The sequence below is a fragment of the Rhizorhabdus sp. GW822-FHT03C02 genome, assembly GCF_058801765.1.
Genome location: NZ_JBXANN010000011.1, coordinates 113,678 through 229,020 on the forward strand (window position 1 = coordinate 113,678; position 115,343 = coordinate 229,020).

Sequence of the window (115,343 nt, forward strand, 5' to 3'; positions counted from 1 at the left end):
CCGGCTTGAGCACCATGAGCATGCGCTCCTGGCTTTCGGACAGCATCATCTCATAGGGGGTCATGCCGGTTTCGCGGCAGGGGACGGCGTTCATGTCGAGTTCGATGCCGACCCCGCCCTTCGAGGCCATTTCGACCGAGGAGGAGGTGAGACCCGCGGCGCCCATGTCCTGGATCGCGACGATCGCGTCCGACGCCATCAGTTCGAGGCAGGCCTCGATCAGCAGCTTTTCGGTGAACGGGTCGCCGACTTGGACGGTCGGGCGCTTCTCCTCCGAATCCTCGGAGAAGTCGGCGCTCGCCATCGTCGCGCCGTGGATGCCGTCGCGGCCGGTCTTCGACCCGACATAGACGATCGGATTGCCGATGCCCGACGCCGCCGAATAGAAGATCTTGTCGGTGTCGGCGACGCCGACGGTCATCGCGTTGACCAGGATATTGCCGTCATAGGCGGGGTGGAAATTGACCTCGCCGCCCACGGTCGGCACGCCGACGCAATTGCCATAACCGCCGATGCCATGGACGACGCCGGCGATCAGGTGCCGCATCTTGGGATGGTCGGGCCGGCCGAAGCGCAGCGCGTTCATATTGGCGACCGGCCGCGCGCCCATCGTGAACACGTCGCGCAGGATGCCGCCGACCCCGGTCGCCGCACCCTGATAGGGCTCGATATAGGAGGGGTGGTTGTGGCTCTCCATCTTGAAGATCGCGGCCTGGCCGTCGCCGATGTCGACGACGCCGGCATTCTCGCCGGGGCCGCAGATCACCTGGGGGCCGGTGGTCGGCAGTTTCTTCAGATGGAGGCGGCTCGACTTATAGCTGCAATGCTCGGACCACATCACCGAGAAGATGCCGAGCTCGGTCAGATTGGGCTCGCGGCCCAGCGCCTGGAGCACGCGCTGATATTCTTCCGGCGAGAGCCCATGTTCGGCGACGATCGCGGGCGTGATGGACGAGGTGGGGCGAGCGGATTCGGTCATGCCCGGCGCGATAGCGAAAGGCGGTCGCCGCGCCTACCCCGTTTTGGCACCGACGACGTGCCGAACGGGGCGAACCGCCTAACGTCGCGCTTCGGTCGCCATGCGGAGGGCCAATCCACCGAGCACCGTCGCCATCAGCCAGCGCTGGGCCGTCGCCCAGCCGGGGCGAGTGCCGAGAAAGCCGGCGATGCTGCCCGCGGACAGCGCGATCAGCGCGTTGACGGTGACGCTGATCGCGATCTGGGTCGACCCGAGCAGGATCAGCTGGCCGAGGATCGCGCCATGCTTCGGATCGATGAACTGCGGCAGCAGCGACATGTAGACCACCGCCGCCTTGGGGTTGAGCATATTGGTCACGAATCCCATCGCGAACAATTTGCGCGGACGATCGACCGGCAGGTCGCGGACCTGGAAGGGCGAACGGCCGCCGGGGCGTATCGCCTGCCAGGCCAGCCACAACAGATAGAGCGCACCGCCGAAGCGCAGCGCGTCATAGGCGAACGGCACTGCCAGCAGGAGCGCGGTGATCCCGAACGCCGCGCACAGCATATAGACGATGAACGCCGCCGCGACGCCGCCCAGCGAGATCAGTCCGGCCTTGCGCCCCTGGCAGATCGATCGCGACACCAGATAGATCATGTTCGGTCCCGGGGTCAGCACCATGCCGAGCGAGACGAGGGCGAAGGCGACGAGGCTGGTGGTCGATGGCATGGGCGCAGATCCCCGATGGTGGCTGCAGCGTCGTGAGGCAGCGCAACGGCGGCGCCAAGCGAGCAAATCTCGTGCGGCGCTAAGCCGTGCTACCCGGCGACCGCCGACGGATCGGGGTTCTATTCGGGCGCCGCCTGGTCGAGATGAAGATAGCGGTCGTTGAAATCGGCGACGTTGCGCAGCCCGTTCCAGTCGAGGATCGTGATCTGCCGCCGGTTGCGTTCGATGAAGCCGTCGGCGGCCAGCGCCTTGAGCACCCGGTTGACATGGACCGGGGTGAGCCCGAGCGCATCACCGAGCTGCTCCTGGGTCATCGGCAAGGCGCAATCGCCTTCGAAGGCGATACCGGCGACACGCGCGCGCACCGCGAATTCGCACAGAAGATGGCTGACCCGTTCGCGGGCGTCGCGGCGACCGATGCTCACGATCCATTCGCGGAAGATCGATGCGTCGACCAGCGCGTCGACCCACAGCGCGCGCGAGGCGTTGGGGCGGGTGGTCGCGAGCTTGCGCAGCGCGACGATCGGTATCTCGATATAATGGAGCCGGGTCAGCGCCTGCACATTATGATCCGACCGGCGCAGGAACATCTGCTGCAGGTCGACGAAATCGCCCGGGATCATCAGCGCGACGATCTGGCGCGATCCTTCGCGGGTCAGCTTCTGGCGATAGGCATAACCCGACAGGATGAACTGGCAGCGTTGCGGTTCGCTCCCTTCGCGCACCAGATAGGTGGCGGGATCGACGGTCTTGCCCTGGCACGGCAACGCCCGGATCGCGGCGCGATCGTCATCGTCCAGCAATGCGCGCGAGGCGAGTTTGGCAACCAGCATTTCCTGGTGAACGTCTTGGTCACCCATCATATTCTCCGCGCAGGGCGCGAGCCGGTGACATGCTCGCTCGCCGTTCGCGTCATAGGGGGAGCGTCGCCGGTCGATCGCTAACATGGATCATGTAACGCGCCGGGTGGCGGATCGGGTCCGAAACGACTGTCCCAATTCAATCCAGATCGATCGCGGACAACAGGATGCGCGACGGCCCGCCACCGTGGGAGACGGTTGCATGACCCTGCTCGAACAGGCGCGCGACGGCTGCCTCGATCACGTCGTGCGCGGCTTGGATCGCGGGCCGCACCTCGGTGCCGACCTGCCTGCCGGCCAGCTTCATCACGGCGCTGATGTCGAGTTCGACGGTGATCGGATTGCCGTCCGCGAAACCGCGGAAAGCGAAGGCCGGCCCCTGTTCGACATATCCATCCAGCCTGATCGTCTTCGGCACCCGTTCGCCCCTAGCGCGCATGCCTAGCTATCGGCGCAACATCGGACTCCTTCGCCGCCATGTGTCAACATTGCGCGTGTCCTGCCGCCGATATTGCACGCTTCGTCGTGTCGATGCGGCGCCACGACAGGGCAATGCTGCACTGGCATCTCGCGCGCCCGCCCCCTATCATGGCGCCATGCACGGCCGGGTCGACACAGAAGAGGCGAAGCGCGGCGATATGCGGCGTGGAGTCACGCGCCGCAGCCTGCTGATCGGTGGCGGTGCGGGGGTGGGCCTGTTGCTCGGCTGGGCGATCTGGCCGCGCACTTACGCTCCCAATCTGGTCGCGGCTCCCGGTGAGACCATCTTCAACGCCTTTCTGAAGATCGGCGCCGACGGCCATGTCACGGTGGCGGTGCCGCAGGCCGAAATGGGGCAGGGCGTCTATACGTCGTTACCGCAGATCCTCGCCGACGAACTCGGCGCCGACTGGCGCACGGTCGCGGTCGAACCCGCACCGATCAATCCGCTCTACGCCAATTTCGCGCTCGCCGACGAAATGGTCGACGGCAGGCTTCCCGATTTTCTGCAGGGTGTCGGCCACTGGGCCGCGCATGAGGTCGCGATGCGGATGAATCTCACCCTGACGGGCGGGTCCTCGTCGATCCGGGCGTTCGAGCAGCGGTTGCGCGAGGCGGGCGCCGCGGCGCGGGCGCTGTTGTGCAGTGCCGCCGCGGCACGGTGGAATGTCGACTGGCTGGCGTGCGATACCGAGGCGGGGTTCGTCACCCATGGCAATGACCGCATCCGCTTCGGCGAACTCGCGGAAGCCGCCGCGAAGCGCGAGCCGCCATCGCCTTTGGCGTTGAAGCCCGCCGCGGCGCGGACCCTGGTCGGCAAATCGGTGCCGCGGCTCGACCTGCCGTCGAAGGTCGATGGTTCGGCGCAGTTCGGCGCCGATGTCCGCCTGCCCGAGATGGTCTATGCGTCGATCGCCCATGGTCCTTATGGCGGCGCCCATCCGGCGAAGATGACCTTTGCCGACGCCGATGCGGTGCCGGGGGTGATGGGGGTCGTCACCAATCCGGGTTGGGTCGCGGTGGTCGCGACCAACTGGTGGGCCGCCGACCAGGGCCTGCAGAAGCTCGCGACCGACTTCGATACCGCGGGCCCGCGCCCCGACAACCGCAGCATTCGCCAGGCCTTGAACCGGGCGCTGGCCGGTGGCGATGCCAAGCGTTTCGTCGAGCGGGGCGATCCCGATACGGCGCTGCAGGGGGCGGGCGTGCTCAGCGCCAGCTATTCGGTGCCGATGCTGGCGCAGGCGCCGATGGAGACGCTGACCGCCACCGCCCGCTTCACCGGCGACCGGCTGGAGATCTGGGTACCGACCCAGTCGGCGCCGCTGTGCCGCGCCGCGGTGGCGCGGACGCTGGCGATGTCCGACCATCTCGTCACCATCTATCCGACCCTGGTCGGTGGCGGCTTCGGTCGCAAGGTCGAGGTCGATGCGGCGTGCGAGGCGGCGATCATCGCCCGCAAGATGAAGCGGCCGGTGCAGCTCGTCTGGCCGCGGCGCGAGGACATCCAGCATAGCCGCTTCCGCCCGCCGGCGATCGCGCGGTTGAGGGGCCGCGTCGGCAAGGCAGCGTCGATCGCCGCCTGGTCGGTGGCGATCGCGGCCCCGGCGACGGGCGCCGAGACGCTCGCGCGACTGCAGGGCAAGCCCGCCGGCGACGCTTCGCCCGAAGCCGGCGCGGTCGAGGGGGCGACCCCGCCTTATGCGATCGCCGCGCTCAGCGTCGATCATGCCGCGGCGTCGATCGGGGTCGGCACCGGCGCCTGGCGCTCGGTCGCGAACAGCTACACCGCCTTCTTCACCGAAAGCTTCATCGACGAACTGGCGCTGCAGGCCGGGCTCGATCCGCTCTCCTTCCGCATGCAGGCGCTCGGTGCCGCGCCGCGGCTGGCACGCTGTCTGTCGATCGCGGCCACGCTCGGCGGCTGGCAGGGCGGGGAGCCGGGGGTGGGGCAGGGGCTTGCCGTCCATAGCTGTTTCGGCAGCCATGTCGCGATGATGGCCGAGGTCCAGCTCGACGGCGACCAGCTCAGGGTCACCGCGATCACCGCGGTCGCCGATGTCGGCCGGGTGATCCATCCCGACATATTGCGGCAGCAGATCGAAGGCGGGATCGTCTTCGGCCTGTCGAACGCGCTCGGCGAACCGATCGAGATCCGCAATGGCGAGGTGGTGGCGACCGGATTCGACGGCCTCGGCCTGCCGATGCTGTCGGACACGCCCGAAATCCGGATCCAGATCATCGAGAACGATCTCGCCCCCGGCGGTGCCGGCGAAATCGCGGTTCCCCCGGTCGCGCCCGCGGTCGCCAATGCGATCTTCGCGGCGACCGGCAAGAGGCTGCGCAACCTGCCGCTCAGGCTCAGCGACGCATGAGCCCAGCCCCCGCGGCGCCGAGGATCGGCGTGCTGCTCGTCAATCTCGGGACACCCGACGCGCCGACGCCGGCGGCGGTGAAGCGCTATCTCGGCGAATTCCTGTCGGATCGCCGGGTGGTCGAAATCCCGCCGCTGCTCTGGCAGCCGATCCTGCGCGGCATCATCCTCAACAGCCGCCCGAAAAAATCGGCGCATGCCTATGCCCAGGTGTGGACCGACGACGGATCGCCACTCGCCGCGATCACCCGCCGCCAGACGGCCGCGGTCGCGGCGCGCTTCGCGACGTTGTTCGGCGACGGGGTCGTCGTCGATTTCGCGATGCGCTACGGCAATCCCGCGCTCGCGGATCGGATCGCGGCGATGAAGGCGGCGGGGTGCGACCGTATCCTCGTCGCGCCGCTCTACCCGCAATATTGCGGGGCGACGACCGCGAGCGTGAACGACGCCGGTTTCGCGGCGCTGGCGGCGATGCGCTGGCAGCCTGCCATCCGCACCCTGCCACCTTATTATGACGATCCCGCCTATATCGCCGCGCTCAGGATGCGGATCGAGGCCGAACTGGCCGCGCTCGATTTCGAGCCCGAGATCATCGTCGCGAGTTTCCACGGCATGCCGCAGCGGACCCGCGATCTCGGCGACCCCTATCACGACCAGTGCCAGGCGACCGCGCGGGCGCTGTCGGCCGCGCTCGGCCGCGAGCTGACCGTCACCTTCCAGTCGCGCTTCGGCACGGCGCGCTGGCTCGAGCCGGCGACCGACGCCAGGCTCGTCGAACTGGCAAGGGCCGGCCATCGCCGGGTGGCGGTGGTGGCGCCGGGTTTCTCGGCGGACTGTATCGAGACGCTCGAGGAACTTGCGATCCGCGGCCGCGCCGATTTCCTCTCGGCCGGTGGCGAGCGTTTCGCCTATCTCGCCTGTCTCAACGACAGCGATGCCGGAATCGCCATGCTCGAAAAACTGTTGGTTCGCGAACTTGAAGGCTGGGCAACGCCCGCTTAACCTGCCTGTGCAGATCGGGAGAAGATGAATGGCACGCGTCGCAATCGTTACCGGTGGAACCCGCGGCATCGGTGAGGCGATCAGCCTCGCGCTCGCGGAAAAGGGGATCGTGGTCGCCGCCAACTATGGTGGCAACGACGACAAGGCCAGGGAATTCACCGACCGTACCGGCATCCGCAGCTATAAATGGGATGTTTCGGACTTCGATGCCTGCCATCGCGGGGTCGAACAGGTCGAGGCCGATCTCGGTGGTCCGATCGATATCGTCATCAACAATGCCGGCATCACCCGCGACGGCACCATCCTGAAGATGAGCTATCAGGATTGGAAGGACGTGATGGACACCAATCTGGGCGGCTGCTTCAACATGGCCAAGGCGACCTTCGCGGGCATGCGCGCGCGCCAGTGGGGCCGGATCGTCAACATCGGTTCTATCAACGGCCAGGCGGGCCAATATGGCCAGGTCAACTATGCCGCCGCCAAATCGGGCATCCATGGCTTCACCAAGGCGCTCGCCCAGGAAGGCGCCAAGGCCGGGGTCACCGTCAACGCGATCGCGCCGGGCTATATCGACACCGACATGGTCGCCGCGGTGCCGCAGGACGTGCTCGCGAAGATCGTCGCCAAGGTTCCGGTCGGGCGGCTGGGCCAGGCGCACGAGATCGCGCGCGGCGTCGTCTTCCTGTGCGGCGAGGAGGCGGGCTTCGTCACCGGTTCGACGCTGTCGATCAACGGCGGCCAGCACATGTATTGACGGGCGCCCGCATGGCGGGACCCGTCAAGCGATCGGTCAACGTCGCGGGCCACGCGACGTCGATCACGCTCGAACCGATCTTCTGGGATGCCCTCGCCCGTGCGGCGGTCGCCGATGCGGTGCCGATCAACGCCCTGGTGGCGCGGATCGATGCCGCGCGGGTCGAGGATCCCGACATGCCGAATCTCGCCAGCGCGATCCGGGTGTGGCTGTTCCGGCGCGCGCTCGACGGGCTATCCGCCGCGACCGATATGATCGATCAATAAACGTCGCGGCGATAGCGGCCATCGGCGATCATCGCATCGACGACGTCGCGGCCGAGGATCGTCACCAGCTCCTCGTCGACGTCGCCGGCCATGCCCTTGAGGCTGCCGCAGACATAGATCGCGCAGCCGGCGAGCACCCAGTCCATCACCTGGTCGTGCGCCTCGGCGAGCGCATGGCGGACATAGCGGGTGCGTTCGCCGTCGCGCGAGAAGACCAGGTCGCAGCGCTCGAGATGGCCGGTGGCGATCCAGTCGGCAATCTCGGCACCCATCAGGCTGTCATAGGCGCTGTTGCGTTCGCCGAAGATCAGCCAGTTGCGGGTGTCGGCGGGCCGTGCCTTGATATGCGATCGCAGTCCGGCGATGCCCGATCCGTTGCCGATCATGATCATCGGCATCGGATGCGGCGGCGGCGCGAAGCCTTTATTCTCGCGGATGCGCATCGCGATCCGCGCGCCCTGCGGCGCGGTCCGGCACAGCCAGCCCGATCCCAGCCCGAATCCGCCATCGCCGAGCTCGCGCAGCCGGACCACCAGTTCGGCGCCGCCGTCCGGCGGGATCGAGGCGATCGAATATTCACGGTGCGGGTGCGGCGGGGCGGCTGCCGCGCCGATCGCTTCGTCGCCGAGGACCTCCTCGGCGGGCGCGGGGTAGATCTCGACGATCGCGCCGGGTTCCCAGCCCGGCAGCTCGCCCTCGGGCTCCAGCCGGATATGATAGACCGGGCTTCCCGCGCTGCCGGCGTTGATCAGTTCGCGACCGGCCAGGCGCCAGGGCGTGTAATCGGGCGGCGTCCAGTCGGCGAGATCGCGCGCGGCGCCCATCAACGGCAATACCTGCTGCCAGTGGCGCAGCGCGCCGGCGTCGCCATTGTCGACTTCGATCGGGTCGAGCAAAGGGGCTGCGCCCAGCACCCGGAGGTGGCGGTCGAGCCGATGGCCGAAGCCGCAAAAATGTTCGTAGCTGCTGTCGCCGAGCGCGAGCAGCGCATAGCTGACGCCGGCGATCGACGGCAGCTCGCGCTTCAGGAACAGATCGGCCCCGTCGGGGGCGTCGCCTTCGCCGGTGGTGCTGGCGATGAACAGCGCACCCTTGATGTCCCGGAACAGCACGTCGTCGGCACGCGCCAGCGGCGCGATCGTCACCGCGACCCCGGCGTTGCGCAGGCTCTGTGCGGTGCGGTTCGCCAGTTGCTCGGCGATCCCGGTCTGGCTGGCCCACAGGATCAGCACCGGCGGCCCCGCGGCGGCATCGCCGGCCAGCGTCGCCGGCCGCTGGCGCATCCGGTAGCGTATATAGACGGTCAGGGTGAGCGCGAGCCAGAGCGAGACCGCCAGTCCCGCCAGCGCCCAGGTTTCCATGTCATAGTCGCTCATCAGGCGAGCATCCCGCGCGCGCGCGCGGAAAACAGCGTCTCGCCGCCGCCATGCTCGTCGGCGACGACCAGGATCGCGGCCAGCCCCAGCGCGTTGGCCCTGACGAGGCCGGCATCGGCGCCGAGGACGGTCAAAGCGGTCGCATAGGCATCGGCGCTCATGCAGTCGTCGGCGATGACCGTGGCGGAAACGATTCGGCTGTCGCTCGGTCGGCCCGTCCGCGGATCGATAGTGTGGCCATGACGACGTCCCTCGATAGCGTGAAAGCGACGATAATCACCCGATGTCGCAACGCACAATCCGGAAAGCGCAATCCGCACCATTTCGGTTTCGAAACCCGGCGGCGGCTCGATATCGACCCACCAGGGCTGCCCGTCGGGCCGAACCCCGGCGCCGCGCAGTTCGCCGCCGATCTCGATCAGGCAATTGTGCACGCCCTGGTCGCGCGCGATCGCGACGAGGCGGTCGACCGCGAACCCCTTGGCGATACCCGAAAAATCGAGATCGACCCCGCCCGGCTGGCAGGCGCGGCGCGCGTCGCGGTCGATCATGATCCGCTGCCAGCCGATCCGCGGCAGCAGCGCGGCGATCGCGGCATCGTCGGGGGCCGCCGCGAACGGCCTGGGTCCGAACCCCCAGATATCGACCAGCCCGCCCGTCGTCGGATCGAACGCGCCGTCGCTTTCGGCGGCGATGGTCAGCGCCCGATCGAGCACCGCGAACATCATCGGCGGCAGCGTGAACCAGGAGCCCGCGGGCGCGCGGTTGAACCGGCAGATCAGCGAGGCCGGTTCCCAGGTGCTCATCTCGGCGACGATCTCGGCCAGGCCACGTTCGAACGCCGCCTGCAGCGCGACGGTCTGGCCGGCGTCGCGCAGCGCCAGGCGCGCCGACCAGCGGGTGCCCATCGTCGCACCGCCGATCTCCGCGATCATCGCCAGCGGCAGATGATCGGCGAAGACCGACGGGTCGATCGGATCGGGAATCAGCACATGAGGTTCGGCGTCCGGCACGACAGGGCCTTCGATCGCGGGGCTGTCGATCAGGGTGCGGGCACCTCGAGCGTGGCCGAGTAGTTCATTCGTCGCTCGGTCGCGCGCGGGATGCTGGTCTTGGCGTCGCTGGCGGTGGCGTTGACCCAGTACATGCCGGCGGCGGGCCATTTGATCGTGACGACGCCGTCCTTGTCGGTCTTGAGCACGATCTCGCCGGCGACGTTGCGATAGCGGGTACCGCCCGAAAGCAGCGTGACCGCCAGGCCGGCGGCAGGCTTGCCGTCGATCAGGAAGCGCAGCTTCGCGGGCTCGTCGGCGACGAGATCGGCCGGATGGGTCACCGGCTCCATCTCGAGGCCCTGGCCGGTCGCCTTGAGCACCTTGTCGTTCGGCGCGCCCAGAGTGACGAAGGTCTCGATCCGCGACGACATCTCGCTGATCTTGACCTCGGTCGCGTCGGCCGGGATCGCGGTCGCGATCGTATCGGCGGTGGTGCCGCGCGGCAGCCGCTTCTGCTCGCCGCCCTGCATATAGCCACCCATCACCATCGCCATGCCATTGGCGATCTTGTAGGTGCCCTGCTGGGTCAGATGCAGGTCGAAGCTGCTGCGGAAACGGCCGGTCGACGCATTTTCGGGCTTCGCCTCGCTGCCGTCGGGCGCCCAGATCTTCAGATTGTCGAGCCGCATCGGCTGGTGATCGGGGATGAACAGATTGTCCGACGCGGCGGTGTCGAACGTCGCCCACGCATCCTCGCCGCCCAGCACGGTGAACGACGGCAGGATCCACGGATGCGCCGCCGGCAGCGCGACCGGGGCGAGGAAAAGCACCGAAGCGGCGATGCCGGCGAAAAGGCGGGGCCTATGCATGGCTGTCTCCCTGCGCCGCGATCAGGACTGGATGGTCGCGACGATCGCGCCGAGCTCGGTCTCGCCGCTGGCCTTGACCGTCTGCGCGCCCTTGGCCGGGATCGTGATCGGCAGCTTGACCAGCTCGCGGCCGCCGCCTTCGCGGGCGGCTTCGACCACCAGGTCATATTTGCCGGGGGCGAGCGCGCCGGTGTCGAGGGTGATCTTCGCCGGCCCGGGCGCGCGGGTCGCGCCGCTGATGCCGTCGGCGGGCAGCTTCAGCGAGCGGCCCGACTTGCGCCACCAGCCGCGCATCTCGTTGACCCACTTGGTGCCGGCATTGTTGCGCTTGCCCTGATCGTACCACACCGCCAGCGACTTGGCGGGGGTGGTGCCGCCGGGCTGATCGATGAAGATCGCCACATAGGGCTTGTGATATTCGGCGACCTTGAGCTGCGGAATGGTGACGGTCAGGTCGATCTTGGCGGCCATCGCCGGAGCGGCGACCAGACCGGTCAGGGCGAGGCTGTAGGAGAGGCGCATAAGTGTCTTTCCGATCAGTGGAGGAACAACAGGATAAGCAGCACGGGAATCAGCAGCCCGAGGCCGACCAGCGGCCAGGTCGCCGGGCGCCGGCGGCCGTGGAGCTGCAGCAGGAACAGACCCGTGGTCGAAAAGACCAGTGCGGCGCCCGCGAAGATGTCGAGGAACCAGCGCCATGCGCCGCCGGTGTTGCGCCCCTTGTGGAGGTCGTTCAGCCAGGCGATCCAGCCGCGGTCGGTCTTTTCGTAGCTGATCTCGCCGGTTTCGCGGTCGACCGACAGCCAGGCGTCGCCGCCGGGGCGGGGCAGCGCCAGATAGACCTCGTCGGACGACCATTCGGCGTCGCTCTTCGGCAGTTGCACCCCGATATGGTCGGCGGCCCAGGCGCGCGCGGGTTCGGGCAGCGGCGCCTTGGTGCCGTCGGCGACCTCGGCCTTGAACGGCGCCATCAGCGCGGCGGGCAGGGTGGCGGTCTTGTCGACCGTCGTCGTCGTCGCGTCGATGTCGGCGGCGTGGTTCAGGGTGATGCCGGTGATCGAAAACAGGATCAGCCCGATCAGGCTGATCGCCGAACTGATCCAGTGCCAGCGGGTCAGATGTTTGAGCCAGAATCCACGCCGCGTCTGGACGATGGCTTCGGGGCGCTGGGCGGGAGGCATGTTTGGCTAGGACTTCCGGGCAATATGACCGTCAGCCCTTAAAAAGAACCCCCCGCCTTCGCAATCGGTTTTTGCAAATCATTATCAAAAGAAAGATGCTTTTTACCGCATCAGCATGCTGCGGGCCTGGCTGGCGATCTGGGCCAGCATCGCTGCGGTCGGACTGGCCGACGTGCGCGCGCGGGCGACCAGTTGCCGGAACTGTTCGACGCGCGCCGGATTGGCGTCGAGCCACGCCTGGACCGCATCGCCGGGCGCCTTCTTTCCGGCCCTGCCGAGGAAGTCGAGCCGGAGCTGGCCGAACTCGCGCGCGAGCCCGGCGACCAGCAGCCTTTCCCACGGATCGACGCTGCGGAAGCGGCCCGCCTCGGCCTTCGCCCAGTCGAGTCCCAGCGCTTCGCCCAGCGCGACATAGGCGCGGGTGACCGCCAGTTCGTCGACCGACAGATCGCTGGCCAGCGCCGCGGTGCCGATCGCGCCGTCGAGTTCGGCGAGCCGCGCGACCGCGTCGATCAGTTCGGGATCGGCGCCTTCGGTCTCGATCCGCGCCCGCAGACGCGCCGATTGCTGGCGCGCTTCGGTCTTGAGCAGTTCCGAGCGGGCATCGTCGAGCCGGGCGAGGCCGGGTTTGAGCATCTGCACGACGGCCGCCATGTCGGTGTCGCCGGGCACGCTGCGCACCAGGTCGGCGACATGCGCGCGCGCGACCTCGGCGAGCGTTTCGAACAGGGTCAGGCGCGGCTGTTCGGCGATCGCCGCCTGCTCGATGCGCGTGAACAGCGCCTCGAGGTCGAGCAGGGTGTCGACGGTGAAGTAAGCGGCGGCGACCTGCGCGAGCGCAACGCCTTCTTCCTCGGCCATCTCGAACGGCGCGACCAGGCCCAGCCGGTTGATCACGCGGTTGGCCATCTTGGTCGCGATCAGCTCGCCGCGCAGCCGGTGCGCGTCGATCGCGCCGGCGAACTCGGCCTGCATCGCCTGCGGGAAGGCGGCATGGAGCAGCGGCGTCAGCAGCGGGTCGGTGGCACGGTCGCTCGCCTCGATCGCCGCCTGCAGCGACAGCTTGCCGTGCGACAGCACCACCGCCAGTTCGGGCCGGGTGAGGCCGCGATTGTCCTGGGCGCGGCGCAGCAGCGTCTCGTTGCTGTCGAGCCCCTCGACCGCGCGGTTGAGCCGGCCGCCGGCTTCGAGGATCTCGATCACCCGGAGCTGCGACGGCAGCGCATCGGCGCCGCCGCGTTCGGCGAGCGACAATGCGAGCGTCTGGAGGCGGTTGTCCTCGAGCACCAGATGGGCGACGTCGGTGGTCATCCGCGCGAGCAGGTCGTTGCGCGCGTCGAACGCCAGCCGGCCTTCGAGCATCTCGCGGTTGAGCGCGATCTTGATGTTGACCTCGTTATCCGAACAATCGACGCCCGCCGAATTGTCGATGAAGTCGGTGTTGATGCGGCCGCCCTTGCCGGCGAAGGCGATGCGCCCCGCCTGGGTCACGCCCAGATTGGCGCCCTCGCCGATCACCCGCGCGCCGACATCCTCGCCGTCGATACGGTGCGCCTCGTTGGCGCGGTCGCCGACCTCGGCATTGGTTTCGCGCGCCGCCTTCACATAGGTGCCGATGCCGCCGAACCACAGCAGGTCGACCTTGGCCTTGAGGATCGCGGCGATCAGCGCCGACGGATCGAGCACATCCTCGGCGATGCCGAGCGCGTCCTTGACCTGCGGGGTGATCGCGATCTCCTTCTGGTCGCGCGGGATGATGCCGCCGCCTTCGGAGATCAGCTCGGCATTGTAATCGGCCCAGCTCGACCGCGGCAGCGCGAACATCCGCACCCGCTCGGCATGGCTCTTCGCGGGATCGGGATCGGGGTCGAGGAAGAAATGGCGATGGTCGAACGCCGCGACCAGCCGCAGCGATTTCGACAGCAGCATGCCGTTGCCGAACACGTCGCCCGACATGTCGCCGCAGCCGACGACACGGATCTCGTCCTTCTGCACGTCGACGCCCATTTCGGCGAAGTGGCGCTGGACCGAAACCCAGGCGCCGCGGGCGGTGATGCCCATCGCCTTATGGTCGTAGCCATGGCTGCCGCCCGACGCGAAGGCGTCGCCCAGCCAGAAGCCGCGTTCGACCGCGATCGCATTGGCGACGTCGGAGAAGGTCGCGGTGCCCTTGTCGGCGGCGACCACGAAATAGGGATCCTCGCCGTCGCGGACCTTGACCTTCGCGGGATGGACGACCTTGCCGCCCTCGATATTGTCGGTGACCGACAGCAGCGCGCGGATGAAGATGCGATAGCTTTCGGTGCCCTCGGCGATCCAGGCGTCGCGATCCGATGCCGGCGGCAGCTGCTTGGGATAGAAGCCGCCCTTGGCGCCGGTCGGCACGATCACCGCATTCTTGACGACCTGCGCCTTCATCAGGCCGAGGATCTCGGTGCGGAAATCGTCGCGCCGGTCGGACCAGCGAAGCCCGCCGCGGGCGATCGGGCCGCCGCGCAGATGGATGCCCTCGACCCGCGGCGAATAGACCCAGACCTCACGCCAGGGCAGCGGCGCGGGGAGCCCCGGAATCCCGCTCGAATCGATCTTGAATGCCAGCGCCTCGCGCGATGCCGGCGAAAAGGCGTTGGTGCGCAGCGTCGACCGCACCACCGCGCGGAAGCGGCGCAGCATGCGATCGTCGTCGATCGCGGTCACCAGCTTCAGCCCGGCCTCGATCTCGGCATTGCAGCGATCGGCCGCGCCATCGTCATGGTTGGCCGGATCGTGGAGCGCGCGGAAATAGGCGATGATCGCGCGCGCGACGTCGGGCGCCTTGGCGAGCGCCTCGACCGCGGTGGCCAGGCCATAAGCGAAGCCGGTCTGGCGCAGATAGCGGAACCAGGCGCGGAACAGCAGGCTGTCCTCGGGCGACAGCCCGACCGCGACGATCAGCGAATTGAACTGGTCGTTCTCCGCCTGGCCCTCGAGGGTCGCGGCGATCGCGGCTTCGGCGATGTCGGCGCGGGCCAGCACCGCGTCGGCGGTTTCGGCATCGCGCAGCGAAACCCTGAATTCGTGGATATAGCCGGTCTTGCCGCCTTCGAGCGGGGTCGGGATCTCCTCGAGCACGCGGAAGCCGAAATTCTCGAGCACCGGCACCGCCTCGGACAGCGGGATCAGCGCGCCGAGCCGGTAGATGTTGAGCCGCAGCCGGTCGGCGCCGTCCTCGGGGTGGCGATAGAGGCGGACCCCGCGCGCGTCGTCGCCCGACAGGCCGGTCAGGCGGACGATGTCGACCGCGGCATCGGCCGGGGTCGAATGGGTGCGATAGGCGGGCGGGAACAGCCCGGCATAGTCGATCGCCAGCCGCGCCGAACGGCGCGCCGGCACCAGTTCGGCGAGTCGTGCCTCGACCGCGGGCTCCCAGCCGCGCAGCATTTCCTGGAGGCGCGCGTCGAGCGGGGCGGTGTCGGGCAGGGCGGCCCCCGACGGCAGGTCGAACATATAGCGGATCTGGGCGACGTCGCCCTCGCCGAGCTGGAGCGCCCAGTTGACCAGGGTCGCGCCCGATGCGGCGGCGAGCATCTCGCCGATCGCGATCCGTCGCGCGGTGGTGAGCAGATCGCGCGGCAGCCAGACGAACGCGAACAGATGGCGGTCGAGCGCCGAGGCGAGCAGCTCGAGCCGCGGGCGCGGGCGGTCGGCGAGCGACATCGCGGTCAGCACCAGCTGCTCGATCCGTTCGGCGGGCAGGGTGGTGAGCAGGTCATGCGGCAGGTCGGACAGCGCATGGCGCAGCGCCTTGCCGGCATGGCCCTTCGGATCGAAGCCGAGCTTGTGCTCGAGCGCGCCGAGCCGCGCGCGCAGCACCGGTACTTCCTCCGAGGTCGCGCGCATCGCCGCGCTGGTCCACAGCCCGACATGGATCGACAGGCCGACGACCTCCTTGCCGTCGCGCAGCGGCACGATGATCATGTCGAGCGGGGCGCGGCGATGGACGGTGGCGATCGCGTCGGCCTTGACCATCAGCGGCGCGGTGCCGCCATGTTCGAACCAGGCGATCGCGGCGGCGTGCGCTTCGGGGCTCCACAAGGCGTGGCCCGGCATGCGCAGCATGCCCAGCGTCGCCGCCGAGGTTCCGTCGCGATCGGTGACGCAATGGCCGAGCAGGGTGAAATTGCCGTCGAGGAACCAGCGCAGGAGGGCCGAGCCCTCGCCGTCGGGCAGCCGTTCGGAATCGTTGCGCAGGCTGATCTGCATCTGCGGCCAGTCGCGCACCGCGGCGCGGACGTCGCCCAGCGTCGCCTCGATCTCGCTCACCAGCGCCTGGCGCGCCCGCGCGTCAACCCGGTCGGCCTCGAGATAGATCAGCGATTCGCGGCGCTCGCCGGCGCCGCCGTCGAGGCGGACCTCGGCGAGATGGCCCTGTTCGTCGCGGCGGACCGCGATCACCGGATGGAGCAGCCGCTGCACCTCGATGCCCTGCGCGGCCAGCACGCCCGCGACCGAATCGACCAGGAAGGGCATGTCGTCGTTGACGATCGCGATGCGGGTCGACCGGCGCGGCGAGGTCGAATCGGTGCCGGCGCTGCGCACCGCGACCACCGCCTTGCCGGCGGGGCGCCGGGCCGCGGTCAGCGCCAGGAATTCGGCGGCGGCGGCGCGATCGGTTTCGGTCAGCCCGTCGGTCTCGCCGGGCAGTGCGCCGCGTTCGAGCGCCTGGGCGAAGACGCCCTCGAAATCGGCGGAATCAACGGCCTTGGTCATGGTTGGGGCGTCCATGTCTATCCACTCCTGCGCACCCTGCCTCGGTTCTGGAAAATGATGGGGCAGATGGTGCTGATGTCGCGGGCATATGGACCCGCCTTGTTACGGGGACAAGAAGCGCCGGTCGGCGAAGGCGATTTCGCAACGATCGTCGGCCATGGCGCCGATGGCTGTCCGTTTATTCCGGCCGAGGCCGGGGTTCGGGCAATATTATCAGCGCGTGATCCCGCGCACCTTCAGTTTCGCGCGATCCCGCATGCCCTCAGTTTCGCGCGATTCCGCGCACCTTCAATTTCGCGCGATCCCGCGCAGGGCGGTCTCGAGCAGCCGGGGTTCGGCGGTAAAGGGGGAAAGCACCGCGACCCGGCCGTCGGCTTCGCGGCGGCCGACGAGCAGGACGAACTCCTGTTCGACGCCGTCGAGGGCGATCGTCGCGCAGGCGGGGGCGGCGCGCAGCCGCGCCTTCGCGACGTCGACCCGGTCGAGTTTGAGCGCCGGACGCTGCTCGCGGCGCTCGGCCGCGACCACCGCCTTGATCCCGCCGGGGAACTGCGCGAGCCAGTCGGCGACCATCCCGCCGGCGATGCAGAGGCGCTTCGCATGGGTCAGCACCGCGGCGAATTCGGTCAGCCGCTTGCGATCGTAATCGGCGCCGAACACCAGCTTGACGATCGGGGTCATCGGCGCGCGCGCCTGGACGGTCAGCCCGGCCTCGGCGATGATCGCGGCGAAGATCTCGGGCGCACGGTCGGCCGCGATCGCGATCTCATGCGCGATCGAGATCGTCTGGTAGAGCGCGATGTGGGTGCGCGCCTCATTGTCATGGGCGTCGTGCGCCGATGCGCGGGCCGCGGCGATCAGCGCGGTGAAGTCGGGGGTATCGTCGGTCGGGGCGGCGAGCACATCCTCGATCCAGTTGCTGGCCGGCGCCGGCTGGGCGGGGCCGGCGAAGGCGGTGGTGACCGCGGCGACGATGTCGGCGGGAAGGCCGCTGTCGGCCGCCAGCTTCCAGCTGATCACCCCGTGAATATAGTCGATCGCGACGCCGTCGGACGAGAACGGCATCAATATGCCGCGATACAGGGTGAGTTCGCCCTTGCGGTTGATGAATTCGGCCTCGAAACCCACCGGCGCGCGATTGGCCTGGACCTCGGCGAAATGGGGGGTGAGCCGCGACAGCACCGAATGATCGGGGACGTCGGCGATCGTCGGCACCAGATCGAGTCCGCCTTCCTCGCGCAGCGCGCGGCCGACGAACATCACCGCGGCGTCGTCGGGCGTCGCGATCGAACTGCCGGTGAAGTCGAGCAGCACGCTGAACGGACCGAATTCGCCCAGCGTCGAGGCATCGAGATCGGTGATCGCGGGAAATTGCTGGCCGCCGAGCAGCGACACCCAGCGATCATAGGCGCGGACATGCATGCGCCGCTCCTCGGCGCCGATGACCGGCGGCAATTCCATGCAGGGTTCGTCCGACACCGGGAAGTCCCCGATCGAATCCCACGCCGTGGCGCTGCTGCCGAAACCACGAAAATCTTCCATCAGCCGTCCCCATGGGCGCCGGCGCGAATCCGGTGCCGAAACAGCCCGATGTCTGCACCGATCGTCCTTTACGAAAGGTAAAGCGGCGGCCCGCCGCCGTCGGCCGACCCTGCGACTTTCGGTTCGCCGGCCTTGAACATGACGGGCGGCGCTGTTAAGGGCCCGATCGTCGTGCCGCTTTAGCTCAGTTGGTAGAGCATCGCATTCGTAATGCGGGGGTCACAGGTTCGAGTCCTGTAAGCGGCACCACGGCTCTCACATAACAAATCGGAAACTGCCTGCGGACGTGCCTCCGTTCGGGACCTCCGGGCGCATATCGGCAGCAGGCAGGAAATGCCCCGCTTTCAGCATCGATTTTGGCAGGTCTTCAATTCTTGATGACCGAGATCTGGATCGCATTCGGGATTTTTTGCGAAGGCCGCGAAAACACAGTGCGTGTGGAGCCGTCCGCTCCTGATATCGTCCATTCGGGCGAATAATATTTGGCCGGATTCCCCTTCTTGTCGAACCTCTTGGCAATGTTGTCCGGAGATTTGCCGGCGATTTTCGAAACCGCATCGAGGATCGAATCGGCGGTGAAGGTCTCGGACGGCGCGAAGGTGAGATTGCACTGCGATTTGGTGTTGAAGAAAATCGCGTTCGCCATCCGCAGCGCCGCGTCCGGCGCGTTCCAGCCGCCGACATCCACCGGATTCTTGAACGGGACGATCTCCTGTCGATAGCTGAAATGCCAATCGCTGGCCGCGGCCGCCTTTTCGACGCTGTTCCGATCGAAGTTGGTTTTCAGGCAGAGCTGGTCAAATGCTTCGACGCCATCAGCGACGGAATGTTGCGCTGCAACGATTGTGATCGGCGTCGTCCTGGGAAAGAAGAGCTCGGTCGTGCGTCCGAACTTGTCGACCCATGTCGCCTAGGCTGCCGTCGGCATCCCCGATATGGCGCATGATCTAGACTCTCTCTGCCCACCCTTTCCGCGGCCTCGGCCAGCAGGTCGAGATGAAGCGCATAATCACCGTCTTCGAAGAAGGTGGGCGCGCGGCGGTTGCCACGCTGGGTCACGTGATGGGGCTGACCGGGCAGGATGAGGCGAGGCAGGCGGGCCATTTCATAAACGTGCCGAAATTCGGGTATTTGGCAAGCTAGCACCTTAATTTTTAACTATTCAGCCTCATCACGCTGCCAATAATTCATAAAATAATATACATCCTATTTCAAAAGTCGACACAATATTCTTAAATTCTTCAGAAACTATAACTGGATAATCCCAATTTTCTAAACGGAATATATGAATATTTTTAGGTATATTTTCATTTTTTATAACTAAATTATATATTGATCTTATTCCTTTTTTATTAAATTTGTTATATTCATCATCGTAATATTGAATAACTGAACTATCGTAATCAATAGCATCGATTTTTGATATAATATTTAATATGTATAAATTTTTATTTGCAAAATTTTCTAAATCTACTCGGATAAATTCGCCACTGATTCCAACTATATCTAATACAGATCGGTAAATTGTTTCTGAAATCATCGGTATATTTGACGGACCCATATTGATATCACATACTGTTCGTCCATTCATTATTTCACATGATACGTAAGGAACATTCGATTTCCTACATTCGCAAAATATTCTCTCATCGATTAATTTGTCTTCGATTTTAAAATTGTCAATATATGCGCAATTCTCAACGGGCCTAGGGCTTATTCTATAATATTTTTTCATCACTTCCTCAAATAACTATATAAATAACTTCCGGAATTCTGTAGTTCTGATTTTATCGCAGATAATTCTTGCTTAAATGCATGCGTGTACTCTGGCGATCCAGGTTTAAAATCTCTCACTGCATTTTTAAGTCTATCGTAGATTATTTGATGATAATCCTCTGGGTGAGGTCCCGTATGCCCTCGAAGTCCTACGACATTCTCCGCATCTTCCATTTTCATTCCAGCATTATCAAATAGCTTTTCGAATCTCGGCGACCAAGGCCCTCCTCGAGCGGTAGAAATCCAATTTTTGTTGGTACATATATGATGCTTCTCGCAATCGGGATCGGGTGACCCGGACGCTGCGTTGGGCGAGCTCCCCCCACCCGGTCGAGAAACGGGAGTAGACAAAGCTCTTGCAATGGATGCGGTGATTGGGTTCCCGCTTAACGCTCCTAAGATTGCAGATCCACCGTCGTCCCAGCAATCGTGAGGCCCTCCTATAGGAGTACTTCCAAACGGGCCTATCAAGTAGGTTTGGAAACACCAGACGCTCTTCCCTAACGGATCGATCCGGTTCACCGGATCATCCGTGGCGTACGCATAAAGATTGATCTGATCGTCATATCCGACAGGATCGGTCTGCAGGAACCGTCCGGTCGCCGACGAATAGAGCCGCGCCTTGTAATGGTAGAGCCCGAGTTCGGGCATCCAGATCTGCCCGGTATATTGGAATCGTCCGACGTTCGTGGCCGCCGGCACGCCCCACGGATCATAGCGGTCGATCGCCACCACCGTGCCGCCAGCATCGGTGATCGCGATGATCGAGCCCTGATGGTCCGCCGACAGATAGCGCCGGGTCGTCGCTGAGATCGCCGCCCCGTCGTACCAGACCAAAGGCTCGTCGACCCCGGGGCCGTGGACGTAGCGTGCCTTGAGGTTGCCCGCGCCGTCATATTCGCCGACCAGCGCGTCGCCGTCGTACAGGAAGCGGGTAGTGCCGTTCGGGCTGGTGACTTCATAGAGCCGACCGAGCGGATCATAGGACAGGCTCGCCGTCTTCGATCCGCTCGCCTGGGTCAGCCGGTTCTCACCGTCATAGACGTAAGCGGTCCAGCCATTGTCCGCGACATTGCCGTTGGTGTCGTAGCTCGGCGCCCGCGGCGTCGGCCCGGTGATCGCGCTGTACTGGTTGAGACCGTTGGCCGTGTAGGTGCGGGTGCCGTTATAGCTTTCGCCGAAGGCATAAGCATTGTTGCTGCGGCTGCGCGTGCGGATCTGCGACGCCGGCGTCCAGCCATAGTCGCTGGTCAGGTTCGATCCCGCGTCGGCATAGCTCTGCACCAGCGATGCCAGCCGCGACGCCGCGTCATAGCAATAGCGCGTCGTCGCCGCCGCGCTACAGTCGCCAGAGGCTGCCGCGCCACCCCGCGCCATCGTCGCCCGCCGGTCGAGCGCGTCATAGCCCAGCGCGATCAGGACGGTCCCGCCGCCCTCCTCGATCTTCGTGGTGCGATTGAGTCCGTCATAGCGGTAGACGAAGCCGCTGCCGTCGGGATGGGTGATCCCAGTCCGGTTGCCGTTCGCGTCATAGCTGTAACCCAGCGTTCGCACCGTGCTGCCGGTGCCGTTGCTGCTGCTCGAGATCAGTCGGTCGGCCTTGTCATAGCCGTTGGCCACCCCCGGCCCGCCCGCGCCGTAGCTCGCGCTCAGCTGATGCCCGACCAGGTCATAGCCGTAAGCCACCGTCGCGATCGCGGGGCCGCTCTTCTGGGTGACCCGGTTCAGCGCGTCATAGGCATAAGTGATCGCATTGCCGTCGCGGTGCCGCAGCCAGGTCCGGTTGCCGGTCGCGTCATATTGATATTGCTCGTAGTCGCTCGCGCTCTCGCTGCCCGCCGTCGCCAGCACCGTCGTCACATTGGCCGCGTTGAACGCGGGTGGCCCGGTCTTCTGCGGGAACAGCCACGCCGACTGCCGGTCGAACCCGTCATAATCGAGCCGCGCCTTGTTGCCCTTGCCGTCGATCACAAACCGGCGCTTGCCGTTGTCGCTGTAGGTGTAGGTCGCATAGGCCTGCTCGTCGCCGGTTCCCATTGCCTTGCGGATCTGCACCACCTGGCTGGCGGCGTCGTAGGTCGTCCGGGTGATCCGGTCGGGGCCGTCGCCGCCAGCCGTCCCCGCCACGCAGGCGTCCGCGGTCACGGCAGGTGCCGGCGCCATGTTCATCCGCACCGTCGCGCAGATCGGCCGGTCGTCGCCGTCATAGCCGGTCTGGCTGATCGTCTGCACTGCTGTGCCACCGGCGGCGCTGGTCAGCCGCTCGTCGATCTTGTTGCCGGCCGCGTCATAGCTGATCGTCACCGTCTCGAGCGCGGTGAAGCCGGTCCACGCGGCGGGCTGCACGCTGTCCGCCTGCCACGCCGCCAGCGTCCCCTTCTCGATCCGGATCAGCTGGCCGTCGTCGTCATAGCTGAAGCGCGTCGCCTGATAAGGGCCGGTCGCGGGCGCCGCCGGGTCGACCGGCGCCGAGATCTGCCCCACCATCCGTCGCAGCACATCCCAGCGCCAGCCGGTGGTGTAGGCCGAGGGCGTCGCTTGCGAAAAAGCCGGCGCGACAGGGAGCGCGACGATCGAGGCGAACGCGAACAGCAAGGCGAGCAACCGAGCCAACGGAAGATCGCGCCGTATCATGGACAGCTTGCCAATCCGGCAGCAGGCTCGATCCCGTCGATGATGTTGCCGCCGATGTCGCTGTCATAGCATTGGCGCAGGTTAAGCCCGCCGCTGTCGGTGACCATTTCCCCGGCGATAAGCTTCTTCACCGTCGCGCTGCTCATCGGCGCATAGGTCGTTCCGAACGTCTTTTGCCCATAGCCGAAGGTCGTGGTCCGGCTGACCCCCGATGCGATCCGTTCGATTCTGGCGGTCAGCAGCGTGGGGGCGGCAACGCTCGTTCCGTTGAACGGATCGTAGCCGGCAACCGGCGTTCCATAGCTGTAGCTGGTCTGCGGGCAGAGGCCACCGGCAAGCTGGCAGTCCGTGCCCGCGGCGTTCCAGCCCTGGCTCTGCGAGGTCGGCAACCCGGTGGTGGCGTTCCAGCCATAGTTGGTACGATAGCCGCGCGCGTCGGTCGCATGGTCCGGTCGGTTGCAGGTGGCAGGATTGATGCAAATGGCGACGGCAGGCCCCTCCAGATAGACGGTCGAGCTCACAAGGTCGACCAGTCCCGATCCCGGCTTCGCCTTTTGTGACTGCTGGATGACATTGCCGCGCACGTCATAGGCGGTCTCCATCGCGTCGCCTTCGGGCCGGGTCACCCTGACCGGCCGGCCGCGATCGTCATAATCGGTGCGGGTCGCGCGCAGCAGTGGATCGACCGAACGGATCGGCTGGGCGTAGCGATCGAAATAGACGGCACTGCCATGGCCGGCTGCGGCTGCCTGCTCGGGGCTGACGACCTCCGACCGGAAGTGCTCGAATAATAATTCCAAACCTGGCTCCGCAGATTGGTCATGGTGACGGCATTCGCATCGCCGCCATAGACGATCGCGATGTCCGCCGCGGCGTTGCTTGGCTTGTAGACGCCTGTGATCGTATCCACCGCGCCGAACATGTTGATCGCCGCCCCATAGCCATAGTTCCAGCTCTTGCCGGCGGCATCGAGCTTGCCGAGCAGATGCGAAGGAGCCTGCAGCCGGATGACCGGCGGGTCGAGCGAATCGGGCGGGCATGTATTTTCCTCCCCCTGCAGCGAATAGCCGACCTGGGCGTCCATCCGATATTTCGCCTCGGCGCCCGACGTGGAGCGATACTGGATGAACGCATCCGAGGGCGGGCGGGTGAGGATCGGGCCGCCCGGCACCGCGCAATAATAGACCGGCGTGAACGATCCCGGGTCATAACCAGGCGTGTCGCCCAGATAGATCGCATTGCCGAAACTGTTATAGGCCCGGTAGAGATACATCATGTCGGGGACGAGCAGATTGCCGACGAAGGCGGTCCAGATCTTCGCGCCGTCGGCAAAGGTCCAGTCGGTCATATAGGCCGATTTGCGCGTCCACAGGCCGGCGATGCCCGGAGACGCCAGGTCGGAACCCGGCGGCAGGGCACCGATCGCATAGTTGCGCGTCGAGCCCTGCCCGTCGACATAGGCCGCGGTCAGCCCGGCATAGATATAGCGATTGATGATGCCGACCGCAGGCGCTGCATTCATCGCGGCGGTCGCCCCATCGGGATTGGCGTTGGTGAAGCTCGTCCCGTTCGCCTGGCGGTAGAAGGTCGCCTCGCCGTCGAAGCCCCTGGCAATGACCAGGCTGTTGTTGAGGGTCTGGTCCGCGAGCCAGGCAACCGTCTGCAGCGCGGCATAAAGATGCTGGGCATCCTGGGTGGCGGTCAGATCACCGATCGCCTGGATCGCCACCAGGAAACTCGCGCTCGCCTGCGCCCCGGCATGGCCGAGCGCAGCCTGGCCATCGTTCGACAGCGTCGCGACCTGATACCAGTTGCTCTTCCAGCCCATGCCGAAGCCGTAATTGGTCTGGTCGCGCTGGTCGTAGCGGCGCTGGAGGCTGAGCGAACGCGGAAAATCACCCGCCCCATCGACGAGATCGGCCGCCGGCACATAGGTAACCGCGCCGCTGCGGCCATCGACGTTCAGCGCCGCCCGGATGAAATCCTTGCCCTCCGCCTTGGGAAGCTCCGGTTTCCGGATCGGGTCGTTATTGCCATTCGCCGCGACCGCGACCCCGACGCCAGCCTTGAGGATGCTTCCCCGCCGCTGGTCGTAGATAACCATTGCGATCCGGTCGGGAACCGAGCCGCCACCCGCCGACGGCCGCCACGCCAGAAACGCCGCACGCTTCACCTCGGCTGCGGTGCTGCCCGGGCCGAAACCTTCCCACAGGCTCGACATCTGGGTCGAAATGCTCGCCACGGTGATCGACGGCTGGCGGAGCGCGCCGATCTGTGGCGCGAGCAGATTATAGCCCTCGCCGGCATAGCCGGCCATGGCCGCGGTCGCGCCGGCCGGATAACCCGCCAGCGAGCCCTGAACCGACGGCCATGTGGCTGGGGTAGCGAGATAATTGGCGTAGGTGCCGGTCGGCGTGGCGCGCGCATCCTGATCGGCAAACAGGTTTATCGCCGCCAGATCATATACCGAATCGGTTTCCTGGCGCGGCACCGCCGCCTCGGCATAGGACAGCGCCAGCGCCGCGATATAGGCCGCGCCGATGTCGCCCGCCGCCGTGCCCGAAAGCGCCTGCGCGCTCACCGCCGCCTCGAAGTCCATCGACAGGCTGGTGGCGAGATTGGTGGTGTAAGCCGAGCCGGCCTGCTGTTTGAGATCGAGACTGTCGAGCGTGTGGATGCCGACCAGGTCATGCATCTGGTAGATCGCATTCTGGGCTGCGGCCGCCGAGTCGAGAAAAGTGCTGAACTGTGCCGGGATATTGGCGAGGGTCGTCGACAGCGTCATGCGGGTCGAGGATGTGAAGTCGAAACGGGTGAGGTTGGCGATCGGAGCCAGGCGACCGGCGATGCCGTCACCGACATAGCCCCAGTCGTTCGAGACATAGAAGAGGCCATAAGCGCATTGTTGCGCGGTGAGCTGACGGGCGATGGTGCGGTCGGCATAGGCGCCGGAGGACGCCGCATAGGGGTGATTGATCGCAACCTCGACCGTCGCGGGCGCCGCCGCCGGCCGGTTGCTTTGATAACGGTCGCATTGGTCGAGGATTGGGCCGGTGACCACCGGACCGGATGGCGGGCCGCCCTTCACGAAGGCCGATCCCGAATATTGATATTCGAAGGACCAGGTCTCCCCGCCGACGATATCGGCGAAATAGGTGCCATAGCTGCCGCCGTTGAGGCTGACCGTGAACGATGTCCGGAAGATATCGGGAATCTCGCCCGACCATGTCCGGTCGGTCGAGATGACATAGGGCAGCGTCGTACGGCGGTCCTCGGATGCCGGGTGGGCCATGATCGTCCGGTATCCGACGACCGCCTCCGCGCGCTTGCCCGCCGCGGACGCCGCCAGGAACGCTTCGAGATTGCCCCGATATGTGCGCAGCTGCGACCGGAAGCCGGCAATACCGAAGCCGCTTACCGACGTCGCCGTCTGGGTTCCGCCCGCCGACGAAAGCAGGTCTGTCGCCGAATAACCCGTCGCGGCCTTCCAGTTGAGCCCGGCGGTGGCGGTGGCAGGCTTGTAACTCGGATCGAAAAGATAGTCGGTTCCGCCGATGCTGACCTTCACCCAGCAATGTACAAGCGTGACGGTGAAGCTCGATCCCGAACCGGCGACCGTCCCGGGAATGCCCCCACTCGCCAGGAGCCGGGACGCCGCGGCGGCATCGCCAACCCCCGTCCACGCCGCGAATTGCACGGCGGTCAACTCGATGCGGCCAAGCTGGTAGCGGGGATTATAGCCTCTCACCGCAACGGCGTCGGCCTCGCGCAGGAGATCGACCATGAACTGCGCCTGGTCGAACGCAGTCCCTCGGCCGTTGAGGATCACGCCCTTGGCGCCCTCCTGCAGGCCGAACAGCGGCGTGAAGTCGATATCGTCGCGGACATAAGCGAAGATCGCGTCGACATCATAGCGCAGCGCCCGGGCGATTTCCTTCTTCAGTTCGCTTCGGGCTGCGGGCGCCGGACTCGCCGGAGATCCATAATAAGCGAGCGCGGTCGCCGGATCGATCAGCGGTGCGGTGGCGATCAGTACGGTCGGGCGATCGGCGGCCGAGGCCGTGCCGCCGAATGCCAGGCCGATCGCAACCGCAGCGTAGCGCAGGGCGGTCCACAGCTTTACGAACCCTGTGGTCTTCGTTGGGCGGCGCTTCATATTATTGCACCGCCGGAGGCAGCGGTATTACGGTCAGCCCGTTCAGCGGTACGACGACGACCCGCTGGCCATTGCCGCTGTTGGGCGATCCCGAGACGGTGTAGCTGCTGCGGTTATCGGCCGCATCATAGGCAAGCGCCGATGTCAGGCCATTATTCGCGCCCCCAACCGTCATGGCCTGTTTCAGGCGGCCCAAAGCATCATAATCATATGTAACAGTCTCCGCTGCGATGGCGGCAGAGTCATATGGTCCGATGAGCGTCAGCGCCGCGATGGTGAGGCATCCGGCTTTTGCCATTTTCCGAGGAATGTCGCGGATCGACGCCCAAGCCCTGTCGAGCCTATTGCGCGATTGAGAGGTCCGACACAGCACAGCCGCTATTCGTGCCATAAATCTTCACTTTCTTGCCGGTCGCGATCGCCGTGAGAAGGGTTGCCGAGATCATCTGGAGATTCGATGTTCGGCTCGCGTCGGAATTGCCGGATGCCGTCCATGTCAGGAGGGTCCCGACGGTACAGGCGCCCGCTCCCAGATCGAGCGTGAAGCCGATCGAGCGTGGTGCATTGCTGCCGTTGACGGTGACCACATGGGCTTCCGCGACCCAGTCATAAGCGAGCGCAGGCGCTGGAAGCAGCGAGGCCGCCGACAGCGCCGCGATTCCGAGAAGCTTCGCGCGCAAAGAATGCACCCCTATCGCCCGGGGACAAGCTGGGGACGGGCGGCCAGATCCAGCCGCGACTTCGGTCGGCATCGAACTCATTTGACGACGGTGAGAAAGCTCACCGCCTCCTGATTGGGAAGGACAGCCAGGCAATCATTGGTTCCCACGATGTTCAGAGTGAAACCGTTTTCGAACGCAGACATCGTCGCCAACAGCAGCGCTTGCCCGGTTCCGGACGACGCATCGAACGCCCATCGGGAAGAGTCGCCCGTCACGCAAGGCGGAGCGCTGCTATGCGTACCTGAAAATGTGAAACTCAATATGCCGTTATTGATCGGTAATATGCTCGTTATCTGTCCGCTGCTACCGGTTCCGGCCAGAGCCATCGATGGCAACGCCATGACGGCAAATGCCAATAAAGATAGTTTGATGCCCGCCACAGTTCGTCCCGATGCTTGCCTGTCCTTCCGCTGGTCGATGCAGCTTAATATGGGATTGAAAAAATCATAATCATGATTGATCGAGAATGGAGGAATTTGGGGCGCTATCTCTGGAGGCGTCGACAAATACAGAATGCAATCGCTGCGCGCTGCCCATTATCGTTGCGCAAATTGATAAGCCGGCACGGCAATCGGATCTGACACATAGACGATGGCGCGCAAGAATTTTGCGCGATTGCGCCGAAAAACTGATCAATGCCGTTGGAAATTTCGCCGGCAGGTCGCGCTTCTATGGCATGGTCGGAGACGGTTGTGACGGTCTGCCGGTCTTATCCGCCGATGAAATACGCGATCCGGCGATCCGGCGATGCGCGGGCGTCATAGGCATTAGCATTGATTATCAGATGGTTGCGCAGCGCGCTGGTCCGGCCACGGGAGAGGCGGCGAGTGGGGCATATGGGCGATCCGATATCCGTTCGATATGCCTATATCCGATCGAGGCCTCGGCCTTCGCAGTGGGGGGCGACGCGCGGACCGGACCATATCCGACCATAAAGTTGCGCGACGGCGATTTACGGCGCAAAAAAATCAGGCTATCTCGGTTGCAGGCATTTCCCTTTGGGGAGGTGGCCAAAAAACAAGAAAACAGCGGATTCGCAGAACGCGGACCGCGCACACCAGGGAAGGGGATGCGGCATGCGCCAGCATTATATTTCTATTGTCTGCGGAGTCAGCCTGTTCGCGATGGCGACCACCGCCAACGCCCAGACCGCGCCCGCCGAGCAGGCCGCCGCGACCGGCGGCTATGAATCGGCCGGTACCGAAGAGATCATCGTCACTGCGCGTCGCCGGGACGAAAGTCTCCAGGACGTTCCGCTGACCGTCAACGCGGTGCGCGCCGAAGAACTCGCCAAGCTCAACATCCGCCGGTTCGAGGATATCTCGACGATCGTCCCGGGCCTGTCGCTGACCAGCAACGCCAACGGCATCGGCGCGACCGCATCGGTGCGCGGCGTCAATTACGACGTGAATGCCAGCGGCAACAACGGCACCATCGAATTCTACCAGAACGACGCGCCGATCTCGGCCGGCAACCTGTTCCAGGCGATGTTCGACATCGGCCAGATCGAGCTGCTGCGCGGACCGCAGGGCACGCTGCGCGGCCGCGCGTCGCCGTCGGGGTCGATGACCGTCACCACCCATCGCCCCGACCTGCAGGAGATCGGCGGCTATCTGACCGCGACCGGCACCAGCATCGGCGGCATCAACGCCAACGGCGCGGTCGGCCTGCCGATCATCAAGGACATGCTGGCGATCCGCGTCGCCGGTATCGTCGACGAGAATGAAGGCAATCGCGTCCACAGCATCAACAACGGCACCGATCCCTATTCGCGCACCAAGGGCGGCCGCGTCACCGCCCGCTTCGAGCCGACCGACACGCTGACCTTCGACACCAGCTTCCAGAAGATCATCCAGAAGCTCCACACGTTCGACCAGGCCGAATCGCTGCAGGCGACCAACGCCGGCGCGGCTGCCAGCCCGGTCTTCATCGACGGCGACGACCGTCTCGCGGTCGAGGATGCCCCGCGCAAGATCCGCCAGCGTTTCACCAATTTCAACCTGCGCGCCCAATGGGCGGTCGCGGGCCAGAAGCTCAACTATGTCGGCCAGCGCAACCGGCAGAAGTTCGACTCGCTCGAGATCACCGACAAGGGCGATTTCTTCACGCCCAACTTCCCGTCCTACCTCCAGGGCTATGGCCTGCAGACCCAGAGCATCGCCAAATCCTGGGCGCACGAGGCGCGGATTTCGTCCGAAGAGCAGATCTTCGGCATGTTCGATTATATCGTCGGCGCCTTCTATCAGAAGCAGACCTCGCCCTCGGTCCTGTCGCAGCCGACCCCGGTTCTCTTCGGCCTGCCGTCATCGACGACGCCGGGGATCATCGTTCAGACGCCGATCCTGCGCGGGGCCGGCACCAAGGAAAAGTCGGCGTTCGGCAACCTGACCCTGCATCTGGGCGAGGCGACCGAAATCTCGGGTGGTCTGCGCTACATCGATTACAAGGCGTTCGGTACGCTGTCGGTGGCGGGCAATGTGCTGGCGGCGGCCGCCGAGAACACCGACGAGAACACCGTGATCTATTCGGGATCGGTCAAGCACCGCTTCAGCGACGACTTCATGGTCTACGGCAATGTCGGCAGCTCGTTCCGCCCGCCGGTTTCGGCGACCGGCGATTTCAGCCTGGCACGCAGCGCGCGCGAAAGCAGCTTCGTCAACATTCCGTCCGAAAAGTCGAAATCCTATGAGCTGGGCTTCAAGTCGAGCTTCATCGACAAGCGGCTGCGGCTGAATGTCTCGGCCTATCATCAGGATTACAAGAATTATCCTTACCGGTCCGCCTCGGGCGTGTTCTACGTCAACACCACCGCCAACACGACGACGACCCCGGTCTCGCTCGTGCAGTCGGTCAGCAGCTTCAATTTCGTTGCCGCAGTTCCGGTCAAGGTCAACGGCATCGAGGCCGAGACCTCGTTCAAGATCATGGATCGCTGGGAGATCAGCGCGAACGGCAGCTATGCCAAGAGCAAGATCAAGAATGGCGTGATCCCCTGCAACGACTATTTCCCGAAGGACGGCGTGCCCGACAGCGTGTCGACCGTGCCGACCGTCGCCCAGATCCAGGCGGCGACCGGTGGCGACACCATCTCGGCCTGCGCGGTGACCTTGCGGGCGTCGCTCGCTCCGTTGTTCAGCGGCACGGTGACCTCGGAATATTCGGTGCCGCTGACCGCGAATTTCGACGGCTATCTGCGCGGGCTGCTATCCTATTACGGCAAGTCGCAAAACGATCCGACCAACGCGGTCGACGATGTGAAGACCTATGCGCTGCTCAACCTCTACGCCGGTATCCGTTCGCCGAACGGGGCGTGGGAAGTGTCGCTCTACGGCAAGAACATCACCAAGACCGAGCGGGTGCTGACGCGCACCAGCACGGCGCAGACCGTGCCCTATAATATCGGCGCCACCGGTGCGATCGGCACCTCGACCTACCGTGGCATCACCTACACCCCGCCGCGCGAATTCGGCCTGAACATCCGTTACGCGTTCGGCTCGCGCTGATCGTCATCATAAGACGACAAGGGCCGGATCACCGCAGGGTGGTCCGGCCTTTTCATGTCGACCGAAGGTCAGCGGGATATGCTGCGTGCGGCGCGCTGCCGATATTGGCGCGGGGTCTCGCCGGTCGACCGGCGGAAGGCCGCCGAGAAATTGGTCGGCGACGCGAAGCCGAGCGCATGCGCGACCGACTTCACGTCGCGATCGCCGCCCAGCAACTGGCGGGCCAGCTGGATCCTGGTGTCGGCGATATGATCGCCGATCGAACCGCCCCGGCTCGCGCGGAAGCCGCGGGTCAGCTGGCGCACCGACAGGTCGCACAGCTTCGCCAGTTCGGCGAGCGACGGCGCCTCGCCCGGCACCGCGAGCCGGTCGTCGATCCGCCGCAGCCGCCACGGCGCCAAGCCGCCGATCGCGGCTTTCTCCTCGATCCCCAGGCAATGGCGGGCGAGTTCGACCGCGAGCTGCGCGATCATCAGCTCGACCAGCGCGCCGCTCGCGAAGCCCGGCTGACGCACCTCCTCGCCCAGCCGGAACAGCAGGCCGCGAATGGTCGGGTTGGCGATGTCGAGCCCGGCCTGCAGCCGCCCGTCGGTCCATTCGATCGGCCGGTCGAGCCAGGTTTCGGCCGCCGCCGGGGCGAAGGTGCACACGATCGACGATTGCTGCCGACACTCGCTCTTCGCATGGACCAGCTGCCCGGCCGGCAGCAGGAACAGCTCGCCGATCGGTTCGAACCGGTGCGGGCCCCAGCGTTCGGGGAAACAGCCGCGCGCGTCGCGCGACCGCGGCAGCAGCGACAATTCGATGCGGTGCCGGTCGGGGCTGCCGAAGATGTCGATCGCGTCGACCCAGGATCGGCGCACCACCTCGATGCCGCCCGCGGCGGTGATCATCTCGGCCTCGAGCCGATGGCTGGGCGCGCCGCCGTCGTCCATAGTCGCTGACTCCTCTCGCCCGCTTGCCGGCCATGCCGGTGCGGCTGTCGCGTCGTTCGGATCAGTCTGCGCCGTCGCGCGGAATAATCAACGACGGACTTGCAACATCGCCATGCCGATCGGGGGTGCGAAATCGTCGATCCCACGGGCGCAACGGACGGGATATCCGCTCGTGCAGCATGATGCGGGGAGGCCGTGCCTGGCGCTGGGCGGACCGCGTCGCGCGACAGGCCCTGATATTGCTGTCGATTGCGTTTGCTTTGGCTATTTGTCTGAGTATATATCGATCGCTCAACGGGGCTGGGGTGGCCACGCTATTCGCCGCCTGTCCCTCACAAGATCGAGAGAAGATTGATGGCCGAATCCCGCAGCGACGCTCCCGCCAAACTCCGTTCGCGGGCGTGGTTCGACAATCCCGACAATATCGACATGACCGCGCTCTATCTCGAGCGCTATCTCAACTTCGGCCTGTCGCTCGAGGAGCTGCAGTCGGGCAAGCCGATCATCGGCATCGCCCAGACCGGTTCGGATTTGAGCCCGTGCAACCGCCACCATCTCGTGCTCGCCGAGCGCGTCCGCGAGGGCATTCGCGAGGCCGGCGGCATCGCGATCGAATTCCCGGTCCATCCGATCCAGGAAACCGGCAAGCGTCCGACCGCAGGTCTCGACCGCAACCTCGCCTATCTGGCGCTGGTCGAACTGCTCTACGGCTATCCGCTCGACGGCGTCGTGCTCACCACCGGCTGCGACAAGACCACCCCGGCCTGCCTGATGGCGGCGGCGACGGTCAACATCCCGGCGATCGCGCTGTCGGTCGGGCCGATGCTCAACGGCTGGCACAAGGGCGAGCGCACCGGATCGGGGACGATCGTGTGGAAGGCGCGCCAGATGCTCGCCGCCGGCGAGATCGACGACAAGGGCTTCATCGAACTGGTCGCCTCGTCGGCGCCGTCGACCGGCTATTGCAACACGATGGGCACCGCGACGACGATGAACTCGCTCGCCGAGGCGCTCGGCATGATGCTGCCCGGATCGGCGGCGATCCCGGCGCCCTATCGCGACCGGCAGGAGGTCGCCTGGCGGACCGGCAAGCGCATCGTCGCGATGGTCGCCGAGGATCTCAAGCCCTCCGACATCCTGACCCGCGAGGCCTTTCTCAACGCGATCGTCGTCAACTCGGCGATCGGCGGATCGACCAACGCGCCGATCCACCTCGCAGCACTCGCCCGCCATGCCGGCGCCGAGCTCGAGCTCAAGGATTGGGAGACCTACGGCCACAAGGTGCCGCTGATGGTCAATCTCCAGCCGGCCGGCGAATATCTCGGCGAGGATTATTACCGCGCCGGCGGCGTGCCCGCGGTGGTCGCCGAGCTGATGCGCCAGGGGCTGATCAACGAAGACGCGATGACCGTCACCGGCCAGTCGATGGGCGACAATTGCCGCAACGCGACGATCGAGGACGAGCGGGTGATCAAGCCGTTCGCCGCGCCGCTGCTGCCGGAAGCCGGCTTCCTGGTGCTGTCGGGCAATCTGTTCGACGCGGCGATCATGAAGACCAGCGTGATCTCGGACGAGTTCCGTGCGCGCTATCTGTCGAACCCCGACGATCCCGAGGCGTTCGAAGGCCCCGCGGTCGTGTTCGACGGCCCCGAGGATTATCATCACCGCATCGACGATCCGTCGGTCGGCATCACCCCCGAGACGCTGCTGTTCATGCGCGGCGCCGGGCCGGTCGGCTATCCGGGCGCGGCCGAGGTCGTCAACATGCGCGCGCCGGCCTATCTGATCCGCGAGGGCGTCACCGCGCTGCCGTGCATCGGCGATGGCCGCCAGTCGGGGACCTCGGGGTCGCCGTCGATCCTCAACGCCTCGCCCGAGGCGGCGGTGGGCGGCATGCTCGCCTTGCTCCAGACCGGTGACCGGGTGCGGATCGATCTCGGCCGCGGCACCGCCGATGTGCTGATCGACGATGCGACCCTCGCCGAGCGCCGCCGCGCGCTCGATGCGGCGGGCGGCTATGCCTATCCGGCGTCGCAGACCCCGTGGCAGGCGATCCAGCGCAGCATGGTCGGTCAGATGAACACCGGCGCGATCCTCGAAGGCGCCGAGCAGTTCCAGCGGATCGCACAGACGATGGGCGTGCCGCGCGACAACCATTGATCGGATAGAGGTCCGGCATTGATCGGATAGCGATCCGGCTTCGGCCGGATCGCCGATGAAAAGAGGGGCGTCGCCGGGCAGGCGGCGCCCCTCTTTTTATTCGGGGATTTCCATGTCGGCGAGCGCCAGCCGGATCAGCTCGACCATGGTCGTGCGCGCCGCCGCCGGATCGCCCGCAACGATCGCTTCGTACAGCGCGCGATGGTCGGGCACCGGGTCGCGCGGCAGCCGGCGCTTGCGCTGCTTGTAGATCGTCGTCCAGGTGACCGCCGCGGCGATCGAGCTCGACAGCGAGGCGAGCGGCTCGTTGCCCGCCGCCGCCAGCACCGTCGCATGGAAGCGTTGGTCGGCCTCGCGGCCCTCGGGGACGGTCAGGCCGAAGCGCGCCATCTCCTCGAGCGCATGCCCCATCCGGGCGAGATGCGCGCCGGTGCGGCGACGCGCGGCGAGTTCGGCGGCACCGGGCTCGACGATCATCCGCAGCTCGAACAGCTCGCGGATGAAGGCCATGCTCGGTTCGGATTCGAAGGTCCAGGCGAGGATTTCGGGATCGAGCAGGTTCCAGCGGGCGCGGTCGCTCACCCGCGTACCGGCCTTGGGGCGGCTTTCGACGAGCCCCTTGGCGGCGAGGATGCGCACCGCCTCGCGATAGACGCTGCGCGAAATGCCGAGCTGCTCGCTGAATTCGATCTCACCGGGCAGGACGTCGCCGGGCTGGTGGCGGCCGGTCAGGATCGCGACCGCCAGATCGTGCGCCACCGCGCCATGGATGCGCTTGGCGTTGGGCATGACCGGTGGCATCCCCGGAGGCGTCGGCGACGATCCTGCCTTGCTCCTTCGCTCCACCGTCATCCCCTTATAATCCCGGCATCCCCTATGGAATTGCGCGTCGTGCTTGTCGAGCGGGTCGGTCAGTCGTGAAACGCCGCGACCGTCCGGCGCTCGCCGAGCAGCAGCGCGTCGGCGACATGGCGCAGCGGGGTCAGATCGACGTCGATCGCCCCCGTCGGCACCAGCGCCGCGAAGCGCTCGTAGAGCCCGGCATATTCGGCCTCGGGACCCAGCGGCTGGACGGCGCCGTCGATCGCCAGGCTATTGCCGCCATGACCGAGCACCAGCGTGCCGCGGTCGGTTTCGACATGGATGTCCCAGCTTTGCGGGCCGGTCTGCAGCCAGTCGAGGCTCGCCGTTACCGGGTGGCCATGATGGGTCTCGAAGGCGAGCTCGGCGGCGATCGGCGCCGCGCGATTCGCGGGATAATCGAGCGTGGCGCCGGTCAGCACCAGGTCGGGCAGGATATGGGTCGCGATCGACAGCGCGTTGATGCCCGGATCGAACACCCCCATGCCGCCCGGAGCCCAGATCCAGTCCTGGCCCGGATGCCAGTGGCGGACATCCTCCTTCCACTCGATCCGCACCGATCGGATGGTGCGCTCGGCGAGCCAGGCGCGCGCCGGCTCGACCCCGGAGGCGTAGCGCGAATGCCAGCTCGCGAACAGCGAGACGCCCTGTGCGCGGGCGAGCGAGATCAGCAGCTCGACCTCGCCCAGCGTCGCCCCGGGCGGCTTTTCGAGGAAGACATGCTTGCCCGCGGCGATCGCGCGCTTGGCCGAAGCGAACCGCACCTGCGGCGGCTGGCAGAGCGACACCGCTTCGATCTCGGGCGCCTGCTCGATCATCGACTCGATGTCGGCAAAGGCGGCGACGCCGTCGATCGTCGCGTTGCGGCTGGCGGTCGCGACCAGGTCGAAATGCGGCGAGGCGCGCAGCACCGGCAGATGCTGGTCGCGGGCGATCTTGCCGACGCCGACCAGGCCCAGCTTGATGGTCATGTCATACTACTTTCATGCTGATCGGGGCGCCGTCGATGCGGTCGACCGGTCCGCGCGACGCCGTCGCGATACCGGATCGGTCGACCGCGGCACGGTGTCAGTCCGCCGCCGAGCGGACGCCGTCGATCTGGCGCGGCAGATGCCAGGGATTGGCGGCCTTGAGCACGTCGGGCAGCAGCGCGTCGGGCAGGTCCTGATAGCAGACCGGGCGCAGGAAGCGCTCGATCGCCAGCGACCCGACCGAGGTGGTGCGGCCGTCGGAGGTTGCCGGATAGGGGCCGCCATGGACCATCGCATGGGTCACCTCGACCCCGGTCGGCCAGCCATTGGCGAGGATGCGGCCGACCTTGCGGGCGAGCAGCGGGATCAGCGGCGCGGCGAGGTCGTGATCGGCCTCGTCCAGCTGCAGGGTCGCGGTAAGCTGCCCCTCGAGCGTCTGGATGACCGCGGCGGCCTGGCTCATGTCGGCCACCTCGACCAGGATCGACGAGGATCCGAACACCTCGCGTGCCAGCGCCTCGTCGCCTTCGAAGCTCGCGGCGTCGGTGCGGAACAGCGCGCCGACCGCGCGGTTGATGCCCTCGCCGACGCAGCCGCGGGCGACGGTCTTGACCGCCTCGTGGCTTTCGAGTTCGGCGACGCCCTTCTCGAAGGTCGCGTAGATGCCCGGGGTGAGCATCTGCTGCGGCTGGCTCGCCTCGAGCGCGGCCGCGGCCGCGGCGATGAAGACTTCGAGATCGGGGCCCGACGGCGCGATGACGAGGCCGGGATTGGTGCAGAACTGGCCGGCACCCAGCGTCAGCGACTGGATATAGGCCGGGCCGAGCGCCGCGCCGCGCGCCTTGAGCGCGGCCGGGAACAGCACCACCGGGTTGATCGAGCTCATCTCGGCATAGACCGGGATCGGCTCGGGGCGGGCGGCGGCGATCCGCATCAGCGCCAGACCGCCGCCGCGCGAGCCGGTGAAGCCGACCGCCTGGACGCGTGGATCGGCGACCAGCGCGCCGCCCAGCTCGTTGCTCGGGCCGGGCAGGTAGGAGAAGACGCCCTCGGGCAGGCCGCAGGCGGCGACCGCGTCGCGGATCGCGCGGGCGACCAGTTCGCCGGTGCCGGGATGGGCGGGGTGGCCCTTGACGATCACCGGGCAGCCGGCGGCGAGCGCCGAGGCGGTGTCGCCGCCGGCGACCGAGAAGGCGAGCGGGAAGTTGCTGGCGCCGAACACCGCGACCGGGCCGACCCCGACATGGCGGCGGCGCAGGTCGCCGCGCGGCAGCGGCTGGCGATCGGGCAGGGCCGGATCGATCGTGACATGCGCCCACTCGCCGGCGCGCACCACCGAAGCGAACAGCTTCAGCTGGCCGATCGTGCGGCCGCGCTCGCCTTCGAGGCGACCGCGCGGCAGGCCGCTTTCCTGCATGGCGCGAACGATCAGCGCGTCGCCGATCGCGGCGATGCCGTCGGCGATCGCCTCGAGGAAGCCGGCGCGGGTTTCGGGGTCGGTGTCGGCGTAGATCGGAAAGGCGGCCTCGGCGAGTTCGGCGGCGCGCGCGACCTCCTCGGGGCCGGCGGACGCGAAATCGGGGCCGAGCACTTCGCCGGTGCTGGGGTCGATCGCCTGGAAGGTGGCGCTGGTGGTCGCCTCGGTCGCGCCGAGCAGGATGGAACCGGTGATCATGATAGTCCTCGCAAAAACTCAGACAAATGCTAACAGCTGGGGGCGTGGCGTCAAGCTGATCGGCAAATCTCTTGACAGGCGTCGCTGATCGATGTTGTTAGCGTTACCATTAATCAGCGTTATCAAGATGCGTGATCGAGCGGGAGTGGAGATGGCTGGGGATTATGACATTTCGGCGATGATGCCGGCGGATTGGCGCGTGGGACTGTTCGTCGGTCGCGTGCTGACGCCTGAAGGGCCGTCGCCGATCCTCGTCCGTCGCGGAGAGGTTTTCGACATGTCTGCGGTGGCGCCGACGGTCGCTGCATTGGTCGAGGCCGGCCTTTTCTCGCCCGAGGGCGGGACGTCGCTCGGCGCGTTCGAGGATCTGGCGCTGCCGTTGCTCAGCCCGGTCGACCTGCAATGCGTCAAGGCCTGCGGCGTCACCTTCGCGCTGTCGGCGGTCGAGCGGGTGATCGAGGAGCGGGTGCGCGGCGACGCGTCGGCCGCGGCCGAGATGCGCAGCCGGCTCGAACTGCGGGTCGGCGGATCGATCCGCGCGGTGGTGCCGGGTTCGCCCGAGGCGGCCGCGCTCAAGGCGGCGCTGATCGAGGACGGCCTCTGGTCGCAATATCTCGAAGTCGCGATCGGCCCCGATGCCGAGGTGTTCACCAAGGCGCCGGTGCTGTCGACCGTCGGCTATGGCGCGACGATCGGCGTGCGGTCGGATTCGCACTGGAACAACCCCGAACCCGAGGTCGTGCTGATCGTCGATTCGCAAGGCGAGGTCGTCGGCGCGACGCTCGGCAACGACGTCAATCTGCGCGATTTCGAAGGGCGCTCGGCGCTGCTGCTCGGCAAGGCCAAGGACAATAACGCATCGTGCGGGCTCGGCCCGCTGATCCGGCTGTTCGACGACAGCTTCGGGATCGACGATGTCCGCCAGGCCGAGATCGACCTCAGCATCGAAGGGCCCGAGGGCTATCGGCTCGAGGGCAGCAGCAGCATGTCGCAGATCAGCCGCGATCCGTTGAACCTGGTCGCGCAGACGCTGAGCGAGCATCAATATCCCGACGGCTTCGCGCTGTTCCTCGGCACGCTGTTCGCGCCGGTCCAAGACCGCGACGAACCCGGCCATGGCTTCACCCACAAGGTCGGCGACATCGTCTCGATCTCGACCCCGCGGCTCGGCATGTTGCGCAACATCGTCGCAACATCGCGCGACGCGCCGCCCTGGACCGACGGCATCGGCGCGCTGATCGCCAATCTCGCCGGACGCGGCCTGCTGGGCAAGCGCGCATGACGGTCGATGCAAATGCGGCACGCTATCCCAGCCTCGCCGGCAAGAAGGTCCTGATCAGCGGCGGCGGATCGGGAATCGGCGCCGGGCTGGTCGAGGGCTTCGTCGCACAGGGCGCGCATGTCGCCTTTTGCGACATCGCCGAAGCCGACAGCCGCGCGCTGGTCGATCGGCTGGCGGCGACCGCCGAGGTCGCGCCTTTGTTCGTGCAGTGCGACCTGACCGACATCGACGCGTTGCGGGCGATGGTCGCGCAAGTCGAGGTCGCGCTCGGCGGCATCGACATCCTCGTCAACAACGCCGCCAATGACGATCGCCATGCGATCGCCGACGTGACCCCCGAATATTGGGACGAGCGGATGGCGGTCAATCTGCGGCATCTGTTCTTCGCCGCGCAGGCGGCGATCCCGGCGATGAAGCGCGCCGGCGGCGGGGTTATCCTCAACTTCGGGTCGATCAGCTGGCATCTGGGCCTGTCCGATCTGGTCATGTATCAGACCGCGAAGGCCGCGATCGAAGGATTGACCCGCGGCCTGGCACGCGACCTCGGTCGCGACGGGATAAGGGTAAACACGATCGTGCCAGGCAATGTCCAGACCCCACGCCAGATGAAATGGTACACCCCCGAGGGCGAGGCCGAGATCGTCGCCGCGCAATGCCTCGACGGGCGGATCCAGCCGGCCGACGTCGCCGGACTGGTGCTGTTCCTGGCATCGGACGATGCGCGGATGTGCACCGGCCACGACTATTTCGTCGACGCGGGCTGGCGCTGATCATGCGGACCGCCGTGGACAGCGTGGCGAGCATCGGTGCGACCCTGGGCGAGGGGCCGGTCTGGCTGCCGCGCGCATCGCAGCTCTGGTTCGTCGACATCAAGCAGCACAAGATCCACAGCTTCGATCCGGGGCAGGGTGTGTCGCGCAGCTGGCAGGCGCCCGCACAGGTCGGCTGGGTGCTGCCCGCCGAGGACGGATCGCTGGTGGTCGGCCTGCAGACCGGCCTCCACCGCTTCGATCCCGCTGCGCAGAGCTTCGGCCTGATCCATGCGCCCGAACGCGATCGGCCCGGTAACCGGCTGAACGACGCCACCGTCGATCCGGCGGGACGGCTGTGGTTCGGATCGATGGACGATGGCGAGACCGAAGCGAGCGGCCGGGTCTACCGGGTCGATCGCGGCGTCTGCAGCGACAGCGGCCTCGCCCCGATCACGATCACCAACGGGCCTGCGGTGTCGCGCGACGGCACGACGCTCTACCATGTCGACACGCTCGGCAAGACGATCTGGCAGGTGCCGCTCGGCGAAGACGGCCTGCTCGGCAAGCCGGCGCTGTTCGCCGAGATCGAACCGGGTGCGGGCCATCCCGACGGACCGGTGGTCGATTCCGAAGGCTGTGTGTGGATCGGCATGTTCGGCGGCTGGGCGGTGCGGCGCTACGATCCGAGCGGCAAACTGATGCGGACCGTCGATTTCCCGGTCGCCAACGTCACCAAGATCGCCTTTGGCGGCGACGATCTGCGCACCGCTTATGCGACCACCGCGCGCAAGGGGCTCGATGCCGCGGCGCTTGCCGGGCAGCCGCTGGCGGGCGACCTGTTCGCCTTCGATCCCGGCGTCGCCGGGGTCGCGGTGACGCCCGCGAAGATCTGACCGAAGAGCACGCACACAAAACACAATATCGAGGGGATGAGGGTGATGGACGCAGCGGATGACGACCGGGTGAACATGGGCTTTATCGCGGCGATCGTCGCGGTGGCCACGATCGGCGGTTTCATGTTCGGCTATGATTCGGGCGTGATCAACGGCACCCAGGAGGGTCTCGAAAAGACCTTCGACCTGTCGAAATTCGGCACCGGCCTCAATGTCGGTGCAATCCTGGTCGGCTGCGCGATCGGCGCGTTCATCGCCGGCCGGCTCGCCGATATCCTCGGCCGGCGGCTGATGATGATCATCGCCGCTCTGCTGTTCATGGCGAGCGCGCTCGCCGCGGGCGCCGCCAGCTCGTCGCTGATGTTCATCCTCGCCCGGCTGGTCGGCGGGCTCGGCGTCGGCGCCGCCAGCGTGCTGTCGCCGGTCTATATCAGCGAGGTCACCCCCGCGGCGATCCGCGGGCGGCTGTCGTCGATCCAGCAGATCATGATCATCTCGGGCCTGACCGGCGCGTTCCTCGCCAACTATGCGCTCGCCCATATCGCCGGCGGATCGCTCGCGCCGCTCTGGGCCGGCTATCCGGCGTGGCGCTGGATGTTCTGGATGCAGGTGATCCCGGCGGCGATCTATTTCGTCACCTTGCTGTTCATTCCCGAAAGCCCGCGCTTCCTGGTCGCGCGCGGCCGCGAAAGCCAGGCGCTCGCCGTTCTCACCCGGCTGTTCGGGGCACCCGCCGCCGGCCGCAAGGTCGCCGACATTCGCGCAAGCCTGTCGGCCGATCAACATCAGCCGAAATTCTCCGACCTGATCGACAGGAAGAGCGGGCGGGTGCGCCCGATCGTTTGGACCGGCATCGGCATCGCGATGTTCCAGCAGCTCGTCGGCATCAACATCGTCTTCTATTATGGCGCGGTGCTGTGGCAGTCGGTCGGCTTCAGCGAGGACGACGCGCTGCTGATCAACATCGTCTCGGGCACGCTGTCGATCCTCGCCTGCATCTCGACCGTCTTCCTGATCGACCGGATCGGCCGCAAGCCGCTGCTGCTCATCGGTTCGGCGGGCATGGCGGTGACGCTGGCGACGGTCGGCATCTGCTTCGCGACCGGCAGCATCACCGACGGCGGGCTGCAGCTGGGCGATACCGCCGGCCGCACCGCGCTGGTCGCCGCCAATCTCTACGCGGTGTTCTTCAACCTGAGCTGGGGCCCGGTGATGTGGGTGATGCTTGGCGAGATGTTCCCCAACCAGATCCGCGGATCGGCGTTGGCGGTTTCGGGCTTCGCGCAGTGGATCGCCAATTTCGCGATCTCGGTCAGCTTTCCGGCGATGGCCGCCGGCATCGGCCTGCCGGTCACCTACGGCCTCTACGCCACGGCCGCCTTCCTCTCCTTCTTCTTCGTGCGGGCGATGGTCCAGGAGACCAAGGGCCGCGAACTCGAGGATATGGCGGGCTAGAGCGATATGAAATCAGGTGGAAACCTGATGACTCGCATATCGCGGAATCAAAAACTTAGAGCGGGGCATCTGATGCAATCAGATGTTACCCTGCTCTAAATGCTCGTCCTGCGGCATGGCACCACCGAGGCCCGGCTGTTGCCGGACCTCGGTGGTGCGCTCGCCAGTCTGCGGATCGGCGATGTCGATATCGTCCGGCCGGCCCCCGTGGGAACGGGCGATCCGCTCGACACCGGCTGCTTTCCGCTGGTCCCCTATGTCAACCGCATCGCCCATGGCCGCTTCGCCTGGGCCGGCGGGGATCACCGGCTGCCGCGCAATTTCGGCGATCACCCGCACAGCCTCCACGGCATCGGCTGGCAGCGGCCCTGGCGGGTCGAGGCGGTCGGCGAGGACCGGGCGACGATGGTCTTCGATCATGACGGCGGCGCGGGCTGGCCCTGGCTATTCCACGCCGAACAGCAGGCGATCGTCGGCGACGCCGGCCTGACCCTGACGCTGTCGCTGACCAACCTTGCCGATGTCGAGGTGCCGGCAGGGCTCGGTTTCCACCCCTATCTGCCCGCGAGCGCCGACACCCGGCTGCGCTTCACCGCCGGGCGGCTCTGGCTCGCCGATGGCGAATGCCTCCCGACCGAGCCCGCTGCCGCCGATGCGATGGGCGACTGGAACGCCGGCGCGGACGTGGCCGGCGAGACGCTGATCGACAACAGCTATGAAGGCTGGGACGGCCTCGCCACCATCGAGACCGCGGCGATGCGGGTGCGGGTGACCGCGACCGGCGCGTCCTGGCTGCACCTGTTTCGGCCGCCCGGGCGCGATTTCCTCTGCGTCGAGCCGATGACCCACATGCCCGACGCGATCAACCGCGGCGCCGGGTTCGACCGTCTTGCTCCGGGTGCAACCCTGGCGATCGCGATGACGATCGTCGCCGAGCGATAGTTCAATACAAGCGGCTTTAGCTTCCGTTCGTGTCGAGCGAAGTCGAGACACGCTCCACCACCGCAACGTGTCTCGACTTCGCTCGACACGAACGGAGAAAAGAAAGGCGTTTCGATCGCCGTCTAGGCGGGAGCGCCGTCGGACTCGCGCTGGATCAGGGCGAAGTCGAGCACCACATGCCGCGGCGCCTCGGGCTTGCCCGCCTTGCGCGCGCGCGCCTCGCGGATCAGCATTTCGAGCGCCACCCGCGACATTTCGGCGATCGGCTGGCGGATCGTGGTGAGTTCGGGCCAGATCGTCGTCGCCAGCGCGGTATCGTCGAAACCGCAGACGGTGAGGTCGCGCGGCACGTCGAGGCCGATGCGGTGGGCGATCGACACCGTCGCCGCCGCCATGTCGTCGTTGCTGGCGAAGATCGCGGTCGGTCGCGCGGCGAGCCCAAGCAGTTGCTCGGCAGCCTCTAGACCCGATCGATAGGTGAACAGACCCGGCGCGACGAGCGTCTCGTCATAGCTCACCCCGGCGTCGGCCAGCGCCTTGCGATAACCGAGCAGCCGCCGCTCGCTTGCCGACTGGTTGGGGTTGCCGACGATGAAGCCGATCCGGCGATGGCCGAGCGCGATCAGGTGGCGGGTCATGTCATAGGCTGCCTGGTGATCGTCGATCGACACCGCCGACATGTCCGCGGGGGTGCGCCCGGTCGCGACCGCGACCGCGGGGATCGCGTCGCGCGCCAGCGCCGCGATGATCTCGGGCGAATCGCACAAGGGCGGCGGCAACACCACCCCGTCGATCCGGCCGCGCGCGATCTGTTCGATCGCCGAGCGTTCGCTCGACGCCTCGTCGAACTTCTGGATGACGAGCTGGATATTGCTGCGGCTCGCCTGGTCGAGGCTGCCGACCAGGAACTCGCTCAGATAGGACGAGCTCGGATTGCTGTAGAGCAGGGCGATGCGAATCTCGTCGCCGCCCGCCAGGGTGCGTGCGGCCGAGCTCGGCGCATAGTTGAGCTCGGCGATCGCCTTGAGCACCTTCTCGCGGGTGGCCTCGCGGACGATCGCCTCCTTGTTGATCACCCGCGAGACCGTCATCAGCGACACGCCGGCGGCACGCGCGACATCGTTGATCGTCGGCACATTGCGCTGCCGTCGCGACGTCCGCTGCTCCATTAGCTCGTCCTTCTCATCTTTCAGGCGGCTATCACCCGCCGGTATCGCGGCGCAAGACCGGCGACGGCCCGGTCAGGGATTGCCGGGGGCATAGGGAAAGCTGAGCGCCTTGTAATAGTCGAGGTCGTGCGCCGGCGGTGCCGCGCCGGCGGGCAGCGGCCTTTTCGAGATGCTCTGGAAATAGGCGATGCTCGCATCGCGCCACCAGCGCGCCTCGCGCTCCTGGATGCCCAGGAAGATCGCGGTCTCGGCGAAGCGCTCGGGATCGACCAGCGGCCGCAGCCTGTCCCAGTCGCCGCGCATCCCGACGACATAGGCGACGCCGGCATCGTAGCGATGGACCAGCCCGTCCCACAGCGTCTCGCCCGACCTGAGCCGGCTGTCCCACGGGCGGTGATGGAACCACAGCAGTTCGCTTTCGGGGGTCGTCGCCGGATCGGCGAGCAGCTTGGCGACCCGCGGCGCATATTGCGCGACCGCATCGCTGCCGGTGGCGGTGCGGTCGAAGCCGATGCCGGCGGCGTCGGCGCGGTGATAATAGACCGGATTCCATTCGGGCCGGGCGAGATTGGCGATCCAAGGGCCCGGGCCGTAATGATGGCCGGTCGCCATCACATGGGCGAGCCCGAGCGGGGTCATATAGTCGACCGCCGCCTCGCGCGATCCCATCATCATCTTCACCACCGGATCGACGATGCGCGGATCGGCGCCGAAGCTCATCGCCGCCCAGTCGCGGGCGATCGGCAGCGCGCGGTCCTGCGGATCCCAGGCGAGCCGGCCGAACGCATACCAGTCGGCCTGGTTGAAGATCGATCCGCTCCAGTTGCGGTCGGTGCCGATGTTGGCGACCCCGGCCATGCCGGTCAGCCGGTGACCGTCGAGGCTGCCGTCGATCACCCGCGCGACGGTCGATCCCTTGCCCTTGGCGAAGGTATCGCTCTGCAGCACCTCCTCGAACAGCGGCCCGAGATAGGTGAGGTGGGTCGCCTGCCCGACATATTCCTTGGTGATCTGGAATTCCATCATCAGCGGGGTCTTCGGCATCGCCCCGAACAGCGGATGGAAGGGCTCGCGCGGCTGGAAGTCGATCGCGCCATTCTTGACCTGGACGATGACATTGTCGGCGAACCGGCCGTCGAGCGGCTTGAAATCGCTATAGGCCTGCTTGGCGCGGTCGTCGGGATTGTCGTGGGCATAGACGAAGGCGCGCCACATCACGATCCCGCCATGCGGCTTGACCGCGGCGGCGAGCATGTTGGCGCCGTCGGCATGGCTGCGCTTGTAATCCTGCGGGCCCGGCTGGCCTTCCGAATTGGCCTTGACCAGGAAGCCGCCGAAATCGGGGATCGCCCGGTAGATCTCGTCGGCCTTGTCGGCCCACCAGCGCGCGACCGTGGGATCGAGCGGATCGGCGGTCTTGAGCCCGCCCAGCTCGATCGGCGCCGAGAAGCGCGCCGACAGATAGACCTTGATCCCGTAAGGCCGGAAGATGTCGGCCAGCGCCGCCGCCTTGGCGATATAGGGCGCGGTCAGGCTGTCGGCCTTGGCGTTGACATTGTTGAGGACGGTGCCGTTGATCCCGATCGAGGCATTGGCGCGCGCATAATCGACATAGAGCGGCGACCGCCAGTCGGGCAGCTTCCACCAGTCCCAGATCGACGACCCGGCATAGCCGCGTTCGACGGTGCCGGTGAGATTGTCCCAATGGTCGAGCACGCGCAGCGTCAGCCGCGGCGCGGAGGCGATGTCGAGGCCGCGCAACGGCACGCCGGTCTGGATCAGGCGCAGCAGATGGAAGCTGCCATGGAGCAGGCCGACATCGCTGTTCGCGGCGATCAGCGTCACCGACGAGCCGCCGAGCACCAGCTGGCGAATCAGATAACCCTCGTCGCCCAGCTTCGCGAGCGGCAGGTTCAGCGCCGCGACCGCGGGCGACTGGGCGGGGGTCGCGACCAGCAGCGCGCCGGGGGCGGGGCCATCGGCATGGGCGAGCGGGCCGCCGGCCATCCCTGCGAACGCGCGGTCGAGTTCGGCGGTCGCGGCGGCGAGCGTCGGCGACCGTCCCGGAACCACCAGGCTGTGCAGCGCGGCGCGAATCTCCGCCTGCCTCGCGGCCTCGAGCGGATGGTAGCGCAGCCACAGCTCATAGCCGTCCTCGGCGAGCGCTGCCGAACCGGCGCATAGCGCCAGCCATCCCAGCAGGAAAAGGCGCAGGCTTCGACCGATCATGGTTCCTCCCAAATATTGCGGCGTTCTCGCGCGCTGTTCGGGCATTGACAATGCCGCGCCGCCTGCGGCAATGGTAACGCTATCATTGAAGCGACATCAACAAGAATGTCGCACCATCGTCAAATTGGGGAGGCCCGCATGCTGCGCACCCGCGCTGTTCGACTTGCAACTTCGACCGCTCTGGCCGCGCTGCTGCTGGTGGCCCCCGCGCTCGACGCCGCCCCGCGCAAGGCCAATGCCGCCGCCGAAGCGGGCGCACCGGTCTACAGGAATGCGACCGCGCCGATCGAGGCGCGGGTCGACGACCTGCTGTCGCGCATGACCCTCGACGAGAAGATCGCGCAGATCACCACCGTCTGGGAAACCAAGGGCGGCATCTTCGACGACAAGTTCCAGCTCGTTCCGGCCAAGCTCAAGACCCGCTATCCCAACGGCATTGGCCAGTTCGCGCGTCCCTCCGACGCACGCGGCGCGGTCAGCCCGCGCGTCGCCGCGGGCCGCGACCCGCGCCAGACGGTCGCCCTGGTCAACGCGCTGCAGCGCTGGGCGACCACCCAGACCCGGCTCGGCATCCCGATCCTGTTCCACGAGGAGGCGCTGCACGGCTATGCCGCGGTCGGCGCGACCAGCTTCCCCCAGGCGATCGCGATGGCATCGTCCTGGGATCCCGACATGCTGCGCGACGTCAACCAGGTGATCGCCCGCGAAGTCCGCGCCCGCGGCGTCACCCTGGCGCTGTCGCCGGTCGTCGACGTCGCCCGCGATCCGCGCTGGGGCCGGATCGAGGAGACCTTCGGCGAGGATCCCTATCTGGTCGGCGAGATGGGCGTCGCCGCGGTCGAGGGGCTGCAGGGCCGCGGCCGGGCGCGGCTGCTGACCCCGGGGCATGTCTTCGCGACGCTCAAGCATCTCACCGGCCATGGCCAGCCCGAAAGCGGCACCAATGTCGGTCCGGCGCCGATTTCGCAGCGTGAGCTGCGCGAGAGCTTCTTCCCGCCGTTCGAGGAGGTGGTGAAGCGCACCGGCATCGAGGCGGTGATGGCCTCCTATAACGAGATCGACGGCGTCCCGAGCCATGCCAACAAGTGGTTGCTCGAGGATGTGCTGCGCGAGGAATGGGGTTTTCGCGGCGCGGTCGTCTCCGACTATTCGGCGATCGACCAGCTGATGAGCATCCACCATATCGCCGGCAATCTCGAGGATGCGGCGATCCGCGCGCTCGACGCCGGGGTCGACGCCGACCTGCCTGACGGCCTGTCCTATGCGACGCTCGCCAAGGCGGTGCGCGAAGGCCGCGTCAGCGAGGCCAAGGTCGATCTCGCGGTGCGCCGCATGCTCGAACTCAAGTTCCGCGCCGGCCTGTTCGAAAATCCCTATGCCGATGGCGAGGCCGCCGCGGCGATCACCAACAATGGCGAGGCACGCGCGCTCGCGCTCAAGGCGGCGCAGCGGTCGATCACCCTGCTCAAGAATGACGGCATGCTCCCGCTGAAGCCCGAGGGGACGATCGCCGTGATCGGGCCGAGCGCCGCGGTCGCGCGGCTCGGCGGCTATTATGGCCAGCCGCCGCACAGCGTCTCGATCCTCGACGGCATGCGCAGCAAGGTCGGCACCCGCGCGAAGCTGGTGTTCGCGCAGGGCGTCAAGATCACCGAGGACGACGACTGGTGGGCCGACAAGGTCCAGATCGCCGACCCCGCCGCCAATCGCAAGCTGATCGCCGAGGCGGTCGAGGCCGCCCGCGGCGTCGACAAGATCGTGCTCGTCATCGGCGACACCGAACAGAGCAGCCGCGAGGGCTGGGCCGACAATCATCTCGGCGACCGGCCGAGCCTCGATCTGGTCGGCGAGCAGCAGGAGCTGTTCGATGCGTTGAAGGCGCTCGGCAAGCCGATCACCGTGGTGCTGATCAACGGCCGCCCGGCATCGACGGTCAAGATCGCCGAACAGGCCGACGCGCTGGTCGAAGGCTGGTATCTCGGCGAGCAGGGCGGCAACGCGATGGCCGATGTCCTGTTCGGCGACGTCAATCCGGGCGGCAAGCTGCCGGTGACGGTGCCGCGTTCGGTCGGCCAGCTGCCGATGTTCTACAACGCCAAGCCCAGCGCCCGCCGCGGCTATCTGTTCGACACCACCGCGCCCCTGTTCCCGTTCGGCTATGGGCTGAGCTATACCAGCTTCGACATCGGCGTCCCGCGGCTGTCGGCGGCGAAGATCGGCACCGGCGGATCGGTCACCGTCTCGGTCGATGTCCGCAACAGCGGCGCGCGCGCCGGCGACGAGACCGTCCAGCTCTACATCCGCGACAAGGTCAGCTCGGTCACCCGGCCGGTCAAGGAATTGAAGGGCTTCCAGCGCGTCACCCTCGCCCCCGGCGAGAAGCGCACCGTCGAATTCACGCTGACCCCGCACAGCCTCGAGATGTGGAACGACCGGATGGAGCGGGTGGTCGAGCCCGGCCAGTTCGACATCATGGTCGGCGGCAACTCGGTCGATGTGAAGTCGACCCTGCTGACGGTGGCCGAATGAGCGCGACCCGCCGCCAGGCGCTGGCGCTGCTCGGCTCGACCGCGCTGGCGGGCGCGGTGCCCGCGGCGCTGCGCGCGGCGGTACCGGCGCCGCTCTACAAGGATGCCGCTGCGCCGATCGACCTGCGCGTGCGCGATCTGCTCGGGCGGATGACGCTCGAGGAGAAGGTCGGGCAGATCATCGCGCTGTGGGGCACCAAGGAGGAGGTCATGGACGACCTCACCTTCTCCCCCGCCAAGGCAAGCAAGGCCTATCCGAACAGCTTCGGCCAGATCACCCGCGCCTCGGATCGGCGCGGCGCGCCGCAGGGTTCGACCCAGGCCGGCGGCACCGGCGCGCGTTGGCGCACCCCGGCCGACACCGTCGCCTTCGTCAACGCGGTCCAGCGCTGGGCGACCGGCCAGACCCGGCTCGGCATTCCGGTGCTGTTCCACGAGGAATCGCTGCACGGCTATATGGCGACCGACGCGACGATGTTCCCGCAGGCGATCGCGCTGGCATCGAGCTTCGACCGCGAGCTGATGCACGACGTCCAGAGTGTGATCGCGCGCGAGGTTCGCGCCCGCGGCGTCCACCTCGCGCTGTCGCCGGTCGTCGACATCGCCCGCGATCCGCGCTGGGGCCGGATCGAGGAGACCTTCGGCGAGGATCCCTATCTGTGCGGCGAGATGGGAGTTGCGGCGGTCCGCGGGCTGCAGGGCGACGGGCGCACGCTCGGCCCGGGCAAGGTGTTCGCGACCCTCAAGCATATGACCGGCCATGGCCAGCCCGAGAGCGGCGAGAATATCGGTCCCGCGCCGATCGCCGAGCGCGAGCTGCGCGAGAATTTCTTCCCGCCGTTCCGCGCGGTGGTGACCCGCACCGGCATCGGCGCGGTGATGCCCTCCTATAACGAGATCGACGGGGTGCCGTCGCACCAGAATCGCTGGTTGTTGCAGCATGTGCTGCGCGGCGAATGGGGTTTCCAGGGCGCGGTGGTCAGCGATTATGGCGCGGTTCCCGAACTCGCCAAGATCCACCATGTCCAGCCCGACCTCGAAGCCTCGGCGCGCGCCGCGCTCGAAGCCGGGGTCGACTGCGAGCTTCCCGACGGCATCGCCTATCGCACCCTGGTGTCGCAGGTGCGCCGCGGGCTCGTCCCCGAGGCGGCGGTCGACACCGCCTGCGCGCGGATGCTGCGGCTGAAGTTCGAGGCGGGGTTGTTCGAACATTGCTGGGCCGATCCCGCTTATGACCGGCTGACCGGCAATGCCGAGGCGCGCGCGCTCGCGCTCAAGGCGGCGCATCGCTCGATGATTCTGCTGACCAATGACGGGCTGCTGCCGCTGAAGGCCGGCGCCCATCGCCGGATCGCGGTGATCGGGCCCAATGCCGCGATCGCCCGGCTCGGCGGCTATTCGAGCACCCCGCGCCAGGCGGTGTCGCTGCTCGACGGGTTGCGCGCGAAGGTCGGCGCCGGGGCCGAGATCGTCCACGCCCAGGGCGTGTTCATCACCCGAAGCGAGGATCGTTCGGCCGACGAGGTGCTGCTCGCCGACCCGGTCCGCAACCGCGCGCTGATCGCCGAGGCCGCCGAGCTGGCGAAGACCGCCGACCTCGTCATCCTCGCGGTCGGCGACACCGAGCAGACCAGCCGCGAAGGCTTTGCCGCCAACCATCTCGGCGACCGCACCAGTCTCGACCTGGTCGGCGAGCAAACCGAGCTGTTCGAGGCGCTCCACGCCGTCGGCAAGCCGATCGTGGTGTGTGCGATCAACGGTCGGCCGCCGAGCTATCTCGCGGTCGCGGCCAGGGCGAACGCGTTGCTCGAATGCTGGTATCCGGGGCAGGAGGGCGGCACCGCGATCGCCGACCTGCTGTTCGGCGACGCCAATCCGGGCGGCAAGCTGCCGGTGACGGTCGCGCGCGACGCCGGCCAGATCCCGATCTTCTACAACCGCAAGCCGAGCGCACGGCGCGGCTATGTGTTCGAGGATATCGCACCGCTGTTCCCGTTCGGCTTCGGGCTCAGCTATACCCGGTTCGAGATCGGCGCGCCGACCCTGTCGGCCGCGAAGATCGGCCCCGCGGGCGAGGTCGTCGTCGAGGTCGTTGTGCGCAACATCGGCACGCGCGCCGGCGACGAGGTCGTCCAGCTCTACGTCCATGACAAGGTGGCGTCGGTGACCCGCCCAATCAAGGAATTGAAGGGCTTCGAGCGGGTGACGCTGCAGCCCGGCGAGCGCCGGACGGTGCGCTTCACCCTCGGCCCCGACGCCTTCGCGCTGTGGAATGCGCGGATGGAGGAGGTGGTCGAGCCCGGCCAGTTCGACATCATGGTCGGCGCCAACTCGCGCGACCTGAAGACCACCACTCTCGAGATCGCCTGACAGGACCTGCCATGCCCAAGATCATTTCCGCCAAAGTCATCGTCACCTGCCCCGGCCGCAACTTCGTCACCCTCAAGATCGAGACCGAGGACGGCGTCTATGGTCTGGGCGACGCGACCCTCAACGGCCGCGAACTGTCGGTCGCCAGCTATCTGACCGATCATGTCATCCCCTGCCTGATCGGCCGTGACGCGCACCGCATCGAGGATATCTGGCAATATCTCTACAAGGGCGCTTATTGGCGCCGCGGGCCGGTGACGATGTCGGCGATCGCCGCGGTCGATACCGCTTTGTGGGACATCAAGGGCAAGATCGCCGGTCTGCCGCTCTATCAGCTGCTCGGCGGCGCCAGCCGCGAGGGGGTGATGGTCTATGGCCACGCCAACGGCACGACGATCGAGGACACGATCGAGACCGCCAAGGTCTACCAGGCCGAAGGTTACAAGGCGATCCGCATCCAGTGCGGGGTCCCGGGCCTGCCCTCGACCTATGGCGTGTCGAAGGACCGTTATTTCTACGAGCCCGCCGATGCCGATCTGCCGACCGAGAATGTCTGGTCGACCGAGAAATATCTGCGGGTCGTCCCCGAACTGTTCAAGGCGGCGCGCGAGGCGCTCGGCTGGGACGTCCATCTGCTCCACGACATCCATCACCGGCTGACCCCGATCGAGGCGGGCCGTCTCGGCAAGGATCTCGAACCCTATCGCCCGTTCTGGCTCGAGGATGCGACCCCGGCCGAAAATCAGGAGGCGTTCCGGCTGATCCGTCAGCACACCACCACCCCGCTGGCGGTCGGCGAGATCTTCAACTCGATCTGGGACGCCAAGGATCTGATCCAGAACCAGCTGATCGACTATATCCGCGCGACTGTGGTCCACGCCGGCGGCATCACCCATCTGCGCCGCATCGCCGCGCTCGCCGATCTCTACCAGATCCGCACCGGCTGCCATGGCGCGACCGATCTGTCGCCGGTATGCATGGCGGCCGCGCTGCATTTCGACCTGTCGGTGCCCAATTTCGGGGTGCAGGAATATATGCGCCACACCCCCGAGACCGATGCGGTCTTCCCGCATGCCTACAGCTTCGACCGGGGGATGATGCACCCGGGCGACAAGCCTGGCCTCGGCGTCGACATCGACGAGGTGCTGGCCGCCGACTATGATTACAAGCGCGCCTTCCTGCCGGTGAACCGGCTCGAAGACGGCACGATGTTCAACTGGTGACCCCGGTGGGCGAGACCGTGGCGGACATCGTCGAAAAGCCGCGCGGGCGCATCCGCTGGATCGTCTGCGGGCTGCTCTTCGCCGCGGTCGCGCTCAGCTATATCGACCGGCTGGTGCTGCCGACGCTCAAGCCCGAGCTCCAGGCGCGCTACAACTGGAGCGAGCAGGGCTATGCCGATCTCGCGATCGCGTTCCAGGCGGCTTACGGTATTTCCTATCTGCTGTTCGGCCGGTTCGTCGATCGGGTCGGCGCGCGTCTCGGCTATGCGATCGCGGTGACGATCTGGACGATCGGCCATATTGCCCATGCGCTGTTCACCAGCGCGGGTGCGATGATCTTCGCGCGGCTGCCGCTGGCGATCGGCGAGGCCGGGGCCTTCCCGGCGGCGCTCGCCGCCGCCAACGAATGGTTTCCGCGGCGCGAACGCGCGCTGGCGATCGGCATCTTCAACGCCGGTTCGAATGTCGGCGCGATCCTCACCCCGCTGATCGTGCCGGTGATCGCGGTCGCGTTCGGCTGGCGGATGGCGTTCATCGCCACCGGCGCGCTGACGCTGATCTGGCTCGCCGCCTGGCTTGGCTTCTACCGCAGCCCGCGCAAGCATCCGCGGGTCTCGCCCGAGGAACTCGCCTGGATCGAGGCCGAGCCCGCCGTGCCGGTCCGGCCGGTCGCCTGGCGCACCTTGCTGCGCCTGCCGCAGACCTGGGCCTATATGATGGGCCGCTTCCTGATCGATCCGATCTGGTGGACCTTCCTGTTCTGGCTGCCCGATTTCTTCAACCGACAATATCAGGTGAAGATGCTCGATTTCGGGCCGCCGCTGGTGGCGGTCTATCTGCTCGCCGATGTCGGTTCGATCGCCGGCGGCTGGCTGTCGTCGCGTTTCCTGTCGCGCGGCTGGAGCGTGAACCGCGCGCGCAAGACCGCGATGTTCTGCTGCGCCCTGTTCGCGCTGCCGATCATCTTCGCCGCGCACGCCCCGACCCTGTGGTGGGCGGTGCTGGCGATCGGGCTCGCCTGCGCCTGCCACCAGGGCTTCTCGGCCAATGTCTATGCGATGCCGGGCGATCTGTTCCCGCGCGGCATGGGCGGGTCGGTGATCGGCCTGGGCGGCCTCGCCGGCGCGTGCGGCGGCATGTTGATGGCCAAGTTTGCGGGGACGATCCTTGCGGGAATTGGTGGCTACGGACCAATATTCGCGGTTGCCGGGGTCGCCTATCTTCTTGCACTGCTCGTGATCCACCTGCTCGTGCCGCATTATGCCACCGTCAACACGGAAAGCCTCGCATGACCCGTCCGCTCCGCCTCCACCCCGACCGGCTGTTCCCGGCCGATCCCACCACCCGCGGCATCGCCCGTGCGCTCTACGCGGGCGTCAAGGACCTGCCGATCGTCAGCCCGCACGGCCACACCGATCCGGCCTGGTTCGCGACCGACGAGCCTTTCAGCGACCCGGCGAGCCTGCTGATCGTCCCCGATCATTATGTGTTCCGGATGCTCTATTCGCAGGGCGTCACCCTCGACCAGCTCGGCGTGCCGACCCGCGACGGCAGCCCGACCGCGACCGATCCGCGCGCGATCTGGCATCTGCTCGCGCAGCATTATCATCTGTTCCGCGGCACCCCGTCGCGGATGTGGCTCGACTGGGTGTTCGCCGAGGCGTTCGGGCTCGACGTCGCGCTCGAGCCGGCGACCGCCGATCTCTATTATGACCATATCGACGCCGCGCTGAAGACCGATGCCTTCCGCCCGCGTGCGCTCTACGATCGCTTCAACATCGAACTGATCGCCACCACCGAAAGCCCGCTCGACCCGCTCGACCATCATCGCGCGATCCGCGCGAGCGGCTGGAAGGGGCGGGTGGTCACCGCCTATCGCCCCGATCCGGTGATGGACCCCGAACATGCCGGCTTCGCCGACAATCTGCGCCGCTTCGGCGAGCTGACGGGCGAGGATATCGGCAGCTTCGCCGGCTATCTGCGCGCGCATGAAAAACGTCGCGCCCATTTCCGCGAGGCGGGCGCCACCTCGACCGATCATGGCCATCCGTCGGCGTTCACCGCCGACCTGCCGCGCGCCGAGATCGAGGCGCTCTATGCGAAGGTCCTGGCCGGGCCGGTGACCCCGGCCGAGGCCGAACTGTTCCGCGGGCAGATGCTGACCGAGATGGCGCGGATGTCGATCGAGGACGGCATGGTGATGCAGCTCCATCCCGGCGTCTATCGCAACCATAATCCGGGCGTGCTCGCCCGCTTCGGCCGCGACAAGGGCGCCGATATCCCGACCGCGGGCGAGTTCGTCCGCGCGCTGAAGCCGCTGCTCGACCGCTTCGGCAACGACCCGCGGCTGACCCTGATCCTCTTCACCCTCGACGAGGATGTCTACAGCCGCGAACTGGCGCCGCTGGCCGGCCATTATCCGGTGCTGCGGCTCGGCCCGCCCTGGTGGTTCAACGACAGCCCCGAGGGCATGCGCCGTTTCCGCGAGCGCGCGACCGAAACCGCCGGCTTCTACAACACGGTCGGTTTCAACGACGACACCCGTGCCTTCCTGTCGATCCCCGCGCGCCACGACGTCGCCCGGCGGATGGACTGCGCCTTCCTCGCCCAACTCGTCGCCGAGCATCGGATCGAGGAGGACGAGGCGCATGAGGTCGCGCGCGCGCTTGCCTATGATCTGGTCCGCGAGGCGTACAAGCTGTGACGCGGCTTTCGAACGCGACCCTCGCCGGCCTGCCGGGCAATGTCGAACGTCCGGGTTACGACCGCGCCGCGGTCAAGCCCGGCGTGGTCCATCTCGGCATCGGCGCCTTCCACCGCGCCCACCAGGCGGTGGTCTTCGAACGCGCGCTCAAGGCCGGCGACCTGCGCTGGGGGATCGTCGGCGCTTCGCTGCGTTCGCCGGGCGTCCGCGATCAGCTTGCGCCGCAGGACGGGCTCTACACGGTGATGGTGCGCGACGGTGCCGACATAGGCTGCGAGATCGTCGGCGCGATCCGCGCGGTCATCGTCGCGCCCGAGGATCCGGCGGCGCTGGTCGCGGCGCTTGCCGATCCCGACACCCATATCGTCACGCTGACCGTGACCGAGAAAGGCTACAAGCTCGATCCGTCGACCGGGCAGCTGGTCGAGGGCGACCCCGATGTCGCCGCCGATCTCGCCAGTCTCGATGCGCCGCGCACGGCGCCGGGCTTCCTTGCTGCGGGTCTTGCTGCGCGGCGAAAGGCTGGTTTGGCGCCGTTCACCGCGGTCTCGTGCGACAATCTGCCGCACAATGGCAAAAGGCTGCGTGCGGCGGTGCTCGCGATCGCCGCGGCGCATGATCCTGTCTTGGCCGAATGGATCGCCGAACAGGGCGCCTTTCCCGCGACGATGGTCGACCGGATCGTGCCGGCGACCGTCGACGCCGACATCGTCGCGCTCGCCGATCGGATCGGCGTCGAGGACCGGGCGATGGTCAAGACCGAACCCTTCATCCAGTGGGTTGTCGAGGATCGCTTCTGCGGTCCGCGCCCCGATCTCGCCGCCGCCGGGGTGCAGCTCACCGTCGATGTCGCCAAATGGGAGGATGCCAAGCTGCGCCTGCTCAACGGCGCGCATTCGGGCATCGCCTATCTCGGCGGCCTCGCCGGAATCGACTTCGTCCATGAGGCGGTCGCGCTGCCCGAGGTCGAGGCCTTCGTCGAGGCGCTGTGGGACGAGGCGGTGACCACGCTCGATCCGCCGCCCGAGCTCGACATCCCCGGCTATCGCGCCGCGCTGATGGCGCGCTTCGCCAATACCGCGCTCGAACATCGCACTCGCCAGATCGCGATGGACGGGTCGCAGAAACTGCCCCAGCGGCTGCTCGCGCCGATCGCCGCGCGCCTCGCCGCCGGCCTGCCGGTGCGTGCGCTCGTGCTCGCGGTCGCGGCGTGGATGCGCTGGCAAGGCGGGATCGACGATGCGGGCAGGACCTTCACTGTCGACGATCCGCTCGCCGCCGAAACCGCGGCGCGGCTCGCGGCCTGCGCGACCGCGGCCGAACGCGTCGATGCGCTGCTGGCGATCGAGGCGATTGTTGCGCCCGATCTTGCAGCAAATCCGACTCTACGGGCGACGCTGGTCGACCATTTGACGGCATTGGAACAGGGCGGCGCGCACGCGGTGCTGCGATCGCTGTGGGGAGAGTGGAAATGACATTGGGCAAGGCCGCGGCGTCGCTGGCGCTGATCGCGACGATGCTGGCGAACCCGGTCGGCGCTGCTGCACCCAAGCTGGTCAAGCAGGGCAGCGCGACCCAGCTCGTCGTCCAGGGCAAGCCGATGCTGCTGATCGCCGGCGAGCTCGGCAATTCGAGCGCGTCGAGCGCCGCCTATATGGCGCCGCACTGGGCGAAGCTCAGGAAGATGAACCTCAACACCGTGCTCGCACCGGTGTCATGGGAGCTGATCGAGCCCGAGGAAGGGCGGTACGACTGGTCCTCGGTCGACGCGCTGATCCGCGACGCGCGCGCCAACGACCTCAAGCTGGTCGTGCTATGGTTCGGCGCGTGGAAGAACAGCATGTCGACCTATGTGCCCGCCTGGGTGAAGCGCGACCAGGCGCGCTTCCCGCGCGCGCAGCTGCCCAACGGGCGCGGGGTCGACATCCTCTCCGCCTTCGCCCCGGCGACGCTCGACGCCGACGCCCGTGCCTATAAGGCGCTGATGGCGCATATCCGCAGCATCGACGATGCCAAGAACACCGTGCTGATGGTCCAGGTCGAAAACGAGATCGGCATGCTGCCGGTGGTGCGCGACTATGGGCCGCTGGCCGAAGCGGCGTTCCGCCAGCCGGTGCCGGCCGATCTGATCCGCTATATGACCGAGCATCGCGCCACCCTGGTGCCCGAGTTCAGGGCGCTGTGGGAGGCCCATGGCGCGAAGACCGAAGGCGACTGGACCACGGTGTTCGGGACCGGCGATGCCGCCGCCGAGGCCTTCACCGCCTGGCATTATGCGCGCTTCGCCGACGCGCTCGCCGCGGCGGGCAAGTCGGCCTACGCGCTGCCGATGTATGTCAATGTCGCGCTCAACCGGCCGTTGAAGGCGCCGGGCGAATATCCGAGCGGCGGCCCGCTGCCGCACCTGATCGACGTCTGGAAGGCCGGCGGTCCGTCGCTCGACCTGCTCGCGCCCGATATCTATTTCGACAATTTCGTCGACCTGATCGGCCGCTACAAGCGCGTCGACAATCCGCTGTTCATTCCCGAGGCGAATAACGCCGACAAATCCGAGGTCCCGGCCAACGCCTTCTACGCGATCGGCAAGCATGACGCGATCGGCTTCGGGCCGTTCTCGATCGAGTCGATCGACGATGGCCCGAGCCGGCTCGCCGATGCCTATGCGATGCTCGCCCAGATCTCGCCCGAGATCCTCGCCGCGCAGGGCCTCGGCCGCATGTCGGGCTTCCGTCCGCGCGTCCTGTACGACGGCACCGTCGTCGACGAACCGGTCAGCGAGACGATCGGCAGTTACCGCTTCACCGTGACCTATTGGGATGCGACCAAGCCCAAGGGCGACCAGATCACCGCGACCAAGGGCGGCCTGATCATCCAGACCGGCCCCGAGGATTATCTGATCGCAGGCCAGGGAATCACCGTCACGATGGCGCCCGTCGGCGAAGGGGCACCACTCGCCGGACTCGATTCGGTGTGGGAAGGTCATTTTGATGCGGCGCACAATTGGGTGCCGGGACGGTTGCTGAACGGCGATCAGACCCATCAGGGCCGTCATGTCCAGCTTTCCAGCGACAGGTTCGAAATTCAGCGGGTGCGGCTCTACCGTTACCACTGAGCAACTGCAGCATCATTTGAACTAGTCTTGACAACTTCTACTCAGACAAGTAGCAAAACCTGATAGCGCTAACATCAACTGATGGCGCCGGGATAAAGCGTCGGCAGGCCAGGGAGGCCGCCGACATGGAGGGGATATATGATGACCGCACCACGCCGTCCGATCGTCCGCGCAGCATTGCTAGCCGCGACCGCAGCATCGACGATCGCCATTTCGAGCGTTGCCGCCGCCCAGACGGCGACCCCGGAAGCGCCCGCCGCCGCCGAGGCGACGCCCCCGGTCGTCGATAGCGGCCAGACCGAGGACATCATCGTCACCGGCATCCGCGGCAGCCTGCGCAGCGCGACCAACGCCAAGAAGGACGCGGTCACCTTCGGTGACTCGATCTTCGCCGAGGATATCGGCAAGCTGCCGGCGACCAACCTCGCCGAGACGCTCAACCGCATGCCCGGCGTCCGCCTCAACCGCGACATCAACGGCGAAGGCACCCAGGTCTCGATCCGCGGCCTCGGCCCCAGCTTCTCGCGTGTCCTGCTCAACGGCAACCAGTTTTCGGTCGCATCCGATGGCGGCACCAACGGCGGCAGCGCCAACCGCGAGGTCGATCTCGACTTCTTCCCGTCCGAACTGTTCACCCGGCTCGATCTCGCCAAGAGCTCGACCGCGTCGACCCTCGAAGGCGGCATCGCCGGCACCGTCAACCTGCGCAACGCGCGTCCGTTCGACAAGCCCGGCACCCATGTCACCGTCGTCGCCCAGGGCCAGTATACCGACAGCAACGAGAAGTTCAGCCCGCGCGGCGCGATCGTCGCCAGCCACACCAGCGACACCTTCGGGGTTCTGATCGGCGTCGCGGGCGTGAAGACCAAGACCCGCGTCGACGGCTTCGAATCGCTCGGCTGGACCGACGGCAACACCGGCGTCGCCGGCGATCCGGGCGCCAATAATTTCTCTTACGCCACCGTTGTGCCGCGCAACACCGGCCATGGCCTGGTCGCGGGGACGCCCTACAACATCGCCACGACCTCGGGCCTGCCGCTCAACACGATCAGCACCGCGCTGATCCCGCGCCTCGGCCGCAACAGCTACACCACCGGCGATCGCTCGCGCATTTCGGCGCTGGCCTCGTTCGAATGGCGGCCCAGCGATGAGCTCCATTTCAACCTCGACAGCATGTATGCCAAGTCGAAGCGCGACTATTACCGCCTCAACATGAACTGGCAGGTCCGCAATTCGGGGCCCGGCACCACGCCGCAGTCGACCGGCGGCATGGTGCCGTTCAACGTCACCGTCGATCCGAATGGCGTCGTCACCAGCGGCACCTTCGCCAACTCGTCCTTCTTCCTTGAGAACAACATCTTCAACCAGAAGACGACCTTCTACAACATCAACCCGTCGATGAGCTGGGAACCGACCGAGCTGCTCAAGGTCAATGTCTCGGGCAGCTACAGCAAGAGCAAGTTCTTCCGCGAACAGCCGACCTTCGCCTTCCAGACCGCGCCGCAGTCGGGGGTCGAGGTCAACTTCCAGAACAATGGCGGCGATCAGCCGATCATCACCCCCAATGTCGATCTCGGCAATCCGAACCTCGGCTGGCAGTGGTACCGCGTCAACGTGCAGAATGTGCGCCGCGAGACCGAGACCAAGGGCGCGCATATCGACACCGCCTATGGCGACGATCAGCTGACGATCAAGCTGGGCGCGGCCTATGACAAGGCCAGCCGCACGATCCGCGCCTACGACAACAGCACCGCCTATCAGAACGCGGTGTGCGGCACGAGCTGCGCGGGCACCAGCGGGCTGATCCCGAACAGCGCCGTCGCGCAATATCTGTCGCGCTGGAACGTCGATAATTTCGGCCATCTGGGCCAGTCGAAGATCGGCTATACCAGCATGATCATCCCCGACTTCCAGGCGCTGATGAAGGCGACCAACTATGCCAGCTTCCGCGACAGTGCGCCCGAAGCGCGGGGTGCCGTGACCGGCGGCGCCACCGGCGATATCGACGAGGAAGTCTATGGTGCCTATTTCGAGCTGAACGGCGTCACTACCGTGTTCGACCGCGATCTGCACATCAATGCCGGCATGCGTTATGCGCACACCAACCAGCTCGTCGTCGGTCCCAGCCAGGTCGGCACCGCAATCGTCGATATCAGCGCGCGCCAGAAATATGAGAATTTCCTGCCGTCGATGAACCTGACCTATGATCTGTCGGATCATATCAAGCTTCGCGTGTCGGCGGCCCGGACCATGACCCGGCCCGACGCGAGCCAGGTGCTGCCCGGCCTGGTCTTCTCCGACCCGTCGGCGCTCACCGCGAGTGCGGGCAACCCCGCTCTGAAGCCGTTCACCTCGGACAATATCGATTTCGGCGGCGAATATTATACCGGCGGCATCGGCTATATCGGCCTCGCGGCGTTCCAGAAGAACATCCAGGGCTTCACCGTCACCCAGCAGTCGCAGACGACCTTCGGCGCGCTCGGCGTGCCGTTCGAAACCCTGCAGTCGACCCAGGCCAATGCGCTGCGCGATCGGGCCGCCAACACCGGCGTGGCGATCGACGCGCTGCCGATCACGATCACCCGGCCGATCAACCTCAGCGGCCTGAAGATCCGTGGCCTCGAAGGCACCTGGGTGCAGCCGCTCGACTTCCTGGTCCAGGGCCTCGGCTTCTCGGCCAACGGCACCTACATCAAGCAGACCTCGTCCTCGGGTCTGGTCGCGACCGGCGTCTCGCCCTACTCGTACAACCTCCAGGGCTTCTACGAAGGCCATGGCGTCTCGGTCAGCCTCAACTATGTCTGGAACGACAAGGCGGTCGCGGTGAACGGGCCGCAGAACGGCCTGCCGCTCTCGCTCAACTCGGATGCGCGTGGCCAGCTCGACATGTCGGCCGGCTATGAACTGCCCTTCCTCAACAAGGCGTTCCGCCTGACCCTCGACATTCTCAACATCACCAACGAGCCGATCCGCACGACCTTCGGATATTCGAACGCGACCTACAGCGTCTATTATCCGGGCCGTCAGATCCTCGCCGGTATCCGCGCCAAATTCTGACGCAGGCCTCTCTCCTGCTAAACCTGGAGGGGTCGGCTTGCGAAAGCCGGCCCCTCTTTCTGTCTTTCGGGGACATGCCGATGATCAGGACCGCTTTTTCTGCCGCACTGATGCTGCTGGCGGCATCGACCTCCGCACAGGCCGCCTGCAGCCGCGGCTGGTCGGCGGGCTGGTCGGCGGCGCTGATGCTTCCCGACAAGGCCAATGCCCTTCCGGAGGGCTCGTTCGCCGGGGCCACGCTGCGCCAGATTGTGCGCAGCACGGTCGGCGGCCAGCGGGTCCGGCTGCGGCTGTCGAACCGCTTCGGCACCGCGCCGCTCGACATCAAGGGGGTGACGATCGCGCGCCCGGTCGACAAGGCGGGCGCGGCGATCGTCACCGGCACGTCGCGGCCGGTGCTGTTCCAGGGGGCGGCTTCGGTCCGCATTCCGGCCGGCGCCGACTATCTGTCCGATCCGGTCGACCTTCCCGCGGCGGCGCTCGGCAGCCTGACGGTCAGCATTGCCTTCCTGTCCGAGCCGGCCGGCCAGACCACCCATGCCGGCGCGCGCGCGACCTCCTATCTGCTCGCGGGCGATCATCTCGGCGATGCCGATCTGGCCGGCGCGACGCGCTTCGAACATTGGTTCACCCTGGCGGGGCTCGAGGTCGAACGCTGCGATCCGGTCGGCACCATCGTCGCGCTCGGCGATTCGATCACCGATGGGCGCGGCGCCACCACCAATGGCGACGATCGCTGGCCCGACCTGCTCGCCGACCGGCTCCGCGCCGCCCGCCGCGATCGTGCGCCGGCGGTGATCAATCTCGGTATCGGCGGCAACCGGCTGCTGCTCGACGGGCTCGGTCCCAACGCGCTCGCCCGGTTCGAACGCGATGTGCTGTCGCAACCCGGCGTGACCCATCTGATCCTGCTCGAAGGGATCAACGATATCGGTACGCTCACCCGCGAACAGCCGGCGAGCGCCGCCGAACATGACGCGCTGGTGGCGCGGATGATCCAGTCCTACGCGCAGATCGTCGCCAAGGCGCACAGCCATGGCATCAAGGTGATCGGCGGCACGATCCTGCCGTTCATGGGTACCGACTTCTACCATCCCGATGCCGCGAACGAGGCCGATCGCCAGGCGGTCAACCGCTGGATCCGCACCCCCGGCCATTTCGACGGGCTGATCGATTTCGACCTCGCGATGCGCGATCCGGCCGACCCCGCACGGCTGCGCGCCGCCTATGATTCGGGCGACCATCTCCACCCCTCGCCGGCCGGTTATCGTGCGATGGCCGACACTATCGACCTCGCGCTGCTCCGTTGAACGCGAATCGGCGGCCGGTCGCCGCGCCGGGGCGCCGCTTACGTGCCCGCAGGCACGCAAAGGGCTTGTCTATGGTGCGGCGCAACATCACCATCGGCGCATGGAGATCGTCTATTATAAAGACCCGGTCGGCAATTTCGGCGACGACCTCAACGAGCTGATCTGGCCGCGGCTGCTGCCCGACGACGTTCGCGCCGACGACGGCCCGCTGCTGGTCGGAATCGGTAGCCTGCTCGACGAGGCACGCTTCCGCGACCGCCGGACCGGCGGCCGGCGGGTGTTCGTGCTCGGATCGGGCGCCGCTTATGGCCGGCTCCCCGACGGCTGGGACCAATGGCGCTATCTCGCGGTGCGCGGGCCGCTGACCGCGGCGCTCGTCGGCCGGCCCGATGCCGCGATCACCGACAGCGCGGCGCTGCTCGCCACCCTGCCCGATCTGGTGCCGAGGGCCGAGCGGCGCGATGCGATCCTGTTCATGCCCCACCACCGCACGTTGGTGAACAGCCGCTGGGCCGAGGCGGCGGCGCGCGCGGGAATGGAATATGTCGATCCGCAATGGGCGCCCGACCGCATCCTCGCCGCTTATGGCCGTGCGAAGCTGGTGGTGACCGAGGCGATGCACGGCGCGATCGTCGCCGACACGCTGCGCATCCCCTGGGTGCCGCTGCTGATCTCGCCCGAGGTCAGCATCTTCAAATGGCGCGACTGGCTCGGCTCGCTCGACCTGTCCTATCGGCCGGTCGCGCTGCCGCCCTCGACCCGGCTCGAAGCCTATCGCTATGCGCGCATCCGCCGGCTGACCGAGGCTGGCGGCCGGCGCGTCGCCGAGGCCGGCATGGCCGATATCAGCAATGCCGATCTGATCGCCGACTTCCATCAGCGTTATCGTGACGAGCCCGAGGTGATCGACGCAGTCGCCGCCCCCCAGGGGGTCAAGGCGCTGCTCAAGGCCGCGATCGCCGCCTTCGACGGCCCGATGGTTGCGGCCGCGGCGCGCGCCTTGCGCATGGCGGCGCAGGGCCGCGCCTGGCTGAGCGACGATGCGCTGTTCGCGAACCGGGTCGAGCGGCTCGAGGAAGCGGTCGCGACCCTGATCCGCGAGGCGCGCGGCTGATTATCCCCGCCGCCGCTTGCGGATGATGCCGCCCGCCTGGCCGATCAGCCGCCGGCCCGCCGCAAAGGGGGTAAGCCCCAGCAGGAACAGCGCATAAGCGAGCCCCAGCGCCAGCAGCAGCGCCGGAAAGCTGTTCCAGGCGATCAGCGGCCGCAGCAGCGCGAGCGCGCCGCCGCTGACCAGCGCGGCGAGCCCGATCGGCGCCAATATGCCCAGCGCGTCGCGCGCCGAAACCGGCCCGCTACGGGTCACCGCCCACCACATCAGCGGGATCTGGACGAAGGCGCTGGCGACCGCGGCGCCGATCGCGACCCCGAGCGGTCCCCAGCCGATCCCGACCATATAGGCGGCGACGATCGACAGCGATCCCAGCCCCCCCCATTTGAGCTGTTCGCGCGCGCGGCCCTGGCTGACGAACAGCCAGGACGCCGCCTGGCGCAGCTGGAGGGTCAGCGCGCAGGCACCGAGCCACGCGAAGATCGGCGCGGCCGCCAGCCAGCGCGCGCCGAGCAGTACCTCGATCACCGGCGCGGCGAAGATCATCGCGCACAGCAGCCCGGGGGTCGTCAGGACCAGCACCATCCCGAGCATCGTCATATAGGCGCTGCGATAATCGGCGGGCTCGGCTTCGAGCCGCGACAGCAGCGGCACTGCGACCCGCGCCGCCGGTGCGGTCATCTGCCACAGCGGCTGGAACATCAGCTTGTAGGCGCGGTCGTACAGGCCGAGCGGCCCGGCGCCGAAGCGCGCGCCGATCAGGATATTGTCGAGATTGGTGATCAGATAGCCGAGCAGATTATAGCCGGTCACCGCCCCGCCGAAGCGGATCAGGTGGATCGCCTCGCCGTCGATCCTCGGGCGCGACGGCCGCCAGCGCGAGAAGCTCCACGCGATCGCCAGCGCGACCAGCCCGTTGCCGATCTGCATCGCGACCAGCGACCAGGCCCCGCAGCCGAGCAGCGCCGCCGTCACCCCGATCGCCACGCTCGCGACCAGCGATCCGACCTCGATCGCGGCGATCGCGCCGAACTCCATCCGCCGGTTGAGGATCGCCAGATGCTGCGCGGTCAGGCTCGACAGCAGCAGCGACGCCGACATTGTGACGATGATCCAGGTCAGCGCCGGGGTGTCGTAGAAGGATGCCAGCAGCGGCGCCGCGATCGCGGTCGCGGTCGCCAGGATGCCGCCGATCAGCAGGTTGAACCAGAACAGGCTCGACAGTTCGACCTGGCTGATCGTCGGGCGCTGCACCGTCGCCTGCGACAGGCCGAGATCGGTCAGCAGCATGGCGCCGGCGATGATCGGCGCGACCATAGCCACCAGCCCGAAATCGACCGGCAGCAGCAGCCGGGCGAGCGCGATCTGGCTGCCGAACTGGAGGATGAACTTGATCGCCTGCGCGGCGAGCGTCACCATCGCCCCCGATGCCGATCGCGCCTTGAGCGCGCCGGCATCGCCCGCGGGCTGGAAATCGGGAGAATCGGCCATGGTCAGCGCCGATATCCGCCGCGCAGCGCCTTGCGCAGGATCACCGGCACCTGGCGCGCGCTTTCGCCCGCGACCAGCGGGAAGCTGTCGGGCGCCGCGAACAGCCATGACAGCGCCTCGCCGAACCGCCGGGCTTTGACCGCGTCGGTGAAGCCGCGATAATAATAGTTGCGGTCGATCCCGCGCAGATGCCGACGGATGATCGCCGCGAAGCGCGTGTCGCCATCGGCCCGCGCCTCGGCGAGCAGCGCGCGCTGGCGCCGGCGCAGCCGGTCGAGATCGGCGGTGGTCTGGATCTGGGTCAGCGACCCGGCGCGCACCAGATAGAGATACATCGGATCGGGATGGAGCCACCATGTCGCGCCCGCGCGCAGGCATTCGACATAAAGCGCGAAATCCTCGGCGAAGCGGACCTGCTCGTCGTAACGGATCGCATGATCGATCAGGAATTGCCGGCGCATCAGCGGCTTGAGGAAGCCGTAATTGGTGCGCGGGGCGTCGGGTTTCGAGATGTTGCGCTCGACGAAGCCGACCAGGTCGATCGGCTGCGGTGCGGCGACGACATCGCGTGTCATCATCGGCTCGGACGACCCGTCGGCGGCGTCGATCAGCATCATATTGTCGGCGACCAGATCGGCCGCCTTGTCTTCGCCGAGCTTCACCAGCGCCGCGATCCGCTCGGGGGCATAGGCGTCGTCGGCGTCGAGCAGCGCGATCCATGTCCCGCGCGCCGCCGCGATCCCGGCATTGCGCGCGCCCGACGGCCCGCGATTTTCGGGCAGCGCCAGCAGCGAGATGCGCGGGTCGCGTTCGCGCATCCGCGCCACCCGATCGGCGGTGTCGTCGGTGGACCGGTCGTCGACCACGATGATCTCGATATCGGCGAGGGTCTGGCGCGTTGCCGAGGCGATCGTCGCCTCGATATAGTCGGCGGCATTATAGGCCGGGATCACCACGCTCGCGACCGTCATGCCGCGCCTCCAACCCGCTTTGACGCGCAGGGGAGCCGGTTGCCCGCTCCTGCGTTGCCCGAACTGGAGGACAGTCCATGCCGATAGCCGCGAATCCGCCGAAGATCAGCGTCATCGTCCCGGCCTATAATGTCGCGGACTATATCCTGCCGTGCCTCGATTCGGTGCTCGCGCAGAGCTGGCCCGCGGTCGAATGCGTGGTGGTCGACGACGGATCGTCCGATGCGACCGCGGATCGGGTCGCAGCGCTTGGCGATCCGCGCGTCCGGCTGCTCCGCCAGGCCAATGCCGGGGTCTCGGCCGCGCGCAACGCCGGCTTCGCGGTGAGCGGCGGCGACCATGTGATGTTCCTCGACGGCGACGACCTTCTCCACCCGACCGCGCTCGAACGGCTCGCGGGCACGCTCGCCGATCGGCCGGAGGCGGTCGCGGCGTTCGGGACCTTCCTCAAGATTTTGCCGAGCGGCGCCGCTTATCCGGGGCAGAAGCCGCTCGCCCGCCACGCCTATCCCGACGGCGACGTGCTCGCGGCGATGCTCCACGGCAATTTCCTCGCCAATGGCGGCCATGTCCTGATCCGGCGCAGCGCCGTCCAGGCGGTCGGCGGCTTCGATACGCGGCTGCGGCTGAGCGAGGACTGGGAATATTGGTGCCGGCTGGCCGCGCAAGGCGACTTCGCCTTTGCCGGCCGCGAGCCCGAGATCTTCTCGCTGCGGGTGCGGCCGGGCAGCTCGTCGGGCGGGCTGTCGGTCGACTGGGCCAATCATCTGCCCTGCCTTGAGACGATCGCCGCCAATCCGGCGATCGCCGGGCGCTTCACCGCGTCCGAATGGCGCGGCATTCGCGACGCGATGTGGGCGGCGCAGATGTGGGAGGCGGGCCGGGTCAATTTCACCATGCGCCATTTCGCCGAGGCGCGCCGGCTGATGCTCGGCGCCTTGCGGTTGAAGGCGACCCCGAAACGCTGGGCGATGTTCGCCGCCGCCCAGCTCCAGCAGCTCACCAACTATCCGCTCGTCTCGCGGCTGCGCTTCCGCGACGCCGATCTGGTCGCCGACAGCACCGGCTGACGCTGCGGCCCTCGGCTGCCAGCGAATCATTGGGTTGTTAACCAATTTATGGCACAGCCGTCGCGCGTCAGGCTCGTGACGGCGCGAAAATGTCCCAATGCTATGGTCGTTGGTTGCAATCACGAAGATGAACCTTAGCTAAACGGGCAGGAGAGATGCGATGGCCGGACCGGGTTTGCGCGATGGAAGCGATGGCAGGGGCAAGAGCGTCCCGCCCGTTTCCCTGCGCGCCGACACCGCCGCAGGCCTCGCCGCGGGCGCCGAACTGCCGGTCGCTCCGCCCGAGTCGTTCGCCGGACGGCGTATCTCGTTCACCGCCTGGGCGCTCGCGCTCGCGGCCGGCGCGTCGATCTGGGTGCTGATCTTCAAGCTGATCTGACCGCGTCGGGAATCCGGTCGTGCCGCTCGCTCCAGATGCACAGCAGGAATGACAGCACCAGGATCGGCGTGAACAGCAGATAGCCGCCGCCGAGCAGGAAATTGGTGAGCGCGGTCAGCGACATCAGCGCGATGTCGCGCCGCCATAAAGTCCCCACCAGCATCGCCATGAACGCCGCGAAGCCGATTACGCCATAATCGAGGATCAGCTTGGCGATCGAATTGCCGGTGCCCTCGACATGATAGTCGTAACGTTCGGTGGCGCCCGGCCCATAGCCGATCAGGATCCGCGGCTCGCCGGCGACGTCCTCGACCGGCAGGAACGGACCGATGAAGCGCGCATAGCTGCTGCTGCCCGAATATTGGATCTCGGTCGCGCGGCTGGTGAAGCTGGCGAACTGGTCGGGCACCGCCAGCGCGGCGATCGTCACCGCGACCGCGCCGACCGCGAGCAGCCCGCCCAGCCGGCCGATATTCCTGAGTGAAAGACAGGCATAGAAAGGCAGCGCCACCGCGAGCGCGAGCGCGCCGGTCCCCGAGAAGGACAGGATATAGGCGGCCAGATAGAGCGGCAGCCAGCGCGCCCGGCCGCGCACGAACCAGTCGAGCACGATCGCGAACACCAGCAATTGCGAAAAGATGCTCGGCTCGATCAGCAGCAGCCCGTTCGACCGGCGGATCGCCGATCCATAGGCGATCACCGGATCATAGTTGAACTGGGTCTCGACCAGGATCGGCCGCAGCGCGGGCACGCTGACGAAGAAGGAGAAGAAGCGGATCCCCGCGAACTGGACCAGCCACTGGACGATGCCGAGCGCGGCCAGCGCCCGCATATAGGCGAGGAACAGGTCGATCACCGCTCCGCGGTCGAACCGCTCGGACGGGCCGACGATCGCCAGCGCATAGGTCAGCAGCACCCCGCCGAGCGAGGCCAGACTGATCCCGAACCGCATGTCGGGGGCCGCCAGCGCGCCGAGCGTGCTGATCAGCGCGACGCAGGCGAACAGCAGATAGAGCAGGGTTGCACGCGGCCGCAGCCGGGCATGGCCGGTCGCGACCATCATCAGGATCAGCAGCGCGAACAGCGGCAGGCTGACGAACAGCGCGCCGCCGCCCATCATCAGCCCGAACCGCTGGAGCAGCAGGCACATCACCATCACGGCATGGACATAGAAACGGCTCAGCCGGGCGTCGCCGGGCCGCGCGAGCATCGTCGCGCCGGGCATGGATGGGGCGGCAAGGCCGATCGTCATGCGGCCGCCCCGCGCGTCGGCCCGGCGGCACGATCGGGCGCTTCGCCGTAACAAGCCTTGGAAAACCGCGCTTCGTTCCCCAGCTGCCGGGTCCATGCCGTGTGAGGAGACTTGTGATGCTCCGTCCCCTGCTTGCCACCTTGCTGTTCTGTTCTCCGGTCGCCGCGGCCGCTGCCGACCCCGCGCTGTTCGTCTACAAGGGCGCCGGCTGCGACGGCCGCGACCGGATCGCGCGCTTCGAAAGCGTGATGGGGGTCAAGGTCGCCGGTGCGGTCGACTTCCTGTCGCAGGAAGGCTGGCCGCAAATGTCGAGCGGCGCGCGCTGGGCGATCGACTGCTGGTCGAAGACGCCGATCCAGCTCGCGATATCGGTGCCGATGCTGATGAAAAGCGAAACCAGCTTCGCCAACGGCAATGCCGGCGCCAACGACGCCGCCTTTACCGAGGTCGCCAAGCTGCTCGTCGCCAAGGGCAAGCCCGATGCCTATGTCCGCATCGGCTGGGAATTCAACGGCGACTGGTATCCCTGGCAGATCAAGAAGGATGTGCCCGGCTTCAAGGCCTATTTCCGCCGGATCGTGGGCCTGTTCCGCGCGGTGCCGGGCCAGCGCTTCCGCATCGTCTGGAACCCCAGCATGGCCGCGGGCACGGTCGACGCCGAAACCGCCTGGCCCGGGGACGATGTCGTCGATGTCGTCGGCCTCGATGCCTATAACCAGTCGTGGCGCCCGCAGGATGCCGATCCGCTGACCCGCTGGAACGGCCATCTCGCGTCCTTCTACGGGCTTAACTGGCTGTCCGATTTCGCGGTCCGCCACGGCAAGCCGATCGCGCTGCCCGAATGGGCGACCGGCACCCGCCCCGACGGCCATGGCTGGGGCGACGATCCGCTGTTCATCCACAATATGGCGGCGTTCATGCGCGGCCGGAACACGCTGTTCGCGGGCTATTGGGACTTCAACGCCTCCGATTATAACGGCCAGCTTTCGACCGACCTGTTCCCGGCGTCGAAAGCCGCGTTCACCCAGGAATTCGCGCCGCGCTGATAGGGCACACATCGCGCTATCAGGCCTGCAGCGCGCCATAGGTCTGCAGCGCATAGTCGGCCTCGGCCTCGCCCGACCTTGCCAGCGCCTTCATGTCGACCTGGGTCAGCACCGCGCCGAGCGGCTCGATCCCGGCGGCGCGCAGCCGGCGTAGTGCTGCGATCGCGGTCGGGCGCGGGGTCTTGCGCCACTGCACCGCCATCAGCACGTCATCCATCAGCCGCAGCAGCTGGCGCGCATCGGCGGCGACCAGCGCCGGTGCCGCATCGACGATCACCAGGTCGAAACGGTCGCGGCAGGCCGCCATCAGCCGGTCGAAGCGGGCCTGGTCGAACAGCTCGCCGCCGATGTCGCGCGGCTGGCGGATCGGCAGGATCATCAGCCCGCTGGCATCATCCTCGATCAGCGCGGCGTCGAGCGCGATGCGCCCCTCGAGCAGCTCGACCAGCCCGGCCGCCGGGCGCAACCCCATCAGCCCGGCCACCGCCGGCCGGCGCAGATCGGCGTCGACCAGCAGCACCCGGCTGCCCGCCTGCGCCGACGCGCGGGCGAGCGAGACCGCCAGCGTCGTCTTGCCCTCGCCGGCACAGGCCGAGGTCACCCCGACCCAGATCGGGTGCTGGTTGGGGTGGCCGCCGATCACCGCCAGCCGGATCGCGCGCAACGCCTCGGCATAGAGCGACAGTGGCCGCTGGATCGCGAAGTCGATGGGGGCGATATGCGCCTCGTCGGCGCGCGCGATCGTCGCGACATGCGGCAGCAGCGCCAGATTGGGCAGGCCGAGCCCGGCCTCTACCCCGCGCGATCCGGCGATGCCGCGATCGAGCGCCTCGAGCAGCCAGAGCAGCGCCCCCGCCGCGATCGCCGCGAGCACCAGCCCGATCGCCAGCATCAGCGGGCGGTTGGGCGAACTCGGGCTGAGCGGCAGCAGCGCAGGCGAGAAGAGCTGGGCATCGTCGCCTGCGACCAGCGCCTGCGACCGGATCGAATTGCGCCGGCCGAGCAGCGTCTGATAGCTCTCCTTCAGCCCGTCGGCCTTGCGCTGAAGCTCGTTCAGCCGGACGCTCGCGGCGTTGTTGACCGCCAGCGTCCCGCTCGTCGCATATGCGGTGGCGCGGGCGTTGGCGGCGCTGTCGGCGGCGACGCGGGCATTGGCGTCGAGGTTCGAGATCACCCGGCGGGTCTCGGCGCGGATCGCCTGGTCGATGTCGGCGACCTGGTCGCGCGCCTTGACCAGATCGGGATGGCCGGGCTGATATTTGGCCTGGAGTTCGGCAAGCCGCGCGGTGGTCTCGGCGCGCTGGGTGCGCAATTGCTGGATCACCGGCGACTGCAGCGCCGCACCGACATCGTCGCCCTGCGATCCGCGGGCGAGCTGCGACCGGGCGGTGCGCAGCCGGGCATTTTCCTGGGCCTGGACCGCGCGCGCGGTCGCGTCCTGCTGCTTGTAGAGCGACAATTCCTGTTCGGTCAGCGTCACCCCGTCGGCGCTCAGCAGGTTGTTCGCCGTCTTGTAGCGCGCGACGTCGGCCTCGGCCGTCTCCAGCCGGACCCGCAGATCCTCGATCTCGCGGCCGAGCCCGGCATCGACGGTGCCGACCGCCTGGCGGCGCGACGCCGCCTTGACCGCCAGATATTGCCGGCCGACCTGGTCGGCGACCGCCTTGGCCAGCACCGGATCGGGCGAGACATAGGCGATCGACACGACATTGGATTCGCCCGGGCGGCTGATCTTCAGGTCGGCCTTGAGCATCGCCGTCGCCGCCGACATCTGCGCCTCGGGCGGCAGCTTGGCGATCGCCCTGGCGAACAGCGGATGATGAACCAGGTCGAGCGCCCTGACCGTCGCCGCGGCGACCGCGGTCGACCGCAATATCTCGACCTCGGTGTCGGGCGCGCCCTGGTTGGTGGGCAGGCCCGGCAGCACCTCCTTGTCCTTCTCGGCGATGTTGAGCTCGCGCGAATTCACCACCATCCCCGCGGTCGCCGAATAGAGGCGGGTGCGGGTGAAGGTGTAGAGCGCCACCGCGCCGAAGATGACGAGGAACAGCGCGCCACAGGCGATCCAGTGCCGGCGGATCGCGCCGATCAGCCGCCGCGGCGCCTCGGTGCGGTCGGGAACCGGCTCGGCCGGCCATCCATGGGCGCCATTCAACGCGGGATGCTGGGCGGGGCTGATTATGTCCATGGCCTTACCTCTTCAGGGTGACGCCCAGCATCAGCCGGTTGTCGGTGAAGGATCGATAGCGATCGACCCCGCGCGACGACTGGTCGATGCGGTCGTAGCGGAGCTCGAGATCGAGATGGCGGTTCGCGCGGTATGTCGCCCGCGCCGAGGCGCTGACCCGCCTGTCGCGCCGGTCGAGATTGTCGAACCGGTCGCGCTGCAGCCCCAGCGATCCGCTGAGGATCAGCTGGCGCAGCAGCTCGTGATCGACCTCGATCGACGTGGTCGTCGATAGATAGCCGCCCGATCCGGGAATACCCGAATCGCGGACCTGGCGATCGGCGCGCAGTGTGAAGGTGGTCAGCTGGGTCGGAAAATATTCGACCTTGGCGTTGACCGCGAGGCCCGACAGGTCGCCGTAGACCGGGCTCCTGAACCGCTGCTGGATATAGCCGACCCCGACCGAGCCGCGGATCAGCGCCGCCGGTTCGAATTCGACGCCGCCGAGCAGCTGGAAACCGCGCGAGTCGCGCTTGGGGGTGATCGGGGTGCCGATCCGGAAGTCGCGTATGTCGGCGATCGCCCGGACGAACAGCCCGACCGACGGGGTCGGCGCGAAGGTCGCGCGCAGCCCGAACCGCCAGGCATCGCTGTCGACCGTATCCTGCTCATAGACCGATCCGTCGGCGAGGATGCCGTCATGATAGTTGCGCCTGGCATGGGTGGCGTCGGCCGACAGCCGCAGCCGGCCGAGATCTTGGTCGATCGCGGCGGCCTGGTTGAATATGGTGTAGCGGATCGGGCGCTGCGTCTGCGCCGAGATGTCCTGCGACTGGCGCGACTGATGGCCGTCGAAATAGCCGGCGCCCGCGCGCAATTTCGTGGTCGCCCCCAGGTCGATCACCGCCTTGGCGCCCAGATCCAGATCCTCGATATTCTCCGACGATCGCCGCGCATGGCGGTCGATCACCGCCTGTCCGGACAGGGTCAGGCTGTGGCGCGCCCAGTTCGACTGGAGCGTCGCGGCGGGTTTCAGCCGCAGGATCGTGTCGGACACCCCGTCGGGCTGCGCGAAGATATTGTCCTCGGCGATCGCCTGGACGGTCAGCGACGGATAGAGCCGCCAGCCGCCCAGCGGCAGGCCCAGCGCATCGTAAGCGGGCTGCTTGCGATCGCGGACGGCGGTATAGCGTTCCATATCGACCTGCGGTGCCTCCATCGGCAGCAATTGACTCTGCTGGGCCAGCGCCGGGCCGGCGAGCGCGGTGACCAGTCCGCCCGCCAGTCTCCCGGCCAGGCCCAGCGTCCGGAGATGCGGCACGTATCGCATCGCCGGCTCAGAAATAGCGTTCCCGGATCCTGATCGTGTCGCCGGGATAGACGGGCAGGTCGGCGGTCAGCGGCGCGCGGGTTTCGGCGGGGGCGCCGGGATGGCGCAGCATCACCACCTTGGCGTTGGCGCGATAGGTGAAGCCGCCCGCGGTCGCGACCGCGCCGAGCACGGTCATGCCGGCCTTGTAGGGATATTGGCCGGCCTTGTTGACCTCGCCCAGCACATAGACCGGGCGATAGTCGATCAGGTCGACCGAGACCTTGGGATCCTTGATATAATGCCCCGCCAGCGCCTGGGTCAGGCTCGCGCTGAACTCGCTGATCGTCAGCCCGTCGGCCTTGACCATGCCCGCCAGCGGGAAGGACACCAGCCCCTCGGCATTGACCGCATATTCGCCGGCGAGCGGCTCCTCGCCATAGACCGATATCCGCAGCCGGTCGTCGGGGCCGAGCCGGTGGACATAGCTGGCGGGGGCGGCACCGGCCTGGGGCGGGGCGATGTCGTTGGCGCAGGCGGACAGACCCAGCAGCAGCGGGGTCAGCAGCAGCGAAGCGAACAGAGCGGGGGCGATGCGCATCACACGAAATCCTTGTTTCGGGCCGGCAAGTGCCGTCGCTCAACGCCGCTTCGAGCATTACGATCCCGGAATATTCGCATCTGCACAAAATATCGGGTCAGAAAGCCGCTGGCCCAGGCGAAATGCATGGTTGCGACTGCGGGCATGGCGAGCAGAAGGCACGCCGATCGGCCGCGCAGCGCCAGCGCGATCGCCGCGGCGCCGATCAGTCCGAAATAGCCGAGCGGCAGCAGCAGCGCCCATAGGCTGATCGGGCTCAGCAGCAGCCCGGCGAGCACGCCGAGCAGCGCGACGGTGGGCAGCATCTGCCGCAGCCGCAGCGTCTCGCCATGTTTGAGCCAGGTCCGCGCCCGCCCCGAACCATAGCGATGATATTGGCGGGCGAGCGCGCCCAGCGTCGCGCGCGGGACATAGGTCAGCACGATATCGGCGGCGAGCCAGATCCGCCCGCCCGCGGCGCGGATCCGGACGTCGAGTTCGGCATCCTCATTGGCCTCGAAATCCGGATCATATCCGCCGGTGCGCTCGAAGATCGTCCGGCGCATCGCGGCATGATGGCCATGGTCGATGAAGCCCGAGGTTCGTCCCATCCGGTGCGCCGATCCGCCGGTGCCGACCGGGCTGTTCGACGCCGCGGCGATCGCGCGCTGCAGGCAGGTCGTGCCGACCGTGTCCATCCGCACCACCACGCTGTCGGCGCCGCTGTCGGCCATCGCCGTCAGCAGCCGCCCGACGAAGGCGGGCGGATAGCCGGCATGGGCATCGACCCGGACGATCGTGCGGCTGGCCGGATCGGCGACCGCGACCGCGCGGTTGACGCCCGAGGCCTGGATGCGGTCGGGATTGTCGACCAGCCGGATGCGCGGGTCGCGCCGCGCGCGCGCCTGCACGAGTTCGCGGGTGCCGTCGCGGCTGCCGCCGTCGGCGACCAGTATCTCGGCCACCATCTCGACCGGTTCGGCGAGCAGATGGTCGATCAGTCCGCCGATATGCGCGATCTCGTTCAGGGTCGGGATGACCACGCTGGCCGGTGCGTGGACGCTCATCGTGCCATCTCCGCCCATCATTTCTGCCCCGTCATTTCTGCAGCGCCGTGACGAAGCGCGCGGCCGAGCGGGCGAGATCGCCGTCGCCGATCCGGCGCCGCGCGGCCGCCCGATAGGTCTCGATCGCCGCCGGGACGATCGCTGTCGCCATCGCGTCGGCCAGCGATCCGGTCTCGAAATCATGGCACAGCGCCGACGGCAGATATTCGCGGAACACGTCGATCCGCGATCCGAGCAGCGGCACGCCATAGGTCATCGCCTCCAGCATCACCAACGGCACGCCTTCCCAGCGCGACGGCATCAGCAGCAGGTCGGCGGCCGCCAGATAGTCGTGCGGCCGGTCGGTCCAGCCGAGCCGGCGCAGGTCGACCCGGCCGGCCAGGTCGGCGGCCAGCGCATCGACCAGCGGTGCGCCGTCGCCGTCGCCGATGATCAGGATCGTCCAGCCGGCCAGCCGGTCGCGGTCGCGCCGGATCGCCATGGCCAGCCGGTCGATCCCCTTCTGGCGGGTGTCGAGCCGTCCGAGCATCAGCGCGATCGGGCGATCGGCGGGCAGGTCGAGCGCGGCGCGCGCCTCGGCGCGGTCGCGCGGCGGTGGCGGGGCGACGATATTGTCGACGACGATCGCCTCGGCGCTGCCGCCGGCGGCGCGCACCTGCGCCGCGACCGCCGCCGAGGGCACGATATAGCGGTCGGGGCGGCGGTAGAGCCGCCGCCGCACCAGGTCGCCGGGCACGCTCGAGCGTTCGAGCTCGGCGAGCTTCTGCGCCATCGGCACATAGGAGACGAGGAAGGTCTCGGGCGGCGCCGCGAGCATCGGCACCGCCAGATTCTCGATCCGCCCCTGCAGCAGCAGCAGCGCCGACGGCCGCTCGCGGGCGATCAGCGACCGCACCGCGCCGGCATAGCGGCGGCGGAAGCCAGCGAAATAGGGCTCGCCGCGCTGCTTGGCGAATGGCCAGGCCTCGGCCTCGACCTTCGCCGGCCGCCGTTCGGCGAACCAGCCGCGCAGTCGCTCATTCCCCTCGGCGAAGCGGATCACGATCCGCTCGAACGCGCCGCTCGCGGCGACGTCGGGCAGCAGCCGCAGGAACATCGCCTCATGCCCGCCATAATCGGGACTGTCCTGGAGGACGAGCAGGGTCGATCCGCTCATGCCGCATCCTCGAACAGCGCCTGGGCATGGTGCCGGGCGATCGCCTGGTCGTAGACCGCACGGGTGCGCGCCCCGATCTCGATCCAGCCGGGGACGTCGCCGGTCGGGGCGGCGCTGGGGCGGCGGCCGATCGCATCGACCAGCGCCCGTGCCAGCGCCCCGGCATCGCCGGGCGGGACCAGCGCCCCGGCCTGCGGCGTCACCAGTTCGCGAAAGGCGCCCAGGTCGCTGGCGACGATCCAGCGGCCGAGATCGGCGACGAGGTGGAGCACCCCGCTCGCCTCGATCGCGCGATAGGGGAAGACGAAGGCGTCAGCACTGTGCAGCAGCGCCGCCATCTCGCGCTCGCCGAGCCGGCGCGGGCGGAACTCGATCGCATGGGCGAATCCCAGCGTGCGCGCCTTGGCGTAGACTGGGTCGAGATCGATCATCGGCTCGCCGGCGATCACCAGGTCGATGCGCTGCCGGTCGCCCGGCGGCAGCATCGCCATCGCGTCGATCAGCACGTCGATGCCCTTATAGTCCTGCATCTTGCCGAACAGCACGATCCGCCAGCGGCCCGGCTGATGGCGCGGTTCGGGATCGGCGGCGGCCAGCGGCAATATCCCGTGCGGCACCACGCTCACCCGGTCGGGCGCGATGCCGCGGTCGATCAGATTGGTGCGCCCTGCCTCGCCATGGACGATCAGATGGCTGACCGATCGCAACAGCGCGTCATAGCCGTCGGTCTGCAGGCGCGACACCGCCTTGCCGTTGAACGGCTGGGTGTCGTGGACCGTCAGCACCACCGGGCAGGCGCGGCGGATCCGCGCGATCGCGCGCCGGTCGAACCCCGGCAGCGCTGCCCATTGGAAATGGACCAGGTCGACCGCCTCGCGGTCGGCGAGCTGGCACAGCCGGTTGAGCCCGACCAGATGCTCGATGCCCTTCAAGGCCTGCCAGCTGCGCCCGGTGCGGCGGCGGCGCCCGTCGGTCAGCGGGTAGAAGATCCGCTCGACCCGCTCGCCGGTCAGCGCATCCTCCTCGCCCGGCCGGCAGCCGCGGGTCGCCCAGCGCACATCGATCCCGTTGGCGACCAGGCCCCGCGACAGCGCGCTGTCATAAGGGCCGGTGAACAGCGAGGGGTCGACCTGGAGGACGCGGAGTTCCTCATCCGGGGATGACGATATCCACGGGCCAGGCGGCAGCGCGGCGTTCAGAACGAACCCCGGCTCATCAGCACCGCCGGAACGGTGCGGCCCAGGATCGCCAGATCGCCCTTGAGCGATTTGGTCCGGCTATAGACCGTGTCGATCGCGACCCGGCGCCGGTAGCTGACATTGTTGCGCCCACTGACCTGCCACAGTCCGGTGATGCCCGGACGGACCGCGCAATAGAGGCTGAAATAGCGGCCATAGCGCACGATCTCCGCATCGACGATCGGGCGCGGCCCGACCAGGCTCATATGGCCGCACAGCACGTTGACCAGCTGCGGCAACTCGTCGAGGCTCGACTTGCGCAGGAAGGTGCCCAGCGGTGTGATCCGCGGATCGTTGCGCAGCTTCTGCTCGCGTTCCCATTCGGCGCGGGCGTCGGGGTCGCGATCGAGCAGGTCGCGCAGCTTCTGCTCGGCATCGACCACCATCGTCCGCAGCTTCAGGCAGGGGAAACGCTGGCCCCCTCGCCCGATCCGGCGGTGCGCGAAGATCGGTCGTCCGCCGTCATGCGCGAACACCGCGCCGCATAATATCGCGATTACCGGAAGTAAAATCACGATTGCGGTCAACGCAATGATGATGTCGACCAATCGGGTCAGGCGATCGTCCCAGCCGGAGCCGGGGCGGATGCCACCTGTTCGCCGATCGATATTATTGCCCATCGGGTAGGAATCATGGCTGTCGCGCATGGATTTGTTCCCGTAAAAGACCTGAACCTTGTTCTGGCCGCGATCTCGTCGCGGCCGACTTGCGCTGCACTGCACTATCCCAGATCATCATCTGGTTGGCGAGGGGCCGGCTGGTCGGTCGATCCCTGCCATCGCTCAGCCCGTCGCATCAGTGAGCCAAAACAAAGCGCAAGCGACTTTGCTCCATGAACAAATATTCAGAAATGGCTGAAAATGGCGCTTTTTCGCGGAAGCGCATCGCGACTCGGTGCACTAGTGCGCCGACGCGACGATTCCGGGCGATGAGCAGAGCGTGAAGGCGGCCGATCAAGGCCTGCCGATTTCTATTGCATCGCGTCACCGCGGCGGCAGCCGCAAATCGATGGTGCCGGCTAGAGTTTCGCGGCCGCTACGATCGGGCCGCCCTTGCCGGACTGGATCAGAATTGCGGACCGATAGGCGGGGTCGGCTGCGGTCGGCAGCGACAGCGACAAGGCGGTGCCCCGCCATTGGCCGAGCGCTTCGATCGATCGGACGATGTTGCGGTGGGGCAGGGTTCGTCCGCCATTTTCTCCCGCGCGGATCGTGACATTCTGGACCCTGGGATCATAGCGGACCAGCCAGACCGTCGCGGGCCGGCTGGTCGTGCCCGGGCCGATCGCGATCTTCCCGGAAATGCTGACAATCGTCGGGGCCGCCGCTCCGCGCGCGCTCCGGGCGACCACCGCCTCGACCTCGCGCTGGTTGCCGCCGTTGAGCACTGTCTGGCCGTCGACGATCATCTGCGGCGTGGCGACTTCGCCACGGCCGCCGGCACGGGCATAGTCCCATTGGCGCGCGGTGTAAGCCGGGCTGGCGAAGCTGTCCTTCCAGCCGAGCCGGTCCCAATAGGTCACCGCGAACGACAGCGCGAGTATGTCGGACCGCCCCGCGATCGCGTTGAGGGTGGCGTTGGCCGGCGGGCAGGACGAGCAGCCCTGGCTCTGGAACAGCTCGACCACGATCGGATGCGCCGGATCGGCCGCGGCTGCGGGACTCGCAAGGGCGAGGACCAGGGACAGGACGGCGAGGTGGCGCATGGCGGTTCTCCTGCGAACGCGATCGATGTAGGCGTCAGGCGACCAGGTCGATCCGCGTGCCGGGCGTCTCGGTCGTGGCATAGGCCCGGATCGGATGGCTGCGTCGCCGCTCGTCCGCCCGATCGGCGGGCGTGGCCCGGTCGATCGCATCGGCATCGAACAGTTGCGCATGCGCCTTGCCACCCGATGTCGCGTTGACTCCGAACGGCCCGCCTTTCGGATCGGCGGGGTCGATGAACCGCTTGGCGCGATCGACATCGGTACAGTTGCGGCACGAGAAGCCGTTGACCGTGACCGGATGGGAATAATCGCCGCTGATGGCCATGCCGCCTCCTACCGCAAAAAGATGAACGATCGGATCTTAGGAGGCATGCCCGACGAGGACCGGCGTTGCCCGATACTGCGCGGGAAACCCCTGGCGGAGCGCGGCGACCTTGGGCATGTCGTTGACGCGGATATAGGGCGCATCGGGGTTCAGCGTCAGATAGTCCTGATGATAGGCCTCGGCCGGGAAGAAGCCCTTATACGCTTCGATCCGTGTCACGATCGGGCGCGGCCAGGCACCCGATGCACCGAGCTGCGCGATATAGCGCTCGGCGACGAGCCGCTGTTCGGGCGTCGTCGGGAACAGCGCGCTGCGATATTGCGGGCCATGGTCCGGACCCTGATAGTCGAGCGTCGTCGGATCGGCGACGACCGCGAAATAGATCTGCAACAGCGTGCCATAGCTGACCTGCCGGGGATCATAGGTCACCCGGACCGCCTCGGCATGGCCGGTCCGGCCGGAGCCGACTTCGCGATAATGGGCAGTCGATTCCACGCCGCCGCTATAGCCCGACACCGCGCTGGTGACGCCCTTCACATGCTGGAACACGCCCTGCACGCCCCAGAAGCAGCCACCCGCGAAGATCGCGGTCGCACGGTCCGCCGTCGACGGCGCGTCGAAGGCGGGCGCCGGCACCTTGACCGCGATGGTCGCCGCGCTCGCGCTGTCGTCGATCCGGCCGAGCAGGCTGGCCGAACCCGCCAGGGCGGCTAGCGCGACGACGATGTTGAATGCGGCACTCGACATGGTGAACCTCCGGGCGATCTGATTGAGATACGCAGCAGAGGCCTGCGAAGTTACAGTCAGCGTCAGCCCTTGGGGGTGAGGGGCAACCCGGTGGCGACGAGGGCCACCTCGTCCGCGCGGGCGGCGAGCGCCTGGTTGATCCGCCCGGCGACGTCGCGGAGACGCCGGGCGAGCGCATTGTCGGGGACGATCCCCAGCCCGACCTCATCACCAGAGCACGCCGCCGATCGGCTCGACCGGTGCCGGCGGGGATTCGCCGATCGCCTCGCGCAGGTCGGCCTCGATCGTCGTGCAGATGCTGGTCAGCGGCAGGCCGTGCACATCGGTGCTGAACGGATCGACCAGGTCGTCGCCGATCTGGAGGACCGCGAGATACATGAAGCCGGCCATTGCCGATCCGATCGGGGTGGCGATGTTCAGCGTCTCGACCAGCCCCACCGGCAGCAGGATGCAGAACAGCCGGGTGAAGAATTTGGGGAAGCTGCGATATTGGGCAGGCAGCGGGGTGTTCTTCAGCCGCTCCATCCCGCCTTGTGCGTTCGACATGTCGACCAGCAGCCGCTCGATCTGGGTCTGCTGGATGCTGTCGATCCAGCCATGTGCCAGCGCCTCGCCGATCCGCCGCGACGATCCTTCGAGCAGGCCGTTGGCCGGATTGCGGCGGGCCAGTTCGGCGATGTCGTCGGGGCCCAGCGTGCGATGGGCTTCCTCGGCTGGATCCTGCCGCCGCAACTGGCGGCGCAGGACATGGACATAGCCGATCTGGCGCCGGACGAGGGTCCGGCGCAGTGGCTCCGCCCCGGCGTCGGGCAGGAAGGTGAGGATTGCGCGCGCGAAGCTGCGCGACACGTTCACCATCGCACCCCACAGGATCCGGCCCTCCCACCAGCGCTGATAGGCCGAGTTGACGCGGAAGCCGAGCACGAGCGCGAGCGCGGTGCCGAAGATCGTCAGCGGCAGCGCCGGTGCGTGGAACGGCGAGATGAAATAGAAGATGGTGACCGCGACATCCCAGACGAACAACGCTGCGAGCGCGCGCCACGCGGTTCGAAAGCTCTGCCGGATACGCGGCGCCGGGCCGACGATCATGGCTCAGCCGCCGGCGCGCTGGTCTTCGTCGAGCCGCAGCCACGCCTGGCGCAGCGCCAACGCACCGAAGATGCCGACGGCCTTGAGGCCCTCGCTGCGCATCGTCGGCTCGATGTCGGCGAACAGGTAGAACAGGAACAGCAGCAACAGCAGCGCCGCCGCATGGAGCGGCAGCGCTTCGATGTCGTTCCAGGCGGGCCGTGTTCCGGCCGGCCTGGCCGCCGGCCCGGCTGCTGGCGCGGCCGTCCAGCGGGTTGCGGGTTTTGCGGGGGAAGCAAGCGCGGTCGTCATGATGGATCCTCTTCATATGATGCTGTCGGGACGCTCGGTCGAGCATGTCGGGGATCGAAAATGATGCACCGCAAAAGCCGCCGTCAACGCCGGCAAACGGTTGCAAGCCAGCCTTGCATTTCGTGAAAATTGGCAAGATTTCGTCATAAAACAGTGACGATCGGGACAGGCGGAAACGATTCCATACGGTCGTGCAACACTCGCTATCTTGCGTCGCAGCATCACCGTCCTAGCTTTCATGCATGTCCGATCGCTTCTCCGAAATCCTGTCCTTCGTGCGCATCGCCGAATCGGGCAGCCTGTCGCGCGCCGCCCGCAAGCTGGGTTTGTCGCTGGCTGCGACCAGCCGCCGGCTCACCCAGCTCGAAGCCCGGCTGGGTGTCTCGCTGGTTCGCCGCAACAGCCGCAATCTCAGCCTCACCGACGAAGGCATCGCCTTCTATGAGCGCGCCGCCAGCGCGCTCGGCGAGATCGACAACGCCGAAAGCGCGGCCATGCGCAGCGCGACCCAGGCGAGCGGCACCCTCCGCGTGGTGACCGCGATCAGCTTCGGCCGCAGCCGGCTGGCGCCGCTGTTCCAGCATTATGCGATGCTTCACCCCGAGGTGACCGTCCATCTCGAGACCGCCGAACAGGCCGCCAACATCGTCGAGACCGGCCATGACATCGCGATCTGCTTCGATCCGCCGCCCGACTCCACGCTGGTGATGAAGCGCCTGGCCGACAATCCGCGGATATTATGCGCGTCGCCCGACTATCTGCGCCGGCGCGGCCGTCCGCACGATCCGTCGGATCTGGCGCGGCACGATGCGATCATGGTCGGGGAGGGGCTGCCGTCGGGCTGGCGCGCGGTCGATCTCTGGCCGGCGCGCACGATGCGCACGCTCAGCACCAATGATGGCGAACTGGCGCGCCGCTGGGCGCTCGACGGCGCCGGCATCGTCATGAAGTCGCGCTGGGACGTGGTCGAGGATCTGGCGGCGGGAAGGCTCGAGCCGGTGTTGCCCGATCTCGCGCTGCCCGAGACCCCGATCTGTGCGCTCTATCTGCCGACGCAGGGCGAGACCGCGAAAGTGCGTAGCTGCCTCGACTATCTCGCGCGCCATCTCGACCCCGACATCGTCGCACCGCCGACGCCGACAGCGCATGCCCGATGATCTTCATTTGAGCCGCAGCGGCAGCCCCGCCGCCACGAACATCACCTCTTCGGCCTGACGCGCCACCGCCTGGTTGATCCGGCCGGCGACGTCGCGGAAGCGTCGGGCGAGCGCATTGTCGGGGACGATCCCCAGCCCGACCTCGTTCGAAACCAGGATCACCGGGCCGCGTGCCGCGCCGATCGCGGCGGTCAGCCGGGCGGTCTCGGCCTCGCAATCGCGATCGGCGAAGATCAGGTTCGACGCCCACAAGGTCAGGCAGTCGACCAGCAGCACGGCCCCCGGCCGGGCCTGCGCGGCGATGATCGAGGGAAGTTCGACCGGCGCCTCGACCGTGCGCCAGCGCGGCCCGCGATCGGCCTGGTGGCGGGCGATGCGATCGGCCATCTCGTCGTCATGGGCCTGGCCGGTCGCGACATAGATCAGCTCGCCGTCGAGCGCCTCGGCGCGCGCCTGCGCATAGCCGCTCTTGCCCGATCGCGCGCCGCCCAGCACCAGCAGGCTGAGCGCGGTCATGCCGCCACCGCCAGCGCGATCAGGCCGTCGATGTCGAGATGCGCCTCGAGCGCGGCGGCGATCGCATCGAGCGCCGCATCGACCGAGGCGCGATAGTCGCGGCCGCCGCCTTCGACCCCGATCCGCGCGAGCAGCGCCCGGCGCTGGCCGGCATCGGCGAGCAGGCCGTGGACATAGCTGCCGAGCACGGTCCCGTCGGCACTGATCGCGCCGTCGCGGCGGCCGTCGTCGAACGTCGCCAGCGGACGATCGCTATCGGGCCCGCACGTCTCGCCCATATGCATCTCATAGCCTTCGAAACGGGCGCCCAGCGCGGTCCCCTGCACCCGGCGCAACGCCTTGGTCGGGCCCAATATCGTGTCGACGTCGAGCAGGCCGAGCCCCGCGGCCTCGCGCACCGGGCCTTCGATGCCGTCGGGGTCGGCCACCCGCCGGCCGAGCATCTGATAGCCGCCGCACAGGCCCAGCACCGCGCCGCCGCGGCGATGATGCGCGAGGATGTCGATGTCCCAGCCCTCGGCGCGCAGCGCGGCGAGGTCGGCGATCGTCGCCTTCGATCCCGGCAGCACCACCAGCGCCGCCTCGGCCGGGATCGGCTGGCCGGGGGGCACCATCATCAGCTCGACCCCGGGTTCGAGCTTGAGCGGATCGAGATCGTCGAAATTGGAGATGCGCGGCAGGATCGGGCAGGCGACCAGCACCCGCCCCGCGCCGCGGTTCGCGCCTTTTTCGAGGATCACCGCATCCTCGCTCGGCAGCTTTGCAGTCGCCGGCAGCCACGGCACCACCCCGAAGCCGCGCCAGCCGGCGATCGCCTCGATCTGGCGATAGCCGTCCTCGAACAGCGCCGGGTCGCCGCGGAACTTGTTGATGATGAAGCCGCGGATCATCGCGGCATCGTCGGGATCGATCACCGCCCGGGTGCCGGCGATCGCCGCGATCACCCCGCCGCGGTCGATGTCGCCGACCAGGATCACCGGCACCCGGGCCGCGCGCGCGAACCCCATATTGGCGATGTCGCCCGCGCGCAGATTGATCTCGGCGGGCGATCCGGCGCCTTCGACGACGACGATGTCGCATTCGGCCTGCAGCCTTGCGAAGCTCGCCATGACATCTTCGAGCAGCGCGCCGCGGGCCTGGCGATAATTGCCCGAGCCGAGCGTGCCGCGCACTTGGCCATGGACGATCAGCTGCGAGGTGCGGTCGGCCTGCGGCTTGAGCAGCACCGGGTTCATGTCGCTATGCGGTTCGACCCGCGCCGCGATCGCCTGCAGCGCCTGTGCCCGGCCGATCTCGCCACCGTCGCTCGTCACCGCGGCATTGTTCGACATGTTCTGCGGCTTGAACGGCCGCACCCGATAGCCGCGATGGACGAGCGCGCGGCATAGCCCGGCGACGAGCACCGACTTGCCGACGTCGGAGCCGGTCCCCTGGAGCATCAGAGCAGCCATGCCGTGCCTCCTGCGATGATCCACAGGCCCAGGCAAGCGCGTCGAGAGAGGATGAGCGCGCGATCGATGTCGGCGGCGCGCGCGATCTCGCGCCCGTCGCCGATCCATGGCTTGGCCTGGACCACCCCGTCATAGGCGATCGGCCCGGCGAGCCGCAGGTCGAGCGCACCCGCCATCGCCGCCTCGGGCCAGCCGGCATTGGGCGAGGCATGGCGGCGCGCATCGCGCAGCATCACCCGCCAGCCGCGCATGCCGCACAGGCAGATCAGCAGGCCGGAGAGCCGGGCCGGGATCAGGTTGAGCAGGTCGTCGGTGCGCGCCGCCGCCCAGCCGAAGGCGCGCCAGCGTTCCTCGCGATGGCCGATCAGGCTGTCGGCGGTGTTGATTGCCTTGTAGACCCACAGCCCCGGCAGCCCGAGCAGCATCAGCCAGAACCAGGGCGCGGTCACCCCGTCGCAATAGCTTTCGGCAAGGCTCTCGATCGCCGCCCGCGCGACCCCGGTTTCGTCGAGGGCCGCGGTGTCGCGCCCGACGATCATCCCGACCGCCGCGCGTCCCCGATCGAGATCGCCGGCGGCGAGTGCCGAGGCGACCGCGCGGACATGGTCGTGCAGGCTGCGCTGGGCGAGTCCGGGGGCGGCGAGCAGCGCGACGATCGGCCAGCTCCATGCGCCGAGCAGCGCGACCAGCACGCGCTGGAGGCCGAGGCCGACCCCGCCGGCCACCACGACCAGCATCAGCACGGTCGCGACCCCGGCGGCGCGCCGGGCGAGGTCGGCCGATCCCGGCCGGTTCCACCGCGCCTCGCACCAGCCGATCAGCCGGGCGAAGCCGCCGACCGGATGCCCGACCCGGCGATAGAGCCATGCCGGCCAGCCGAAGCCGGCATCGATCGCCAGCGCGAGCAGCGCGACCGGTTCAGCCATCGCCGGCGAGCGCCGCATCGAGCCGGGCCAGCGCCCCGGCGCCGTCTGGCAGGCCGAGCCGCAGCCAGTGCGGATCATAGTCGAACGGACGGGTGAGGATCGCGTGGCCCGCAAGCTTGTGGAACAGCGCCGCGGCATTGCCGGTCTCGATCAGCCGGAACAGCGGGCATGCGCCGCGCACGGTCAGCCCGTGGCGGGCGAGCAGCGCGTCGAGCGTAGCGGCCTGTCCGTGGAGGCCGGTCCGCATCGCCGCGATCCAGTCGCGGTCGCGATAGGCGGCGGTGCCGATCGCAAGCGCCGCCGCCGAGACCGGCCAGCTGCCGATCCGCGTGCGCAACCGGCCGATCAGGTCGCGCGGGCCGATCGCGAAGCCGAGCCGCACCCCCGCTAGCCCGAAAAACTTGCCGAACGACCTGAAGACGATCAGCCGCCGGTCGTCGCGCACCGTGCCGGCGATGCTGGCCTCGGGCAGCGCATCGGCAAAGGCCTCGTCGACCAGCAGCCAGTCGGGCGAGTGGTGCAGCCGGTCGAGCAGCACCGCCGCCGGCGTCACCCGGCCATCGGGATTGTTCGGGTTGGCGAGGATCAGCGCGCTCGCCGCCGCACCGATCGCGCCGGCGGCGATCGGTGCGGCGCCCGCGGCGATCTCGGCATGGGTGCGATAGCCGGGGGCGACATGCGCGACCGGCCCCGGCAGCATCTCGCCGATCAGCCGCAGCCCGATCTCGGTTCCCGGCAGCGCGCAGACATGATCCGGATCGACCCCGAAGAAATCGGCTGCCGCCGCCTCGAGCCGGCCGAGCGCGGCCTCGTCGGGCAGCCGCTGCCAGTCGATCGCGAGATCGGCGACCCCCGGCCAGGGCTGCGGATTGATTCCGGTCGACAGGTCGATCCACGGCCCCGGCGCGTCGGGATAGGCCGCCTGGGCGACGCGCAGCCGCCCGCCATGAAAGGACCAGGCGCGGATATCCTCGCTCATGCGGCCTGACCGATGATGAGCAGCCCGATCAGCAGCCCGGTTTCGACCAGCTCGATTCCCGCGCCATGGCCATCGCCCGATATCCCGCCGATCATACGCAGCAGCCGCCAGCCCCACAGCGCGATCAGCGCCGGCGCGATCAGGATCGCGGGCGCGAACCATGCGCCGGCGACCAGCAAAGCTGCCCAGAGGGCGAGGTCGACGATCCGCACCGACGCGGCGAAGCGCGCGGCCAGCCCCTGGTGGAGCGGCGGCAGCCAGCGCGCCCATGCCAGTGGTCCGATCCGCGCGGCGAACGGGACGAGGATCAGCGGCAGCAGGATCGCGGCGTCGATCAGCGCATGGAGCAGCACCAGCTTGGCGATCAGCTGCAGCACGATCGCGACCGCGCCGAAGCTGCCGATATGCGGATCGGCGAGCACCGTCAGCAGATGCTCGCGGCCCTTGTGGATGGCCCCTGCGGCGTCGGCGAGATCGGCGAGACCGTCGAGATGGAGCGCGCCGGTGACCGCGACCCACAAAGCGAGCGCGGCCAGCGCCCCCGTCCATGGATCGATCCGCGCGCCGAGCCAGGCGGCGCCGGCAACCAGGGCGCCGATCAGCAGCCCGACCGCGGGGAACCAGCGGATCGAGGCCGCGAACGCCGCGTCGTCGCTGCGCACCCGCGGCGTCGGCAGGCGGGTGAGGAACTGGACCGCGATCACCAGGCCCCTCATGGCCATAGCCCGACGATCTGCGCCGACGGGGTGTCGCCCGGCCAGACCTTGAGCGACAGCAGCGACGCATAGCCGAGCTCGAACGCCCAGATCTGGCGTTGGTCGAACCCGCACAGCACCGCCAGCGCGGCGCGCATCGCCCCGCCATGGGTGACGACCAGGGTCGGCAGCGGCGCCAGGTCGGCGATCGCCGATCCGACCCGGGCGGTCAGCGCCGACCAGCGCTCGCCGTCCGGCGGCGGATTGGCGTCGGGATCGTCCCAGAATCGGCCGATCGCCGACGGATCGACGTCCGCGCTCGACAGCCCGTCCCACGCGCCGAAATCGAGTTCGCGCCAGCGCGGATCGATGCCGAGCGGCACCGCCAGCGTCGCCGCGATCGCGTCGCCGGCCAGCCGCGTCCGTGCGAGGTCCGATGCGATCAGCCGGTCGACCGCGAGATCGGCCGCCTGATCGACACAGGCGGCGATTCCGGCCGGGGTCGGCGCGCCATCGGTGCGGCCCATCATCCGTCCCGGCGTCTCGGGCGCGCCGTGGCGCAGCAGGTGCAGCAGGAAGGCGGTCATCCGTCTGCCGGCACCGCTTCCTTGTCGGAGACCCCGGCTTCGGCGAAGGTCGCCATGCCGTTGTGGGCGGCGATCGCCGCGCGGATCACCGCGACCGCGACCGCGGCGCCGCTGCCCTCGCCCAGCCGCATGCCGAGATCGATCAGCGGTTCGAGGCCCAGCCGTTCGAGCAACCGGACATGGCCGGGTTCGGCCGATCGATGTCCGGCGAGGATATGGTCGGTGATGCCGGGATGGAGCGCCTTCAGCGGCGCCACCGCCGATCCGCTGATGAAGCCGTCGAGCACCACCGGAACCCCGAGCTGGCGCGCCCGCACCACCGCGCCGGCGATCGCCGCGATCTCGCGGCCGCCAACCCGCCGCAGCGTCTCGAACGGCGTCGCCGGCGCATCGGCATGGAAGGCGATCGCGCGGTCGACGACCGCGACCTTGCGGCCGATGCCGTCGCCATCGACCCCGGTACCGGGGCCGACCCAGTCGGCGGCGGTGCCGCCGAAGCTGCGCGCGCACAAGGCGGCGGCGGCGGTCGAATTGCCGATTCCCATCTCGCCGACGACGAGCAGATCGAGTCCCGGCTCGACCACCTCGGCCCCCGCCGACAGCGCGTCGAGGCATTCGGCGACCTCCATCGCCGCGGCGACGGTGAAATCGGCGGTCGGCCGGTCGAGATCGATCGCGACGACCTTGAGTTCGAGCCCGGCGGCGCCCGCCAGCGCGTTGATCGCAGCACCGCCGGCCTCGAAATTGGCGACCATCTGTGCGGTCACCGCCGCCGGAAAGGCGCTGACTCCGTGGACGGTCACGCCATGATTGCCCGCGAAGATCGCGGCGCGCCCGCTGGCGATCGCCGGCCGTTCGCGGCCCTGCCAGCCGGCCAGGAAGATCGCGACATCCTCGAGCCGGCCGAGCGAGCCCGCCGGCTTGGTGAGCTGGGCCTGGCGCGTGCGCGCCGCCGCGACCGAGCGGTCATTGGGCGGGGTGAGGCTGGCCAGCGCGGCTTCGAACGCGGCGATCGTCGGAAAACAGGTCATTCGGCAACATATCCATCGGGAGGGGAACGGGTGATGAAATGGCCTTTGACGCCTTGCGGCCAGTCGCGAAAGGGGACCCGGCCATGCTCCGACGCGGCATAATGGACCGCATAATCGAGGATCGCCTGCGCGGCCTCGTCGTCGGGGGTGAAGCGGCCGAGCACATAGCCGACCTTGGCGGGCGCGCGCAGATGGACCGTGCAAAACTCGGTGCACGCGAACAGGCAGGGCATTTCCTGCACCGCGACCCCGTCATAGCGCGGATCGCTGGCCTTGACCCGGTGCAGCGCCTCGACCAGCCGCGCGCCGCCGCGCACCCCCTCGTCGTCGTCGCGGGCATCGGCCGAAAGGCGGCAGGTGTTGCAGGCGACCACCGCCGGGCCGGGTTCGACCTTGCGCAGCATCGTCAGGCGCGCCGGACGGGCAGGGCGAACAGGGGGTCGGCAGGCATAGGGTCCATTGGTCGGTCCTCGGCAGATCTGACATCTTGCCGGTCGGGATCGTGCCGATGCGGAACCGCCCCGCATCCGCGCTTGCCCGCACGGCGCCTTGTCGTTGCGCGAGGTCAAACCCCGTTCGGCCGGCACACCCTGTCCGGACGAAGAACGACCGCGACCGGCAGGTCTCCTGGCTCGCGGGTCGATGCCGGTTCGGGCCGCCTTCTCAGGACATGGCGTCCCAATGGCATATGGCCCGATGGCTCACCGCTCACAGTTGCAGGGGCAGCCGGGGCTTCAGACCCCATTCCCTTTTGATCCCCTTCCGGGGAACCTGTCGCACGCGGCGGGGTAGGGGCTTTGGCCCGGCCGATCAAGGGGCGACGCGGGGCGTTCCTGGTCGAAACGGTTCGCCCTATTTCCGTTCGTGTCGAGCGTAGTCGAGACACGCTCCACCACCGCGGGGTGTCTCGACTACGCTCGACACGAACGGATCAACATTTCCGGCCATCCGCTACGCGAACTTGCGCCGCGCGGCGGCCAGCGAGGCGGGCAGCGGGGTGCCCTCGACGATCCGGTTGTCGTCGACCGGACGGCCGAGCGCGGTGGTGACGGGGACGATGCCCGCCCAGAACGGCGTCGCATAATCCTCGTCGTCGTCGATCGGGGCGCCGTCGCGGACCTTCGCCGACGCGGCCTCGATCGGCAGCGCCAGCACCCCCGTCGCCTTGCGCTCCTTGGCCAGCATCGGGCGCACCTCGTCCCAGCGGCCCGGCAGCAGATGCTCGGTGATGATCCGCAGCGCATGGTCATGCTCGTCGGCGTCGGTGACATGGCGCGCGCTGCCATGCACGACCACGCTGCGATAGTTCATCGAATGGTGGAAGGCCGATCGCGCGACGACGATGCCGTCGACCAGCGTCACCGTCAGGCAGACCGGCATCGCCTCGGCGACCCCCTTGATGATCCGCGTCGTGCTGGCGCCATGGATGTAGAGCGTCGACCCGTCGCGGCCATAGGCCATCGGCATCACCATCGGCCGGTCCGACGCGACGAAGCCGACATGCGCGACCAGCCCCTGGTCGAGGATCGCGTGGACGGTCGCCTCGTCATAGCGCGCGCGGCGCTGCTGACGGGCGATGGCGTAGCGGGGCAGATGATCGGGACGCGCGGTCATGGTCGGGCTCCTGTTGGCGATCCGCGCCTCTTGCCTCAGCGACTGGTCTGGTCAAAGATCAGCTTTTGGAAATTGCGAGGTGCCAGTGTCTGCCGGATCGCCGCTCGCCGGATGGATCAACCTCGCGCGCGGATCGCGCGTCCCGCTCGCCGAGCAGATCTATCGCCAGATCCGCGACGGCGCACGTAGCGGTCGGATCGCCACCCCTGGCCCGTTGCCATCGTCGCGCGCATTGGCCGGCGCGCTCGCCGTGTCACGCAATACGGTGACCGCCGCGTACGAGTTGCTGCGCGGTGAAGCGATCGTCGATGTCGGCGCGGGCGCGGCGCCGATGCTGCGTGCGCAGGCGCCGGCGTTGCGGACCGCACCCACGTCGCAGCCCGTCGAGATAAGCCTGTCGGCGCGCGGCACCGCGCTCGCGGCCGATCGCCATGCCCTGGCCTATGCCGGTACCGGTGGAGCGATGCGGCCGGGCCAGCCCGATGTCGCGCTGTTCCCGCGCGATCTGTGGGCGCGCGCGTTGCGCCGGGCGACGCGGATGCTCGACGGCAAGGCGATGCTCTACGACCATGGCGACGGCCTGCCGGTTCTGCGCGCCGCGCTCGCCCGCTATCTCGCCGAGGCGCGCGGCGTGGTGGTGAAGCCCGACCAGTTGCTGGTGGTGCCGACGGTGCAGTCGGCGCTGGCGATGCTCGGGCAGGCGCTCGCCGATCCGCGCGAGACGGTGTGGATCGAGGATCCGGGCTATCTCGGCGCACGCGCGGCCTTTCCGGGGATGACGCTTGATCCGATGCCGGTCGATGCCGACGGCGCCGACATCGCCGCGATGACGAGCGTGCCGCGGCTGATCTACACCACCCCATCGCACCAATATCCTACGGGCGTGCGGATGAGTCTCGCGCGGCGCACCGCCCTGCTCGCCGCGGCCCGCCGTCATGGCGCGATCGTGATCGAGGATGATTATGACAGCGAGTTTCTGTGGAGCGGCCGCCCGATCCCCGCGCTCCATGCGCTGGGGGAGGCGGGCGAGGTCGTCTATATCGGCACCGTCGCCAAGTCGCTGCTGCCCGGGCTGCGCATGGCATGGCTGGCGGTGCCGTCGGCGCTGGCCGCACGGCTGGTCGAAGTGCAGCGCAATCTCGGCCTGCTCGTCAACGTCCATGCCCAGGCCGCCTTCGCCGACTTCATCGATGGCGGCCAGTATCGCGCGCATCTCAACCGGATCAGCGGCGTCTACCAGGCCCGCGCCGACGCGCTGGCCGCGGCGATCGCTGCGCATTGCGGCGGCGCGGTGACGATCGCCCCGCCGCTCGGCGGGCTGCAACTGCCGATCCGATTCGATCCCGCGGTCGACGATGCCGCGGTCGCGGCCCGGCTGGCGGCGGCGGGCTATAGCGTGCCGTTCCTGTCGGGGATGAGCCTCGGCCCGCCGCTGTCGGGACTGCTCGTCGGTTTCGCGAGTGCCGACGCGGCGGCGGTGGACCGTTTCGCGCTGGCGCTGGCGGCGGCACTGGGGCTGCGGTGATGGTCAACAATTGGACGGTCAACACCACCAGGCGAAATAGCTGACTCTCTTCTCCGTTCGTGTCGAGCGAAGTCGAGCGCGCCGCAGGTGCGCTCCACCACCGCGAGGTGTCTCGACTACGCTCGACACGAACGGTTCAAAACTAAGCCTGCTGGCATGCCTCCGATCATCACGCGATCAGGTGGAAGAAGCCCCCCGTGACCCGGCCGACCCGATGACCCGCGGGCGCCAATGGCCGCCCTTCGGCATCGGCCATGTCGGCCAGCGGTTCGCCGGCCTCGGCGTCGATCGTCGCATGATGATATTCATGCCCGAAATATTCGATGCCCGGCTGTGCAAAGCCGGTGTCGGTGCGGAAGCGGGCGCGCCTGTAGCCCAGCACCATCTTCGGGCGGGCGATGCTCGTCGCGATCGGTAGCAGCCCGGCCATCTCATGGGTGCGGCCGTCGCGGTCCTCGATCGAGCGGCCGAGCACCATATAGCCGCCGCACTCGCCATGGACCGGCGCCCGTTCGGCGAAGCCGCGCAGGCCGTCGAGGAAGTGCCGGTTGGCGGCAAGCCGGCCGGCATGAAGCTCGGGATAGCCGCCGGGGAGCCAGCACGCGTCGCAATCGCCGGGCGGGGCCTCGTCGGCGAGCGGGGAGAAGAAATGCAGTTCGGCCCCCGCCGCGCGCCAGCCCGCCACCAGATGCGGGTAGAGGAAACCGAAGGCGGCATCGCGCGCGATCGCGATGCGCTGTCCGGGCGGCGTGATCGGCGCATGCGGCAGCGGCGCGGGCCGGGTGGCGCCGGCCGCCGCGCGGATCGCCACGAGGTCGCAGCCGGCGGCGACCCGGTCGGCGATCGCATCGATCCGCGCGTCGAGATCGTCGGTTTCCGCGGCCTGGACCAAGCCCAGATGGCGCGACGGCAGCACGAGCCGTTCCTCGCGGCCGATCAGCCCGAGCAGCTTCAGGTCGATCCGCGCGAAGCCGTCCTCGACCATCGCCGCATGGCGTGCGCTGGCGATATTGTTGGCGACGACCCCGGCGATCCGCGGCGCGCCGGGAAAGCTCGCGCAGCCATGGGCGACCGCTGCGACCGACTGGGCGGCGGAGGCGGCGTCGACCACCAGCAGCACCGGCCAGTCGACCAGCCGTGCGACATCGGCGGCGGCGCCCGACCGATCGGCGACCCGGGCGCCGTCGAACAGCCCCATCGCTCCCTCGGCGATCACCAGGTCGACATCGCCGGCGATCCGCGCCGCCAGACCCCGCAGCACCGTCGCGTCCATCGCGAAGCCGTCGAGGTTGATCGACGGCCGGCCGGTTGCCGCCAAATGGAAGGCCGGATCGATATAGTCGGGGCCGCATTTGGCGCCGCCGACCGCGAGGCCGGTCCGGGCGAAGGCGCGCTGGAGCCCGATCGTCACCATCGTCTTGCCCGATCCCGAGCGCGGCGCGCCGACCAGCAGCGCGTCGGCGAGCCTGGCGGGGGATGGCCTAGCGTGTGAGGACATGATCGTCGCCCTCCAGCCTCGCCTGCCAGCCGCGCTCTTCGAGTTCGGGCGTGTCGGACGCAACCTCCGGATAGCCGAGGCACAGCAAGGCGACGAGGCTCCAGTCCGCGGGCACCTCAAGCTGCGCGGTCACCCAGGCCGGATCGATCACCGACACCCAGCCGAGCCCGATCCCCTCGGCGCGCGCCGCCAGCCAGAGCGTGTGGATCGCCATCACCACCGAATAGCGCCGCGCCTCGGGCATCGACGCCGCCCCCAGCCCGGCCCCGGCCGCCGGCGCCTCGTCGCAGAACACCGCGACGATCTCGGGCGCCTCGCGCAGCCCGTGCAGCTTGAGCCGGCCATAATCGGCGAGCCGCTCGCCCTGGTAGCGTTCGCCGGCGCGCCGGACCTCGGCATCGGCATGATCGGCGAGCGCCGCGCGCAGGTCGGGCGATCGTACCCGCACGAACCGCCACGCCTGCGAATTGCCGACCGACGGCGCATAATGGGTCAGCGCGAGCAGCCGGAGGAGTGCGCCGTCGGGCAGCGCGTCGGTGCGGAAATGGCGCACGTCTCGGCGCCAGCGCAGCAGTTCCTCGAACGCTGCCCGGAAATCATCGTCGAAGGCGGCGGCGGTCGTCAGAATTCGATTCCCGCCTGGGCCTTCACCCCTCCGCGGAAGGGGTGCTTGATCAACGTCATCTCGGTGACCAAGTCGGCGATCTCGATCAGCCCCTCGGGGGCGTTGCGGCCGGTGACGACGACATGGGTCATTTCGGGCTTCGCGGTCAGCACGGCCAGCACCTCGTCGAGCGGCAGATAGTCGTAGCGCAGGACGATGTTGAGTTCGTCGGCGAGCACCATATCATAGCGCGGATCGGCGATCATCCGTTTGACCTCGTCCCAGGCGGTGCGCGCGGTCGCGATGTCGCGGCTGCGGTCCTGGGTGTCCCAGGTGAAGCCTTCGCCCATCGGCTTGAATTCGACCTGCTCGGGAAAGGCGTCGAACACGACCTTCTCGCCGGTGGTCATCGCGCCCTTGACGAACTGAACGACGCCGACCTTCTTGCCGTGGCCGATCGCGCGCACGACCATCCCCAACGCGGCGGTGGTCTTGCCCTTGCCCCTGCCGGTGTGGACGATTAGCAGCCCCTTCTCGATCGTCTTGGCGGCGACGATCTTGTCGTGCGCGGCCTGCTTCTTCTTCATCTTCTCGGCGTGCTGCTCGTCGGTGCGCTCGACCATGCCCATGCTCATGCTCCTGCAAGATCCGCGAGCAGCATGCCCGCGCTGTTCGATTTCGGTTTCCACATGCCGCGGTCGAGCGCCTCGGCCAGCCGCGCGGCGGTCTCGCGCAGCGCCGCCGGATTGGCATCGGCCATGAAGGCGCGGACATCCTCATCCTCGATGAAGGCGGCGTGGACGGCGTCGAAATGATGGTCGCGCACCGCATGGGTGGTCGCGGCGAAGGCGAACAGATAGTCGACCGACGCGGCGATTTCGAACGCGCCCTTATAGCCGTGGCGCATCACCCCCGCGATCCATTTGGGGTTGGTGACGCGCGCGCGCACCACCCGGCCGATCTCGTCTTCCAGCGTGCGGACCACCGGCCGCTCGGGGCGGCTGAGATCGTTATGATAGGCGCGGGGCACCTTGCCCGACAGCGCCTCGACCGCGGCGGCGATGCCGCCTTCGAACTGATAATAATCGTCGCTGTCGAGCAGGTCGTGCTCGCGATTGTCCTGGTTCTGGACCACCGCGTCGGTGCGCGCGAGCCGGGTCGCGAACAGGTCGCGTTCGGCATCCCCCTCGACCCCGCCGCCATAGGCATAGCTGCCCCAGTCGAGATAGACCCCGGCAAGGTCGGCGCGGCTGTGCCAGAGCTTTTCGTCGATCATCGCCTGAAGCCCCGCGCCATAGGCGCCCGGCTTCGATCCGAACACCCGCGCGCCGGCGCGCCGTGCCGCGCTCGCCGCGTCGGTGCCAGCGTCGACCAGGCCGGCCGTCTCCGCGCGATGGCGAGCTGCGGCGGGATTGTCGTGATCGGGCTCGTCGAGCGCCATCACCGCGCGCGCGGCGCTGTCGATCAGGTCGATCTGCTCGGGAAAGGCGTCGCGGAAGAAGCCCGACACCCGGAAGGTGACGTCGACCCGCGGGCGGTTGATCTCGGCGATCTTCATCACCTCGAACCCGATCACCCGGCCCGAGGTCCAGTCCCAGCGCGGCCGCACCCCCATCAGCGCGAGCGCCTGCGCGATATCGTCGCCGCCGGTCCGCATATTGGCGGTGCCCCAGGCCGACAGCGTCATCGCCTGCGGATAGGCGCCCTCGCGCTGGAGATAGTCGTCGACCAGCAATTGCGCCGACCGCTGCCCCAGATCCCAGGCGGTCGCGGTCGGCACCGATCGCGTGTCGACCGAATAGAAATTGCGCCCCGTCGGCAGCACGTCGGGCCGCCCGCGGGTCGGCGCCCCCGACGGCCCGGGGAGGATGAACCGCCCGTCGAGCCCCGCGAGCAAGGCGGCCTGTTCGGCATGTCCGCACGCGTCGACCCGCGGCGCGAGATCGTCGCGGATCGCGGCCAGCACCGAAGCTGTCGCCACATCCAAACCGTCATGCTGAACTTGTTTCAGCATTCCCTCATCCACGCGGGCATCCCCTCGTGGCGCGGTGGATCCTGAAACAAGTTCAGGATGACGGAGAGAAGAGACGAGCGCGCTCGCCAACATCTCGAGCCGCTCGACAGTATCGCCGACCGTCCGCCAGACATCCCCCGAAACCGCAGCCAGCACCGCCGGCTTCGGCCCGGCCCACGCATCGCCCATCCGGCAATCGAGCGGGTCGAATCCGAGCCCGAGATCGTCGGCCATGGCCCGCAGCAGCGACCCCTGGCCTACATGATCATAGCCGCGCGGGGTGCGCGCCAGCGCCACCAGCAGATCGGTCCGCAACCGTCCTTCGGGCGACCGGGTGAAGATGTGCAGCCCGTCGCGGATCTGCATCTCCTTGAGCTCGCACAGATAATTGTCGAGCGCCGCGAGCGCGTCGTCGCCCTCGCCGACCGCGCCGGCATCGGTGTCGATCCCCTGGCTGCGCGCGAGGTTGAGGATCTCGGTCCTGAGATGGTTGATCCGGCGCGGGTCCATCCCGGCGGCGAGATAATATTCGTCGACCAGCGCCTCGAGCTGCTTGAGCGGGCCATAGCTTTCGGCGCGGGTCAGCGGCGGGGTGAGATGGTCGACGATCACCGCGCCGATCCGCCTTTTGGCCTGGGTGCCTTCGCCGGGGTCGTTGACGATGAACGGATAGAGCTGCGGCACCGGCCCGGCGCAGATTTCGGGAAAGCAGCTCTCCGACAGCGCCAGCGCCTTGCCGGGCAGCCATTCGAGATTGCCGTGCTTGCCGACATGCACCACCGCCTGCGCGCCGAAGTCGCGGTTCAGCCAGATATGGAAGGCGAGATAGGCGTGCGGCGGCACCAGCGCCGGATCATGATAGCTGGTCTTGGCGTCGATATTATAGCCGCGCGCCGGCTGTACCGCGACCGCGACTTCGCCGAAGCGGTGGACCGCGAGCCGGAAGGCGCCGTCGCGGACGAACGGATCGGCGTCGGCTTCGCCCCAGCGTTCGGTCATAGCGCACCGGACGGCCTCGGGTAGCCGGTCGAACGCCGCCCGATAGTCGGCGAGCGAAAGTGCGATCTCGCCGGGGCGATCGATCGAATCGCGCGCATTTGTGACCCCGCCCAGCATGATCGCCATCAGCGCCGCGCCGTCGACAGGCACGTCGCCGGTAGCATAGCCCGCCTGTCCCAGCGCGGCGAGGATCGCCGCCGCGCTCGCCGGGGTGTCGAGCCCGACGCCGTTGCCAACCCGGCCGTCGCGGTTGGGGTAGTTGGCGAGCACCAGCGCGACCCGGCGTTCGGCGACCGGGGTCCGACGCAGCCGCGCCCAGTTGGCGGCGAGCTCGGCGACGAAGGCGACCCGGTCGGGGGCGACCTTGGGCACGACGATCCCGCATTCGGTGCGGGCGTCGAAGCGCTCGGCGGCCTTGAAGGCGATCGCCCGGGTGAAGATCCGGCCGTCGACCTCGGGCAGCGCGACGTTCATCGCGAGGTCGCGCGGGCCGAGGCCGCGGGCGCTGTCCTGCCAGTTGCTCTGTTCGACCCCGGCGAAGATCGTCTGGAGGATCGGGCAGTCGGCGGCTTCGAGCACGCTCGGGACCCGCGGATCGCCGGGCGAGGATGCCGCGAACGAGGTCGCGTTGAGGATGATGTCGGGCCGGATCTCGGCGAGCACGCCGCGCAGCCAGTCCGATGCGAACGGATCGCGCAACGCGCGGACATGGACCGCCGCCACGTTGAGCCCGCGCGTGCGCAGCGCCGCCACCATCGCATCGGGCGCGTCGAGCGTGCCGGCGACCATCAGCGCGCGGTAGAAGACGAACAGCGCGGTCGGCTGGACCGCGATCCAGTCGGCCCGGGCGTCGGCGAGGGTCGCGCGGTCGCGGCCGGGGACATAGAGGCCGGCATCGGCAACCGGCACCGGATCGTCGGGCGCGCCGATGTCCCGGCCGATCAGCCGCGCCGCCTGGCGCAGGAAGCTGGTGGCATTGGCGATCCCGCCCTGGCGCAGATAGCCGCGGAGATGCTCGCAGGTCGCGAGCGGCAGGGTCGATGCCGCGTCGAGCGTCGGATCGTCCTCGCGCCCGTCGGCGACCGCGGCGAAGGCGATCCCCTGCTCGCGCGCGGTGCGGGCGATCTCGTCGATGCCGTAGGGCCAGTAGCTCTTGCCGCCGAGCAGGATCACGCAGACGAATTTCGCCCTGGCGATCACCTTCTCGACATAGAGATCGACCGAATAGGGATGTTTGAGCTGGAGCAGGTTGGCGAGCCGGATGCTCGGGCCGCCATCGGGCCCCAACCTATCTTCTTCGATGCGTTCGGCGGCGCGGGCGAAGCAGGCGAGTTCGCTGTCCGCCACCGTCAGGATCACGATGTCGCCCGGCGACTGGGCGAGGTCGATCGCCTCGTCGCCGTTCGAGACCGTCCCCGGGGTGGCGGCCAGCAGATGCATCAACGGGTGCCGGCGCCGAGGGCCACCTTGAGCGCGGTGGCGATCGCCGCTTGCTTGAGGCCCTTCTGGCCGATCACCACGAACTGCGAGATGCGCGCCTCGTCGGCTTTCCACGCACGGTCGAAATGATGCTGGATGCGCGGACCCACCGCCTGGATCACCAGCCGCGCGGGGCGGCCATGGACCGCGACGAAGCCCTTGATCCGGAGGATGTCATGCTCGGCGATCAGGTGCGCCATCGCCGCGAGCAGCGGCTCGACGCTTTCGACCTCGCCGCCCTTGACGACGAAGCTGTCGAAATCGTCATGGTCGTGATCGGGGTCGCTGTCATGGTGCGACGGTCGCGTGTCGAGATCGTCCTCGGCGCCGGCGAACAGCCCCAGCAGCACGCTGGCATCGACCGCGCCGTGATCGGCGCGGACGATCTTGACCCCTTGGCGGGTATCGGCGGCGATGTCGCCCTCGATCCGGGTCAGCGTCGCGCCGTCGACGAGGTCGGACTTGTTGAGGATGACGAGGTCGGCGCAGGCGAGCTGGTCCTCGAACAATTCCTCGAGCGGGCTGTCATGGTCGAGCGAGGGATCGGCGGCGCGTGCGAGCGCCAGCGCCGCCTCGTCGGTCGCGAAGCGCCCGGCCGAGACCGCATCGGCATCGATCAGCGCGACCACCCCGTCGACCGTCGCGCGGGTGCGGATGTCGGGCCACTGGAACGCCTTCACCAGCGGTTTGGGCAGCGCCAGCCCCGAGGTCTCGATGATGATATGTTCGGGCGGGTTCGGCCGGTCGAGCAGCTTCATCATCGTCGGCAGGAAATCGTCGGCGACGGTGCAGCAGATGCAGCCATTGGCGAGCTCGACGATATCGTCCTCGGGGCAGGCTTCGTCGTTGCAGCCCTTGAGCAGCTCGCCGTCGACCCCGACGTCGCCGAATTCGTTGACGATCAGCGCGAGCCGGCGGCCCTTCGCATTCTGCAGCAGATGGCGGATCAGCGTGGTCTTGCCGGCGCCGAGGAAGCCGGTGATGACCGTCGTCGGAATCTTGCTCATGCCTGGTGTCCTATGATGGCGGGAAGGGGGGCGTGGGTCTGGTGGTCAGGCATCGAGGCGGACTTCGATTTCGTCGAAGCGCTTCCAGCGGTAAATCGCGTAGCTGGCAACCCAGCAGGCGACAAAAAGTCCGATGATCGCAAAACCGATGCTGTTGAAATTCTCGCCGAGCTCGGCGGCCAGGGTGAAGGCGGCGCCGTCGAAGCCGAGCTTGTCGCCGAGCAGCGACATCGTCTCGATCCCGCCGATCACGATCGCGACCAGCGCCGAGATCAGGGTGATGGTGATGTTGTAATAGAGTTTGCGGATCGGTTTCACGAACGCCCATTCATAGGCGCCCAGCATCACCACGCCATCGGTGGTGTCGATCAGCGCCATGCCGACCGCGAACAGCAGCGGCAGCACCAGCACCGTGCCGATCGACAGTCCGTGCGACGCCTGGCTGGCCGACAGGCCGAGGATCGCGACCTCGGTGGCGGTGTCGAAGCCCAGCCCGAACAGGATGCCCAGCGGCGCCATGTGCCAGCTCCGGCTCACCAGCCGGAACAGCGGCCGGAACAGCCGCGCGACCAGCCCGCGCCCGCCGAGCAATATGTCGAGATCCTCCTCGACATAGATCCCGCCGGCGCGGACATGGTTGAAGGTCCGCCACACCGACCGCAGGATGATCAGGTTCATCGCCGCGATCGCGAACAGGAAGATCGCCGAGATCGTCGTCGCGACGATCCCGCCGGTCGCCTTGACCGCCTCGAACCCCGACAGCGCGTTGGCGGTCAGTGCGATCGCGATCGCCGCGACCATCACGATCCCGCTATGCCCGACCGCGAACCAGAAGCCGACGGTCAGCGGGCGCTGGCCGTCCTGCATCAGCTTGCGGGTGACATTGTCGATCGCGGCGATGTGATCGGCGTCGACCGCGTGGCGCAGGCCGAGCCCCCAGGCGAGCAGCGCGGTCCCGAGCATCAGCGGCTGGTCGCGGAACAGCGCGAACGCCCAGGCCCAGGCCAGGATATTCGCCGCGATCAGCAGCACGTAGAGGACGGTCAGCCGCCCGCGAAGAGGAGCCTGCGTCATGCGATGCCCTTTGCCTTTCCTGACGGCTTGCGCCGCAAATAACGCCAACCGATCACGACCCCGCTGATCGAGATCGCGAGCCCCGCAGCCGACAGGATCCACATCAGCACATCGCGCACCGGCCGCCATATCAGCAGCCATGGCAGGTCGAAGCTGTGGAGCGCGCTGAACAGCCAGCGATAGGTGCGGCGGCCGCTGCCCGCCTGGCCGAGCAGCTCGCCGGTCGCGGGATCGATGTGGAGCCAGGTCTGGCCGGGGTCGTCGAACACCAGCCGCAGCACCGGCAACGGCCGCGCATCGCTGCGCGGATCGCCGGTGCCGTACCAGTAGAGATCGTAGCGATCGAGCCTCTCGACCCGGACCAGCCTGGCGCCGGGTATCGCCGCTTTGGCGACGGCGCTGATCGCGGTGCGGTCCGGATGCCATGGCTGGGCGCTGGCTCCGTCGAGCAGCCGCTCGCCGCCCGGCCCGCCGAGCGGCGCGATCACCGGCCGGCCGCCGAGATAGGCGAAATCGACCTCGTGCGCGCCGGCGGCGGTGCGGGCGAGCGTCGCCAGATCGGTCGCGGGAAAGCCAGGCCGGTCGCCGGCATAGGCCTTGGCGACATCGGCGCTGTTGGCATCGCGAAAGCCGCCCCACGGGCTCATCGACATCCAGCCGCTGAACACCCAGGTGATGACGAAGATGCCGCCGACCAGGCCGATGACATGATGCCATTTCATCCAGCCGCGATAGGGGCTGACCGACCCCGACCGGTAGCGCTTTGCCAGCCGCACCCGCAGGATGCCGATCCACACCCCGGCGATCGCGCCGACGATGCCGATCCCCGACGTCCAGATAACCGTCTGCCGCCAGGGCTCCTGATGGACCCGCAATATCTCGAAATAGATCCAGTGCGGGACCGCGCCGAGCCAGTTCCAGAAGCGCTCGTGCGCGGTGGTGTTCTGGACGATCTCGCCGGTCTTCTGCGCGACATAGATATCGGTCGCGGCGCCATCGGCCATCCGCACCCGCCAGAAGGGCGCGATCTTCGCATAGGCCTTGGTCACCACCCATTGGTCGTGATCGACCGGCGCGACCGCGGCGACGGGGGCATGGGCGAAGGCGCTGGCGATTGCCGCAGCGCGGCCGGCCGTGACCGGGCCGACCTCGCGGCCGGTCTCGGCCGAGACCGCGCGGCGCCCGTCCTCGGTGGTGAAGCGATAGACCGGCTCGTCCGCGGTCGTCTCGATCCGCATTTCCGACGGGAAGGCGGTCGTCGCGCCGATCGATCGCAGCGCGGCGTCGGGGGCGATCCGCACCCGCGTCCAGTCGATCGGCGGCGCCCCCGCGATCCGCTCGGGCGCGCGGAACGACGGGAAGGGGACGTACATCATCACCACCCCCGACACGAACCAGATCGCGAAGAGCAGGCACAGGATGATCCCCGACCAGCGATGGCCCAGATAGAGCCACCGCTTCGCCTGACGCCCAATATGAGCGAACGGCACGCGGTCAGAACGCGACATTGATCGACGCCTCGACCGCACGGGGATCGCCGAGCACCCATTGGGTCGCGCCGTAGGTCGACCGGACATAGGTCTCGTCGAACAGGTTGCGCACCCGCACGCCGAGGCTCGCCTGCTCGACGAACTGCCAGCGAATGCCGATGTCGGTGACGGTGTAGGACGGGATCAGCCGGGTATTGGCGGCGTCCTGGTAACGCTTGCCGACATAGGACAGGCCGCCATCGGCGACCCAGCCGTCGGCGAACTCCCAGCTCAGGAACAGGTTGGCGGTCTTCGCGGCGACGTTGGTCGGCCGGTTGCCCGCGCGCTGGAAGCGCACCCCGCCGACCGATTCGGCGAAGTCGTCGTAGCGCGCCTTGAGGATCGATCCGTTGGCGGTGATGCCGAGATGGCGGATCGGTTCGATGAACAGCGATGCCTCGAGCCCCTTCGACGATTGCTGGCCGACCTGGACCTGGATCGTCGGGATCAGCGGGTCCGAGGTCAGCAGCTTCTTCTTGACGATGCCATAGGCGGCGAAGGTCCACTGGCCGCGGCTGCCCCAGAAGATATGCTTGATGCCGACCTCATATTGGCGGCCGGTCGACAGGTCGAAGCTGCTCTGGGCGAGGCTGGTCGACACCAGCGCGCCGACCGGATCGGCCGCGGTCGCATATTGGCCGTAGAGCGACAGCGTCTCGACCGGGTTGTAGACCGCGCCGACCCGCCAGGTCACCGCGTCGGGGATGCCGGTGAAATTGTTCGCGGCATTCACATAGTCGGTCTTGCGGATCTTCGGCCGGTCGTAGCGCAGCCCGCCGACCAGCGAGAATTTGGGATCGAGGACCAGCCGATCCTCGCCGAACACCGAATATTGGTGGATGTCGTTGGTGTAGCGCGGCTTGGTCGCGGCCGCGCCGGTCTGGTCGATGAAGCCGCCGACGACCGGGTTGTAGACGTCGACCAGCCGGGTCGCGTTGTTCCCCGAATTGCTGACATTCTTGTAGCTGATCCGGTTGACGTCGAAGCCGATCACCGCGTGATTCTCGATGCCCGCGATACTCTGGCCGAGGCTGATCGTAGTGCGGTTCCCGGTCTGCTTCTGGATATGGTAGAGTTCGAGGAAGCTCGACTGGCGGACCTTCGCCGGGGTGGTGCCGGCGGCCGGCACATAGGTGACGTTCTCGGCATTGTGCCAATATTTGTTGGCCCACAGATGATAGACGTCGCTCTGGATGGTGACATCCTCGGCGGGGGTCCACGCGACCTTGGCCTGGCTCCAATTGTCGCGGAAGCGCAGCCTGGCATCGGTGACGTTGTAGTTGTTCTTGCGGATCGACCGGTCGAGCTTGCCGTCGACCAGCGGCACCCCGAACCAGGTGCGCGGGCGCTGGGTGCTGAAGTCGTGCGACAAAGTGATGGCGAGATCGTCGACCGGCTTGAAGCGCAGCGCGCCCGACAGCGACAGCGCGTTCGAATGGCCGCGCTGCATCCAGCCGTCCGAACTCTTGTAGCTGGCATCGACCCGGTAGCCGAGCTTATCGCCGAGCGGTCCGCCGCTGCCGCCGGCGATGGTGTAGCTGCCGAACGAGGCGAGGCCGAAGCGCGCGCCGGCCTGGGGCGTGTCGGTCGGCTGCTTGCGCACGACATTGACCGCGCCGCCGATCGCGCCCTCGCCATAGAGCACCGAGGCCGGCCCGCGCAGGATCTCGACCCGCTCGGCCATCCACGGATCGGCCGGGAAGGTCAGCGTGTTGTTGTACATCCGCATGCCGTCATAGAGCTGCATCACCGAATTCTGGCCAGTGAAGCCGCGCGCCGACAGGCCGTAGCCGAACACGCCGGAAGTGTTGACGATGCCGGTCGCGCGGGCGGCGGCGTCCTGGATGGTGAGGTCGCCGCGCAGCCGGATCGCGTCGCCGTCGATCGTCTCGACGCTGGCCGGCGTCTGCAGCGCGGTCAGGCCGAGCCGGCTGGCCCCTTCGGACTTCTCGGTCAGGCGCAACGGATCGATGACGCCGGTGACGACGATCGCGTCGGCATCGGCGACGGCCTCTTCGGCATGGGCGATGGTCGGAGCCGTGGCCAGAGCCGCGACCAGGCTTGTGTGGAAAGTCCTGTTCAAGGAAAACATGCAAAGTCCCCCGGCGCCTGTGCGACAGGACGGGGACGTGCCGTTCACGAACGGTCGGCGCCGCGCATCGGCCGGGCGCCATGGGCGGCCGACGCACGTCTCCGATGCGGCCCCCGCCGCTCGTTCGTCGCTCAGACGGAGTTCACCGTGCCGCGGCCATCCCCTGGACCAAGGCAAGAGCGACCAGACGCCGGCAGGTCTCCTGGCTCGCGGGTCATCGCTTGATACACGGCCTTCCCAGGCCTCGCATGACTTAGCGTCCGGCCCAGTGGCTGGTCCTTCCTCCGTGGGAGGGACCGATGTGCATCGCGCTCGCCGCTTACAGTTGCAGGGACAGCCCCGGATTCGGTCGGCCGAAGCCGTCCTCACCGCGTTCCCATTTTAAGCCTCTTTCGAGGCACCGGCGCGATCTATGAGGGCCGGATTTCTCCGGCCTTCGCGGGGCGGCATAGCCTCGGCGATCGGAAATGCCAACAGATCTTAAAGGGTGACGCCGCGCTTCCAGATGGCGATGCCGCGCTCGTCGTTGGTCTCGTTGCGCGCGGGCGCGCCCGAGGCGGTGGCGATGACGAGGTCGAGCAGCGCCTCGGCGGTCGGGGCCATTCCCGCGCTCAGCGCGGCGCCGCCGTCGAAGTCGATCCAGTTCGGCTTGGCGGCGGCGAGCGCGCTGTTCGAGGCGATCTTGAGGGTCGGCACCGGGCTGCCGAGCGGGGTGCCGCGCCCGGTGGAGAACAGGGTGATGGTCGCGCCGGCGGCAGCGAGCGCGGTGGTCGAGACCGCGTCGTTGCCGGGCCCCTCGACGATCGCGAGCCCGGACCGGGTCGCGCGGCCGGCATAAGGCAGCACCTCGGTCACCGGCACCGCGCCGCCCTTCTGGACCGCGCCGAGCGACTTCTCCTCGAGGGTGGTGATGCCGCCCTTGATGTTGCCGGGGCTGGGGTTCTCCGAGACCGGCTCGCCATGGTCGGTGAAGTAGCGCTTGAAGCGGGCGACGAGGCCGGTGAGCTCGTCGAAGCGGGTGCGGTCGACGCAGCGGTCGAGCAGGATCTGCTCGGCGCCGAACATCTCGGGGATCTCGGTCAGCACGACCGCGCCGCCGGCGTCGCCGACCGCGGTGGCGACGCGACCGATCAGCGGGTTGGCGGTGAGGCCCGAGAGACCATCGGAGCCGCCGCACTTCACGCCGATGCGAAGTGCGGAAATCGGCATATTTTCGCGTTTGTCGCCGGCGGCGATCGCGGCGAGTTCGGCAATGAGATCAAGGCCTTCGGTGATTTCATCGGGCGATGTCTGGGCACCGATAGTGCGAATTCTGGCGCGGCGTTCGGGGGGGATCTGGTCGAGCACCAGCCTGAGCTGGTTCGACTCGCAGCCGAGCCCGATCAGCAGCACCCCGCCGGCATTGGGATGGCAGGCGAGCGCGGCGATCAGCCGGGTGGTGCCGCTGAGATCGTCGCTCAACTGCGAGCAGCCGAACGGATGCGGGAAGGCGTGGATGCCGTCGATCCCGGGCGGCAGGTCGCGGCCGGCGAGCGCCGCGAGGCGTTCGGAGGTGCGGCCGACGCAGCCGACGGTCGGGATGATCCAGATCTCATTGCGGGTGCCCGCCGACCCGTCGGCGCGGCGATAGCCCGCGAAGGTCCGCGCCGTGCCGGTCGGCGCGCGCGGCGCCGGCGGCCCGGCATAGTCGGTGGCGCCGTCGATCCCGAGCATCGTTTCGACGTCATGGCTGTGGACATGCTCGCCGACCGCGATCGGCGCGGTCGCGCGGCCGAAGGGAAAGCCGTAGCGGACCGCCGGCTCGCCGGCGGCGATCGGCCGCAGCGCGAATTTATGGCCCGAGGGGATGTCGTCGGCGACGGTCAGGTCGATGCCGTCGATCGTCAGCGCGGTGCCGCGATCGATCGATGTTAGCGCTACCGCTACATTGTCCGCCGGGTCGACCCGGACCGCCTTCACCACCGACACGTCAGTCCTCCACGCTTACCCGCTCGAGCCGGGGCGACAGCACGTGCACCGCGAGCAGAGCGATCAAATAGGCGCTTCCGGCCACCGCGAAAAGGGGCGTGTAGCTGCCGAAGGTGTCGAGCACATAGCCGGCAGTTTTGGCCATCGCCATGCCGCCGACCGCGCCGATCGTGCCGCCGATGCCGACCACCGACCCGACCGCGCCGCGCGGGAACAGATCCGACGGCAGGGTGTAGAGATTGGCTGAGAAGGCCTGGTGCGCGGCGGTGGCGATGCCGATCACGAGGACCGCGACCCAGAGATTGTCGATGTCCTGCGCGAAGAAGATCGGCAGCACCGCGATCGCGCAGACCAGCATGGTCAGTTTGCGCGCGGCATTGACGGTGCGCCCCGCCTTGATCAGCCGGCTCGACATCCAGCCGCCGAAGATGCTGCCGCCGTCGGACAGGATGTAGATCGCCACCAGCGGCGGCCCGAAGCTGACGAGGTCGAGCCCGTAGCGCTTGCCGAGATAGCCGGGCAGCCAGAACAGGAAGAACCACCAGATCGGGTCGATGCAGAATTTGCCGATCGCATAGGCCCAGGTCTCGCGCACGCCGAGCAGGCGGCCCCAGCCGATCGGGACCAGCGGATCGACCGGATCCTGCTGGATATAATCGAGTTCGGCCTGGGTGACTTTGCGATGCTCGCCGGGGCGACGGTAGAAGACCAACCAGGCGGCGAGCCAGGCGACGCCGAGCACGCCGGTGACGACGAACGCCATCCGCCAGCCATAGGTGATGGTGAGCCACGGCACGAGCAGCGGGGTGACGATCGCGCCGATATTGGCGCCGGCGTTGAACAGGCCGATCGCGAAGGCGCGCTCCTTCTGCGGAAACCATTCGGTGACGGCCTTGATGCCCGCCGGGAAATTGCCCGATTCGCCGATGCCGAGCCCGAAGCGGGCGAGCGCGAACTGGGTGACGCTATGGACCCCGCCATGCGCGACATGGGCGATCGTCCAGATGGTGACGGCGATGCCATAGCCGAGCCGCGCACCGATCAGGTCGACGATGCGGCCGAAGCCGAGATAGCCGACCGCATAGGCCGCCTGGAACCAGAAGACGATATTGGCGTAGTCGGTCTCGTTCCAGCCGAGTTCGGCCGAGAGGGTGGGCTTGAGCACCCCGATCATCTGGCGGTCGACATAGTTGATCGCGGTGGCGGCGAAGAGCAGCCAGACCACGACCCAACGGTGGCGCCCGATCTTCGGGAGTTGCGTTTCCATCTCGACCCTCATCCTCCCGGATATTTCCTGTTCGTCGCAGGCGCTCTTGGCGGCGCCTGGTGCGACCTTATCCTTTCGGCCGGCTGGCGGCGATGGTGCAGGTCACCGTGCCGAGCGGTCCGAAATCGGCTTCGACCGTCTGGCCGACCCGCACCGGATGGACACCGGTAACCGCCCCGCTCGAAATCCACCAGCCGGGCTCGATCGCAAAGCCGCGGCCGACGAGATTCTCGATCAGGAAACGCACCGAACCGATGAGGCCGTCGGGGAAGGCGCTGGCCACGCCCGACTTGATCAGCGCGCCGTCGATCCGGGTGGTGACCTCGATGTCTTCGAGCCCGCGGGTGCGCCAGTCGGCGATCGCCGCACCGACGATCAGGCCGTTATTGTTGCCGAAATCGGAGATCGTCGCGACCGGCCCATGCTCGTTGATCCCGGTGAAGGGCGAACTGGCGATCTCGATGCCGATATGGACCGCGTCGATCAGGTCGGCGGCCTCGTCGAGGGTGAAGCTGGTCTGGCCGGCCGCGGGCGCCTGGCCGATTCGCAGCAGAAATTCGGCCTCGGCGGCGCCGAAGCCGTCGGCGAAGATCGCGCCCGCCGAGCCTTCGGGGCCGACGCTGTCGGCGAAGATCGGGCCGGCGAGGCGATCGGTGCCGAAGCGTTCGGACAAAGGCGGCATGATCCGCCCGACCTTCCAGCCGGCGATGGTCCCGCCGGCGATCGCGATTGCCTGTTCCTGCACGGCATAGCCCTCGGCGAGGGTCGCGGGGACGTCACCCGGATAGTCGGTGAAGCCGGTGGCGTCGCGGCGCGCGGTCACGAAGCGCTCCGAAATGGTCTTTGCCTGCGATGCCCCGTCCACAGATTGCCTCTCACTTACATATTCGATTGGTGACGGGGTTAAGAGAAACCGGTGTCAATTACAAGCGGGGCGAGTCGGGTGAGGGGAGGTGGGATGGGGAGAGGAGGGGGATTAACGGGTGATGTGGCGAGGTTTCTGGCGGATTTGCGGGTGTTGTGGGTTGGTATAGCGGTTCGACGCGAGGGGATTATGCCGAAGGTGGGCGGGATCGATGTTGCTTTCGGGACGATGTAGTTCGGTCCAGGTCTCTCCTTCCACATCCGTCATCCCGGCGGAGGCCGGGATCTCAGGAGGCCAGCGCGCGCCCTCGCCGCACGAGATCCCGGCCTCCGCCGGGATGACGAAAGTAGACGGAGGCCGCGAGAGGGCGCGTTTCGCACCCGCTGGCGCCGCGGGGCGGGCGTGCTATGACGGGGGGATGGCGAAGCAAATCCCGGAAGACGGCAATGCGCCGAAGCTGACGATCAACGATATCGCCGCGATGGCCGGGGTGTCGAAGAAGACGGTCAGCCGGGTGATCAACCGGTCGCCTCTGCTCAACGAGGCGACCCGCGAGAAGGTCGAGGCGATCATCCGCGACACCGGCTATGTGCCCAATCCGCAGGCGCGGGCGCTGGCGCTGGGGCGCAATTTCCTGATCGGGCTGATCTACGACAATCCCAACGCCCAGATGATCCTGAGCATGCAGCGCGGTATCCTCGAGGCGCTGCACGGCACCGAGTTCGAGCTGGTGGTGCGCCCGGTCGACCGCGGATCGGCGCGGGTGATGGACGATATTCGCGGCTTCATCACCCGGCAGCGGCTCTACGGGGTGGTGATCCTGCCGCCGATCTCGGAGAATGACGCGCTCGCGCGGCTCTGCGACGAGGAAGGGTGCCGCTATGTGCGGATGGGGTCTGCGGTGCTCGACGATCCCGAGCATATGGTGGTGTCGAACGATCGCGACGCGGTCGCCGAGGCGGTCCGCTATCTGATCCAGCAGGGGCACAAGCGGATCGGCCTGGTCGCCGGGCCGCATGGGTTCCGCTCGGCCAAGGAGCGGCGCGACGGGTTCGAACTGGCGCTGAGCGAGGCGGGGATATCGCTGCCGCGCAGCCTGATCGCCGACGGCCAATATACGTTCGAATCGGGGGTCTCGGCCTCGGAAAGCCTGCTCGACCTGTCGCCGCGGCCGACCGCGATCTTCGCCGCCAATGACGAGATGGCGGCAGGGGTGCTCTATGCCGCGCGGATGCGCGGGATCGAGGTCCCTGACCAGTTGTCGATCATCGGCTTCGACGATACCCCGCTGACCACCCGGGTGTGGCCGCCGCTGACGACGGTGCGCTGGCCGATCGTCGCGATGGGCCGCGCCGCCGCGCTCAAGCTGATCGGCACCGCGATCGGCGAGGGCAGCGCGGTCAACGAACCGTCGACCTTCAGCTCGACCCTGATCCGCCGCGCATCGGTTGCGCCGCCCGCCGAGCGCTGATAGGAAGGCTGCGATCTGACACCGGTGTCTAGTCCGGTGGCCGAATATCGACCAAATAGCAGCGAGGCAGGACGAGGACATGTTCGAAAAGACCTATCATGCGACCCATCCGGACATGATGGACGGGGTCGACAATGACGCGCTGCGCGCGCGCTATCTGGTCGGCGGCATGTTCCAGCCGGGCAAGGTGGTGCTCAACTATTCGCACAACGAGCGCTTCGTGATCGGCGGCGCGGTGCCGGCCGGCGAGAAGATCGCGCTCCCCGAACAGAATGTGCCGCCGTCGGCGGTGGGCAAGCCGTTCCTCGAGCGGCGCGAGATGGGCGTCGTCAACATCGGCGGCCCGGGCGCGGTGACCGTCGACGGCGAGCGGTTCGAGCTCGGCAACAAGGAATGCCTCTACGTGCCGATGGGGTCGACCGAGGTCGTGTTCGAGGGCGCCGAGGCGCGCTATTATCTCGCCTCGCTGCCCGCGCATAAGATCTGCCCGATCAAGAAGATCACGTTCGCGGAGGCCAATCCGCTCGAGCGCGGCGACCTCGCGGGATCGAACCACCGCACCATCTATCAGCTCGTCATTCCGGGCGTGTGCGAATCCGCCCAGCTGCTGATGGGGCTGACCGTGCTCGAGACCGGCAGCGTCTGGAACACGATGCCGCCGCATCTCCACGACCGGCGCAGCGAGATCTACCTCTATTTCGACCTCGAGGGCGGCGACCGGGTGTTCCATTATATGGGCGAGCCCGAGGCGATGCGCCACATCGTGATCCAGAACGAGGAAGCGGTGATCTCGCCGCCCTGGTCGATCCACATGGGGTCGGGCACCCGCAGCTATGCCTTCATCTGGGCGATGGGCGGCGAGAATCTCGACTATACCGACATGAACGTCCTCGACATCTGCCAGCTCAAATAAGGGTAGCGCCATGTCCTATCTGTTCGATCTGAGCGGCCGGGTGGCGATCGTCACCGGCGCCAACACCGGCATCGGCCAGGCGATCGCGCTGGCGCTGGCCGAGGCCGGCGCCGACATCGCCGCGGTCGGCCGCACCCCCGCGGAGGAGACCGTCGAGAAGGTCCGCGCGCTCGGCCGCGAGGCCGCGATCGTCTCGGCCGACCTGTCGTCGATCGAGCCGGTCGACCGGATCGTCGCCGAGACGCTGGACAAGCTCGGCGGGCTCGACATCCTCGTCAACAATGCCGGGATCATCCGCCGCGCCGACAGCGTCGACTTCAGCGAGGCCGACTGGGACGCGGTGATCGACACCAATCTCAAATCGACCTTCTTCCTGGCGCAGGCGGCGGGGCGGCACATGATCGCCAATGGCCGCGGCAAGATCATCAACATCGCCTCGATGCTGACCTTCCAGGGCGGCATCCGCGTGCCGAGCTACACCGCGTCGAAGAGCGGGGTCGGCGGCCTCACCAAGCTGCTCGCCAATGAATGGTCGGCCAAGGGCGTCAACGTCAATGCGATCGCGCCGGGCTATATCTCGACCAACAACACCACCGCGCTGCGTGAGGACGAGGTGCGCAACAAGTCTATCACCGAGCGGATCCCGGCCGGGCGCTGGGGCAAGCCCTCGGATCTGGGTGGCGCGGCGGTGTTCCTGGCGTCGTCGGCGTCGGATTATGTCGATGGGCATATCCTCGCGGTCGATGGCGGCTGGCTGGCGCGCTGAGCTTTCCGTCGCCCCGGCGGAGGCCGGGGCCGCCCAACACGGGAGCGCGGTTCCGCTAGCTGGCTGGCTTCAGTCTATTGCTCGGTTGATCGAGTTGATTGGTTTCAGGGCTGCGCTCCAACCTTGGGCGGCCCCGGCCTCCGCCGGGGCGACGAGTGAGGCGAGGATGCTGACCCGGTCGCGCGGATAACAAAAGGAGAGGCGATGACCCTGCTGGTGGCGTTCGGCGAGTTGCTGGTGCGGTTGTCGCCGCCCGATCGGCAATTGCTGCGCAGCACGCGCAGCCTTGATCTCCAGGTCGGCGGGGCCGAGGCGAATGTCGCGATCGGGCTGGCGAGCCTGGGGCATCGGACGCGGATGCTGAGCGTGGTGCCCGACAATGCGCTGGGCCAGCTCGCGCGCGGGAGCCTGATGCAGGCCGGCGTCGAATGCGGGCCGGTCGCGAGCGTGCCCGGACGGATGGGGCTCTATTTCCTGACCCCCGGCGCGGGCCTGCGGTCCTCGGACATCGTCTATGACCGGGCGGGCAGCGCGTTCGCGCGCGCCGATCCCGGCGATTTCGACTGGGACGCGGGTCTGGCCGGCGCGACCCATCTCCATCTGTCGGGGATCACCCCGGCGCTCGGGCCGCGATCGGCCGAGGCGGCGCTGGCGGCGGCGCGGGCGGCGAAGATGCGCGGGATGACCTTGGTCTTCGACGGCAATTATCGCGCGCGGCTGTGGGAGGCGTGGGACAGCGACCCGCGCAGCATATTGCGCGAACTGGTCGGGATGGCCGACATCATGTTCGGCAATCATCGCGACATGGCGCTGCTGCTCGACCGGCCGTTCGACGGCGGCGGCGCCGATCGCAGGCGCGAGGCGGCCGAGGCGGGGTTCGCGGCCTTCCCCAATCTGCGGCTGATCGCGTCGACCGCGCGCCATGTCGAGGATGTCGACCGCCATCGTATCGCCGCACGGATCGATACCCCCGACCGTGCGGTACAGACCGACGAGATCGCGATCTCGGGCATCGTCGACCGGATCGGCGCGGGCGATGCGTTCGCCGCGGGCATCCTCCACGGGTTGCTGACCGCGCCCGACGATCTCGACGCCGCGGCGCAGGCGGGGCTGGCGCTGACCGCGCTCAAACATTCGCTTCCCGGCGACGCCAGCCTGTTCGGCCAGGCCGATCTCGACGCCTTTCTCGCCGGCGAGCTCGATGTCCGGCGCTGAGGCGTTTGCTATCGATCGGCGCGGGCTGCTGACCGGCGCCGCGGCGCTCGGCGCGACCCTGGCGATGCCGGCTTTTGCCAAGGGCGGCGATCCGGTCGTCGCGACCCGCGCCGGGCGGCTGCGCGGGCGGCGCGAGGGTGGGCTGAGCGTGTTCCGCGGCATCCGCTATGGCCAGGACAGCGCCGCGCGGCGCTTCCAGGCGCCGCTGGCGGTCGCGCCCTGGCAGGGCGTGGTCGATGCGTTCGCCTTCGCGCCGTCCTGTCCGCAGCTCGGGAGTCAGGAGCCCGAGGGCGAGGATTGCCTCGCGCTCAACATCTGGACGCCGGGGCTCGACCGCGGTGCGAAGCGGCCGGTGATGCTCTATATCCATGGCGGCGCCTATTCGAACGGCAGCGTGGTCGATCCGCTGAACTATGGCGACAGGCTCGCGGCGGCGGGCGACGTGGTGGTGGTGACGGTCAACCACCGGCTGAACGCGCTCGGCTATCTCTATCTCGCCCGGCTCGATCCGCGCTTCGCCGACAGCGGCAATGTCGGGCAGCTCGACCTGATCCTCGCGCTCGCATGGGTGCGCGACAATATCGCGGCGTTCGGCGGCGATCCGGGGAATGTGCTGGTGTTCGGCCAGTCGGGCGGCGGCGCCAAGATCGCGACGATGATGGGGATGCCGGCGGCGAAGGGGCTGTTCCACCGCGCGATCACGATGTCGGGCCAGCAGGTCACCGCCTCGGGTCCGCTCAACGCCCAGCGCCGCACCGATGCCTATCTGGCCAAGCTCGGGGTGGCGCCGCGCGACCTGTCGCCGCTGCTGACGATGCCTGTCGAAAGGCTGGTCGACGCGCTGCACGCCGAGGATCCGATCCTGGGCGGCGGGGTCTATATGGGGCCGGTGCTCGACATGCGCTGGCTGCTGCGCCACCCGTTCTGGCCCGACGCCAATCCGCAGGGCAACATGATCCCGATGATGCTCGGCAACACCCATGACGAGACCCGCGCGTTCATCGATCCCAAAGGGCCGAAGCTGCAGGGGCTGGACTGGGACAATCTCGCGGCGCGGATGGCGCCCGACCTGCGGATGGACATCCTGCCCGAATGGATCGTCGCGCAATATCGCGGCCATTATCCCGACTGGTCGCCCGAGCGGGTCTTCTATGCGGCGACCACCGCCGGGCGAAGCTGGCCGGGGCAGGTGATCGAGGCCGAGGCGCGGGCGCGCGCCGATGCGCCGACCTGGGTCTATCAGGTCGACTTCGCTTCTCCCACGAAGCCCGAACGCGGCGCTCCGCACACCATGGACATCGCGCTAAGCTTCGGCACGCTCGATGCGCCGGGATCGCTGACCGGCACCGGCGCGGGGGCGCGGGCGGCGTCGCAGGCGGTGATGGCGCGGTTCCTGGCGTTCGCGCGGACCGGCGATCCGAACGGGGCGGGGCTGGAGGCGTGGCCGCAATATCGTCTCGACCGGCGCGAGACGATGATCTTCGATGCGGCGAGCCGGGTGGAGCGCGATCCGCGCGGGTGGGAGCGGGAGCTGTTTGCCAGAGTGCCGTATATCCAGCCGGGGAGCTGAGGCCGGCCGTCATTGGTGTCATGCGGGGCTGGTCAATTCTTCCCGCATGTGAAGCGGGTCGTTCCAAGCGCGAACCAGCCTAAACATGTCGCCCCGGCCTTGTGCCGGGGTCCATGGCTGGTGCGTCGGGCACCGTGGTAGAGGGAAAAAGCGGGGGGAATGCTGCATGCGCCCCCGGCGCTGGTCTGCGCGGCAATAGCCATGGACCCCGGCACAAGGCCGGGGCGACGATATGTGGTCGTGCGTCGTCGGGCATATCGTCAGTGGATCGAAGAACCCCTCCACCGCTTCGCGGTCCCCCTCCCCAAACCTGTGGTTTAGGGAGGATCGGGAGGCCGAAAGCATTTATTAAGCATGTTCGATTAGGCCGATCCTCCGAGTTCACAGAGGTTGCGGCATGGACAAGACGGAAGCGGCGGGGACGTTCGGCGACAAGCTGTCGTTCTTCAACTATGGCGCCGGCAGCTATCGCGGCTTCCCGGCGGTCCGGCGCGCGGTCGAGCGCTATGCACCCAAGGCGCTGCGGCAGTTCTACGATCATATCCGGGTGACTCCGTCGGCGAGCCGCTTCTTCGGTTCGCCGGCGATGATGGACCATGCCAAGGACAAGCAGCTCGAGCATTGGCGCGAGCTGTTCTCGCGGCCGCTCGATGCCGGCTATGTCGTTCGCGCCGAGCGGATCGGCCAGGTCCATGCCCGGATCGGCCTGTCGCCGACCTTCTATATCGGCGGCTATGCCCGCATCCTCGACTATATGCTGCCGCGGATGATGCGGCGGGCGCTGTTCTGGCCGTTCGGGGTGTCGCGGGCGGTATCGACCCTGGTCAAGGCGTCGCTGCTCGACATGGAGGTCGCGCTGTCGGCCTATTTCCATGCCGAGGAAGCCAATCGCCGCACCGTGATCGACAAGGTCGGCAAGGTGTTCGACGCCATGGCCAATGGCGACTTCACCGCCACGCTCGACCTGCCGGAGGAATATG

The 115,343-nt window shown here is 67.8% G+C and carries 93 protein-coding genes, 1 tRNA gene, 1 pseudogene and 2 riboswitches (2 of these 97 running past the window's edge); of the genes and pseudogenes, 35 read left to right on the forward strand and 60 right to left on the reverse strand.

From position 1 onward, the window contains the following. The 4 genes from purL to AC1RM6_RS23165 form a co-directional block, all read right to left on the reverse strand. Positions 1–979: the 5' end (the start) of a phosphoribosylformylglycinamidine synthase subunit PurL gene (gene purL / locus AC1RM6_RS23150; protein WP_493105593.1), read on the reverse strand. 1,220 nt of this gene lie to the left of the window's left edge; the window shows 979 of its 2,199 coding nt (coding positions 1–979); its start codon is at positions 977–979; its stop codon lies beyond the left edge, outside the window. A gap of 78 nt (positions 980–1,057) precedes the next feature. Further along, positions 1,058–1,690, reverse strand: coding sequence for a LysE family translocator (locus AC1RM6_RS23155; RefSeq protein ID WP_493105595.1), 633 nt, complete (start codon positions 1,688–1,690; stop codon positions 1,058–1,060). Positions 1,691–1,809: 119 nt separating this feature from the next. Continuing rightward, positions 1,810–2,550, reverse strand: coding sequence for a Crp/Fnr family transcriptional regulator (locus AC1RM6_RS23160; RefSeq protein WP_493105597.1), 741 nt, complete (start codon positions 2,548–2,550; stop codon positions 1,810–1,812). Between the two features lie 139 nt (positions 2,551–2,689). Beyond that, entirely contained in the window at positions 2,690–2,968 is a 279-nt protein-coding gene (locus tag AC1RM6_RS23165) for a hypothetical protein (RefSeq protein ID WP_493105599.1), read from the reverse strand. 220 nt (positions 2,969–3,188) lie between these two features. Here AC1RM6_RS23165 and AC1RM6_RS23170 point away from each other — a divergent pair, with 220 nt between their 5' ends. The 4 genes from AC1RM6_RS23170 to AC1RM6_RS23185 are packed head-to-tail and all read left to right on the forward strand — an operon-like array spanning position 3,189 to position 7,426. Continuing rightward, entirely contained in the window at positions 3,189–5,405 is a 2,217-nt protein-coding gene (locus tag AC1RM6_RS23170) for a xanthine dehydrogenase family protein molybdopterin-binding subunit (protein WP_493105601.1), read from the forward strand. Next, entirely contained in the window at positions 5,402–6,406 is a 1,005-nt protein-coding gene (gene hemH / locus AC1RM6_RS23175) for a ferrochelatase (protein ID WP_493105603.1), read from the forward strand. The genes AC1RM6_RS23170 and hemH overlap by 4 nt, the downstream gene beginning before the upstream one ends. A 28-nt stretch (positions 6,407–6,434) precedes the next feature. After that, the gene (gene phbB, locus AC1RM6_RS23180; RefSeq protein ID WP_493105605.1) at positions 6,435–7,160 is read left to right on the forward strand and encodes an acetoacetyl-CoA reductase; all 726 of its coding nucleotides are present in this window, start codon (positions 6,435–6,437) and stop codon (positions 7,158–7,160) included. A gap of 11 nt (positions 7,161–7,171) precedes the next feature. Beyond that, positions 7,172–7,426 (forward strand): ribbon-helix-helix domain-containing protein, encoded by a 255-nt coding sequence (locus AC1RM6_RS23185; RefSeq protein WP_493105607.1) that lies wholly within the window; start codon positions 7,172–7,174, stop codon positions 7,424–7,426. Here AC1RM6_RS23185 and AC1RM6_RS23190 read toward each other — a convergent pair. The 7 genes from AC1RM6_RS23190 to AC1RM6_RS23220 all read right to left on the reverse strand — a co-directional run bounded on the left by AC1RM6_RS23190 (position 7,420) and on the right by AC1RM6_RS23220 (position 18,138). After that, positions 7,420–8,802: a sulfite reductase subunit alpha gene (locus AC1RM6_RS23190; RefSeq protein WP_493105609.1), complete on the reverse strand. Its 1,383-nt coding sequence runs from the start codon at positions 8,800–8,802 to the stop codon at positions 7,420–7,422. The two genes, AC1RM6_RS23185 and AC1RM6_RS23190, sit on opposite strands and share 7 nt — an antisense overlap. Next, on the reverse strand, positions 8,802–9,815 hold the full coding sequence (locus AC1RM6_RS23195) for an FAD:protein FMN transferase (protein ID WP_493105611.1): 1,014 nt from the start codon (positions 9,813–9,815) through the stop codon (positions 8,802–8,804). The genes AC1RM6_RS23190 and AC1RM6_RS23195 overlap by 1 nt, the downstream gene beginning before the upstream one ends. 29 nt (positions 9,816–9,844) lie before the next feature. Next, the gene (locus AC1RM6_RS23200) at positions 9,845–10,666 is read right to left on the reverse strand and encodes a DUF4198 domain-containing protein (protein WP_493105613.1); all 822 of its coding nucleotides are present in this window, start codon (positions 10,664–10,666) and stop codon (positions 9,845–9,847) included. 21 nt (positions 10,667–10,687) lie between these two features. Continuing rightward, the gene (locus AC1RM6_RS23205; protein ID WP_493105615.1) at positions 10,688–11,188 is read right to left on the reverse strand and encodes a DUF2271 domain-containing protein; all 501 of its coding nucleotides are present in this window, start codon (positions 11,186–11,188) and stop codon (positions 10,688–10,690) included. A gap of 14 nt (positions 11,189–11,202) precedes the next feature. After that, positions 11,203–11,847 carry a PepSY-associated TM helix domain-containing protein gene (locus AC1RM6_RS23210; RefSeq protein WP_493105617.1) on the reverse strand — a complete coding sequence of 215 codons (645 nt, stop codon included), beginning with the start codon at positions 11,845–11,847 and terminating at the stop codon, positions 11,203–11,205. 102 nt (positions 11,848–11,949) lie between these two features. Beyond that, positions 11,950–16,611: an NAD-glutamate dehydrogenase gene (locus AC1RM6_RS23215; protein WP_493105619.1), complete on the reverse strand. Its 4,662-nt coding sequence runs from the start codon at positions 16,609–16,611 to the stop codon at positions 11,950–11,952. A 273-nt stretch (positions 16,612–16,884) separates the two neighbouring features. Continuing rightward, positions 16,885–18,138, reverse strand: a complete 1,254-nt coding sequence (locus tag AC1RM6_RS23220) for a PAS domain-containing protein (protein WP_493105621.1) — start codon at positions 18,136–18,138, stop codon at positions 16,885–16,887. A gap of 173 nt (positions 18,139–18,311) precedes the next feature. Here AC1RM6_RS23220 and AC1RM6_RS23225 point away from each other — a divergent pair. Beyond that, positions 18,312–18,387, forward strand: a tRNA-Thr gene (locus AC1RM6_RS23225). A gap of 118 nt (positions 18,388–18,505) precedes the next feature. Here the strand turns inward: AC1RM6_RS23225 and AC1RM6_RS23230 are convergent. Next, positions 18,506–18,826 (reverse strand): hypothetical protein, encoded by a 321-nt coding sequence (locus AC1RM6_RS23230; RefSeq protein WP_493105623.1) that lies wholly within the window; start codon positions 18,824–18,826, stop codon positions 18,506–18,508. Positions 18,827–19,134: 308 nt separating this feature from the next. On the opposite strand from AC1RM6_RS23230, the gene AC1RM6_RS23235 reads away from it, so the two are divergent. After that, entirely contained in the window at positions 19,135–19,281 is a 147-nt protein-coding gene (locus tag AC1RM6_RS23235; protein WP_493105625.1) for a hypothetical protein, read from the forward strand. 28 nt (positions 19,282–19,309) lie between these two features. Here AC1RM6_RS23235 and AC1RM6_RS23240 read toward each other — a convergent pair whose 3' ends face one another. The 6 genes from AC1RM6_RS23240 to AC1RM6_RS23265 all read right to left on the reverse strand — a co-directional run bounded on the left by AC1RM6_RS23240 (position 19,310) and on the right by AC1RM6_RS23265 (position 27,384). Then, a complete protein-coding gene (locus AC1RM6_RS23240; protein ID WP_493105627.1) occupies positions 19,310–19,873 on the reverse strand; it encodes an imm11 family protein in 564 nt (187 codons plus the stop codon). Then, positions 19,873–22,260, reverse strand: a complete 2,388-nt coding sequence (locus AC1RM6_RS23245) for an RHS repeat-associated core domain-containing protein (protein WP_493105629.1) — start codon at positions 22,258–22,260, stop codon at positions 19,873–19,875. Before AC1RM6_RS23245 ends, AC1RM6_RS23240 begins: the two co-directional genes overlap by 1 nt. Positions 22,261–22,544: 284 nt before the next feature. Then, positions 22,545–23,150, reverse strand: a complete 606-nt coding sequence (locus AC1RM6_RS23250) for a hypothetical protein (RefSeq protein WP_493105630.1) — start codon at positions 23,148–23,150, stop codon at positions 22,545–22,547. Positions 23,151–23,170: 20 nt separating this feature from the next. Continuing rightward, on the reverse strand, positions 23,171–26,704 hold the full coding sequence (locus AC1RM6_RS23255; protein WP_493105632.1) for a hypothetical protein: 3,534 nt from the start codon (positions 26,702–26,704) through the stop codon (positions 23,171–23,173). Between the two features lies 1 nt (position 26,705). Continuing rightward, positions 26,706–26,879, reverse strand: coding sequence for a hypothetical protein (locus AC1RM6_RS23260; RefSeq protein WP_493105634.1), 174 nt, complete (start codon positions 26,877–26,879; stop codon positions 26,706–26,708). A 166-nt stretch (positions 26,880–27,045) separates the two neighbouring features. After that, positions 27,046–27,384, reverse strand: a complete 339-nt coding sequence (locus AC1RM6_RS23265) for a hypothetical protein (RefSeq protein ID WP_493105636.1) — start codon at positions 27,382–27,384, stop codon at positions 27,046–27,048. 159 nt (positions 27,385–27,543) lie between these two features. Here AC1RM6_RS23265 and AC1RM6_RS23270 point away from each other — a divergent pair, with 159 nt between their 5' ends. Continuing rightward, positions 27,544–27,876, forward strand: coding sequence for a hypothetical protein (locus tag AC1RM6_RS23270; protein WP_493105638.1), 333 nt, complete (start codon positions 27,544–27,546; stop codon positions 27,874–27,876). Positions 27,877–28,502: 626 nt separating this feature from the next. Continuing rightward, complete coding sequence (locus AC1RM6_RS23275; protein ID WP_493105640.1) at positions 28,503–30,929, forward strand: TonB-dependent receptor; 2,427 nt, start codon at positions 28,503–28,505, stop codon at positions 30,927–30,929. A gap of 68 nt (positions 30,930–30,997) precedes the next feature. Here the strand turns inward: AC1RM6_RS23275 and AC1RM6_RS23280 are convergent, their stop codons facing one another. Further along, positions 30,998–31,864, reverse strand: coding sequence for a helix-turn-helix transcriptional regulator (locus tag AC1RM6_RS23280; RefSeq protein ID WP_493105642.1), 867 nt, complete (start codon positions 31,862–31,864; stop codon positions 30,998–31,000). A 354-nt stretch (positions 31,865–32,218) separates the two neighbouring features. Between AC1RM6_RS23280 and AC1RM6_RS23285 the strand changes: the two genes are divergently transcribed. Next, entirely contained in the window at positions 32,219–34,024 is a 1,806-nt protein-coding gene (locus tag AC1RM6_RS23285; RefSeq protein WP_493105643.1) for an IlvD/Edd family dehydratase, read from the forward strand. A gap of 96 nt (positions 34,025–34,120) precedes the next feature. On the opposite strand, the gene AC1RM6_RS23290 is transcribed toward AC1RM6_RS23285, so the two are convergent. The 3 genes from AC1RM6_RS23290 to AC1RM6_RS23300 form a co-directional block, all read right to left on the reverse strand. Further along, on the reverse strand, positions 34,121–34,813 hold the full coding sequence (locus tag AC1RM6_RS23290) for a FadR/GntR family transcriptional regulator (protein WP_493105645.1): 693 nt from the start codon (positions 34,811–34,813) through the stop codon (positions 34,121–34,123). A 122-nt stretch (positions 34,814–34,935) separates the two neighbouring features. Next, positions 34,936–35,856: a Gfo/Idh/MocA family protein gene (locus AC1RM6_RS23295; RefSeq protein ID WP_493105647.1), complete on the reverse strand. Its 921-nt coding sequence runs from the start codon at positions 35,854–35,856 to the stop codon at positions 34,936–34,938. A 97-nt stretch (positions 35,857–35,953) separates the two neighbouring features. Continuing rightward, positions 35,954–37,531: an aldehyde dehydrogenase (NADP(+)) gene (locus AC1RM6_RS23300; RefSeq protein ID WP_493105649.1), complete on the reverse strand. Its 1,578-nt coding sequence runs from the start codon at positions 37,529–37,531 to the stop codon at positions 35,954–35,956. Between the two features lie 151 nt (positions 37,532–37,682). On the opposite strand from AC1RM6_RS23300, the gene AC1RM6_RS23305 reads away from it, so the two are divergent. The 5 genes from AC1RM6_RS23305 to AC1RM6_RS23325 all read left to right on the forward strand — a co-directional run bounded on the left by AC1RM6_RS23305 (position 37,683) and on the right by AC1RM6_RS23325 (position 42,855). Next, positions 37,683–38,813 (forward strand): fumarylacetoacetate hydrolase family protein, encoded by a 1,131-nt coding sequence (locus AC1RM6_RS23305; RefSeq protein WP_493105651.1) that lies wholly within the window; start codon positions 37,683–37,685, stop codon positions 38,811–38,813. Further along, positions 38,810–39,583: a D-xylose 1-dehydrogenase gene (xylB, locus tag AC1RM6_RS23310; protein WP_493105653.1), complete on the forward strand. Its 774-nt coding sequence runs from the start codon at positions 38,810–38,812 to the stop codon at positions 39,581–39,583. Before AC1RM6_RS23305 ends, xylB begins: the two co-directional genes overlap by 4 nt. 2 nt (positions 39,584–39,585) lie before the next feature. Then, positions 39,586–40,458 (forward strand): SMP-30/gluconolactonase/LRE family protein, encoded by an 873-nt coding sequence (locus AC1RM6_RS23315; protein WP_493105655.1) that lies wholly within the window; start codon positions 39,586–39,588, stop codon positions 40,456–40,458. Positions 40,459–40,503: 45 nt separating this feature from the next. After that, positions 40,504–41,913: a sugar porter family MFS transporter gene (locus AC1RM6_RS23320; protein WP_493105657.1), complete on the forward strand. Its 1,410-nt coding sequence runs from the start codon at positions 40,504–40,506 to the stop codon at positions 41,911–41,913. Between the two features lie 99 nt (positions 41,914–42,012). After that, complete coding sequence (locus AC1RM6_RS23325) at positions 42,013–42,855, forward strand: aldose 1-epimerase (protein ID WP_493105659.1); 843 nt, start codon at positions 42,013–42,015, stop codon at positions 42,853–42,855. A 122-nt stretch (positions 42,856–42,977) separates the two neighbouring features. Here the strand turns inward: AC1RM6_RS23325 and AC1RM6_RS23330 are convergent, their stop codons facing one another. After that, a complete protein-coding gene (locus AC1RM6_RS23330; RefSeq protein ID WP_493105661.1) occupies positions 42,978–44,024 on the reverse strand; it encodes a LacI family DNA-binding transcriptional regulator in 1,047 nt (348 codons plus the stop codon). Between the two features lie 72 nt (positions 44,025–44,096). Continuing rightward, complete coding sequence (locus tag AC1RM6_RS23335) at positions 44,097–46,253, reverse strand: alpha-glucuronidase family glycosyl hydrolase (RefSeq protein WP_493105663.1); 2,157 nt, start codon at positions 46,251–46,253, stop codon at positions 44,097–44,099. Between the two features lie 138 nt (positions 46,254–46,391). Between AC1RM6_RS23335 and AC1RM6_RS23340 the strand changes: the two genes are divergently transcribed. The 10 genes from AC1RM6_RS23340 (at position 46,392) to AC1RM6_RS23385 (ending at position 63,671) form a co-directional block, all read left to right on the forward strand. Continuing rightward, positions 46,392–48,782 (forward strand): glycoside hydrolase family 3 N-terminal domain-containing protein, encoded by a 2,391-nt coding sequence (locus AC1RM6_RS23340; RefSeq protein WP_493105665.1) that lies wholly within the window; start codon positions 46,392–46,394, stop codon positions 48,780–48,782. Beyond that, entirely contained in the window at positions 48,779–51,151 is a 2,373-nt protein-coding gene (locus tag AC1RM6_RS23345; RefSeq protein ID WP_493105667.1) for a glycoside hydrolase family 3 N-terminal domain-containing protein, read from the forward strand. The genes AC1RM6_RS23340 and AC1RM6_RS23345 overlap by 4 nt, the downstream gene beginning before the upstream one ends. An 11-nt stretch (positions 51,152–51,162) precedes the next feature. After that, positions 51,163–52,374 (forward strand): D-mannonate dehydratase ManD, encoded by a 1,212-nt coding sequence (gene manD, locus AC1RM6_RS23350; RefSeq protein WP_493105669.1) that lies wholly within the window; start codon positions 51,163–51,165, stop codon positions 52,372–52,374. 5 nt (positions 52,375–52,379) lie between these two features. Continuing rightward, on the forward strand, positions 52,380–53,666 hold the full coding sequence (locus AC1RM6_RS23355; RefSeq protein ID WP_493105781.1) for an MFS transporter: 1,287 nt from the start codon (positions 52,380–52,382) through the stop codon (positions 53,664–53,666). After that, entirely contained in the window at positions 53,663–55,078 is a 1,416-nt protein-coding gene (gene uxaC / locus AC1RM6_RS23360; protein ID WP_493105671.1) for a glucuronate isomerase, read from the forward strand. The genes AC1RM6_RS23355 and uxaC overlap by 4 nt, the downstream gene beginning before the upstream one ends. Beyond that, complete coding sequence (locus tag AC1RM6_RS23365) at positions 55,075–56,553, forward strand: mannitol dehydrogenase family protein (protein WP_493105673.1); 1,479 nt, start codon at positions 55,075–55,077, stop codon at positions 56,551–56,553. The genes uxaC and AC1RM6_RS23365 overlap by 4 nt, the downstream gene beginning before the upstream one ends. Next, positions 56,550–58,190 (forward strand): GH35 family beta-galactosidase, encoded by a 1,641-nt coding sequence (locus AC1RM6_RS23370; RefSeq protein ID WP_493105675.1) that lies wholly within the window; start codon positions 56,550–56,552, stop codon positions 58,188–58,190. Before AC1RM6_RS23365 ends, AC1RM6_RS23370 begins: the two co-directional genes overlap by 4 nt. A 141-nt stretch (positions 58,191–58,331) precedes the next feature. Beyond that, on the forward strand, positions 58,332–61,247 hold the full coding sequence (locus AC1RM6_RS23375; RefSeq protein WP_493105677.1) for a TonB-dependent receptor: 2,916 nt from the start codon (positions 58,332–58,334) through the stop codon (positions 61,245–61,247). Between the two features lie 74 nt (positions 61,248–61,321). Further along, positions 61,322–62,557 (forward strand): SGNH/GDSL hydrolase family protein, encoded by a 1,236-nt coding sequence (locus AC1RM6_RS23380; RefSeq protein WP_493105679.1) that lies wholly within the window; start codon positions 61,322–61,324, stop codon positions 62,555–62,557. Positions 62,558–62,657: 100 nt separating this feature from the next. After that, on the forward strand, positions 62,658–63,671 hold the full coding sequence (locus AC1RM6_RS23385) for a polysaccharide pyruvyl transferase family protein (RefSeq protein WP_493105681.1): 1,014 nt from the start codon (positions 62,658–62,660) through the stop codon (positions 63,669–63,671). Here AC1RM6_RS23385 and AC1RM6_RS23390 read toward each other — a convergent pair whose 3' ends face one another. Beyond that, positions 63,672–65,159 (reverse strand): lipopolysaccharide biosynthesis protein, encoded by a 1,488-nt coding sequence (locus AC1RM6_RS23390; protein ID WP_493105683.1) that lies wholly within the window; start codon positions 65,157–65,159, stop codon positions 63,672–63,674. Positions 65,160–65,161: 2 nt separating this feature from the next. Further along, a complete protein-coding gene (locus AC1RM6_RS23395; protein WP_493105685.1) occupies positions 65,162–66,130 on the reverse strand; it encodes a glycosyltransferase family 2 protein in 969 nt (322 codons plus the stop codon). A gap of 77 nt (positions 66,131–66,207) precedes the next feature. Here AC1RM6_RS23395 and AC1RM6_RS23400 point away from each other — a divergent pair, with 77 nt between their 5' ends. Next, positions 66,208–67,200 (forward strand): glycosyltransferase family 2 protein, encoded by a 993-nt coding sequence (locus AC1RM6_RS23400; protein WP_493105687.1) that lies wholly within the window; start codon positions 66,208–66,210, stop codon positions 67,198–67,200. A gap of 160 nt (positions 67,201–67,360) precedes the next feature. Then, positions 67,361–67,579 carry a hypothetical protein gene (locus AC1RM6_RS23405; protein WP_493105688.1) on the forward strand — a complete coding sequence of 73 codons (219 nt, stop codon included), beginning with the start codon at positions 67,361–67,363 and terminating at the stop codon, positions 67,577–67,579. Here AC1RM6_RS23405 and AC1RM6_RS23410 read toward each other — a convergent pair. Next, a complete protein-coding gene (locus tag AC1RM6_RS23410; protein WP_493105689.1) occupies positions 67,566–68,831 on the reverse strand; it encodes a hypothetical protein in 1,266 nt (421 codons plus the stop codon). The genes AC1RM6_RS23405 and AC1RM6_RS23410 overlap by 14 nt on opposite strands. Positions 68,832–68,947: 116 nt before the next feature. Here AC1RM6_RS23410 and AC1RM6_RS23415 point away from each other — a divergent pair, with 116 nt between their 5' ends. Beyond that, positions 68,948–69,877 (forward strand): glycosyl hydrolase, encoded by a 930-nt coding sequence (locus tag AC1RM6_RS23415; protein ID WP_493105691.1) that lies wholly within the window; start codon positions 68,948–68,950, stop codon positions 69,875–69,877. A gap of 19 nt (positions 69,878–69,896) precedes the next feature. Here AC1RM6_RS23415 and AC1RM6_RS23420 read toward each other — a convergent pair whose 3' ends face one another. The 13 genes and pseudogenes from AC1RM6_RS23420 to AC1RM6_RS23480 form a co-directional block, all read right to left on the reverse strand. Beyond that, positions 69,897–72,065: a GumC family protein gene (locus AC1RM6_RS23420; protein WP_493105693.1), complete on the reverse strand. Its 2,169-nt coding sequence runs from the start codon at positions 72,063–72,065 to the stop codon at positions 69,897–69,899. Between the two features lie 4 nt (positions 72,066–72,069). Continuing rightward, on the reverse strand, positions 72,070–73,374 hold the full coding sequence (locus tag AC1RM6_RS23425; protein ID WP_493105695.1) for an outer membrane beta-barrel protein: 1,305 nt from the start codon (positions 73,372–73,374) through the stop codon (positions 72,070–72,072). A 7-nt stretch (positions 73,375–73,381) separates the two neighbouring features. Continuing rightward, on the reverse strand, positions 73,382–73,954 hold the full coding sequence (locus AC1RM6_RS23430; protein ID WP_493105697.1) for a polysaccharide biosynthesis/export family protein: 573 nt from the start codon (positions 73,952–73,954) through the stop codon (positions 73,382–73,384). Continuing rightward, entirely contained in the window at positions 73,954–75,000 is a 1,047-nt protein-coding gene (locus AC1RM6_RS23435; RefSeq protein WP_493105699.1) for a glycosyltransferase family 2 protein, read from the reverse strand. The genes AC1RM6_RS23430 and AC1RM6_RS23435 overlap by 1 nt, the downstream gene beginning before the upstream one ends. 31 nt (positions 75,001–75,031) lie before the next feature. Further along, complete coding sequence (locus AC1RM6_RS23440) at positions 75,032–76,156, reverse strand: glycosyltransferase (protein ID WP_493105701.1); 1,125 nt, start codon at positions 76,154–76,156, stop codon at positions 75,032–75,034. Next, a complete protein-coding gene (locus AC1RM6_RS23445) occupies positions 76,153–77,424 on the reverse strand; it encodes a glycosyltransferase (protein ID WP_493105783.1) in 1,272 nt (423 codons plus the stop codon). The genes AC1RM6_RS23440 and AC1RM6_RS23445 overlap by 4 nt, the downstream gene beginning before the upstream one ends. Continuing rightward, the gene (locus AC1RM6_RS23450) at positions 77,352–78,041 is read right to left on the reverse strand and encodes a sugar transferase (RefSeq protein ID WP_493105703.1); all 690 of its coding nucleotides are present in this window, start codon (positions 78,039–78,041) and stop codon (positions 77,352–77,354) included. The genes AC1RM6_RS23445 and AC1RM6_RS23450 overlap by 73 nt, the downstream gene beginning before the upstream one ends. 371 nt (positions 78,042–78,412) lie before the next feature. After that, positions 78,413–79,099: a DUF1223 domain-containing protein gene (locus AC1RM6_RS23455; protein ID WP_493105705.1), complete on the reverse strand. Its 687-nt coding sequence runs from the start codon at positions 79,097–79,099 to the stop codon at positions 78,413–78,415. 34 nt (positions 79,100–79,133) lie between these two features. Then, on the reverse strand, positions 79,134–79,424 hold the full coding sequence (locus AC1RM6_RS23460; RefSeq protein WP_493105707.1) for a hypothetical protein: 291 nt from the start codon (positions 79,422–79,424) through the stop codon (positions 79,134–79,136). 36 nt (positions 79,425–79,460) lie between these two features. Beyond that, positions 79,461–80,171 (reverse strand): peptide-methionine (S)-S-oxide reductase MsrA, encoded by a 711-nt coding sequence (gene msrA / locus AC1RM6_RS23465; protein ID WP_493105709.1) that lies wholly within the window; start codon positions 80,169–80,171, stop codon positions 79,461–79,463. A 62-nt stretch (positions 80,172–80,233) separates the two neighbouring features. Next, positions 80,234–80,380, reverse strand: a pseudogene (locus AC1RM6_RS23470) (bifunctional adenosylcobinamide kinase/adenosylcobinamide-phosphate guanylyltransferase); the annotation flags it as partial. Continuing rightward, complete coding sequence (locus AC1RM6_RS23475) at positions 80,379–81,260, reverse strand: bestrophin family protein (RefSeq protein ID WP_493105711.1); 882 nt, start codon at positions 81,258–81,260, stop codon at positions 80,379–80,381. The pseudogene AC1RM6_RS23470 and the gene AC1RM6_RS23475, both read right to left, overlap by 2 nt. Before the next feature lie 3 nt (positions 81,261–81,263). Then, the gene (locus AC1RM6_RS23480) at positions 81,264–81,551 is read right to left on the reverse strand and encodes a hypothetical protein (RefSeq protein ID WP_493105713.1); all 288 of its coding nucleotides are present in this window, start codon (positions 81,549–81,551) and stop codon (positions 81,264–81,266) included. Positions 81,552–81,793: 242 nt separating this feature from the next. Between AC1RM6_RS23480 and AC1RM6_RS23485 the strand changes: the two genes are divergently transcribed. Further along, complete coding sequence (locus tag AC1RM6_RS23485) at positions 81,794–82,708, forward strand: LysR family transcriptional regulator (RefSeq protein ID WP_493105715.1); 915 nt, start codon at positions 81,794–81,796, stop codon at positions 82,706–82,708. A gap of 3 nt (positions 82,709–82,711) precedes the next feature. Here AC1RM6_RS23485 and cobU read toward each other — a convergent pair whose 3' ends face one another. From cobU to AC1RM6_RS23530, 9 genes are all read right to left on the reverse strand, one after another. Continuing rightward, on the reverse strand, positions 82,712–83,224 hold the full coding sequence (gene cobU / locus AC1RM6_RS23490) for a bifunctional adenosylcobinamide kinase/adenosylcobinamide-phosphate guanylyltransferase (RefSeq protein WP_493105717.1): 513 nt from the start codon (positions 83,222–83,224) through the stop codon (positions 82,712–82,714). Further along, positions 83,221–84,675 (reverse strand): cobyric acid synthase, encoded by a 1,455-nt coding sequence (locus AC1RM6_RS23495; RefSeq protein WP_493105719.1) that lies wholly within the window; start codon positions 84,673–84,675, stop codon positions 83,221–83,223. Before AC1RM6_RS23495 ends, cobU begins: the two co-directional genes overlap by 4 nt. Continuing rightward, positions 84,663–85,601 (reverse strand): adenosylcobinamide-phosphate synthase CbiB, encoded by a 939-nt coding sequence (cbiB, locus tag AC1RM6_RS23500; protein ID WP_493105721.1) that lies wholly within the window; start codon positions 85,599–85,601, stop codon positions 84,663–84,665. Before cbiB ends, AC1RM6_RS23495 begins: the two co-directional genes overlap by 13 nt. Then, positions 85,594–86,580 carry a threonine-phosphate decarboxylase gene (locus AC1RM6_RS23505; RefSeq protein WP_493105723.1) on the reverse strand — a complete coding sequence of 329 codons (987 nt, stop codon included), beginning with the start codon at positions 86,578–86,580 and terminating at the stop codon, positions 85,594–85,596. Before AC1RM6_RS23505 ends, cbiB begins: the two co-directional genes overlap by 8 nt. After that, the gene (locus AC1RM6_RS23510) at positions 86,577–87,296 is read right to left on the reverse strand and encodes an adenosylcobinamide-GDP ribazoletransferase (RefSeq protein ID WP_493105725.1); all 720 of its coding nucleotides are present in this window, start codon (positions 87,294–87,296) and stop codon (positions 86,577–86,579) included. Before AC1RM6_RS23510 ends, AC1RM6_RS23505 begins: the two co-directional genes overlap by 4 nt. Then, complete coding sequence (locus AC1RM6_RS23515) at positions 87,293–87,862, reverse strand: histidine phosphatase family protein (RefSeq protein ID WP_493105727.1); 570 nt, start codon at positions 87,860–87,862, stop codon at positions 87,293–87,295. The genes AC1RM6_RS23510 and AC1RM6_RS23515 overlap by 4 nt, the downstream gene beginning before the upstream one ends. After that, on the reverse strand, positions 87,859–88,893 hold the full coding sequence (gene cobT, locus AC1RM6_RS23520; RefSeq protein ID WP_493105729.1) for a nicotinate-nucleotide--dimethylbenzimidazole phosphoribosyltransferase: 1,035 nt from the start codon (positions 88,891–88,893) through the stop codon (positions 87,859–87,861). The genes AC1RM6_RS23515 and cobT overlap by 4 nt, the downstream gene beginning before the upstream one ends. After that, the gene (locus tag AC1RM6_RS23525; protein WP_493105731.1) at positions 88,890–89,297 is read right to left on the reverse strand and encodes a DUF1636 domain-containing protein; all 408 of its coding nucleotides are present in this window, start codon (positions 89,295–89,297) and stop codon (positions 88,890–88,892) included. The genes cobT and AC1RM6_RS23525 overlap by 4 nt, the downstream gene beginning before the upstream one ends. A gap of 196 nt (positions 89,298–89,493) precedes the next feature. Next, a riboswitch (cobalamin riboswitch) is annotated at positions 89,494–89,683 on the reverse strand. 161 nt (positions 89,684–89,844) lie between these two features. After that, on the reverse strand, positions 89,845–90,507 hold the full coding sequence (locus tag AC1RM6_RS23530; protein ID WP_493105733.1) for a pyridoxamine 5'-phosphate oxidase family protein: 663 nt from the start codon (positions 90,505–90,507) through the stop codon (positions 89,845–89,847). 79 nt (positions 90,508–90,586) lie between these two features. Between AC1RM6_RS23530 and pdxR the strand changes: the two genes are divergently transcribed. Next, a complete protein-coding gene (gene pdxR, locus AC1RM6_RS23535) occupies positions 90,587–92,032 on the forward strand; it encodes a MocR-like pyridoxine biosynthesis transcription factor PdxR (protein ID WP_493105735.1) in 1,446 nt (481 codons plus the stop codon). 169 nt (positions 92,033–92,201) lie between these two features. On the opposite strand, the gene AC1RM6_RS23540 is transcribed toward pdxR, so the two are convergent. From AC1RM6_RS23540 to AC1RM6_RS23590, 11 genes are all read right to left on the reverse strand, one after another. Further along, on the reverse strand, positions 92,202–93,530 hold the full coding sequence (locus AC1RM6_RS23540) for a cobyrinic acid a,c-diamide synthase CobB (RefSeq protein WP_493105737.1): 1,329 nt from the start codon (positions 93,528–93,530) through the stop codon (positions 92,202–92,204). Beyond that, complete coding sequence (bluB, locus tag AC1RM6_RS23545; protein WP_493105785.1) at positions 93,514–94,155, reverse strand: 5,6-dimethylbenzimidazole synthase; 642 nt, start codon at positions 94,153–94,155, stop codon at positions 93,514–93,516. The genes AC1RM6_RS23540 and bluB overlap by 17 nt, the downstream gene beginning before the upstream one ends. Then, complete coding sequence (cobO, locus tag AC1RM6_RS23550; protein ID WP_493105787.1) at positions 94,152–94,757, reverse strand: cob(I)yrinic acid a,c-diamide adenosyltransferase; 606 nt, start codon at positions 94,755–94,757, stop codon at positions 94,152–94,154. Before cobO ends, bluB begins: the two co-directional genes overlap by 4 nt. Positions 94,758–94,765: 8 nt before the next feature. Further along, complete coding sequence (cobN, locus tag AC1RM6_RS23555; protein ID WP_493105739.1) at positions 94,766–98,587, reverse strand: cobaltochelatase subunit CobN; 3,822 nt, start codon at positions 98,585–98,587, stop codon at positions 94,766–94,768. Next, positions 98,587–99,633, reverse strand: coding sequence for a cobalamin biosynthesis protein CobW (gene cobW, locus AC1RM6_RS23560; RefSeq protein WP_493105741.1), 1,047 nt, complete (start codon positions 99,631–99,633; stop codon positions 98,587–98,589). Before cobW ends, cobN begins: the two co-directional genes overlap by 1 nt. A 45-nt stretch (positions 99,634–99,678) precedes the next feature. Continuing rightward, the gene (locus AC1RM6_RS23565) at positions 99,679–100,707 is read right to left on the reverse strand and encodes a HoxN/HupN/NixA family nickel/cobalt transporter (protein WP_493105743.1); all 1,029 of its coding nucleotides are present in this window, start codon (positions 100,705–100,707) and stop codon (positions 99,679–99,681) included. Beyond that, complete coding sequence (locus tag AC1RM6_RS23570) at positions 100,704–102,215, reverse strand: PepSY domain-containing protein (protein WP_493105745.1); 1,512 nt, start codon at positions 102,213–102,215, stop codon at positions 100,704–100,706. The genes AC1RM6_RS23565 and AC1RM6_RS23570 overlap by 4 nt, the downstream gene beginning before the upstream one ends. Then, positions 102,202–104,328: a TonB-dependent receptor gene (locus tag AC1RM6_RS23575; RefSeq protein ID WP_493105747.1), complete on the reverse strand. Its 2,127-nt coding sequence runs from the start codon at positions 104,326–104,328 to the stop codon at positions 102,202–102,204. The genes AC1RM6_RS23570 and AC1RM6_RS23575 overlap by 14 nt, the downstream gene beginning before the upstream one ends. Before the next feature lie 175 nt (positions 104,329–104,503). After that, positions 104,504–104,748: riboswitch (cobalamin riboswitch) on the reverse strand. A gap of 60 nt (positions 104,749–104,808) precedes the next feature. After that, the gene (locus AC1RM6_RS23580; RefSeq protein ID WP_493105749.1) at positions 104,809–106,296 is read right to left on the reverse strand and encodes a UxaA family hydrolase; all 1,488 of its coding nucleotides are present in this window, start codon (positions 106,294–106,296) and stop codon (positions 104,809–104,811) included. A 1-nt stretch (position 106,297) separates the two neighbouring features. Next, a complete protein-coding gene (locus AC1RM6_RS23585) occupies positions 106,298–107,563 on the reverse strand; it encodes an MFS transporter (protein WP_493105751.1) in 1,266 nt (421 codons plus the stop codon). Positions 107,564–107,630: 67 nt separating this feature from the next. Continuing rightward, positions 107,631–108,386 carry a 2-keto-4-pentenoate hydratase gene (locus tag AC1RM6_RS23590; protein WP_493105753.1) on the reverse strand — a complete coding sequence of 252 codons (756 nt, stop codon included), beginning with the start codon at positions 108,384–108,386 and terminating at the stop codon, positions 107,631–107,633. Between the two features lie 460 nt (positions 108,387–108,846). On the opposite strand from AC1RM6_RS23590, the gene AC1RM6_RS23595 reads away from it, so the two are divergent. From AC1RM6_RS23595 to AC1RM6_RS23620, 6 genes are all read left to right on the forward strand, one after another. Beyond that, positions 108,847–109,899 (forward strand): LacI family DNA-binding transcriptional regulator, encoded by a 1,053-nt coding sequence (locus tag AC1RM6_RS23595; RefSeq protein WP_493105754.1) that lies wholly within the window; start codon positions 108,847–108,849, stop codon positions 109,897–109,899. 79 nt (positions 109,900–109,978) lie between these two features. Then, positions 109,979–110,812 carry a 5-dehydro-4-deoxy-D-glucuronate isomerase gene (gene kduI, locus AC1RM6_RS23600; RefSeq protein WP_493105756.1) on the forward strand — a complete coding sequence of 278 codons (834 nt, stop codon included), beginning with the start codon at positions 109,979–109,981 and terminating at the stop codon, positions 110,810–110,812. Positions 110,813–110,822: 10 nt separating this feature from the next. Then, positions 110,823–111,578 (forward strand): 2-dehydro-3-deoxy-D-gluconate 5-dehydrogenase KduD, encoded by a 756-nt coding sequence (gene kduD, locus AC1RM6_RS23605; RefSeq protein WP_493105758.1) that lies wholly within the window; start codon positions 110,823–110,825, stop codon positions 111,576–111,578. Positions 111,579–111,782: 204 nt separating this feature from the next. Next, on the forward strand, positions 111,783–112,793 hold the full coding sequence (locus AC1RM6_RS23610; protein WP_493105760.1) for a sugar kinase: 1,011 nt from the start codon (positions 111,783–111,785) through the stop codon (positions 112,791–112,793). Beyond that, positions 112,780–114,363 (forward strand): carboxylesterase/lipase family protein, encoded by a 1,584-nt coding sequence (locus AC1RM6_RS23615; RefSeq protein ID WP_493105762.1) that lies wholly within the window; start codon positions 112,780–112,782, stop codon positions 114,361–114,363. The genes AC1RM6_RS23610 and AC1RM6_RS23615 overlap by 14 nt, the downstream gene beginning before the upstream one ends. Positions 114,364–114,760: 397 nt before the next feature. Next, positions 114,761–115,343, forward strand: the start of a protein-coding gene (locus tag AC1RM6_RS23620; RefSeq protein WP_493105764.1) for a methyl-accepting chemotaxis protein. The gene runs 986 nt beyond the window's last position; the window shows 583 of its 1,569 coding nt (coding positions 1–583); the start codon lies at positions 114,761–114,763; its stop codon lies off the right edge, out of view.

Coding starts and splice junctions, on each gene's coding strand:
- AC1RM6_RS23155 (WP_493105595.1), bottom strand. CDS start 1,690: ATGCCATCGACCACCAGCCTCGTCGCCTTCGCCCTCGTCTCGCTCGGC.
- AC1RM6_RS23160 (WP_493105597.1), bottom strand. CDS start 2,550: ATGGGTGACCAAGACGTTCACCAGGAAATGCTGGTTGCCAAACTCGCC.
- AC1RM6_RS23170 (WP_493105601.1), top strand. CDS start 3,189: ATGCGGCGTGGAGTCACGCGCCGCAGCCTGCTGATCGGTGGCGGTGCG.
- hemH (WP_493105603.1), top strand. CDS start 5,402: ATGAGCCCAGCCCCCGCGGCGCCGAGGATCGGCGTGCTGCTCGTCAAT.
- phbB (WP_493105605.1), top strand. CDS start 6,435: ATGGCACGCGTCGCAATCGTTACCGGTGGAACCCGCGGCATCGGTGAG.
- AC1RM6_RS23185 (WP_493105607.1), top strand. CDS start 7,172: ATGGCGGGACCCGTCAAGCGATCGGTCAACGTCGCGGGCCACGCGACG.
- AC1RM6_RS23190 (WP_493105609.1), bottom strand. CDS start 8,802: ATGAGCGACTATGACATGGAAACCTGGGCGCTGGCGGGACTGGCGGTC.
- AC1RM6_RS23200 (WP_493105613.1), bottom strand. CDS start 10,666: ATGCATAGGCCCCGCCTTTTCGCCGGCATCGCCGCTTCGGTGCTTTTC.
- AC1RM6_RS23205 (WP_493105615.1), bottom strand. CDS start 11,188: ATGCGCCTCTCCTACAGCCTCGCCCTGACCGGTCTGGTCGCCGCTCCG.
- AC1RM6_RS23210 (WP_493105617.1), bottom strand. CDS start 11,847: ATGCCTCCCGCCCAGCGCCCCGAAGCCATCGTCCAGACGCGGCGTGGA.
- AC1RM6_RS23215 (WP_493105619.1), bottom strand. CDS start 16,611: ATGGACGCCCCAACCATGACCAAGGCCGTTGATTCCGCCGATTTCGAG.
- AC1RM6_RS23220 (WP_493105621.1), bottom strand. CDS start 18,138: ATGGAAGATTTTCGTGGTTTCGGCAGCAGCGCCACGGCGTGGGATTCG.
- AC1RM6_RS23235 (WP_493105625.1), top strand. CDS start 19,135: ATGAAGCGCATAATCACCGTCTTCGAAGAAGGTGGGCGCGCGGCGGTT.
- AC1RM6_RS23240 (WP_493105627.1), bottom strand. CDS start 19,873: ATGAAAAAATATTATAGAATAAGCCCTAGGCCCGTTGAGAATTGCGCA.
- AC1RM6_RS23250 (WP_493105630.1), bottom strand. CDS start 23,150: ATGGAGACCGCCTATGACGTGCGCGGCAATGTCATCCAGCAGTCACAA.
- AC1RM6_RS23255 (WP_493105632.1), bottom strand. CDS start 26,704: ATGAAGCGCCGCCCAACGAAGACCACAGGGTTCGTAAAGCTGTGGACC.
- AC1RM6_RS23260 (WP_493105634.1), bottom strand. CDS start 26,879: ATGACGGTTGGGGGCGCGAATAATGGCCTGACATCGGCGCTTGCCTAT.
- AC1RM6_RS23275 (WP_493105640.1), top strand. CDS start 28,503: ATGCGCCAGCATTATATTTCTATTGTCTGCGGAGTCAGCCTGTTCGCG.
- AC1RM6_RS23280 (WP_493105642.1), bottom strand. CDS start 31,864: ATGGACGACGGCGGCGCGCCCAGCCATCGGCTCGAGGCCGAGATGATC.
- AC1RM6_RS23285 (WP_493105643.1), top strand. CDS start 32,219: ATGGCCGAATCCCGCAGCGACGCTCCCGCCAAACTCCGTTCGCGGGCG.
- AC1RM6_RS23290 (WP_493105645.1), bottom strand. CDS start 34,813: ATGCCCAACGCCAAGCGCATCCATGGCGCGGTGGCGCACGATCTGGCG.
- AC1RM6_RS23295 (WP_493105647.1), bottom strand. CDS start 35,856: ATGACCATCAAGCTGGGCCTGGTCGGCGTCGGCAAGATCGCCCGCGAC.
- AC1RM6_RS23300 (WP_493105649.1), bottom strand. CDS start 37,531: ATGATCACCGGTTCCATCCTGCTCGGCGCGACCGAGGCGACCACCAGC.
- AC1RM6_RS23305 (WP_493105651.1), top strand. CDS start 37,683: ATGGCTGGGGATTATGACATTTCGGCGATGATGCCGGCGGATTGGCGC.
- xylB (WP_493105653.1), top strand. CDS start 38,810: ATGACGGTCGATGCAAATGCGGCACGCTATCCCAGCCTCGCCGGCAAG.
- AC1RM6_RS23315 (WP_493105655.1), top strand. CDS start 39,586: ATGCGGACCGCCGTGGACAGCGTGGCGAGCATCGGTGCGACCCTGGGC.
- AC1RM6_RS23320 (WP_493105657.1), top strand. CDS start 40,504: ATGGACGCAGCGGATGACGACCGGGTGAACATGGGCTTTATCGCGGCG.
- AC1RM6_RS23325 (WP_493105659.1), top strand. CDS start 42,013: ATGCTCGTCCTGCGGCATGGCACCACCGAGGCCCGGCTGTTGCCGGAC.
- AC1RM6_RS23330 (WP_493105661.1), bottom strand. CDS start 44,024: ATGGAGCAGCGGACGTCGCGACGGCAGCGCAATGTGCCGACGATCAAC.
- AC1RM6_RS23335 (WP_493105663.1), bottom strand. CDS start 46,253: ATGATCGGTCGAAGCCTGCGCCTTTTCCTGCTGGGATGGCTGGCGCTA.
- AC1RM6_RS23340 (WP_493105665.1), top strand. CDS start 46,392: ATGCTGCGCACCCGCGCTGTTCGACTTGCAACTTCGACCGCTCTGGCC.
- AC1RM6_RS23345 (WP_493105667.1), top strand. CDS start 48,779: ATGAGCGCGACCCGCCGCCAGGCGCTGGCGCTGCTCGGCTCGACCGCG.
- manD (WP_493105669.1), top strand. CDS start 51,163: ATGCCCAAGATCATTTCCGCCAAAGTCATCGTCACCTGCCCCGGCCGC.
- uxaC (WP_493105671.1), top strand. CDS start 53,663: ATGACCCGTCCGCTCCGCCTCCACCCCGACCGGCTGTTCCCGGCCGAT.
- AC1RM6_RS23370 (WP_493105675.1), top strand. CDS start 56,550: ATGACATTGGGCAAGGCCGCGGCGTCGCTGGCGCTGATCGCGACGATG.
- AC1RM6_RS23375 (WP_493105677.1), top strand. CDS start 58,332: ATGACCGCACCACGCCGTCCGATCGTCCGCGCAGCATTGCTAGCCGCG.
- AC1RM6_RS23380 (WP_493105679.1), top strand. CDS start 61,322: ATGCCGATGATCAGGACCGCTTTTTCTGCCGCACTGATGCTGCTGGCG.
- AC1RM6_RS23385 (WP_493105681.1), top strand. CDS start 62,658: ATGGAGATCGTCTATTATAAAGACCCGGTCGGCAATTTCGGCGACGAC.
- AC1RM6_RS23390 (WP_493105683.1), bottom strand. CDS start 65,159: ATGGCCGATTCTCCCGATTTCCAGCCCGCGGGCGATGCCGGCGCGCTC.
- AC1RM6_RS23395 (WP_493105685.1), bottom strand. CDS start 66,130: ATGACGGTCGCGAGCGTGGTGATCCCGGCCTATAATGCCGCCGACTAT.
- AC1RM6_RS23400 (WP_493105687.1), top strand. CDS start 66,208: ATGCCGATAGCCGCGAATCCGCCGAAGATCAGCGTCATCGTCCCGGCC.
- AC1RM6_RS23405 (WP_493105688.1), top strand. CDS start 67,361: ATGGCCGGACCGGGTTTGCGCGATGGAAGCGATGGCAGGGGCAAGAGC.
- AC1RM6_RS23410 (WP_493105689.1), bottom strand. CDS start 68,831: ATGACGATCGGCCTTGCCGCCCCATCCATGCCCGGCGCGACGATGCTC.
- AC1RM6_RS23415 (WP_493105691.1), top strand. CDS start 68,948: ATGCTCCGTCCCCTGCTTGCCACCTTGCTGTTCTGTTCTCCGGTCGCC.
- AC1RM6_RS23420 (WP_493105693.1), bottom strand. CDS start 72,065: ATGGACATAATCAGCCCCGCCCAGCATCCCGCGTTGAATGGCGCCCAT.
- AC1RM6_RS23425 (WP_493105695.1), bottom strand. CDS start 73,374: ATGCGATACGTGCCGCATCTCCGGACGCTGGGCCTGGCCGGGAGACTG.
- AC1RM6_RS23430 (WP_493105697.1), bottom strand. CDS start 73,954: ATGCGCATCGCCCCCGCTCTGTTCGCTTCGCTGCTGCTGACCCCGCTG.
- AC1RM6_RS23435 (WP_493105699.1), bottom strand. CDS start 75,000: ATGAGCGTCCACGCACCGGCCAGCGTGGTCATCCCGACCCTGAACGAG.
- AC1RM6_RS23440 (WP_493105701.1), bottom strand. CDS start 76,156: ATGAGCGGATCGACCCTGCTCGTCCTCCAGGACAGTCCCGATTATGGC.
- AC1RM6_RS23450 (WP_493105703.1), bottom strand. CDS start 78,041: ATGCGCGACAGCCATGATTCCTACCCGATGGGCAATAATATCGATCGG.
- AC1RM6_RS23455 (WP_493105705.1), bottom strand. CDS start 79,099: ATGCGCCACCTCGCCGTCCTGTCCCTGGTCCTCGCCCTTGCGAGTCCC.
- AC1RM6_RS23460 (WP_493105707.1), bottom strand. CDS start 79,424: ATGGCCATCAGCGGCGATTATTCCCATCCGGTCACGGTCAACGGCTTC.
- msrA (WP_493105709.1), bottom strand. CDS start 80,171: ATGTCGAGTGCCGCATTCAACATCGTCGTCGCGCTAGCCGCCCTGGCG.
- AC1RM6_RS23475 (WP_493105711.1), bottom strand. CDS start 81,260: ATGATCGTCGGCCCGGCGCCGCGTATCCGGCAGAGCTTTCGAACCGCG.
- AC1RM6_RS23480 (WP_493105713.1), bottom strand. CDS start 81,551: ATGACGACCGCGCTTGCTTCCCCCGCAAAACCCGCAACCCGCTGGACG.
- AC1RM6_RS23485 (WP_493105715.1), top strand. CDS start 81,794: ATGTCCGATCGCTTCTCCGAAATCCTGTCCTTCGTGCGCATCGCCGAA.
- cobU (WP_493105717.1), bottom strand. CDS start 83,224: ATGACCGCGCTCAGCCTGCTGGTGCTGGGCGGCGCGCGATCGGGCAAG.
- AC1RM6_RS23495 (WP_493105719.1), bottom strand. CDS start 84,675: ATGGCTGCTCTGATGCTCCAGGGGACCGGCTCCGACGTCGGCAAGTCG.
- cbiB (WP_493105721.1), bottom strand. CDS start 85,601: ATGGCTGAACCGGTCGCGCTGCTCGCGCTGGCGATCGATGCCGGCTTC.
- AC1RM6_RS23505 (WP_493105723.1), bottom strand. CDS start 86,580: ATGAGCGAGGATATCCGCGCCTGGTCCTTTCATGGCGGGCGGCTGCGC.
- AC1RM6_RS23510 (WP_493105725.1), bottom strand. CDS start 87,296: ATGAGGGGCCTGGTGATCGCGGTCCAGTTCCTCACCCGCCTGCCGACG.
- AC1RM6_RS23515 (WP_493105727.1), bottom strand. CDS start 87,862: ATGACCGCCTTCCTGCTGCACCTGCTGCGCCACGGCGCGCCCGAGACG.
- cobT (WP_493105729.1), bottom strand. CDS start 88,893: ATGACCTGTTTTCCGACGATCGCCGCGTTCGAAGCCGCGCTGGCCAGC.
- AC1RM6_RS23525 (WP_493105731.1), bottom strand. CDS start 89,297: ATGCTGCGCAAGGTCGAACCCGGCCCGGCGGTGGTCGCCTGCAACACC.
- AC1RM6_RS23530 (WP_493105733.1), bottom strand. CDS start 90,507: ATGACCGCGCGTCCCGATCATCTGCCCCGCTACGCCATCGCCCGTCAG.
- AC1RM6_RS23540 (WP_493105737.1), bottom strand. CDS start 93,530: ATGTCCTCACACGCTAGGCCATCCCCCGCCAGGCTCGCCGACGCGCTG.
- cobO (WP_493105787.1), bottom strand. CDS start 94,757: ATGGTCGAGCGCACCGACGAGCAGCACGCCGAGAAGATGAAGAAGAAG.
- cobN (WP_493105739.1), bottom strand. CDS start 98,587: ATGCATCTGCTGGCCGCCACCCCGGGGACGGTCTCGAACGGCGACGAG.
- cobW (WP_493105741.1), bottom strand. CDS start 99,633: ATGAGCAAGATTCCGACGACGGTCATCACCGGCTTCCTCGGCGCCGGC.
- AC1RM6_RS23565 (WP_493105743.1), bottom strand. CDS start 100,707: ATGACGCAGGCTCCTCTTCGCGGGCGGCTGACCGTCCTCTACGTGCTG.
- AC1RM6_RS23570 (WP_493105745.1), bottom strand. CDS start 102,215: ATGTCGCGTTCTGACCGCGTGCCGTTCGCTCATATTGGGCGTCAGGCG.
- AC1RM6_RS23575 (WP_493105747.1), bottom strand. CDS start 104,328: ATGTTTTCCTTGAACAGGACTTTCCACACAAGCCTGGTCGCGGCTCTG.
- AC1RM6_RS23585 (WP_493105751.1), bottom strand. CDS start 107,563: ATGGAAACGCAACTCCCGAAGATCGGGCGCCACCGTTGGGTCGTGGTC.
- AC1RM6_RS23595 (WP_493105754.1), top strand. CDS start 108,847: ATGGCGAAGCAAATCCCGGAAGACGGCAATGCGCCGAAGCTGACGATC.
- kduI (WP_493105756.1), top strand. CDS start 109,979: ATGTTCGAAAAGACCTATCATGCGACCCATCCGGACATGATGGACGGG.
- kduD (WP_493105758.1), top strand. CDS start 110,823: ATGTCCTATCTGTTCGATCTGAGCGGCCGGGTGGCGATCGTCACCGGC.
- AC1RM6_RS23610 (WP_493105760.1), top strand. CDS start 111,783: ATGACCCTGCTGGTGGCGTTCGGCGAGTTGCTGGTGCGGTTGTCGCCG.
- AC1RM6_RS23615 (WP_493105762.1), top strand. CDS start 112,780: ATGTCCGGCGCTGAGGCGTTTGCTATCGATCGGCGCGGGCTGCTGACC.